General features: G+C 60.1%; 105 protein-coding genes, 1 tRNA gene and 6 pseudogenes (1 of these 112 cut by a window edge). 45 read left to right on the top strand and 67 right to left on the bottom strand.

Annotated elements, in window-relative coordinates; translation table 11 throughout:
* The 5 genes from FHT70_RS16390 to FHT70_RS16370 all read left to right on the top strand — a co-directional run.
* Positions 1 to 558, top strand: the 3' portion of a protein-coding gene (locus FHT70_RS16390; RefSeq protein WP_183702991.1) for an SDR family oxidoreductase. It extends 213 nt beyond the left edge of the window; the window shows 558 of its 771 coding nt (coding positions 214-771); the start codon falls outside the window, past its left edge; its stop codon occupies positions 556 to 558.
* Positions 558 to 1,475 (top strand): 2-dehydro-3-deoxygalactonokinase, encoded by a 918-nt coding sequence (locus FHT70_RS16385; protein ID WP_183702989.1) that lies wholly within the window; start codon positions 558 to 560, stop codon positions 1,473 to 1,475. Before FHT70_RS16390 ends, FHT70_RS16385 begins: the two co-directional genes overlap by 1 nt.
* A 13-nt stretch (positions 1,476 to 1,488) precedes the next feature.
* A complete protein-coding gene (locus FHT70_RS16380; RefSeq protein WP_183703082.1) occupies positions 1,489 to 2,121 on the top strand; it encodes a 2-dehydro-3-deoxy-6-phosphogalactonate aldolase in 633 nt (210 codons plus the stop codon).
* 4 nt (positions 2,122 to 2,125) lie between these two features.
* On the top strand, positions 2,126 to 3,013 hold the full coding sequence (locus FHT70_RS16375; protein ID WP_183702987.1) for an SMP-30/gluconolactonase/LRE family protein: 888 nt from the start codon (positions 2,126 to 2,128) through the stop codon (positions 3,011 to 3,013).
* A 213-nt stretch (positions 3,014 to 3,226) separates the two neighbouring features.
* The gene (locus FHT70_RS16370; RefSeq protein WP_183702985.1) at positions 3,227 to 3,832 is read left to right on the top strand and encodes a PRC-barrel domain-containing protein; all 606 of its coding nucleotides are present in this window, start codon (positions 3,227 to 3,229) and stop codon (positions 3,830 to 3,832) included.
* Between the two features lie 169 nt (positions 3,833 to 4,001).
* Here FHT70_RS16370 and FHT70_RS16365 read toward each other — a convergent pair whose 3' ends face one another.
* Together FHT70_RS16365 and FHT70_RS16360 are read right to left on the bottom strand one after the other, a co-directional pair.
* Complete coding sequence (locus FHT70_RS16365) at positions 4,002 to 5,366, bottom strand: EAL domain-containing protein (RefSeq protein WP_183702983.1); 1,365 nt, start codon at positions 5,364 to 5,366, stop codon at positions 4,002 to 4,004.
* 138 nt (positions 5,367 to 5,504) lie between these two features.
* Positions 5,505 to 7,235, bottom strand: coding sequence for a response regulator (locus FHT70_RS16360; protein ID WP_183702981.1), 1,731 nt, complete (start codon positions 7,233 to 7,235; stop codon positions 5,505 to 5,507).
* Between the two features lie 183 nt (positions 7,236 to 7,418).
* Here FHT70_RS16360 and mutL point away from each other — a divergent pair, with 183 nt between their 5' ends.
* Both mutL and FHT70_RS16350 read left to right on the top strand, forming a co-directional pair.
* Positions 7,419 to 9,221, top strand: coding sequence for a DNA mismatch repair endonuclease MutL (gene mutL / locus FHT70_RS16355; protein ID WP_183702979.1), 1,803 nt, complete (start codon positions 7,419 to 7,421; stop codon positions 9,219 to 9,221).
* 67 nt (positions 9,222 to 9,288) lie between these two features.
* Positions 9,289 to 9,519 (top strand): DUF2093 domain-containing protein, encoded by a 231-nt coding sequence (locus FHT70_RS16350; protein WP_011424196.1) that lies wholly within the window; start codon positions 9,289 to 9,291, stop codon positions 9,517 to 9,519.
* Here the strand turns inward: FHT70_RS16350 and lpxK are convergent.
* The 6 genes from lpxK to FHT70_RS16320 all read right to left on the bottom strand — a co-directional run bounded on the left by lpxK (position 9,516) and on the right by FHT70_RS16320 (position 15,352).
* Positions 9,516 to 10,559, bottom strand: coding sequence for a tetraacyldisaccharide 4'-kinase (lpxK, locus tag FHT70_RS16345; RefSeq protein ID WP_183702975.1), 1,044 nt, complete (start codon positions 10,557 to 10,559; stop codon positions 9,516 to 9,518). The genes FHT70_RS16350 and lpxK overlap by 4 nt on opposite strands.
* Before the next feature lie 89 nt (positions 10,560 to 10,648).
* Positions 10,649 to 11,371: an HAD family hydrolase gene (locus tag FHT70_RS16340; RefSeq protein WP_183702972.1), complete on the bottom strand. Its 723-nt coding sequence runs from the start codon at positions 11,369 to 11,371 to the stop codon at positions 10,649 to 10,651.
* 9 nt (positions 11,372 to 11,380) lie between these two features.
* Complete coding sequence (waaA, locus tag FHT70_RS16335; RefSeq protein ID WP_183702969.1) at positions 11,381 to 12,700, bottom strand: lipid IV(A) 3-deoxy-D-manno-octulosonic acid transferase; 1,320 nt, start codon at positions 12,698 to 12,700, stop codon at positions 11,381 to 11,383.
* 159 nt (positions 12,701 to 12,859) lie between these two features.
* The gene (locus FHT70_RS16330; protein WP_085777121.1) at positions 12,860 to 13,108 is read right to left on the bottom strand and encodes a DUF4170 domain-containing protein; all 249 of its coding nucleotides are present in this window, start codon (positions 13,106 to 13,108) and stop codon (positions 12,860 to 12,862) included.
* Positions 13,109 to 13,170: 62 nt separating this feature from the next.
* Positions 13,171 to 13,980, bottom strand: a complete 810-nt coding sequence (locus FHT70_RS16325) for a 3'(2'),5'-bisphosphate nucleotidase CysQ (RefSeq protein ID WP_183702966.1) — start codon at positions 13,978 to 13,980, stop codon at positions 13,171 to 13,173.
* Between the two features lie 25 nt (positions 13,981 to 14,005).
* Complete coding sequence (locus FHT70_RS16320) at positions 14,006 to 15,352, bottom strand: TldD/PmbA family protein (RefSeq protein ID WP_183702963.1); 1,347 nt, start codon at positions 15,350 to 15,352, stop codon at positions 14,006 to 14,008.
* 119 nt (positions 15,353 to 15,471) lie between these two features.
* Here FHT70_RS16320 and FHT70_RS16315 point away from each other — a divergent pair, with 119 nt between their 5' ends.
* The 3 genes from FHT70_RS16315 to FHT70_RS16305 all read left to right on the top strand — a co-directional run bounded on the left by FHT70_RS16315 (position 15,472) and on the right by FHT70_RS16305 (position 18,253).
* Positions 15,472 to 17,286, top strand: coding sequence for a monovalent cation:proton antiporter-2 (CPA2) family protein (locus FHT70_RS16315; RefSeq protein ID WP_183702960.1), 1,815 nt, complete (start codon positions 15,472 to 15,474; stop codon positions 17,284 to 17,286).
* Between the two features lie 112 nt (positions 17,287 to 17,398).
* Positions 17,399 to 17,770 carry a VOC family protein gene (locus tag FHT70_RS16310; RefSeq protein ID WP_085777117.1) on the top strand — a complete coding sequence of 124 codons (372 nt, stop codon included), beginning with the start codon at positions 17,399 to 17,401 and terminating at the stop codon, positions 17,768 to 17,770.
* Positions 17,771 to 17,773: 3 nt separating this feature from the next.
* Entirely contained in the window at positions 17,774 to 18,253 is a 480-nt protein-coding gene (locus tag FHT70_RS16305; protein ID WP_183702957.1) for an EVE domain-containing protein, read from the top strand.
* Here the strand turns inward: FHT70_RS16305 and FHT70_RS16300 are convergent.
* From FHT70_RS16300 to FHT70_RS16290, 3 genes are read right to left on the bottom strand one after another with little or no spacing between them, the layout of a single operon-like run.
* On the bottom strand, positions 18,242 to 19,123 hold the full coding sequence (locus FHT70_RS16300) for a patatin-like phospholipase family protein (protein ID WP_183702954.1): 882 nt from the start codon (positions 19,121 to 19,123) through the stop codon (positions 18,242 to 18,244). The two genes, FHT70_RS16305 and FHT70_RS16300, sit on opposite strands and share 12 nt — an antisense overlap.
* 15 nt (positions 19,124 to 19,138) lie before the next feature.
* Entirely contained in the window at positions 19,139 to 19,699 is a 561-nt protein-coding gene (gene rsmD, locus FHT70_RS16295) for a 16S rRNA (guanine(966)-N(2))-methyltransferase RsmD (RefSeq protein ID WP_183702951.1), read from the bottom strand.
* Positions 19,680 to 21,527 (bottom strand): pseudouridine synthase, encoded by a 1,848-nt coding sequence (locus FHT70_RS16290; protein ID WP_183702949.1) that lies wholly within the window; start codon positions 21,525 to 21,527, stop codon positions 19,680 to 19,682. Before FHT70_RS16290 ends, rsmD begins: the two co-directional genes overlap by 20 nt.
* A 90-nt stretch (positions 21,528 to 21,617) precedes the next feature.
* Here FHT70_RS16290 and FHT70_RS16285 point away from each other — a divergent pair, with 90 nt between their 5' ends.
* Entirely contained in the window at positions 21,618 to 22,055 is a 438-nt protein-coding gene (locus FHT70_RS16285) for a nucleoside deaminase (RefSeq protein ID WP_183703080.1), read from the top strand.
* 112 nt (positions 22,056 to 22,167) lie between these two features.
* On the opposite strand, the gene FHT70_RS16280 is transcribed toward FHT70_RS16285, so the two are convergent.
* From FHT70_RS16280 to FHT70_RS16265, 4 genes are all read right to left on the bottom strand, one after another.
* Positions 22,168 to 22,797, bottom strand: a complete 630-nt coding sequence (locus FHT70_RS16280; protein WP_085777111.1) for a hypothetical protein — start codon at positions 22,795 to 22,797, stop codon at positions 22,168 to 22,170.
* Positions 22,798 to 22,928: 131 nt separating this feature from the next.
* Entirely contained in the window at positions 22,929 to 25,835 is a 2,907-nt protein-coding gene (gene ileS, locus FHT70_RS16275; protein WP_183702947.1) for an isoleucine--tRNA ligase, read from the bottom strand.
* A gap of 285 nt (positions 25,836 to 26,120) precedes the next feature.
* Complete coding sequence (locus FHT70_RS16270) at positions 26,121 to 27,104, bottom strand: bifunctional riboflavin kinase/FAD synthetase (protein ID WP_183702945.1); 984 nt, start codon at positions 27,102 to 27,104, stop codon at positions 26,121 to 26,123.
* A gap of 14 nt (positions 27,105 to 27,118) precedes the next feature.
* On the bottom strand, positions 27,119 to 27,967 hold the full coding sequence (locus FHT70_RS16265; protein WP_183702943.1) for a TIGR01459 family HAD-type hydrolase: 849 nt from the start codon (positions 27,965 to 27,967) through the stop codon (positions 27,119 to 27,121).
* A 341-nt stretch (positions 27,968 to 28,308) separates the two neighbouring features.
* On the opposite strand from FHT70_RS16265, the gene groES reads away from it, so the two are divergent.
* From groES to FHT70_RS16250, 3 genes are all read left to right on the top strand, one after another.
* Complete coding sequence (gene groES / locus FHT70_RS16260; RefSeq protein ID WP_004675403.1) at positions 28,309 to 28,605, top strand: co-chaperone GroES; 297 nt, start codon at positions 28,309 to 28,311, stop codon at positions 28,603 to 28,605.
* 72 nt (positions 28,606 to 28,677) lie between these two features.
* Positions 28,678 to 30,315, top strand: coding sequence for a chaperonin GroEL (groL, locus tag FHT70_RS16255; RefSeq protein ID WP_088396568.1), 1,638 nt, complete (start codon positions 28,678 to 28,680; stop codon positions 30,313 to 30,315).
* A 589-nt stretch (positions 30,316 to 30,904) separates the two neighbouring features.
* The gene (locus FHT70_RS16250; protein ID WP_183702941.1) at positions 30,905 to 31,351 is read left to right on the top strand and encodes a hypothetical protein; all 447 of its coding nucleotides are present in this window, start codon (positions 30,905 to 30,907) and stop codon (positions 31,349 to 31,351) included.
* A gap of 324 nt (positions 31,352 to 31,675) precedes the next feature.
* Here FHT70_RS16250 and FHT70_RS16245 read toward each other — a convergent pair whose 3' ends face one another.
* The 3 genes from FHT70_RS16245 to FHT70_RS16235 all read right to left on the bottom strand — a co-directional run bounded on the left by FHT70_RS16245 (position 31,676) and on the right by FHT70_RS16235 (position 34,480).
* Positions 31,676 to 32,584: a sigma-70 family RNA polymerase sigma factor gene (locus FHT70_RS16245; protein WP_183702939.1), complete on the bottom strand. Its 909-nt coding sequence runs from the start codon at positions 32,582 to 32,584 to the stop codon at positions 31,676 to 31,678.
* Entirely contained in the window at positions 32,581 to 33,324 is a 744-nt protein-coding gene (locus FHT70_RS16240) for an SDR family NAD(P)-dependent oxidoreductase (RefSeq protein WP_183702936.1), read from the bottom strand. Before FHT70_RS16240 ends, FHT70_RS16245 begins: the two co-directional genes overlap by 4 nt.
* Before the next feature lie 445 nt (positions 33,325 to 33,769).
* Positions 33,770 to 34,480, bottom strand: coding sequence for a glutathione binding-like protein (locus FHT70_RS16235; protein WP_183702933.1), 711 nt, complete (start codon positions 34,478 to 34,480; stop codon positions 33,770 to 33,772).
* Positions 34,481 to 34,682: 202 nt separating this feature from the next.
* Here FHT70_RS16235 and FHT70_RS16230 point away from each other — a divergent pair, with 202 nt between their 5' ends.
* Positions 34,683 to 35,102, top strand: coding sequence for a DoxX family protein (locus FHT70_RS16230; RefSeq protein WP_085777104.1), 420 nt, complete (start codon positions 34,683 to 34,685; stop codon positions 35,100 to 35,102).
* Between the two features lie 77 nt (positions 35,103 to 35,179).
* Here FHT70_RS16230 and hisG read toward each other — a convergent pair whose 3' ends face one another.
* The 3 genes from hisG to hisS all read right to left on the bottom strand — a co-directional run bounded on the left by hisG (position 35,180) and on the right by hisS (position 38,745).
* Positions 35,180 to 35,875, bottom strand: a complete 696-nt coding sequence (gene hisG / locus FHT70_RS16225; RefSeq protein ID WP_183702930.1) for an ATP phosphoribosyltransferase — start codon at positions 35,873 to 35,875, stop codon at positions 35,180 to 35,182.
* Entirely contained in the window at positions 35,872 to 37,047 is a 1,176-nt protein-coding gene (locus FHT70_RS16220; protein WP_348649553.1) for an ATP phosphoribosyltransferase regulatory subunit, read from the bottom strand. Before FHT70_RS16220 ends, hisG begins: the two co-directional genes overlap by 4 nt.
* A 126-nt stretch (positions 37,048 to 37,173) precedes the next feature.
* Positions 37,174 to 38,745 (bottom strand): histidine--tRNA ligase, encoded by a 1,572-nt coding sequence (gene hisS / locus FHT70_RS16215; RefSeq protein ID WP_183702924.1) that lies wholly within the window; start codon positions 38,743 to 38,745, stop codon positions 37,174 to 37,176.
* 128 nt (positions 38,746 to 38,873) lie between these two features.
* Here hisS and FHT70_RS16210 point away from each other — a divergent pair, with 128 nt between their 5' ends.
* The 3 genes from FHT70_RS16210 to FHT70_RS16200 all read left to right on the top strand — a co-directional run bounded on the left by FHT70_RS16210 (position 38,874) and on the right by FHT70_RS16200 (position 40,520).
* Positions 38,874 to 39,638 (top strand): hypothetical protein, encoded by a 765-nt coding sequence (locus tag FHT70_RS16210; RefSeq protein WP_183702921.1) that lies wholly within the window; start codon positions 38,874 to 38,876, stop codon positions 39,636 to 39,638.
* Between the two features lie 78 nt (positions 39,639 to 39,716).
* Positions 39,717 to 40,085: a hypothetical protein gene (locus tag FHT70_RS16205; RefSeq protein ID WP_183703078.1), complete on the top strand. Its 369-nt coding sequence runs from the start codon at positions 39,717 to 39,719 to the stop codon at positions 40,083 to 40,085.
* Positions 40,086 to 40,160: 75 nt separating this feature from the next.
* Positions 40,161 to 40,520: a DUF305 domain-containing protein gene (locus FHT70_RS16200; protein ID WP_183702918.1), complete on the top strand. Its 360-nt coding sequence runs from the start codon at positions 40,161 to 40,163 to the stop codon at positions 40,518 to 40,520.
* A 71-nt stretch (positions 40,521 to 40,591) separates the two neighbouring features.
* Here the strand turns inward: FHT70_RS16200 and FHT70_RS16195 are convergent, their stop codons facing one another.
* Entirely contained in the window at positions 40,592 to 41,641 is a 1,050-nt protein-coding gene (locus FHT70_RS16195; protein WP_183702915.1) for an aldo/keto reductase, read from the bottom strand.
* A 255-nt stretch (positions 41,642 to 41,896) separates the two neighbouring features.
* On the opposite strand from FHT70_RS16195, the gene FHT70_RS16190 reads away from it, so the two are divergent.
* The gene (locus tag FHT70_RS16190; protein WP_183702912.1) at positions 41,897 to 42,601 is read left to right on the top strand and encodes an HAD family hydrolase; all 705 of its coding nucleotides are present in this window, start codon (positions 41,897 to 41,899) and stop codon (positions 42,599 to 42,601) included.
* 12 nt (positions 42,602 to 42,613) lie between these two features.
* Here FHT70_RS16190 and FHT70_RS16185 read toward each other — a convergent pair whose 3' ends face one another.
* Positions 42,614 to 43,108: a hypothetical protein gene (locus tag FHT70_RS16185; protein WP_183702909.1), complete on the bottom strand. Its 495-nt coding sequence runs from the start codon at positions 43,106 to 43,108 to the stop codon at positions 42,614 to 42,616.
* The gene (locus FHT70_RS16180) at positions 43,105 to 43,734 is read right to left on the bottom strand and encodes a DNA-3-methyladenine glycosylase I (protein ID WP_183702906.1); all 630 of its coding nucleotides are present in this window, start codon (positions 43,732 to 43,734) and stop codon (positions 43,105 to 43,107) included. The genes FHT70_RS16185 and FHT70_RS16180 overlap by 4 nt, the downstream gene beginning before the upstream one ends.
* 228 nt (positions 43,735 to 43,962) lie before the next feature.
* On the opposite strand from FHT70_RS16180, the gene FHT70_RS16175 reads away from it, so the two are divergent.
* The 3 genes from FHT70_RS16175 (at position 43,963) to FHT70_RS16165 (ending at position 46,431) form a co-directional block, all read left to right on the top strand.
* Positions 43,963 to 44,709: a L,D-transpeptidase gene (locus tag FHT70_RS16175; protein WP_183702903.1), complete on the top strand. Its 747-nt coding sequence runs from the start codon at positions 43,963 to 43,965 to the stop codon at positions 44,707 to 44,709.
* 234 nt (positions 44,710 to 44,943) lie between these two features.
* Positions 44,944 to 45,636: a L,D-transpeptidase gene (locus tag FHT70_RS16170; protein WP_085777092.1), complete on the top strand. Its 693-nt coding sequence runs from the start codon at positions 44,944 to 44,946 to the stop codon at positions 45,634 to 45,636.
* A gap of 120 nt (positions 45,637 to 45,756) precedes the next feature.
* Positions 45,757 to 46,431: an outer membrane beta-barrel protein gene (locus FHT70_RS16165; RefSeq protein WP_183702900.1), complete on the top strand. Its 675-nt coding sequence runs from the start codon at positions 45,757 to 45,759 to the stop codon at positions 46,429 to 46,431.
* A 23-nt stretch (positions 46,432 to 46,454) separates the two neighbouring features.
* On the opposite strand, the gene FHT70_RS16160 is transcribed toward FHT70_RS16165, so the two are convergent.
* The 4 genes from FHT70_RS16160 to FHT70_RS16145 form a co-directional block, all read right to left on the bottom strand.
* Complete coding sequence (locus tag FHT70_RS16160) at positions 46,455 to 46,892, bottom strand: hypothetical protein (protein ID WP_097597807.1); 438 nt, start codon at positions 46,890 to 46,892, stop codon at positions 46,455 to 46,457.
* A gap of 43 nt (positions 46,893 to 46,935) precedes the next feature.
* Entirely contained in the window at positions 46,936 to 48,246 is a 1,311-nt protein-coding gene (glcF, locus tag FHT70_RS16155; protein ID WP_183702898.1) for a glycolate oxidase subunit GlcF, read from the bottom strand.
* 238 nt (positions 48,247 to 48,484) lie between these two features.
* Entirely contained in the window at positions 48,485 to 49,684 is a 1,200-nt protein-coding gene (locus FHT70_RS16150) for an FAD-binding protein (protein WP_183702895.1), read from the bottom strand.
* On the bottom strand, positions 49,681 to 51,120 hold the full coding sequence (locus FHT70_RS16145; RefSeq protein WP_097597810.1) for an FAD-linked oxidase C-terminal domain-containing protein: 1,440 nt from the start codon (positions 51,118 to 51,120) through the stop codon (positions 49,681 to 49,683). The genes FHT70_RS16150 and FHT70_RS16145 overlap by 4 nt, the downstream gene beginning before the upstream one ends.
* A gap of 157 nt (positions 51,121 to 51,277) precedes the next feature.
* On the opposite strand from FHT70_RS16145, the gene FHT70_RS16140 reads away from it, so the two are divergent.
* Positions 51,278 to 52,174, top strand: coding sequence for a LysR family transcriptional regulator (locus FHT70_RS16140; protein WP_183702892.1), 897 nt, complete (start codon positions 51,278 to 51,280; stop codon positions 52,172 to 52,174).
* 88 nt (positions 52,175 to 52,262) lie between these two features.
* On the opposite strand, the gene FHT70_RS16135 is transcribed toward FHT70_RS16140, so the two are convergent.
* Positions 52,263 to 53,420, bottom strand: a complete 1,158-nt coding sequence (locus tag FHT70_RS16135) for an adenosylhomocysteinase (RefSeq protein ID WP_183702888.1) — start codon at positions 53,418 to 53,420, stop codon at positions 52,263 to 52,265.
* 97 nt (positions 53,421 to 53,517) lie between these two features.
* Positions 53,518 to 54,396 carry a LysR substrate-binding domain-containing protein gene (locus FHT70_RS16130; RefSeq protein ID WP_183702883.1) on the bottom strand — a complete coding sequence of 293 codons (879 nt, stop codon included), beginning with the start codon at positions 54,394 to 54,396 and terminating at the stop codon, positions 53,518 to 53,520.
* 261 nt (positions 54,397 to 54,657) lie between these two features.
* On the opposite strand from FHT70_RS16130, the gene FHT70_RS16125 reads away from it, so the two are divergent.
* From FHT70_RS16125 to FHT70_RS16105, 5 genes are all read left to right on the top strand, one after another.
* On the top strand, positions 54,658 to 55,170 hold the full coding sequence (locus FHT70_RS16125) for an NUDIX hydrolase (protein WP_183702880.1): 513 nt from the start codon (positions 54,658 to 54,660) through the stop codon (positions 55,168 to 55,170).
* 64 nt (positions 55,171 to 55,234) lie between these two features.
* A complete protein-coding gene (locus FHT70_RS16120; protein WP_183702877.1) occupies positions 55,235 to 56,731 on the top strand; it encodes an inorganic phosphate transporter in 1,497 nt (498 codons plus the stop codon).
* Between the two features lie 17 nt (positions 56,732 to 56,748).
* Complete coding sequence (locus FHT70_RS16115; RefSeq protein WP_097597816.1) at positions 56,749 to 57,486, top strand: 16S rRNA (uracil(1498)-N(3))-methyltransferase; 738 nt, start codon at positions 56,749 to 56,751, stop codon at positions 57,484 to 57,486.
* 144 nt (positions 57,487 to 57,630) lie between these two features.
* On the top strand, positions 57,631 to 59,004 hold the full coding sequence (locus FHT70_RS16110; protein ID WP_183702875.1) for a glutamate--cysteine ligase: 1,374 nt from the start codon (positions 57,631 to 57,633) through the stop codon (positions 59,002 to 59,004).
* A gap of 151 nt (positions 59,005 to 59,155) precedes the next feature.
* Complete coding sequence (locus tag FHT70_RS16105; protein WP_183702873.1) at positions 59,156 to 60,019, top strand: DUF937 domain-containing protein; 864 nt, start codon at positions 59,156 to 59,158, stop codon at positions 60,017 to 60,019.
* A 121-nt stretch (positions 60,020 to 60,140) separates the two neighbouring features.
* On the opposite strand, the gene FHT70_RS16100 is transcribed toward FHT70_RS16105, so the two are convergent.
* Complete coding sequence (locus FHT70_RS16100; RefSeq protein WP_183702870.1) at positions 60,141 to 60,440, bottom strand: DUF1127 domain-containing protein; 300 nt, start codon at positions 60,438 to 60,440, stop codon at positions 60,141 to 60,143.
* A gap of 204 nt (positions 60,441 to 60,644) precedes the next feature.
* On the opposite strand from FHT70_RS16100, the gene FHT70_RS16095 reads away from it, so the two are divergent.
* The gene (locus tag FHT70_RS16095) at positions 60,645 to 61,601 is read left to right on the top strand and encodes a LysR substrate-binding domain-containing protein (RefSeq protein WP_097597820.1); all 957 of its coding nucleotides are present in this window, start codon (positions 60,645 to 60,647) and stop codon (positions 61,599 to 61,601) included.
* A gap of 6 nt (positions 61,602 to 61,607) precedes the next feature.
* On the opposite strand, the gene FHT70_RS16090 is transcribed toward FHT70_RS16095, so the two are convergent.
* The 3 genes from FHT70_RS16090 to FHT70_RS16080 all read right to left on the bottom strand — a co-directional run bounded on the left by FHT70_RS16090 (position 61,608) and on the right by FHT70_RS16080 (position 63,790).
* On the bottom strand, positions 61,608 to 62,249 hold the full coding sequence (locus FHT70_RS16090; RefSeq protein WP_183702867.1) for a TetR family transcriptional regulator: 642 nt from the start codon (positions 62,247 to 62,249) through the stop codon (positions 61,608 to 61,610).
* 263 nt (positions 62,250 to 62,512) lie between these two features.
* Positions 62,513 to 62,929, bottom strand: a complete 417-nt coding sequence (locus FHT70_RS16085; RefSeq protein WP_183702864.1) for an MAPEG family protein — start codon at positions 62,927 to 62,929, stop codon at positions 62,513 to 62,515.
* 105 nt (positions 62,930 to 63,034) lie between these two features.
* Positions 63,035 to 63,790: an SDR family oxidoreductase gene (locus FHT70_RS16080; protein WP_183702860.1), complete on the bottom strand. Its 756-nt coding sequence runs from the start codon at positions 63,788 to 63,790 to the stop codon at positions 63,035 to 63,037.
* A gap of 93 nt (positions 63,791 to 63,883) precedes the next feature.
* Here FHT70_RS16080 and FHT70_RS16075 point away from each other — a divergent pair, with 93 nt between their 5' ends.
* Positions 63,884 to 64,801 carry a LysR family transcriptional regulator gene (locus FHT70_RS16075; protein WP_183702857.1) on the top strand — a complete coding sequence of 306 codons (918 nt, stop codon included), beginning with the start codon at positions 63,884 to 63,886 and terminating at the stop codon, positions 64,799 to 64,801.
* A gap of 7 nt (positions 64,802 to 64,808) precedes the next feature.
* On the opposite strand, the gene FHT70_RS16070 is transcribed toward FHT70_RS16075, so the two are convergent.
* From FHT70_RS16070 to FHT70_RS16060, 3 genes are all read right to left on the bottom strand, one after another.
* Positions 64,809 to 65,363, bottom strand: a complete 555-nt coding sequence (locus tag FHT70_RS16070) for a hypothetical protein (protein WP_183702854.1) — start codon at positions 65,361 to 65,363, stop codon at positions 64,809 to 64,811.
* 2 nt (positions 65,364 to 65,365) lie between these two features.
* On the bottom strand, positions 65,366 to 66,850 hold the full coding sequence (gene guaB, locus FHT70_RS16065) for an IMP dehydrogenase (RefSeq protein ID WP_085777072.1): 1,485 nt from the start codon (positions 66,848 to 66,850) through the stop codon (positions 65,366 to 65,368).
* A 275-nt stretch (positions 66,851 to 67,125) separates the two neighbouring features.
* A complete protein-coding gene (locus FHT70_RS16060) occupies positions 67,126 to 68,118 on the bottom strand; it encodes an MBL fold metallo-hydrolase (RefSeq protein ID WP_183702851.1) in 993 nt (330 codons plus the stop codon).
* Between the two features lie 239 nt (positions 68,119 to 68,357).
* Here FHT70_RS16060 and FHT70_RS16055 point away from each other — a divergent pair, with 239 nt between their 5' ends.
* A complete protein-coding gene (locus tag FHT70_RS16055) occupies positions 68,358 to 69,782 on the top strand; it encodes an MFS transporter (protein ID WP_183702848.1) in 1,425 nt (474 codons plus the stop codon).
* A gap of 5 nt (positions 69,783 to 69,787) precedes the next feature.
* Here the strand turns inward: FHT70_RS16055 and FHT70_RS16050 are convergent, their stop codons facing one another.
* The 4 genes from FHT70_RS16050 to FHT70_RS16035 form a co-directional block, all read right to left on the bottom strand.
* Positions 69,788 to 70,171, bottom strand: coding sequence for a VOC family protein (locus FHT70_RS16050; protein ID WP_183702845.1), 384 nt, complete (start codon positions 70,169 to 70,171; stop codon positions 69,788 to 69,790).
* 107 nt (positions 70,172 to 70,278) lie between these two features.
* Complete coding sequence (locus FHT70_RS16045) at positions 70,279 to 71,553, bottom strand: O-antigen ligase family protein (protein ID WP_183702842.1); 1,275 nt, start codon at positions 71,551 to 71,553, stop codon at positions 70,279 to 70,281.
* Between the two features lie 297 nt (positions 71,554 to 71,850).
* Entirely contained in the window at positions 71,851 to 72,558 is a 708-nt protein-coding gene (locus tag FHT70_RS16040; RefSeq protein ID WP_085777067.1) for an RlmE family RNA methyltransferase, read from the bottom strand.
* A gap of 10 nt (positions 72,559 to 72,568) precedes the next feature.
* Positions 72,569 to 74,125 carry a Ppx/GppA phosphatase family protein gene (locus FHT70_RS16035; protein ID WP_183702838.1) on the bottom strand — a complete coding sequence of 519 codons (1,557 nt, stop codon included), beginning with the start codon at positions 74,123 to 74,125 and terminating at the stop codon, positions 72,569 to 72,571.
* 244 nt (positions 74,126 to 74,369) lie between these two features.
* On the opposite strand from FHT70_RS16035, the gene FHT70_RS16030 reads away from it, so the two are divergent.
* Both FHT70_RS16030 and FHT70_RS16025 read left to right on the top strand, forming a co-directional pair.
* Positions 74,370 to 74,443 (top strand) — tRNA-Gln (locus FHT70_RS16030).
* 369 nt (positions 74,444 to 74,812) lie between these two features.
* The gene (locus FHT70_RS16025) at positions 74,813 to 75,094 is read left to right on the top strand and encodes a hypothetical protein (protein ID WP_183702835.1); all 282 of its coding nucleotides are present in this window, start codon (positions 74,813 to 74,815) and stop codon (positions 75,092 to 75,094) included.
* Between the two features lie 175 nt (positions 75,095 to 75,269).
* On the opposite strand, the gene FHT70_RS16020 is transcribed toward FHT70_RS16025, so the two are convergent.
* From FHT70_RS16020 to FHT70_RS16010, 3 genes are all read right to left on the bottom strand, one after another.
* On the bottom strand, positions 75,270 to 75,587 hold the full coding sequence (locus tag FHT70_RS16020) for a succinoglycan biosynthesis protein exoi (RefSeq protein WP_085777065.1): 318 nt from the start codon (positions 75,585 to 75,587) through the stop codon (positions 75,270 to 75,272).
* 187 nt (positions 75,588 to 75,774) lie between these two features.
* Positions 75,775 to 77,268, bottom strand: a complete 1,494-nt coding sequence (locus tag FHT70_RS16015; RefSeq protein WP_183702833.1) for a glycosyltransferase family 39 protein — start codon at positions 77,266 to 77,268, stop codon at positions 75,775 to 75,777.
* Positions 77,269 to 77,464: 196 nt separating this feature from the next.
* A complete protein-coding gene (locus tag FHT70_RS16010) occupies positions 77,465 to 78,619 on the bottom strand; it encodes a 2OG-Fe(II) oxygenase (protein ID WP_183703076.1) in 1,155 nt (384 codons plus the stop codon).
* A gap of 499 nt (positions 78,620 to 79,118) precedes the next feature.
* Here FHT70_RS16010 and FHT70_RS16005 point away from each other — a divergent pair, with 499 nt between their 5' ends.
* Positions 79,119 to 79,859, top strand: coding sequence for a membrane-anchored protein (locus tag FHT70_RS16005; protein ID WP_176536230.1), 741 nt, complete (start codon positions 79,119 to 79,121; stop codon positions 79,857 to 79,859).
* An 89-nt stretch (positions 79,860 to 79,948) separates the two neighbouring features.
* On the opposite strand, the gene FHT70_RS16000 is transcribed toward FHT70_RS16005, so the two are convergent.
* On the bottom strand, positions 79,949 to 80,638 hold the full coding sequence (locus FHT70_RS16000; protein WP_097597838.1) for a glycosyltransferase: 690 nt from the start codon (positions 80,636 to 80,638) through the stop codon (positions 79,949 to 79,951).
* An 85-nt stretch (positions 80,639 to 80,723) separates the two neighbouring features.
* Positions 80,724 to 81,551, bottom strand: a complete 828-nt coding sequence (locus FHT70_RS15995) for a 3-deoxy-manno-octulosonate cytidylyltransferase (RefSeq protein WP_183702831.1) — start codon at positions 81,549 to 81,551, stop codon at positions 80,724 to 80,726.
* Positions 81,552 to 82,109: 558 nt separating this feature from the next.
* On the opposite strand from FHT70_RS15995, the pseudogene FHT70_RS15990 reads away from it, so the two are divergent.
* Both FHT70_RS15990 and FHT70_RS30350 read left to right on the top strand, forming a co-directional pair.
* A pseudogene (locus FHT70_RS15990) lies at positions 82,110 to 82,877 on the top strand (ATP-dependent DNA ligase); the annotation flags it as partial.
* A 15-nt stretch (positions 82,878 to 82,892) separates the two neighbouring features.
* Positions 82,893 to 82,997 (top strand): annotated as a pseudogene (locus FHT70_RS30350) (IS110 family transposase); the annotation flags it as partial.
* 604 nt (positions 82,998 to 83,601) lie between these two features.
* Here the strand turns inward: FHT70_RS30350 and FHT70_RS15985 are convergent.
* Complete coding sequence (locus FHT70_RS15985; protein WP_183702829.1) at positions 83,602 to 84,411, bottom strand: membrane-anchored protein; 810 nt, start codon at positions 84,409 to 84,411, stop codon at positions 83,602 to 83,604.
* A gap of 120 nt (positions 84,412 to 84,531) precedes the next feature.
* On the opposite strand from FHT70_RS15985, the pseudogene FHT70_RS30345 reads away from it, so the two are divergent.
* Positions 84,532 to 84,777: pseudogene (locus FHT70_RS30345) on the top strand (IS1380 family transposase); the annotation flags it as partial.
* A gap of 424 nt (positions 84,778 to 85,201) precedes the next feature.
* Positions 85,202 to 86,161 carry a glycosyltransferase family 92 protein gene (locus FHT70_RS15980; protein WP_183702826.1) on the top strand — a complete coding sequence of 320 codons (960 nt, stop codon included), beginning with the start codon at positions 85,202 to 85,204 and terminating at the stop codon, positions 86,159 to 86,161.
* Between the two features lie 356 nt (positions 86,162 to 86,517).
* Here the strand turns inward: FHT70_RS15980 and FHT70_RS15975 are convergent, their stop codons facing one another.
* The 5 genes from FHT70_RS15975 to FHT70_RS15955 all read right to left on the bottom strand — a co-directional run bounded on the left by FHT70_RS15975 (position 86,518) and on the right by FHT70_RS15955 (position 91,353).
* Positions 86,518 to 87,540, bottom strand: coding sequence for a class I SAM-dependent methyltransferase (locus FHT70_RS15975; RefSeq protein WP_097601807.1), 1,023 nt, complete (start codon positions 87,538 to 87,540; stop codon positions 86,518 to 86,520).
* 391 nt (positions 87,541 to 87,931) lie between these two features.
* Entirely contained in the window at positions 87,932 to 88,882 is a 951-nt protein-coding gene (locus FHT70_RS15970) for a GDP-L-fucose synthase (protein WP_183702824.1), read from the bottom strand.
* Positions 88,883 to 89,944 (bottom strand): GDP-mannose 4,6-dehydratase, encoded by a 1,062-nt coding sequence (gene gmd, locus FHT70_RS15965; RefSeq protein WP_097601804.1) that lies wholly within the window; start codon positions 89,942 to 89,944, stop codon positions 88,883 to 88,885.
* Positions 89,945 to 90,068: 124 nt separating this feature from the next.
* Complete coding sequence (locus tag FHT70_RS15960; protein ID WP_097601802.1) at positions 90,069 to 90,311, bottom strand: hypothetical protein; 243 nt, start codon at positions 90,309 to 90,311, stop codon at positions 90,069 to 90,071.
* Positions 90,312 to 90,444: 133 nt separating this feature from the next.
* Positions 90,445 to 91,353 carry a glycosyltransferase family 2 protein gene (locus tag FHT70_RS15955; RefSeq protein ID WP_097601800.1) on the bottom strand — a complete coding sequence of 303 codons (909 nt, stop codon included), beginning with the start codon at positions 91,351 to 91,353 and terminating at the stop codon, positions 90,445 to 90,447.
* Between the two features lie 98 nt (positions 91,354 to 91,451).
* Between FHT70_RS15955 and FHT70_RS15950 the strand changes: the two genes are divergently transcribed.
* From FHT70_RS15950 to FHT70_RS15935, 4 genes are all read left to right on the top strand, one after another.
* The gene (locus tag FHT70_RS15950; protein WP_097601798.1) at positions 91,452 to 91,913 is read left to right on the top strand and encodes a GtrA family protein; all 462 of its coding nucleotides are present in this window, start codon (positions 91,452 to 91,454) and stop codon (positions 91,911 to 91,913) included.
* 6 nt (positions 91,914 to 91,919) lie between these two features.
* Positions 91,920 to 92,645 carry a class I SAM-dependent methyltransferase gene (locus tag FHT70_RS15945; RefSeq protein WP_183702821.1) on the top strand — a complete coding sequence of 242 codons (726 nt, stop codon included), beginning with the start codon at positions 91,920 to 91,922 and terminating at the stop codon, positions 92,643 to 92,645.
* A gap of 4 nt (positions 92,646 to 92,649) precedes the next feature.
* The gene (locus FHT70_RS15940) at positions 92,650 to 94,131 is read left to right on the top strand and encodes a hypothetical protein (RefSeq protein ID WP_183702818.1); all 1,482 of its coding nucleotides are present in this window, start codon (positions 92,650 to 92,652) and stop codon (positions 94,129 to 94,131) included.
* Positions 94,132 to 94,291: 160 nt separating this feature from the next.
* Positions 94,292 to 95,481, top strand: a protein-coding gene (locus FHT70_RS15935; protein WP_183702815.1) for an IS3 family transposase whose coding sequence is annotated in 2 segments (ribosomal slippage) — positions 94,292 to 94,544 and positions 94,544 to 95,481 — 1,191 coding nt in all. Because the reading frame shifts where the segments join, the coding sequence is not laid out codon by codon here.
* Between the two features lie 263 nt (positions 95,482 to 95,744).
* Here FHT70_RS15935 and FHT70_RS15930 read toward each other — a convergent pair.
* Positions 95,745 to 96,761: an IS110 family transposase gene (locus tag FHT70_RS15930; RefSeq protein WP_183703073.1), complete on the bottom strand. Its 1,017-nt coding sequence runs from the start codon at positions 96,759 to 96,761 to the stop codon at positions 95,745 to 95,747.
* A 975-nt stretch (positions 96,762 to 97,736) separates the two neighbouring features.
* Here FHT70_RS15930 and FHT70_RS15925 point away from each other — a divergent pair.
* Positions 97,737 to 98,170: pseudogene (locus tag FHT70_RS15925) on the top strand (leucine zipper domain-containing protein); the annotation flags it as partial.
* Here the strand turns inward: FHT70_RS15925 and FHT70_RS30595 are convergent.
* The 4 genes and pseudogenes from FHT70_RS30595 to FHT70_RS30700 form a co-directional block, all read right to left on the bottom strand.
* Positions 98,154 to 98,255 carry a transposase domain-containing protein gene (locus FHT70_RS30595; protein WP_311043968.1) on the bottom strand — a complete coding sequence of 34 codons (102 nt, stop codon included), beginning with the start codon at positions 98,253 to 98,255 and terminating at the stop codon, positions 98,154 to 98,156. The pseudogene FHT70_RS15925 and the gene FHT70_RS30595 overlap by 17 nt on opposite strands.
* Positions 98,250 to 98,663: pseudogene (locus FHT70_RS15920) on the bottom strand (transposase); the annotation flags it as partial. The gene FHT70_RS30595 and the pseudogene FHT70_RS15920, both read right to left, overlap by 6 nt.
* Before the next feature lie 12 nt (positions 98,664 to 98,675).
* Positions 98,676 to 98,903: a hypothetical protein gene (locus FHT70_RS30705; RefSeq protein ID WP_210282867.1), complete on the bottom strand. Its 228-nt coding sequence runs from the start codon at positions 98,901 to 98,903 to the stop codon at positions 98,676 to 98,678.
* Positions 98,800 to 99,027, bottom strand: coding sequence for a transposase (locus tag FHT70_RS30700; RefSeq protein WP_311043967.1), 228 nt, complete (start codon positions 99,025 to 99,027; stop codon positions 98,800 to 98,802). Before FHT70_RS30700 ends, FHT70_RS30705 begins: the two co-directional genes overlap by 104 nt.
* A 120-nt stretch (positions 99,028 to 99,147) precedes the next feature.
* Here FHT70_RS30700 and FHT70_RS15910 point away from each other — a divergent pair.
* Together FHT70_RS15910 and FHT70_RS15905 are read left to right on the top strand one after the other, a co-directional pair.
* Positions 99,148 to 99,670 (top strand): annotated as a pseudogene (locus tag FHT70_RS15910) (integrase core domain-containing protein); the annotation flags it as partial.
* 231 nt (positions 99,671 to 99,901) lie between these two features.
* On the top strand, positions 99,902 to 101,902 hold the full coding sequence (locus tag FHT70_RS15905) for an acyltransferase family protein (RefSeq protein ID WP_183702812.1): 2,001 nt from the start codon (positions 99,902 to 99,904) through the stop codon (positions 101,900 to 101,902).
* Between the two features lie 494 nt (positions 101,903 to 102,396).
* Here the strand turns inward: FHT70_RS15905 and FHT70_RS15900 are convergent, their stop codons facing one another.
* From FHT70_RS15900 to FHT70_RS15855, 10 genes are all read right to left on the bottom strand, one after another.
* Complete coding sequence (locus FHT70_RS15900) at positions 102,397 to 103,416, bottom strand: NAD-dependent epimerase/dehydratase family protein (RefSeq protein ID WP_183702808.1); 1,020 nt, start codon at positions 103,414 to 103,416, stop codon at positions 102,397 to 102,399.
* A gap of 126 nt (positions 103,417 to 103,542) precedes the next feature.
* Positions 103,543 to 104,658: a glycosyltransferase family 4 protein gene (locus FHT70_RS15895; RefSeq protein WP_097601827.1), complete on the bottom strand. Its 1,116-nt coding sequence runs from the start codon at positions 104,656 to 104,658 to the stop codon at positions 103,543 to 103,545.
* Between the two features lie 52 nt (positions 104,659 to 104,710).
* Entirely contained in the window at positions 104,711 to 105,826 is a 1,116-nt protein-coding gene (locus tag FHT70_RS15890; RefSeq protein WP_183702805.1) for a glycosyltransferase family 4 protein, read from the bottom strand.
* Positions 105,826 to 106,938, bottom strand: coding sequence for a glycosyltransferase (locus FHT70_RS15885; protein ID WP_097601823.1), 1,113 nt, complete (start codon positions 106,936 to 106,938; stop codon positions 105,826 to 105,828). Before FHT70_RS15885 ends, FHT70_RS15890 begins: the two co-directional genes overlap by 1 nt.
* Complete coding sequence (locus FHT70_RS15880) at positions 106,935 to 107,894, bottom strand: glycosyltransferase family A protein (RefSeq protein WP_183702802.1); 960 nt, start codon at positions 107,892 to 107,894, stop codon at positions 106,935 to 106,937. The genes FHT70_RS15885 and FHT70_RS15880 overlap by 4 nt, the downstream gene beginning before the upstream one ends.
* A gap of 5 nt (positions 107,895 to 107,899) precedes the next feature.
* Entirely contained in the window at positions 107,900 to 108,853 is a 954-nt protein-coding gene (locus tag FHT70_RS15875) for a glycosyltransferase family 2 protein (protein WP_183702800.1), read from the bottom strand.
* 60 nt (positions 108,854 to 108,913) lie between these two features.
* Positions 108,914 to 109,987, bottom strand: coding sequence for a hypothetical protein (locus tag FHT70_RS15870; RefSeq protein WP_183702798.1), 1,074 nt, complete (start codon positions 109,985 to 109,987; stop codon positions 108,914 to 108,916).
* 76 nt (positions 109,988 to 110,063) lie between these two features.
* The gene (locus FHT70_RS15865; RefSeq protein ID WP_183702795.1) at positions 110,064 to 110,804 is read right to left on the bottom strand and encodes a methyltransferase domain-containing protein; all 741 of its coding nucleotides are present in this window, start codon (positions 110,802 to 110,804) and stop codon (positions 110,064 to 110,066) included.
* Positions 110,805 to 110,819: 15 nt separating this feature from the next.
* Entirely contained in the window at positions 110,820 to 111,605 is a 786-nt protein-coding gene (locus FHT70_RS15860) for an FkbM family methyltransferase (protein ID WP_097601815.1), read from the bottom strand.
* Positions 111,602 to 113,413: an ABC transporter ATP-binding protein gene (locus FHT70_RS15855; RefSeq protein ID WP_097601814.1), complete on the bottom strand. Its 1,812-nt coding sequence runs from the start codon at positions 113,411 to 113,413 to the stop codon at positions 111,602 to 111,604. The genes FHT70_RS15860 and FHT70_RS15855 overlap by 4 nt, the downstream gene beginning before the upstream one ends.
* Between the last annotated feature and the right edge of the window lie 360 nt (positions 113,414 to 113,773).

The following is a 113,773-nucleotide window of genomic DNA, read 5'->3' as shown; positions in this document are numbered from 1 at the left end:
CTGCGCGACATCGAGGCGATCCGGCGCACGGTCGATGTCGTCGTTCAGACATCCGGGCCGATCCGCGTGCTTGTCAACAATGCAGCGTGGGATGACCGCCACGAATTCGACGCGGTGACCGAGGCCTATTGGGACAACAATCAGGCGGTCAATCTGCGGCATGTGTTCTTCACCTCGCAGGCGGTGGCGCCGTCGATGCGGGCAGCCGGCGGCGGCGCGATCGTGAATATGTCATCGATCGCCTTCAAGCTGAACATGGGCGGCTTTCCTTCCTATGCGGCGGCGAAGGCGGCGGTCGTCGGACTGACGAAGAGCATGGCCGGCCGGCTCGGGCCGGAAAATATCCGGGTGAACTGCATTTTGCCCGGCATGGTCGTCACCGAACGGCAGATGCAGCTGTGGCTCACCGAGGAAAGCATCGCCCGCTCGGTCGAGCAGCAATGCCTGAAATTCCCGCTCAAGGCGGATGCCATCGTCGGTCCCTGCCTGTTTCTTGCATCCGACTGCGCGGCTGCGATGACCGCTCAGTCCCTGATCGTCGATGGAGGCGTTTTGTAATGGCTAATCCCGCTTACGTCGCGGTGGACTGGGGCACCAGCAGTTTCCGGCTCTGGCTGATCGACAGGGACGGCGGCATCCTTGCCGAACGCCGCAGCGGCGAAGGCATGACGAGCGCGGCCAAGATCGGCTTTTCCCAGGTGCTGTCGGGCCATCTCACCGCTGTCGAAGCGCCGCAAGGTCTGCCTGTCATCGTTTGCGGCATGGCCGGCGCAAGGCAGGGCTGGGTCGAAGCCGGCTATATCGACGTGCCCGCGCCGCTCGCCTCGATCCTCACCGCGGCGGTCCGCGTGCCGGGTGAAAGCCGTGACATCCGCATCCTGCCGGGCCTTGCCCAGCGGGATGTGGCGAGGCCCGATGTCATGCGCGGCGAGGAGACCCAGCTTCTCGGCGCGCTCGGCCGCGCGAACTCCGCGGCGCAGGCAGTCTGCATGCCCGGCACGCATTCGAAATGGGTGCATGTCGCGGACGGCAAGGTCGCCGGCTTTTCGACTTTCATGACCGGCGAACTTTTCGACGTGATCAGCAAAAACACGATCCTGTCGCATGCCGTGGCAGGTGCCGAACAACAGCCGGCGGATGCGGCTGCCTTCGAAGCGGCCGTATCGGCGGCCTTTGCGCATCCCGCACTTGCCTCCAATCTGCTGTTTGCCGCCCGTTCGGGCCAGCTGCTGCACGGGATCTCCGCCGCGGCCGCGCAGGCCCAGCTCTCCGGCACGCTGATCGGCCTCGAAATTGCCGGCGCGCTGCAGGATGCCGCCAACGGCACTGGCATCACCCTCGTCGCCTCCAGACGCCTGCAGGCGCTCTATGAGCAGGCCTTCAACACCCTCTCCCTTGCCTTCACCGCCATCGACGCCGACGCGGCCGTGCGCCGCGGCCTATCGGCAGCCGCCGAAGCCATCTGGCCGAATTGAGAAAGCTGACATGATGAACCGTATCCCCTTCCCCGACATGAAGCGCCCGCTGATCGCCATCCTGCGCGGCATCCGGCCCGACGAGACCGAGAGCATCGTCGGCGCCCTGATCGAAAACGGCCTGACGGCCATCGAGATTCCGCTCAATTCGCCGGAGCCGTTCAAATCCATCGAGATCGCCGCGAAGATGGCGCCGGCCGAGGTGCTGATCGGCGCCGGTACGGTGCTGACGGTCGAGGCTGTCGACAACCTGAATGCGGCCGGCGGCAAGCTGCTGGTGACTCCGAATGTCGAACCGGACGTGATCATCCGGGCGCGCGAATATCGTATGGTGACGATGCCGGGCGTCTTTACGCCGACGGAGGCCTTAGCGGCCGCACGCGCCGGCGCCACCGGTCTCAAATTCTTCCCGGCGAGCGTGCTTGGCCCTTCCGGCATCACGGCGATCCGCGCGATCCTGCCGCCGGAACTGACGATTGCCGCCGTCGGCGGCGTGTCGGACAAGAATTTCGCCGATTACACCAGGGCCGGCATCTCAGCCTTCGGCCTCGGCACCAGCCTCTACAAGCCCGGAATGACTGCGGCAGAGGTTGCCGAGCGCGCCAAGGCGACCATTTACGCCTATGATGCAGCCATGGGAGCGTGAACGTATGACCGACATTTACGAGTTCGAAGGCAAGACCCTTTGCAACACCAATTCCGTTCTCGGCGAAGGTCCGACCTATGATCCGGACAGCGATATCGTCTGGTGGTTCAACATCCTCGGCAAAGAGCTGCACGAGCTCAGACTCGCAACAGGGGAGAAAAAGGTCCATCCGCTGCCCGTGATGGCAAGCGTGCTGGCCCGCATCGACGCCGGACGCCAGCTGATCGCGACGGAGGAAGGGCTTTTCGTGCGTGATGTGGCGAGCGGCAACCTCACCTTCTATGCGGCGCTCGAGAACGACAGGCCGGAAAACCGCTCGAATGATGGCCGCACCCATCCGTCGGGGGCGCTCTGGATTGGCACCATGAGCAAGCGAGCGGAAAACCAGGCCGGCGCCATCTACCATGTCGCCGGCGGCAAGGTGACAAAGATCTTCAACGGCATCAGCATTCCGAATTCGATCTGCTTTTCCCCGGATGGCACCATCGGCTACTACACGGATTCCCGCATCAACCGGCTGATGCGCGTCATGGTCGATCCGCAGACCGGCCTGCCCTCGGGCGAGCCGATCGTGCTCGTCGACAGCATGAACGAGCCCGGCGACATTGACGGTTCGGTGGTGGATGCCGATGGCTATATCTGGAATGCTCGCTGGGGCGCCGGCGTCGTCGATCGCTACAATCCCGATGGCTTGCGTATCTCGCGCTACAAGGTTCCCGCCGTCCAGCCCTCCTGCCCGGCCTTCATCGGCGCCAATGCCGACCGACTGGCGGTGACGACGGCCTGGGAAGGTCTTGACGAGGACGCCCGTTCGGCCCAGCCGAGCGCCGGCGCGCTTCTGGAACTCGGCATCGAGGTCAAGGGCGTGTTCGATCCCGTCTATGTGCTCTGACAGCAGTTCGGCCAATGCAAGGCGCTCCCGAGTGGGCGTCTTTTTCGTTTCCGGGGCCGTTCGCTAATAAAAGTTCCGTGATAATTGAGAAATTTTCCGTGTTTTCAACCGGAACCAATCGGCGCACCACTCATTTTCCCTTCGAACCGGCGCGGCAAGGATGATGCATTGCCGGGTCAGCGATCACTCTAGGGAAATGAAAGTAGGTTCGAAATGACACGCAAACTTTTGACGACCGTTGCCGCTGGCGCGCTGTTTGCCACGGCTTTCGCACCAGCGGCATTTTCGCAGACGGCGCCGCAGCCTGCCGATCCCGCCGCGACCAATCAGGCAGCGCCGGCCGATCCGGCTGCCCCCAAGCCCGTCACCCCTGATGTCACTAAGCCCGCGGGCGACGCTGCACAGGCTCCGGCTGCAAAACCGAGCACGGATGTAGCTCAGGGTACCTATCTGACGGAGCAGGCTCCCGACCAGATCAGCGCCAACACTTATATCGGTCAGTCGGTCTACAACGCCAACAATGAAAGCATCGGTAGCATCAACGACCTGATCATGAAGAAAGATGGCGGCATCGTTGCTGCGATCGTCGGCGTGGGCGGCTTCCTCGGCATCGGCGAAAAGGACGTCGCCGTTCCGATCGAAAAAATCACCATCGCCCAGAACACTCAGGACGGCAGTCTCAAGCTGACAACAACCGAAACCGCTGAATCGCTGAAGGCTGCGCCCGAGTTCAAGACATTGGCAATGCAGTCTGCAGAGAAGGCCCCGGCCGCAACCGGTACCGACACGACGGCAACCGGCTCGACCACGCCGAAGTAAACCGCGCGCGGTAGTACAGCGTAGGCGATGGCGCTCCTAGGGGCGCCATTGCTTTTTGCATGTTTCACGCAGTTCACCACGCAAAACCGCTGCGCACGTGCGCTGGTATTGGCTTTTTGCTTTGCGCAATCCCGGACGCAAAACCGCTGCGCACTTTTGCTGGTATTGCTTATGCGCTGACGCGCTCGGCGGGCACCATATCGTAATAGTTCTCGTGCAGGAAGCGCAGCGTGGCGATGCCATCGGCCGGGCGGCCGAAATGGTAGCCCTGGCCCATGCCGCAGCCGAGCGTGCGCAGCTTCACGGCTTCGGCATAATCCTCGATGCCTTCGGCCACGACTTCCAGTTCCAGGCCTTCGCACATGGAAAGGATCGCCTTGATGATGTGTTCGGAGGCGCGGTCGGAATTGATGCGCGAGACGAAGGCGCGGTCGATCTTGATCTTGTCGAAGATGAAGTCGCGCAGACGACCGAGGCTCGACTGGCCCGTGCCGAAGTCGTCGAGCGAGATGCGAACGCCGGCTGCACGCAGATCGGCGATGATGCGGTGGGCGGTGTCGGCCGAACCCATCACCGCCGTCTCGGTGATTTCCAGTTCCAGGCGGTGCGGATCGAAGCCGACCCGGCCGAGGATCGACAGGATGCTGCCGCTAGTGCCGGGATCCATCAGCTGCGCCGAAGAGAGATTGAACGACAGAAAGAGTTCACGCGGCCAGGACAAGGCTGCTTCAGCAGCCTTGCGAAGCAGGGCCTCCGACAGCGCGTCAATGAAACCACGCTCTTCGGCGAGCGGCACGAAGACGCCGGGCGCCACGAAACCGAGATCGGGATCGTTCCAGCGGGCGAGCGCCTCGAAGCCGACGACCTGATTGTTGGCGAGCGAGACGATCGGCTGGAAGTGAACGTCGATGGCGTCCGTGATGATGGCGTTTCTGAGCGCCTGCTCCAGCTGTGTTGCGCGCTTCATCTCCTGCGCGATTTCCCGCGAATAGACGGTGATCTGGCCGCGACCGCGGCGCTTGGAGCGATAGAGGGCGGTGTCGGCGCTCTTTAGCAGTTCTTCGCAGTCCTCGCCGGCGAAGGGGTAGATGGCAAAGCCGAAGGAGGCGGAGAGGCGGACGTTGCGGTCGCCGAGATCATAGGGCGCCGACAACACCTCGCGGATCATCTGGCCGAACTTCTCGGCGCTCGCCCGTTCGAAAATCAACGGCAGCACGAAGGCGAATTCGTCGCCGTCGTGGCGGGTGACCAGCGCCCCATCCGGAATGCAGGCCCTCAGCCGATGGGCGACCTGGCAGAGGATCTCATCGCCGGCCGAGGAGCCGAAGAGATCGTTGATCGGCTTGAAGCTGTCGAGATTGGCGATGCCGATGGTGAAAGGGGCCGGATCGCTGGCACGTTCGGCGGAGATCTGCAGGACCTTTTCGCGCATGCGATTGCGGTTTCCCAATCCGGTCAGCGGATCGGTATAGGCCATCGCTTGAAGCTCATTGTGACTCACGGCCAAGGAAGCCGTTTCCGCCGATCTCATCATCCAAGTCCGAGCTTTCCTCCGCAGCCGGGCAAAGAATGACCGGGATTTCTTAACAATTCGCTAGTAAATCAGCGGCGTCGGCAGCCTGATTCGCCCCAAAATTGGGAAATTGACGACACGCGCCGCCGGATACCGGTATCATCCGCTCGCTCGGACCCGTGCAGCGTCTTCCATCAGGTATTTCTGGAATATCGCCTCGAGCATGTCGGGGCTGACGGGTTTCATGATGACGTCGTCCATGCCTGATTTGGCGCATTCGGCGCGATCGCGCTCGAAGGCCTGCGTGAGCACGCCGATGATCGGGGTGCGGGCTGCGCCGCCGGCTTCCTCCATCTGGCGGATCAGGCGCGCGGCCTCGAAGCCGTTGAAACCCGGCAGCGAAATGTCCATCAGCACCACCTGCGGCCTGTGCTCGGCCCAAAGGCGCACGACCTCGTCGCCGGTCGCGGCGATCATATGGCGATAGCCAAGGCCCTCGAGTATCTGTGAAAACACGATCTGGTTGATATCGTTGTCCTCGGCGACGAGAACCTGCAGGCCGATCATCTCATCGGACGTGCTGATTTCCCAATCCGCATCGGCGCCGGCGCCGTTGTTGCGGCTGTTGCGATTGAAGTGGCGGGCGATCTGGAAGGTGAGCTCGTTGGCGATCTGGAAGCCGTCCATGACGAGCGCCGGGATGCCGTATTGCTCGGAAAGCTCGAGGCAGCGCATGCCCATCTGGTTGTCGATGATCAAGAGATCGAGCGAAATGCCGGAGGAGGTGGCGATTTCCAGGAATCGTTCCTCTTCATCCTCACCACGCACCGAGCAGGATTCGAAACCATATTTCGACAGCGTCCGCAGAGCGGCGGCCTCGGCGGCAAGGTCGGCGGTGACGACGAGGATCTTGCGGCCGGAGAAATTCTCCGGAACGATCGCCTCCATCGCCGCCGGCTCGCGGCGCTCCACAGCGCTCGGCACCGGCACATAGGCGCGGCGATAACTCTGATTGGCGGAGGCGGTGATCGCCGAGGCACGATCGAACTCCTCAAGATCGGCGCCGTCGCGCGGCAGGTCCTGCATGGTCGACACCAGGAAATAGCGGCCGGGCTTGCCGATGCGATGCTTGCGGCTGACGATGTCGCGCTCGATGCCCTCGCGGGAGATCTGCCGCTGGCGGGAGATCGACATCTCGCCGGTTTCCAGCACGTGACGATCGCTTTCTTCGAAGCGCTTGGCGATCTCAGGTGAGAAGAGATCGCCGCTCTTGCGCCCGAGCACCTCGTCGGCGCTCCTCTGATATTTCTCACAAAAGGCGAGGTTCACCGCAACATAGGTGAGGTTGCGATCCTTGACGAAAAGCGGGAACGGCAGATTATCGAGAATGTCTTCGGTGAGCTGCACCCGCTCCAGGTCCGAGCGCCACTGCGCCTCGCGCTTCTTGTCCTCGGAGATATCGGAAACGACGGTGACGCCGTAACCGCTCGGCAGCCTGCGCTTGACGAAGCGGACCCAGCTGTCGGCGCCATGTCGCTCGACGGATTCGAAGCGCTCGCGCCAATGCGAGGCGATTTTCTGCGACAGCCAGTCCTCGCGGGTCAGCGAGCCGCTCTGCCTGATATCATATTGCTGGCGAACGCCGGTATCGTAGATCGCGCCCAGGAAATCGCGCAGCCGGATGCCCGGCTTCAGCATCTCGGGCGGCAAGGGGAAGAATTCGAGAATCTGGCGGCTTGCGAAGATCAGATGATCGTTCTTGTCGTAGATGATGAACGCTGCCGAAAGGCTGTCGCACACCGCATCGAAGAGCGCCGTCTGCAGATCTGCCCCGGCGAGCGTCCCGTCGGTCTCTGATGATGTGTCCGCCTTTTCGAAGCCGGCACTCATTCCATTTCGTCCCACATCTGTTTGATTTCGCGGCTTCTGGAGGTGTGTGATTAAAAATGCCATTTTTCTGTTAAAACCGGCTTAACACTACCGATCCCCGAATGCGGGGGAGCCGCGGATCACAGTTCCACCAAGCGATCGGAAACCCCTTCCCTCCCGCCCGCGAATCCTCGAAAATAGCTCATGGCCATCAGACAGCTTTCCGAAACGCTCATCAACCAGATCGCCGCCGGCGAAGTCATCGAACGGCCGGCGAGCGCTGCCAAGGAATTGATCGAGAACGCGCTGGATGCCGGAGCGACGCGCATCGAGATCGCCACGGCAGGCGGCGGCAAGGCGCTGCTGCGGGTCAGCGATAACGGCTGCGGCATGGACGCGGCCGATCTGGAACTGGCGATCAGGCGCCACTGCACCTCGAAGATCGCCGAAACGCTCGAGGATATTAGAACGCTCGGCTTCCGCGGCGAGGCACTGCCTTCGATCGGGTCCGTGGCGAGGCTCAGCATCGCAAGCCGCAAGCGCGACAGCGCCGGCGGCCACGAGATCGCCATTGCAGGCGGCAAGGTCTTGCATCTGAGGCCGGCCGCCGCCAATCCCGGCACGATCGTCGAAGTCCGCGACCTGTTCTTCGCCACGCCGGCGCGGCTCAAATTCCTGAAGACGGAAAAGGCCGAGGCGGGTGCGATTACCGAGATCGTCAAACGCATGGCGATCGCTTTTCCCGCCGTGCGCTTCGTGCTGTCCGGCTCCGACCGTGCGACGCTCGAATTTCCGGCAACGGGCGACGATCATCTGGCGCGCATGGCGCAGGTGCTCGGCAAAGACTTCAGCGACAACGCCATTGCGCTCGACGCCGTACGCGAGGAAATCACGCTCACCGGCTTTGCCGGCGTGCCGACCTTCAATCGCGGCAACTCCGCCCATCAATATGCCTTCGTCAACGGCCGCCCGGTGCAGGACAAGCTGATCCTCTCGGCGATCCGCGGCGCCTATGCCGAGACGATCCCGTCCGGGCGCTATCCGGTGGCGGTGCTGTCGATCGCTCTCGATCCGGCCCTCGTCGACGTCAACGTGCATCCGGCCAAATCCGACGTGCGGTTCCGCGATCCAGGCCTGGTGCGCGGCCTGATCGTCGGCGCCATTCGCGAGGCGCTCGCGCGCGACGGCAGCCGGGCGGCAACGACCAGCGCGAGCGATATGCTGCGCGCCTTCCGCCCCGGTTTCCAGCCCTTTGCCCAACGCTCGCAGGCGCCATGGTCGGCGGAGACCTCGCCCTCCCGCCCCTATCAGCCAGCAACGGGTTTCAGCGAACGATCCCAAGCCGCTTTCGACGGACTTTCGATGCCGACAGCGCGGGCCGAGACGCAGTCTTCGCCACAGCCTACTGCGCCTGAACCGGCCGGGCGTTATCCGCTCGGCGCGGCACGGGCGCAGATCCACGCCAATTATATCGTCGCCCAGACCGAGGACGGGCTCGTCATCGTTGACCAGCATGCGGCGCATGAGCGGCTGGTGTTCGAGGCGATGCGCAAGGCGCTGCATTCGAAGCGGTTGGCCTCGCAGGTGCTGCTGATCCCCGAGATCGTCGACATTCCGGAAGAGGATTGCGACCGGCTGATGCAACATGCGGCAGAGTTTGCCGAGCTCGGTCTGGCGATCGAGCGCTTCGGTCCCGGGGCGATCGCGGTGCGCGAAACGCCGGCCATGCTCGGCGAGGTCGACGTCCATGGCCTGATCCGCCAGCTCGCCGACGAGATTGCCGAATGGGATACGGCGTCGGGCCTGTCGGCCAAGCTCGAATATGTGGCGGCGACCATGGCCTGCCATGGATCGGTTCGCTCCGGCCGGCGGCTGCGGCCGGAGGAAATGAACGCGCTGCTGAGGGAAATGGAAGTGACGCCCGGCTCCGGCCAGTGCAATCACGGCCGGCCGACCTATATCGAATTGAAGCTCAGCGACATTGAGCGGCTTTTCGGCAGAAGCTGAAAAAGCTGGCAAAGCCGCCTTTGCGGGAGTATGGCAGACGGATGACAAGTTGCAGGGAACGGAGCGCATGAATTTGTTCGAAGGGCACGGAAACCGCGAGGCGAAGATCCGTTATCTCGACGGCGATTTCCAGATTCTCTCGCCCGGCTCCTATGTCGTCTGTGCGATGACCGGAAAAAACATCCCGCTCGACGAACTGCGCTACTGGAGCGTCGCCCGCCAGGAGCCCTATGCCGACGTTATTTCTGCAATCGAAGCCGACAAACGTGCCGGCATGCTGCCGAACCAGCGGCGTTAGCTCTTAACTTTCATTTCCCTTAAACGCCGCTCGCGACAGGCGACGATCGCCCGGTCGATTATCAGGCTCGCGGCGAGATGATCCTCGAAGACCATGTCGACTTCGATCACCCGGCATTTTTTCGCCAGTTGCTCCGCCTTGCCGTGATGGCCGGAGAGACGAACGAAATCCTTTGACGTGGTGACAATCAGGAGATCCTGGCGTTCGGCGGTCGTCAGGATGTCGGCGATCTCCTCCTCGGTCAGATGCTCGTGGTCGCCGAAGCTCTTGGCGAGGGCTATTTCGGCGCCGCGCGATTCGACGGTGCGGAAGAATTTGGCGGGATCGGCGATGCCAGCGAAGGCGAGCACCTTGATGCCGGCAAGCCGGTCGTCGCCGCGCACCTTCAGCGATGCGGTGAAATAGGGCTTTGCCGCGCGTGCCGCCATGCGAACGATCGCGTCGGCAGCATTGCCGCCGCCGACCTTCAGCAGCGCCGTCGCCGAACGCAGCTGCTGGCGGATCGGCGCACGGACCGGGCCGGCCGGCACGATATGGCCATTACCAAGGCCGCGCGTCGCGTCGATGACGAGCAGCGCATAGTCGATCGCCAGCCGGGCGCTCTGAAAACCATCATCCATGATGATGAGATCGGCGCCTTCCGCCACCAGACGCCGAGCACCGTCGACGCGCCGGCGGGAAATCACCGTCAGCGCCTCCTGGGCGAGCAACAGCGGTTCATCGCCGACGGCGACCGCCCGGTGATGATGGGGATCGACCACGGTCGTCACATCGAGCGAGCCGCCGTAACCTCTGCTGAGAAAGCCGGGTTTCAGGCCTTTCGCCTTGGCGGCGCGGGCGAGCGTCAACGCCGTCGGCGTCTTGCCGGCGCCGCCGACTGTGAAATTGCCGACGCAGATAACGGGAACGGAAACCGAGGCGCGGCGCGCATGGGCCATGCGATGGCCGGCGACACGGCCGTAGACAAAGGAAAGCGGCGCCAGCAGCCAGGCCCGCCAATCGGCTTTCCTCCACCAGAACGGCGGCGCTTCTGAAATCATTTTGCCGTCCGCTCCCCGCCGGCTAGAGAATTTCGTCTTCCCGGCCGGATTGAGAGATTAAAATCGATGAAAATGCAAGCCTTTACCGATCAGGCCGGCTGCAGATCAGGCAGCAGCGTCTCAAGGGCGGTGATATTGTCGAGCACATGATCGGCAGCCGCAGCAAGTGAATCGCGCGAGCCGGTTCCCGTCAACACGGCGATCCTCAGACCCGCGCCGGCATTTATGCCCATGTGCAGATCGTGATTGTTGTCGCCGACCATGGCGACCTCTTCAGGCAGAAGACCGGTCGCAGCGCAGAAGCCGAGCACCATGCCCGGCTCCGGCTTGACGCCGAAGCCGCTGTCGTAGCCGGCGATATAATCCACATAGTGGGCGAAACCGAAGCGCTCCGCCGTCTGGCGGATGGAGCGCTCATTGTCGCTGGAGGCGACACCGAGCTTGAAACCGCGCCGATGCAGCCTTGCGAAGAAGCCTGCAAGGTCGGTCACCGGCACGGAAAATTCAGCGGCGCCGGAAAAGAGGTCGTCGAGACGGATCGTCAATTCGTCGATGTCGACCATCGACCCGGCGGCGACGAGTCCCTCGGCGATCTGCCTTGTATTGCCGGCGGCGAGCAGGCTGTCGGGGACGATATGGCCGCTCACCGGATCCATGCCGCAGGCGGTCAGCAGCCGGTCGGCCAAAAGCGGGTCGCCCTCAGCGGCGATGCGGGCAAGCTCGCGATTGACCGGCAGCCAGCTCTCATCATAGTCGAGCAGCGTGCCGTCCTTGTCGAAGAGGATGCCTTTGATATGCGCCGGGCCGGACATCGCGTCTCCTCAAACCTGGGCTGCGGTCCTGGGCAGCAAACGCGCCTTGACCGTCAGCGGATTGATATAGGGTTCGAGCCCCTTCACCGTCGCCGACAGTGCGCCGCGCATCTCGTGCACGGTGGCGACGCCGGCCTCGATCATGTTACGGCGGGCTTCATCGTTGGTCAGCAGGTAATGCACGCCCTTGGCCAGCATTTCGGTATCGCGCACCATTCGGGCGCTGCCGCTGCGGGCGAGCTTCTGATAGGCCTGGCGGAAATTCTGCACATTGCCGCCGGAGAGGATGGCGCAGCCGAGCATGGCAGGCTCCAGCGGGTTCTGACCACCCTCGGCAAAGAGCGAGCGGCCGACGAAGGCGATTTCGGTCAGACGGAGATAAAGCCCCATTTCCCCGATCGTATCGCCGAGAAAGATATCGACATCGGCTGAGAGGACATCGTCGCGGGTCCGGCGGGCGACTTTCAGCCCCTGCTTGACGAGCGCCGCCTCGATCTCGTCGCTGCGCTCGGGATGGCGGGGCACGATGATCGTCAATTGACGATCGCGCTCCTTCAGGGCGCGATGGACGATGCCGGCGGCATTTTCCTCGCCGTCAAAGGTGGAGATCGCCGCCCAGGTCTTGCGATCGCCGATCTGCTTCTTGTAGCGGGCGAAGACAGCGCTGTCATAAGGCGGCGCATCGGTATCGACCTTCAGATTGCCCGAGGTTATGACGGGAACGGCACCGAGATCGCGAAACCGCTCGGCATCGACATCGGATTGGGCGATGACGAGAGCGAGGTTCTCGAACAAGGCCTCAGCAATCGACGGGCGGCCGCGCCAACGGGCAAAGGAGCGGTCCGACATGCGGGCATTGACCAGGATTTGCGGAATGCGGCGACGGCCGAGTTCCAGCACCGTCGCCGGCCAGATTTCGGATTCGGCGATGATCGCGCAATCGGGCTGCCAATAATCGAGGAAGCGGCTGACGGATGGCTTCAAATCCAGCGGCACATATTGATGGATCGCCTCCTGGCCGAGGCGCTCGGCGGCGAGCCTGGCGGAGGTGATGGTGCCGGTGGTCAGGATGACATGAATGTCGCGGCGGCGAATTTCGCGGATCAGCGGTATGACCGCATTGGTTTCGCCGACACTTGCGGCGTGGAACCAGACGAGCGGGCCCTGGGGCCGATTGGCGCTCGGATAGCCGAAGCGTTCCAGGCGGCGCGCACGGTCTTCCTTGCCCTTGGCCGTGCGGTAGGTCAGATAGAGGCCGACGACCGGGGAAGCCACGGTCCCCGCCAGACGGTATGTGCTCAGACCGAGCCGCGCCATCCGGGAGCTCATCGCGCCAGCCTCCGACCCAAGACGATCGACATCAAACCCATTCCCTTATTATCGTTGCGGCCGGAATGGCCGATCAATTTGTTCAGAATGCGTCAAACGATCCGGATCGACGGGCGCCCGATGCACGAAGGCCCGTTCGGCTGGCTGCGGCTGCCGAGGTCAGTTGCCCCCAGCCTTTTGCTGCGGATCGAGCAGACGGTGCATGTGGACGATGAAATAGCGCATATGTGCGTTGTCGACCGTCTGCTGCGCTTTCGCCTTCCAGGCCGTCAGCGCCGAGGCATAGTCGGGAAAAATGCCGACGATATCGAGGCCGTCCAGGTCACGGAACTGGACATCTTCGAGGCTTTCGAGTTCGCCGCCGAAAACGAGGTGCAAAAGCTGTTTCTTGTCACCGGAGTCAGTCATTTTCTTGTTCTCTTTCTGCCTAGTTCCTCCGCCACCTCATCTGCGGGATTTTGACGGAAACGTCAACTGTCTCGTCGCCCGGCGAATGCCGCGAGGAACTCATCGATACGGGGCGCTGGCGCCGCACAGAGGACCTTATGGGTGACGTCGGCCCTGTTATAGACGATGGACTTGCCGTCGAGGTCTACAAGCCCGCCGCCGGCGCAGGCCAGAACGAGATCGGCGGCGGCAAGGTCCCAGTCATGCGAATTGCCCTTGACGAAGGTGGCTTCCAGACGGCCGTCTGCCACCATGGCGATGCGATAGGCCAGCGAGGGGACATATTTTTCGCGTCTCACCCGGTCACGGAACGCCGGCGGAAAGGTCTTCAACAGGTCTTCGCCGATCGCAAGCCGGCTCAACTCGTCCGGCCCGGCGGCGGAAACGGTGAAGGGCGTGCCGTTCTTCAGCGCCACGCCGCCTTCGACGGCCTCGTAGAGCTCTTCGAGCGCCGGTGCATAGAGCACGCCGGCAACCGGGCGGCCGCGATGCACGACCGCGACGCTGACACACCAGACTTGCTGCCCGCCGAGGAAGGCGCGCGTGCCGTCGATCGGATCGACGATGAAAAGCGTCTCGCGCGACAGGCGGTCTTCATCGTCCTCGGTTTCCTCAGACAGCCAGCCATAATCCGGCCGCGCCTTGCGCAGGATCGTTTCAAGCGTCTTATTGGCGGCGAAATCGGCGGCGCTGACTGGAGAGCGGTCGCCGTTCTTCCACCAGACCTCGGGAGACTGGTTGAAGAAGCCGTAGGCGACCGCGCCGGCCTCCTTCGCAGCATCGGCGATCAAGGCGAGATCGCTCTGCCAGCGGAGCTTTTCCCTATCGCTCATCCCGTCATTCCATTCCTGCCCGTTTTTACTGCCCGGCGAGCGTCATGCCTTCGATCGCGAGGGTCGGAGCCGCGACGCCGAACTTGCGGTCGACGTCGTTTGCCGGCGTCAGGCGCATGAACATCTCCTTGAGGTTCGAGGCGATCGTCACCTCGGATACCGGGAAAGTGAGTTCGCCGTTCTCGATCCAGAAGCCGGTGGCGCCGCGGCTGTATTCGCCGGTGATCATGTTGACGCCGTGGCCGATTAGTTCGGTGACGTAAAAACCGTTGCCGATGCTGCGGATCAGTTCCTCCGGCGAGATCTCGCCCGGCTCCAAGGCGAGGTTGGTGGAAGACGGCGTGACGGCGGTGCCGCCGCGCACGCCGCGGCCATTGGTCTGCAGGCCGAGCTCGCGGGCCGTCGAGGTCGAGAGGAACCAGTGCTTCAGGACACCGTCTTCGATCATGACAAGCCGCTCGCCGGACACGCCCTCACCGTCGAAGGGACGCGAGGAAGGCCCGCGCACGATCAGAGGATCGTCGGTGATCGAAAGGCCCGACTTCAGCACCTGCTGACCCATCCTGTCGCGCAGGAAGCTGGTCTTTCGGGCGACGGCGGCACCGTTGATCGCACCGGCGATATGGCCGACAAAACCGCGGGCGACGCGCGGATCGAAGACGACGGTGACGTTCTTGCCGGTCGGCACCTGGCGCGGATTGACGCGCTTGACCACCCGTTCGCCGGCGCGGCGGCCGATTTTGGCGGGATCGTCGAGTTCGGCGTAATAAAGCCGGCTGTCGAAATCATAGTCGCGCTCCATGCCCGTGCCTTCGCCTGCGATGACGCTGACGGAATTGCCGAAACGGGAGGCCATGTAGCTGCCTTGGAAACCGTGCGACGTGGCGAGAACAAGACCGCCCATGCCGGCCGACGCGCCGGCGCCGGAGGAATTGGTGACGCCCTTGATCGCAAGTGCGGCCGTCTCGGCGGCAAGAGCCGCCTCGCGCAGCATCTCGGAGGACACGTCGGTGGCATCGAGCAATTGCAGGTCGGGATAGGACCTGGCGAGGTTCGCCTCGTCCGCCAGGCACGCGAAGGGGTCTTCCGGGGAAACCTTGGCCATGGCGACGGCACGTTCGGCCAGCGCCTGGAGATCGAAGCCCGGATTGGCCGAAACGCTAGCGACACGCTTGCCGATGAAGACGCGGAGCGAAAAATCGTCGCTTTCCGACGATTCCGTCCCCTCGACCTTGCCAAGCCGGACGCTGACGGATTGCGAGCGAGAGCGAACGACCACGGCGTCGGCAGCGTCGGCCCCCGCCTTCCTTGCCAGATCGATCAATTGAGTTGCGCGGGAAAGAAGTGTCGAAGAATCGATTTCAGAGGACATGATTTGGCCTTTCCTTCGGCTTCCATTTATTGTGCACTCTCCCTGGCATCAAGGCCGCCGCCGCCGATTCTTTGCCGGGGCTGCCAGGATGTTTCCCGCCGTCGAAAGAAATTGCCAGCATGTCAGCGCCCAACGACCTTTTCTCCGAAACGATCCTGCTGCTCGGCGGCGCGGTGGTCGCCGCTCCGATCTTCAAGAAGCTGGGGCTTGGCACGGTGCTCGGTTATCTCGCCGCCGGCATCGTCATCGGCCCGGTCTTCCACGGCATCACCGACGGCGAACAGATCCTTGCCGTCGCCGAGCTCGGCGTCGTCTTCCTGCTCTTCATCATCGGCCTGGAGCTGAAGCCAAGCCGCCTCTGGCAGATGCGGCGCGACATCTTCGGCCTCGGCACGGCGCAGGTGCTGGTAACAGGGCTGGCGCTGACAGCGCTCTCCTGGTTTTCCGAAGTTCTCGATTGGCGCGGCAGCATCGTCGCCGGCTTCGGCCTTGCGCTGTCCTCGACGGCATTCGCCATGCAGATCCTCGAAGGCGACGGCGACGTCAACACGAGATACGGGCAGCGTTCCTTCTCGATGCTGCTGTTCCAGGACCTGGCGATCGTGCCGCTCCTGGCGCTGATCACCGTTCTCGACGGCAGCGGCAAGGGCAGCAATACGCCGCTCACCGATATGGCCGTGGCCGTCGGCGCCGTGGCGGCGATGATCGTCGCCGGGCGTTATCTGTTGACGCCGCTCTTCCAGATCATCGCCCGCACCGGCGCACGCGAAGCGATGATCGCGGCCGCCCTTTTTGTCGTCATGGGATCGGCAAGCCTGATGCAGCTTGCCGGACTGTCGATGGCGATGGGCGCCTTCCTGTCGGGGGTGATGCTCGCCGAATCCTCCTACCGGCACGAGCTGGAGGCCGACATCGAGCCTTTCCGCGGCGTGCTGCTCGCCATCTTCTTCATCGCCGTCGGCCTATCGCTGGAGCTCGGCGTGCTCGTCGACAACGCACTCTTCGTCATCGTCACGGTGCCGATCGTCATGGCCGTCAAGGCGATCATCATCTATGGTCTCTGCCGGATATCGGGATCTCCGCACAATGACGCGATCCGCATCGCCTTCCTCTTGCCGCAAGGCGGCGAATTCGGCTTCGTGCTGTTCACCACGGCGGGCGTCGTCGGCTTGATGTCGACGAGCACGGCGTCGCTGCTGGTGGCGATCGTCACGCTGTCCATGGCGCTGACGCCGATCGGCGCGGCGCTGTCGAAGCGGCTGCTCAACGGCGATGAACAGGAAGAGCTCGACGAGGATTTCGAAGGTGCGGGCGCCGACGTGCTGATGGTCGGTTTCTCACGTTTCGGCCAGATCGCCGCCCAGATCCTGCTTGCCGGCGGGCGCAGCGTCACCGTCATCGACTTTTCCGCCGACCGCATCCGCCAGGCCTCCTCCTTCGGCTTCCGCATCTATTTCGGCGACGGCACCCGCAAGGACGTGCTGCGCTCGGCCGGCATCGACCGGGCGAAGATCGTCCTCGTCTGCACACAGAAGAAGGAGATCACTGACAAGGTGGTCGAACTGGTGCAAGCGGACTATCCGCAGACGCGCCTTTACGTACGCTCCTATGACCGAATCCATTCGATCGAACTGCGCAATAAGGGGATTGATTACGAGCTGCGCGAAACGCTGGAGTCGGGCCTGCTGTTTGGACGGCGGACGCTGGAGGCGCTCGGCGTCTCGGAGGTCGATGCCTATGAAATCGGCGAGGATATCCGCAAGCGCGACGAGGCGCGGCTGGTGCTGCAGGTCTCCGAAGGGCTGCAGGCGGGGCGCGACATGCTGTTTTCCCATCCGGTGCGTCCCGAACCGCTGGTTAAGCCGAAGCGCACCGCCGATCCTTTCGAGGACGATCCGCTGGCGGGAGTCGCGAATGCGGTGGCGGACGCATAAACCTGTTGCCGGAGCTGCGACGGTCGAGCAGTTCGAAAACAGTGGGCTACTGCCAGAATCTGTCAGCATGTCTCTCTAAATATTCTCCTGCCCAACATACAGGAGGTTTATCGTGTTCGACAGCAACAGCATTCTACTTTTCGTAACCGACGCGCCGAAGAGCGCCAGCTTTTATGCGCGGCTGCTCGGGCAAGATCCTGTGGAGGCCAGCCCGACCTTCGCAATGTTCATTCTTCCTTCGGGCCTGGCGCTCGGACTGTGGGGCCGGACGGGCGTCCAGCCGGCGCCGGCTGCTGCGGGCGGCGGCTGCGAGGTCGGTTTCAAAGTCGCGACAGCGGACATGGTCGATAGGCTCCATATCGAATGGCAGGGCAAGAGCGCGGCGATCCTTCTGCCGCCGACCGACCTCGATTTCGGCCGTAGCTTCGTTGCTGCCGATCCCGACGGGCATCGCTTGCGCGTCTACAACGTCGCGGAGGACTGAAGCATGTCCCGCAGCTGGATTGCCGTCGCATCAGCAAACCACGTCCGCATCGGGCGCGCAGCCGGGTTCATGCAAGTCTGTCACGGCAAGGCCGCTCCGCTCAAGCGGAGCGCGCCAGGGGACCGCGTGATTTACTATTCGCCGACTGAAACGTTTGGCGGCAAGGATCGCCTGCAGGCGTTCACGGCCATCGGCGTGGTCGAGGAAACGGCGGCATATCAAGTGGAGGCTCACCCCGGCTTCCGCCCTTGGAGGCGGGATGTCGTCTGGTGGCGGGCCATTGAAACGCCCATCCGGCCGCTGCTCGATCGGCTGTCTTTCACGAGCGATCGGACAGGCTGGGGCTATCGACTGCGCTTTGGTCTCATCCAAATCGACAATGACGATGCCGAGCTCATAGCCGAAGCGATGCTCGCTGAACCGCTGGCGCATGTCTCGCGGACGCCGGCAACGGTGCCCGTGCAAGGTTCCTTAGCGTTTTAGCCGCGCTTCGATCTCGCGGTCGAGGGCGAATTTCAGATCGTCCTTGACGCCGACGGACATGGCCAGCACTTCGCGAGCCTTGAGGAAATCCATCACGCCGGTGCGGCCGACCGTCGGGCGCAGGAAGATGTGCGGCTGGCAAAGCTTCAGCTTTAGCGAAATCGCCGTCTGCATCATCAGCTGTCCGGAACCGAAGATGCTTTCCATGCGGTTGGGAATATGAGTGCCGTCGCCCTCGGGAGCGCCGACGACATCGACGCCGACGACGATGTCGGCAAGATCCATCAGGCACTCATAAGGAACAGGATTGCTGATGCCGCCATCGATCATCACACGGCCGCGCAGGCGCACCGGCATGAAAACGGCGGGGATGGAGGACGAGGCGGCAAGTGCGGGAAACAGCTCGCCCTCTTCGATGATCACCTCGTTCTGCCCGTAATAATCTGTGGTGATCACCTTTGTCGGCACCAGCAGATCCGCAAAGCGGGCCGGCAGCTCCGACGGCAGGAAAGCTTTGAGGATCCGCTCCAGGTTGAACTGGCCGATGCGGATGCCCTTGGCCACGGCATCGCGCACTGTCGTCGGTCGCATGCCCCAGATGCGGGCAACGACGGCGGTCTTGTTGCCGACGGTTGCCAGCGCATGTTCACGGATTTCGGCGCCGGACATGCCGGCGGCCATGCCCGCCCCCATGATCGCGCCGATCGACGAACCCGCAATCGCCACCGGGCGGATGCCGAGTTCGTCGAGGGTTTCGATGATGTGGATATGGGACAGGCCGCGTGCGCCGCCGCCGCCGAAGGCGACAGCGACCGTCGGCAAATCGCTGATCGCAGGCAGTTTCGGACTGATGATCTCTGCCTGCTGCACGCCCCGCCCCTGCGCCTATTGCGGCTGATATCGGAAGAAATGCACCCTGGTGTCGCCAAAGATGCGGCTTTCGAGAAAAACATAGGAAGGGTGGACCGAAACGACAATGTCGGCGCGTTCTTCGAGCACCGCGATCGCCCCCGGCCGCAGCCAGCCGCCAACGGCTGCGGCCGCCATCGCCTTCTCGCCAAGGCCTTTGCCATAGGGCGGGTCGGCAAAGAGCACGTCGAAAGGCTCGAGATTGCCGGCGCTGCCGAGATCGGTCGCATCGCGGCGCAGGATGCGGGTGCGGCCATGCAGGCCGAGCGCATCGATGTTTTCCCAGAGCAGCGCCCTGCCCTCGACGCTGTTTTCGACGAAGAGCGCATGACGACAGCCGCGCGAGACGGCTTCGAGGCCGACGGCGCCGGTTCCGGCAAAAAGATCGAGGATCCGGGTGCCGTCGACGCATTCCGGATAGGCATGGCTCAGGATGTTGAACAGGCTCTCGCGCGTCCGGTCGGCAGTCGGCCGGATGTCGTTGGATTTTGGCACGGCGAGAGGCCGTCCGCGAAACTCACCGCCGACGATCCGCACCGCGCGTCATTCCCTTTCCTCGAGCACCACCTCTGGACGGACCGCCCGCCGGCCTGTCCCCGGCCGGCCTTTCACCGCCTGGCTTGGCGCCCTTAGGTTTGCCGGAAAAATTCTTGGGTCCACCAGGCTTGCCAGCAAAGCCCTTGCCGCGCGGCTTATCGCCCGAAGGCTTGCCGCTCACAGCCTTGTCGCCGAACGACCTTTCGCCGCGCGGACGCTCGGAGCGCCCCTCGCCGGCAAAGCTTCTGGCTGTCCGCGGGCGCTCGTCACCCTCCTCGCGCGGCTTACGTTCGCCACGCGACGGACGGTCGCCGAAGGGGCGGTCGCTGCGGGGACGCTCAGAACGGCCCTCGCCGGTGGAGGCTCTGGCGGCACGAGGACGCTCGTCACGATCAGCACGCGGCTTGCGATCGCCGAAGCTGGGGCCTTCGCGAGCGGGGCGATCCCCGAAGGACCGCTTGCGGCCAAAGCCCTCGGCCTCATCCTTGCGGCGGGGCTGCTCGCTCGAACGAATCCATTCGCCGTCCTCTTCGCGCACACGGTTGATCGGCGTGCGCGGACGATCCTCGATGCGATCGAAAGCATTGGTCTTTGCCGCCGGCTGTTCGCCGCGCCGGCGCGCGGTCTGCGCATTCTTGGCGGCCTTGGCTGCCGCCTTCTCGCCGAGGGGCCGGGCGCCGGGCGCCATCCAGACATTGGCGCTGCGGCGCTGGCCGAGCGACTGGGCGCGCTTGGGCTTGTCTTCATCCCTGCGGCCGCCGCGGCGATCGTCGTCTCTGCGCCCGCCGGGGCGATCGTCGCGCTTGGTGTCGAGGCGGCTGAGCGCCCGTTCGCGCTTATCCTCCTCGCGTCGCGGCCGCTCGCGCTTTGCTGGTGCGGCCGGTGCCGAAGCCTCTTCCTCTTCTTCGGCAGCGACGGCGGGCGCATTGTAGATCGGCGCGTCGAAATTCGCCTTGGCTTCCTCGATGAGGCGCGGGCCGAGTTGGTCACGCAATGTGCGGCCGCGCACCTCGACGACATGGCCTTCCCGCAAGTCACCGAGCTGGAACGGCCCATAGGAAATGCGGATCAGACGGTTGACATCGAGACCGAGCGCGCCGAGCACATTTTTGATTTCGCGGTTCTTGCCTTCGCGAAGGCCCATGGTAATCCAGACATTCGAGCCCTGGGTGCGGTCGAGGGTCGCCTCGATCGATCCATAGAGCACGCCATCGACGGCGATGCCGTCCTTCAATTTGTCGAGCGCTTCCTGATCGATCTCCCCATGGGCGCGAACGCGGTAGCGCCTCAGCCAACCGGTCGCCGGCAGTTCGAGGGCCCGGGCGAGGCCGCCGTCATTGGTGAGCAGCAGCAGCCCTTCGGTGTTGATGTCGAGCCGGCCGATCGACATGACGCGCGGCAGTTCTTCCGGCAGGTTGTCGAAGACGGTCGGTCGGCCTTCCGGATCGGCATTGGTGGTCACCAGGCCCGCAGGCTTGTGATAGAGCCAGAGCCTGGTGCGCTCGATGCCGCGGATCGGTACACCGTCGACCTCGATGCGGTCGGCAAGGGTGACGTTGACGACGGGGGTTTCGAGAACCGTGCCGTTCAGCGTCACACGGCCTTCCATGATCATGCGCTCGATGTCGCGGCGGGAGGCGACGCCTGCACGCGCCATCACCTTGGAAATGCGTTCGGCCTTGGTGTCGCTGTCGGCTTCCGCCGCCGCCGAGCGCGCGGTTGCGGCCTTCGCCGGCTTCGCACCGCCCGCCTTCGGACCGGCCTTCGGCCTGTTATCCCGTGAAAGGGGCTTTGCGCCCGGGCGTTTTGGCTTGTCTTTGGGTGTCATTTGCTGTTTGCCTGCCTTTTGGGCCTGTCTATCAGGTCACGCATCTGCGGTTAAGTGGAAATTCTTGCGATCGTGAAGACAAATCGTTTCATGGAGATGGCGCTTGAAGAAGCGCGCGCCGCCGGAGAACGCGGCGAGGTGCCGATCGGCGCGGTCGTCGTTGTCGACGATATTGCTGTTTCACGCTCGGGAAACCGCACGCGCGAGCTCAACGACGTTACCGCGCACGCCGAAATCGCTGCAATCCGGCGCGCCTGCGAGGCACTTGGGCAGGAGCGCCTTACCGGCGCCGATCTCTATGTGACGCTGGAGCCTTGCACCATGTGCGCGGCAGCCATCTCGTTTGCGCGCATCCGCAGGCTCTATTACGGCGCCGAGGATCCGAAGGGCGGCGCCGTCGACAATGGCGTGCGATTCTATGCGCAACCGACCTGCCATCACGCGCCGGAAGTCTATTCGGGAATCAATGAGGTGCAGTCGGCCGAGATTTTGCGGCGATTCTTTGCGGAACGAAGAGAGGCGCCGTAATCTCAGGGCCTGCACAATACCGTCATCCCGGCAGGCGGATGAGGGGCCGGTCCGGTGATATCGATGAACTCGAACCAACCAAAAAGCATGGGCTACAGGTCGGTCAAAGCTGCTACTGCAGGAAGTTCCACCACTGCTTGCCGGAATTGGCGATTGCCGCGTCCTTCTTGCGCTTCTTCTGCTTCTTGAGCTCCGGCTCGCCGACGTCATCGAGCTTGGCCGGGTCGTCGACGGTGCGGTAACCGGGCGGCGGATCGGAAATATAGCGACGCTGATCGACGTAGGAGCCCTTCTGCAGGGCGCGGGCCTCGCGATAGGCCTGGGTCTGGGCTTCGGTCGTGCGCCGGCCGCCTTCGATGGCGGAGCTTGCCAGCGGCGAGCGGTAATTCGGATTGTCCGAATTGGCGTCAGCCTCGGAAACGAGGCGGGCGCGGGTCTCCTCCGGCGATTCAAGCCATTGCGGATTGTCCTTGTTGGCCACCGTCGGCTGCGGCGCGACGAGGGTCTCTCGCTGGCCCTCAGCCGGCAGCACCAGCGTCGGGCGCGGCGTATATTTGACGCCCTTGTTCTTCGGTTCCGGTCCGGTCAGAGACACGGACTGGCCAAGATCGTCGGTCAGCTGCTCCATGGCGGTCTTGTCGGTGCCGTAGGTCGGGCTGCTGGCGCAGCCGGACACAAGGGAGCATCCCGCCATGACAACAGACAGGCAGGCGCCAATACGGAACCAATGCGTTGCGAACATGAAAACCCTTCCAGCCACCGGTGCAATCGTCGCCCTACCGGACAACCGTCCCCCTGACGCAAAAATCCGGCCATTTTCAGGCAGCTTTTACCGGATGAACGCCGCAATGGCAATTCACCCGGCAAATATCTTCAGGCGCGGATGCCGAGTTCGCGCAAGGCGGCGGCGTCGCGCGCCGAGACGTCGGGATAGTCCGGATCAGAACCGACATCGGTGGTGATGCGCCAGGAACGGGCGCATTTGACGCCTTCGGCAGGCTTCGGCACGACGGCGACGTCAGGCACCTCGGCCAAGCGGAAAGCGTCGGCCGGGCCGGCATCTGACTTGATCGTGATGCCAGAGGTGATGCAGACTTCGCTGAAATCCTGGCCCTCGAGCGCCTTGCGAAGCGCGGCATCGGCGACATAGACAACGGGCGCCGCCTCGAGCGAGGAACCGATGCGCTTATCCTTGCGCTCGATTTCGAGCGCGCCGGTCACGACGCTGCGGATCGCGCGGATCTTCCTCCACTTTTCGGCCAGCGCATCGTTGCGCCATTCCTTGGCGACCGGAGCGAACTGCTCCAGATGGACCGAGATAGCCGAGGGATTGCGTGAGAGCCATGCCTCTTCCGTCGTAAACGGCAGCATCGGCGCAAGCCAGGTCACCACGCAGTCGAAGATCATGCGGATGACATAGAGCGCCGAGCGACGGCGGAGGCTGGATGGCGCATCGCAATAGAGCGCATCCTTGCGGACGTCGAAGTAGAAGGCCGAGAGCTCGACATTGGCAAAGTCGATCAATGCGCGGGCGATCTTCTTGAAGTCGAAGGCATCATAATTCTCGCGCACGAGCTGATCGAGCTCGGAGAGACGGTGCAGCATCAGCTGCTCCAGCTCCGGCAGATCGGCAAGCGCGATGACCTCCCCCTTGTCGTGGGCAAGCGTGCCGAGCATCCAGCGGATGGTATTGCGCAGCTTGCGATAGGCATCGACATTGGTCTGGATGATCGTCTTGCCGACGCGGAGATCATCGGCATAATCGGAGGTCATGACCCAGAGGCGCAGGATGTCGGCGCCGGCATCCTTCATCACCTCCTGCGGCGAGGTGACGTTGCCCTTCGACTTCGACATCTTCTCGCCCTTCTCGTCCATGGTGAAACCATGGGTGAGGACAGCGTTATAAGGGGCGCGGCCGCGGGTGGCAGCCGATTCCAAGAGCGACGAATGGAACCAGCCGCGATGCTGGTCGGACCCTTCGAGATAGAGATCGGCCGGCCATTTCAGGTCCGGGCGGTCTTCCAGCGTGAAGGTGTGCGTGGAGCCCGAGTCGAACCAGACGTCGAGGATATCCATGACCTGGGTCCACTTGGCCGGGTCATGCTCGTTGCCGAGGAAGCGCTCCTTGGCGCCTTCCGCAAACCAGGCGTCTGCGCCCTCGACATCGAAAGCGTTCAGGATGCGCTGGTTGACGGCCTCGTCCTTCAGGACCTCGCCCTGCTCATCGACGAAGACGCAGATCGGCACGCCCCAGGCTCTTTGACGGGAAAGGACCCAGTCCGGGCGCTGCTCGATCATCGCACGCAGACGGTTCTGGCCGGCGGCCGGCACGAAACGGGTGTCGTCGATCGCGTTCAGCGCCCGATTGCGCAGCGTCGTCCCGTCCGGCAGCGTCTTGTCCATATAGACGAACCACTGCGGCGTATTGCGGAAGATCACCGGCTTCTTCGAACGCCAGGAATGCGGATACTGGTGCTTCAAGCGGCCGCGGGCAAAGAGCGCATTGCGCTCGATCAGCGCCTTGATGACACGATCATTGGCATCGCCCTTCTTGCCGTTGTCGTCGATGACGCGTGCGCCTTCCAGACCGGGAGCGTCGGCGGTGTAGAAGCCGCCGTCGTCGACCGGGAACGGGATCTTGGTCTCGATGCCGCGCGCCTCGATCTCACGGGCATGCGCCATCCAGACGTCGAAGTCTTCGCGGCCGTGGCTCGGCGCCGTGTGGACGAAACCGGTACCGGCATCGTCGGTGACATGATCGCCCTCGAGCAGCGGCACGACAAATTCGTAACCGCCTTCCAGGCCTCGGAGGGGATGTGCGCAGGCCATGCCGGCGAGGTGGGCAGCCGTGACATCGGCTAGACGCCGGTACTGCAGCTTCGCTTTGGCAAAGGATTCCTCAGCCAACTTGTCGGCGAAAACAAGCTTCTCGCCAGGACGCGGGCCGAAATCATTCTCGGCAGCCGTGACCTCATACAGGCCGTAGGCGACACGTGAGGAATAGGCGACCGCGCGGTTGCCGGGGATCGTCCATGGCGTGGTCGTCCAGATGACGACGAAGGCATCCTTGACGCTGTCGGGGCCTTTCGCGATGGGAAATTTCACCCAGATCGTGTCGCTTTCATAGTCGTGGTACTCGACCTCGGCTTCCGCCAGCGCGGTGCGCTCGACCACCGACCACATGATCGGCTTGGAGCCGCGGTAGAGCTGGCCGCTAGCGGCGATCTTCAAGAGCTCACCAGCGATGCGGCTTTCCGCATGGAAGTTCATCGTCAGATACGGGTTTTCGAAGTCGCCCACGATGCCGAGGCGCTGGAACTCGTCACCCTGGACCTTGATCCACTTCTCGGCATAGGCGCGGCACTCGCGGCGGAAGCCGATCATCGCCGCCGGCTCGCTCAGGTCGGGCTTAGCCTTGCCCTTGGCGCGATAGTTCTCTTCCTCGATCTTCCATTCGATCGGCAGGCCGTGGCAATCCCAGCCGGGCACGTAGTTGGCGTCATAGCCGCGCATCTGGAACGAACGGTTGATGACGTCCTTGAGGATCTTGTTCAGCGCATGGCCGATATGGATGTTGCCATTGGCATAGGGCGGGCCGTCGTGCAGGACGAATTTCTCGCGGCCGGCGGCGGAGGCGCGCAGTTTCTTATAGAGATCCATCTGCTGCCAGCGGGCAACAAGCTCCGGTTCCTTCTGCGGCAGACCGGCGCGCATCGGGAAATCGGTTTCAGGCAGATAGAGGGTCTTCGAGTAATCGATCTTTTCGGCTGTTTCGGTCATGTGTGACAATCGTTTCTGGCAGCCCCGTGAGGGCGCGACGGACGTGAAAATAGGTGGCGGCGGAAGCGCCTGCTCGCAAGCGCCGAAAACCCGGACCTCCCGGCCGCTTAGCGCGCGCGGAAGGCCGGGCCGATAATTCGTATCGTCATTGCCAGCCGAAGTTTCGTCATAGCGCCGGTTCATAGGCGTTTTTGCCGGGAAAAGGAAGAGAGGAAATTGCCTGCTTACGATCGCGAGGCACTGCCGAATCCGGCATGCACCCGGAACATTCCGACCAGTGCACTCTCAGGAGAAGCAAAGCTTGCGATCGAGTTCGCCCAATGGCGCCACGCCCGCCAGCAGCGCCCTCGCCTCTTCCTCGTCGCGTTTGATCTGGACGACAAGCGCATCGAGGCCATCGAATTTCAGTTCGGGTCTAAGATAGCCGAAGAAGGAGACGGCGCAGAGCTGGCCGTAGAGATCGCCGTGAAAATCGAACAGATAGGTTTCGAGCAGCGGCGCGCCGTTTTCCGTCACCGTCGGGCGGCGGCCGTAGCTCGCGACGGCATCGTGGAGCGTTCCGTCCTGGCGGCGGAAGCGGACGGCGTAGATGCCGGCGGCGAGTTCGGCCTCGGGCGGCAGGCGCATATTGGCGGTGGGAAAACCGAGCTGCCGGCCGAGCTTTTCGCCGTCGATCACCTCGGCTTCGACCGTATAGCGGTAGCCGAGCATGCCGGCGGCTTCGCTGACATTGCCGTCCTTCAGCAGCGCCCGGATATGGCTCGACGAGACGACATCGGCGTTCTCGTCGCGGAAGGCGTCGATCAGGGTGACGCCGAAACCATAGGTCTGGCCGGCATTCATCAGGAAGGCAGGCCCGCCTTCGCGGCCGCGGCCGAAATGGAAATCGAAGCCGGTGACGACTTCGGTGGCGCCTAGCCAATCCTTGAGGATCGAATGGATGAAATCGTCGGCCGAGCGCTGCGAAAATTCGTAGTCGAAAGGATATTCGATGACTGCGTTGAAACCGAGCGTTTCCAGAATCCGGGCCTTGAGCGGCGCGGGTGTCAGCCGGAAGACCGGTGTCTGCGGCCGGAACACCGTGCGCGGATGCGGCTCGAAGGTCAGCACCAGGGCAGGAATGCCGCGCGTCTTCGCTATTTCGAGCGCGCGGTTCAGCACCGATTGATGGCCGCGATGCACGCCGTCGAAATTGCCGATGGCAATGACCCCGCCCTTCAGATGGGCAGGCAAGGCTTCGCGGGTTTCATTGCGGTGAAAGACGGTCATCGGCTGGCTTCTCTTCATGCAAGGCGCGGCATCCACCACTTCGGCGCGGCCTTCTCCCGCTCGAGATAGGCGTTGAGGATCGCCTCGTCGGTCTCGCCGTTCAAGGTGTATTCCTTGGCATGGATCCCGCCGCTGATGTAGAGAAGATCCAGGCCGAAATTCAAGGCGCCGCGCACATCCGTCGGCATACCGTCGCCGATCGCCAGCACACGGTCGGTGGAAAAATCGCCGCGAAGCTCGCGGGCGGCCGAAAGTGTCGCCTCGTAAATCGGCCGGTGCGGCTTGCCGGCAATGCGGGTTTTACCGCCGAGCTGCTCGTAATAGGCAGCCATGGCGCCGGCACAGGGGATGATGCGATGGCCGCGTTCGACGACGAGGTCGGGATTGGCGCAGATCATCGGCACGTCGCGCGCCTGGAAATCGAGGAGCATGTCGGTGTAGTCCTCGGGCTTTTCGGTCTCGTCGTCGAAAAAGCCAGTGCAGACGAGCGATTGCGCTTCACCGGCCGGCCGGCGCTCGACGCCGATGCCTTCGAGAAGCGCCTTGTCGCGCTCGGGGCCGAGCAGAAAGACCGTCTTCGGCCCCTCGGAAATCAGCCCGCGGGTGACGTCCCCCGAAGTGACGATCCGGTCATAGGCGCCGTCGGGAACGCCGATGTGGCGCAGCTGCTCGACCACTTGCCAGGAAAGGCGCGGCGAATTGGTGATGAGGACGACGGCAAGGCCGCTCTCACGCGCGGATTGAAGGGCGGCGGCGGCCTTCGGAAACGGATCGACGCCGTTATGAACGACGCCCCAGACGTCGCAGAGCACCACGTCATAGCGATCTGTGATCTCCGAGAAGTTTCCTATCCGCCTGGCCATTCCAATTTCCCGATTTGCTTCAGTCACCGGTGACATTGCAAAGGCGCAAGGCGATGGCAAGGCATTTTCTTCACCTTGGCAGACAAGATCCTCGGCAATCCCGGCGGGAGGGGACGGCAAGGTCTGGCAACGTTGCCATGCCAGACAAGATTTCGGCGGGAACCTCCGATAATTCGCCGCTCTTCACAATTCCGGCACAAAAATTCGTGATTGCTCTCATTGACTCCTCTCGGAGCCATCCCTAAATGCTCGAGCGCTAGCACTCACCAGAGAGGAGTGCTAACACTTATCCATGCGGACCGCTCCGGCCCGCGAATGTCATTCGATCGAGGGATTAGACAATGGCAAGCACCAATTTCCGTCCGCTTCACGACCGCGTCGTCGTTCGTCGCGTCGAGTCCGAAGAAAAGACCAAGGGCGGCATCATCATTCCCGACACCGCCAAGGAGAAGCCGCAGGAAGGCGAAATCGTCGCCGTCGGCTCCGGCGCTCGTGACGAGTCCGGCAAGGTCGTCGCTCTCGACGTCAAGGCTGGCGACCGCGTTCTGTTCGGCAAGTGGTCCGGCACTGAAGTCAAGATCAACGGCGAAGACCTTCTGATCATGAAGGAAGCCGACATCATGGGCATCATCGGCTGATCGGCCGATCCGCTTTCCCGAAATGGCTGACGGGCCTTTTGCCCGAACAAATCGAATTCAGGAGACACAAACATGGCAGCTAAAGAAATCAAGTTTGGCCGCACCGCGCGCGAAAAGATGCTGCGCGGCGTCGACATTCTCGCCGATGCAGTGAAGGTCACGCTCGGCCCGAAGGGCCGTAACGTCATCATCGACAAGTCCTTCGGCGCTCCGCGCATCACCAAGGACGGCGTTTCCGTCGCCAAGGAAATCGAACTTGAAGACAAGTTCGAAAACATGGGCGCCCAGATGGTCCGCGAAGTCGCTTCGAAGACCAACGACATCGCCGGTGACGGCACCACGACTGCAACCGTTCTTGCCCAGGCGATCGTTCGCGAAGGCGCCAAGGCCGTTGCCGCCGGCATGAACCCGATGGACCTGAAGCGCGGCATCGATCTCGCCGTCGCCGAAGTCGTCAAGGATCTCCAGGCCAAGGCCAAGAAGATCAACACTTCGGAAGAAGTCGCCCAGGTCGGCACGATCTCCGCTAACGGCGAACGCCAGGTCGGTCTCGACATTGCCGAAGCCATGCAGAAGGTCGGCAACGAAGGCGTCATCACGGTTGAAGAAGCCAAGACCGCCGAAACCGAACTCGAAGTCGTCGAAGGCATGCAGTTCGACCGCGGCTACCTCAGCCCCTACTTCGTCACCAATCCGGAAAAGATGGTCGCCGACCTCGAAGACGTCTTCATTCTCCTCCACGAGAAGAAGCTCTCGAACCTGCAGTCGATGCTCCCGGTTCTCGAAGCCGTCGTCCAGACTGGCAAGCCGCTCCTCATCATCGCTGAAGACGTCGAAGGCGAAGCCCTTGCTACGCTCGTCGTCAACAAGCTGCGTGGCGGCCTGAAGATCGCTGCCGTCAAGGCGCCCGGCTTCGGCGACCGCCGCAAGGCCATGCTCGAAGACATCGCTATCCTGACCGGCGGCACCGTCATCTCCGAAGACCTCGGCATCAAGCTCGAGAGCGTCACGCTCGACATGCTCGGCCGCGCCAAGAAGGTTTCGATCTCCAAGGAAAACACCACGATCGTCGACGGTTCGGGCGCCAAGTCCGACATCGAAGGCCGTGTTGCCCAGATCAAGGCCCAGATCGAAGAAACCACCTCCGACTACGACCGCGAGAAGCTGCAGGAACGTCTTGCCAAGCTCGCCGGCGGCGTTGCCGTCATCCGCGTCGGCGGCTCGACGGAAGTCGAAGTGAAGGAAAAGAAGGACCGCATCGACGACGCCCTCAACGCGACGCGCGCTGCCGTTCAGGAAGGTATCGTACCGGGCGGCGGCGTTGCCCTGCTGCGTTCTTCCGTCAAGATCTCTGCCAAGGGCGTCAACGACGACCAGGAAGCCGGCATCAACATCGTTCGCCGCGCTCTGCAGGCTCCGGCCCGCCAGATCGCCGAGAACGCTGGTGACGAAGCTTCGATCGTTGTCGGCAAGATCCTCGACAAGGATCAGGACAACTACGGCTACAACGCCCAGACCGGCGAATATGGCGACATGATCGGCATGGGCATCATCGACCCTGTCAAGGTCGTTCGCACCGCCCTGCAGGATGCCGCTTCCGTCGCATCGCTGCTGATCACCACCGAAGCCATGATCGCCGAGCTGCCGAAGAAGGACGCTCCGGCTATGCCGGGCGGCATGGGCGGCATGGGTGGAATGGACATGATGTGATAGGCGAAAGCCGTCACTGACATCCATTCCGGCACATCCGGAACAGGAAGGGCGGCCCCCGGGTCGCCCTTTTCTTTTGTCCGCTGCGATTCGTTCCGTTGCGCACTATTTTATCCCGTGCAGCGCGTCAGCCGACCTCGAAGCTTTCGTCAGGCTTGCGTCGCCGCTCTTTTTCCAATGCCGGAAAGTGCGCGGGAGATTGCTTCCGGGGGAAGGTTTCTCACGCAATAGATGCCAAACCGCTCGAAAAATGCCGAAACTGGTCACTTCTGGCTGAAGAGCGTGATGATGCCGACATCTCTCACAAATAATGCCGATCCGAACAGGCTCAAAAAGCCGTTGCCGATTGTGCAAAAGCTCCTATAAATCCGCGGCTGCAATTGATGCGCGCCCGGCGATCATTCGCTGTCAGACGAGCGCGGGAAGGCGATGCCATAAATGCGTGTTCGAAGGGCTCAGGTCCGGAGACTCGAATGGCTGCAACGATCGCCGAAGTAGGCGCGGGCATCATGCCCGCCGTCCCATGATCCTGTTTCTTTGTGTTTGCCGAGCATGCGGCGGAGGAGCCGCATCCGAACTGGGGAACGCCTTGTTTAAGATCGCCAAAGCCAATGGAGCCGTGCCCTTGATGACCGGCTCGCTGAACGACAACCATCAAAATCACCAGATGCTGGCGCAGTTGTCGGTTTCCGAAAGCTGGACCGGAGATTTTTCGAGCGGCCTGATCCGTCTCGGCAAATGGAGCGCGATGCTGCACGGCCTCTCCGCCGAGGAATGCGGGCTGCTTAACCTGATCCGCTGCTACGATAGCAAGGATCGAGCCCGCGTGCTGGAACTGTTCGAGCAGGTGGCGACGCATTGCTCCTCCTTCTGCTTTTCAACGACAATCATCATGCCGAACGGCTTGCGCCAGCCACTGTTCTGCATGGGCGAGTCTAACGGGCTCGAGGAGAAATACAGCGGCAGCATAACCGGCGTCTTCATCTTCCCTCGCTTCAAGCTCGAAGGCACAAGGCAGATCACCAGCCGGCAATAAGACCGGCGACGCTAGATAAAGGCCGCTCATGGCCCAGCCACTAACGTAAATGTGGAATCGCTAAACTTTGCGGTTCCACATTTTCAGCCCACGACCGACGGGCCCATTGCAGCCATCCGTACTATTTCTACTCGCATCAAGCGGTCCGACGGCCAATTTGGATTGGGTAGCTTCATCACCCGCCCGCAAGCGGCCGCCGGCCGCAAAATCAAAGAGGAATCGCAGCGTACCCTTTGTCATAGCGGGAATAGTCATGTTTTACGAAACGTCCGCAAGTGGCGGCGCATAGCGGGCCGCGAGGAAGCACGTCTCGACCAGTATCGGTCACCGCAATGCGGCCGGCATGACATCAGCACCATCCATGACATAGGTCGCATAGCGATGGTCGCGGATAAGGCTTATCTTTTGCCCCCGCCATTCGAGCAGCATAAAATAGTAAGGCCCGCTCGCCGGTTCGGCCGAAACCAGGAATATTTCCCTGCCTTCCAGCCAGGCCGGTTCGACCCTGACTCGCGGATATTCGGCATAATAGGTGAAAAATCGACCGACATCGGCGGCACCCGAGATTTCAGGCCGTCGCGCCTGGCGAAGCCGAACGTCATCGGCCAGCAAGCGACGCAGCGCGTCCCAATCTTGGGCGTTGAAGAGCGCTGCAAAGTTCAGGGCCTCGGGACTTGGCAACGGCGCAACGTCAGACCGCACGTCGGAGATCGCACGCAATCTCGCCCTACCGCGCGACAGATGGGCCTTGACGGCGTCGACGCTCAGTTCGAGCAGCGCTGCGATATCCGCAAGCGACTCTCCCAACACATCCTTGAGGATTACCGCGCTGCGTTGCGGCACCGGCAATTCTGCAAAATGACCCAGGGCGACCCGCACCGTGTCCCGCCGGATCAGCGCGTCCTCCGCGCCGACTGCGCTGATATCGGGCAGATCAAAGGCCATCTCAAGCGGCTCCGACCGGCGCGTACTGCGCTGGCGCAGGGAATCTATGGCTCGATTGTGGACGATGCGAAACAGCCACGGTCGCAGCGGCGTGCCAGGTGGGATCGAGCCAGCCGTCGAAAATACCCTGGCAAACGCGTCCTGAATCACGTCCTCGCCGTCGATCACCGAACCCACCAGACGAGCAGCATAACGATGCAGTTGGGGGCGAAGCGCGTCCGCTTCCCTGGCCAGATCTGCGAGCAGAGTTTTCCTCTCTTCCGCCCCGAGAGCTGGGTCTTTCGTCATTCGATGACCGTCACACCCGTATCCCCACGCACGGCATAGACCATGGCCTCAGCGAGGCCGGAATCGCCGATCAGTTCGGCGACCGTATCACCGAAAGCCCGCGGCGTCATGTCCGGCCAGGTGGCGGCCTGTTCGGCAAATGTCCGACTCGCCTTCGCAGCATAGGCCCCGATTCCGGTATCGCCCACACCAGTTCCAACGAACATCTGCCGGGGAACGATGACCCGGAACCGCAAGCCCAGGCCGAGTTCCGCCGACAAGTCGTCGGCATATTTTGCAATGAACCACTGCGCGCGCTTGGCGCCGGCATAACCTCCCGATAGTGGCGACCCCTGCACGGCGGCTCCGCTGGAGACCAGCACGACGAGCCCGCCCGGCGCCATTGGCAAGGTCAGAGCAGCCTGTACCCAATGCAGCGCGGCCTTGACGTCTACGTTCCAGTTGGTCGTGAATGCCTCCCAGCCAATCCGGTCGATCCGCTCCATGGGCGGTTTCGCACCGGCATTCATGATGACGACATCAGGTCGCGTCTGCTCCATGATCCGCCACGCCGCGTCGGCATCAGTTGCATCGGCCGATATGGCGGTGACGGCCAGTTGCTCAGCCGGCCCCTGCACAGCCGTCGCGTTTCGGGCGACCACGGTGACTTCGGCCGCGCGAGCAACGAATGCCTCGGCAAGCCCACTCCCCAAGCCGCGGCTCCCGCCGACGACCACAATTCGCTTTCCTTCCAGATCCATTTCTCAGTCCTCGTTCATTCGACCGCTCGACGACGGTCGCAACAACGACGGTTCAAGGAGGTGAAAAGAGTCATCGCTATCTGCGATTTGTGGAACCCAGCGTCAAAAAAGTCTGGCTCGACCGAATGCCGCCGTGATTGCGGTCGCCAGCCGAAGCGGATCGCGCCCTTGTTACGGGGTTGCTTGTTCCGGTTGACCTATCGCGCCGATCCTCCACATCTGCGGCGATCCGGAATTTCGGCCGATGCGGGTTCTTGCAAAGGTTGACGTTCACTCCCCGGAAGGGACTGGCACCGAAGCCGCCTTGAATGTCCGAGGAAATCTCCGGCATGAGCAATGCCCCGACCACCAGCGTTATTGGGGGTTTGCTTAAGATGGTCCTCACGATTCCACGTTAGTGGCCGGGCGGCAGGGCGGCCTTTTGCATTTGCCGGCGGATCGTCCGTTACTCCGGTTTGACAGGAATGTTGAGGCCTCTGGCGCTTGCCGGGCGCGCGATGCAGCGTTCCAGCCAATCGGAAACGGCGGGGAATTTCGCATATTCGAGAATCTCACGGCCGCCATAGAAGATATCGGCGCCGCGAATCCAGGTAAAAGTGGTGATGTCGGCAATCGTATATTGTTCACCCATGATCCATTGGCGGCCTTTCAGCCGGCCTTCGAGCACGCCGAGCAGCCGCTTGGATTCATCGCGGTAGCGCTCCACCGGATAGGAATTATTGGCGACCTTGTCGGCGGCGAATTTGTAGAAATGCCCGAACTGACCGAGCATTGGGCCGATCCCGGCCATCTGGAAAAACACCCACTGGATGCATTCATAGCGGCCGGCGGCATCGGCGGGGATGAGCTTTCCGGTCTTTTCGGCGAGGTAGAGCAGGATGGCGCCGGATTCGAACAGCCCGATCGGCTTTCCCCCAGGCCCGTTCGGATCGATGATCGCCGGAATGCGGCCGTTCGGATTGAGCGATTCGAATTCCGGCGAGTTCTGCTCGTTGGCGGCAAAGGAAATATAGTGCGGCTCGTAGGGGAGCCCGAGCTCTTCGAGGGCGACCGATACCTTCACCCCGTTCGGCGTCTGCAGTGAATAGAGCTGGATGATATCGGGATTTTTCGCCGGCCAGCGCGTGGTGATCGGAAATGCGGAAAGATCTGCCATAAGAGACTCCATATTATCGGCCGACCATAGAAGACGATGCTCCGGAAAGGCAAGCGAGGGTATTGTTCCATATTGTTGAACGAAGCGTCCCCTTCTGTTTATCTTTCCATGACGGAAGAAATCGGCGACATAGGGGTATCAGAGATCCACAGCGTGCCGGGGGCACCAAGATCTCCCGAGCCTTCAAACGGAGACAATATCCATGTCGAACGCCATCATCCTGATTGCCCGCATTCTTCTGTCATTCATGTTCATCCTTTCCGGCTTCATGAAGCTGACCGATCCCGCCGGTACTGCGGGCATGATCGCCGGTGCCGGCCTGCCGGCGGCAACCCTGTTGGCCTATGTCGCAGGCCTTTTCGAACTGCTGGCCGGCCTTGCGGTTCTCGCAGGCTTCCAGGTCCGTATTGCCGGCTGGCTGCTCGCTGGCTTCTGTGTCTTTACGGGCGTTGCCTTCCATCTGCCCTACGCTAGCGGCACGGAACTCGTGAACATTCTCAACCAGATCATGGTTATGAAGAACATCACGCTGGCCGGCGCGTACATCCTGCTCGCCACCGTCGGTGCCGGTGCCTATTCGATCGACGCACGCCGTGGTCTGCAGGCCGTCGCTGCCCGCTAATTCCATCTCCTCCCAAGCATGCAAAACCCGCCGTCATTGAACTGACGGCGGGTTTTCTTACGCGTTGATAGTAGAGATTAGAGGGCGGCGCGCACCGCGTCGACGATCGCCTGCACGACCGGCGAGTCCACGTGGCTCTCCTTGCGGGCACGCACGAGGCAGGCCTGCGAGTGCAGGATGACACCGTCTTGGAGCACCTTCAGATGATTGGCCCGCAGCGTCGAGCCGGTGGAGGTGATATCGACGATGATATCGGCCGAACCGGAGGCGGGAGCGCCTTCGGTCGCACCCAGGCTTTCGACGATGCGATAAAGCTGGATGCCATGCTGGCTCGAAAAGAACTGTTGGGTCAGGCGCCAGTATTTGGTGGCGATGGCAAGGCGTCGGCCGTGGCGGGCGCGGAAATCGGCGGCGACATCGCCGAGATCGGCCATGGTGTCGACATCGAGCCAGATCTCGGGCACCGCGACGACGACATCGGCGTGGCCGAAGCCGAGCCGGGCGCAGAATTCGACACGCTTGTCGACCTCGGAAAAGCCCTCGCGCATGAGGTCCTCGCCGGTGACGCCGAAGTCGACGGTGCCGTTGCCGAGTTCACGGGAGATTTCGGAGGCCGAGAGGAAGGCGATTTCCACATCGTCCCAGCCTTCGACGCGGCCGCGATAGGAGCGGTCGTTGCCAACCGCCGAGATCGGCATGCCGGCCCGCTCGAATATCGCCGAAGCGTCGTCCTTCATCCGGCCCTTCGAGGGAAGCGCGATCATGATGGTCATGCGGCTGCCCTTTCGGTTTCGATGCGGTCGAGCCAGAAGGAGAAGCCGACGGCCGGAATGCGGTCCGTCGCGCCGAGGAAGGTTAAGAGCCGGTCGAAGCGGCCGCCGCCGGCTAGAACCGCGCTCGAACCTTCCACCGTCACCTCGAAGACGAGGCCGGTGTAATAATCGAGCGGACGCCCGAAAGCGGCGCGATAGTCCAGGCAGGACAGATCGACGCCGGCATCGGCAAGGGCGGCAACGCGGCCGTTAAAGCGCGACAGCGCATTGCCGAGCTTCAAGCCGGCAGCGTCGGCAAAGCCGGCAAGTGCTGCGGACGCATTGACGAGCGGCACGTGCAGCGACAGGAACTCTTCCAGCACATGGAAGGCGGCATCGTCGAGACGCGTCTCGGACAGGATGAGCTTTTCCTTGAGGCGGCGGGCGATCTCCAGCGGCGAGCGGCTGGCATTCGTCGAGTAACCCGTCGCCTGCATCTCGTGCTCGATATGGGCGACCAGCGCCTGATCGTCGCCTGAGGCAACAATCCTGGCGATATCATCGTCGAGGCCGGTGACGAATTGCGGGCTGACGAGGCCGGCCAGCAGCGCCTCCAGCTGCCTCATGTTGCCGAAAGCGTGGATCAGTCGTTTCTGCCAGCCGAGCGGCAGGCCGAGCGCCTGGACGACCGCCTCGAACACCGCTTGATCGCCCAACGTCACGGCTAAGCGCCGGCCCGGCAGCAGGCGGGCGAGAATGCCGGTGGCGTCGCCGATGGCGCGCGCATCGGCGCCCGGTATGTCGATGTCGCCGAGATCCTCGATGCCGGCCTGATAGAATTCATTGGCGCCGTCGCGGCGCTGGCGGAAGACCTCGCCGAGATAGGCGTAACGCTTGGGCGTGCCGGTCGCCGTCTCGATGTGGCGCAGACAGACGGGGATGGTGAATTCGGGCCGCAGGCAGAGGCTGGCGCCGGTTTCGCTCTCGGTCATGAAGATGCGCCGGCGCAGATCCTCGCCGGCAATATCGAGGAACGGCTCGGCCGGCTGAATGACCGGCGTATCGATGCGCTCGGCGCTCCGGGCGGCAAATTCGGCAAGCAGCTCGCTGGAGAATTCGGGGAGGTTGATCAGGGGCATTGGGTTGACTTCCCTCTTCTCCCCAACGGGGAGAAGATGCCCGACAGGGCAGATGAGGGGGATGAGAAGTGCAAACGACGAATGTCCCGAGCGGCGAGCGAAGGACAGCTTCTGCCGTGGCGCCCCCTCATCCGACCCTTCGGGCCACCTTCTCCCCGAGGGGAGAAGGGGAGTTCTCTCTCAAATGTCGTCATCTGTGTCACCGGCTTGAGCGGGATCATCTGCAGTTTCGAAGCGGGAGCCTGCCCTCTTCCAATCCTCAGCCTGCGCCGCAAGGATTTCCTTCACCTTGGCGACGAGATCGGCTTCCGCAACCGTCTCCTGCGCCACGCGGGCCTCGCGCCAGCTGGCATTGTCCTCGATTTCGCCGGAGAGCCGCTTGCCCTCGATCAGATCCTTGATCTGCACTACGCCTTGGGCGCGCTCGTCGCCGCCCTGGATGATGGCAATGGGGCAGCCGCGGCGGTCGGCATATTTCAGCTGGTTGCCGAATTTCTTCCAGTTGCCCTGGAACATCTCGGCGCGGATGCCGGCGGCGCGCAGCTGCTGGGTCATCTTCTGATAGCGGCCCATCGCCTCGACGTCGCCGTCCATCACCGTCACCAGCACCGGCTCGATCACCGCGCTCGCTCCGAGCTTGCCGAGGTTCTTCAGCGCCGTCATCAGGCGCGAGACGCCGATCGAAAAGCCGGTCGCCGGCACCGGCTGGCCCATGAAGCGTGAGACCAGGCCGTCATAACGGCCGCCGCCACCGACCGAGCCGAAGACGACCTTCTCGCCCTTTTCATTGGTGACGTCGAAGAGAAGCTCGGCCTCATAGACCGGGCCGGTATAATATTCGAGGCCGCGCACGACCGAGGGGTCGATCTTGATGCGGTCGGCGCCATAGCCGGCGCTCGTGACGAGTGCACCGATGAAATTCAACTCCTCGACGCCTTCGGCGCCCTTCGACGTCCCCGCAACGAGTTCGGCCAGACGTCCGGCGCTTTCGGCATAATCCTTGATGCCGACGAAGAACAGCACCTTGTCGATCTGCGCCTGATTGAGGCCGGCGCCCTTGGTGAAGTCGCCGGATTCATCCTTGCGGCCGGGGCCGAGCAGCAGCGAGACACCTTCCGGGCCGAACTTGTCGAGCTTATCGATGGCGCGCAGAACGTTGAGCCGCTGGCCGGCCTTGTCGTCGCCGCCGAGGCCGATCGCCTCCAAGACGCCGTCCAGAACCTTGCGGTTGTTGACTCGGATGACGTAGTCGCCGCGCTTGATGCCGAGGGCCTCGAGCGTATCGGCCATCATCATGCACATTTCGGCATCGGCCTGAACACCAGGCGCGCCCACGGTATCGGCATCGAACTGCATGAACTGGCGGAAGCGGCCGGGGCCGGGCTTCTCGTTACGGAATACGTAGCCGGCGCGATAGGTGCGGTAGGGAAGCTGGATCTCGTTGAAATTTTCCGCGACGTGGCGGGCAAGCGGCGCCGTCAGGTCGTAACGCAGCGACATCCACTGCTCGTCATCATCCTGCAGCGAGAAGACGCCCTCGTTCGGCCGGTCGCTGTCGGGCAGAAACTTGCCGAGCGCATCGGTATATTCGAACAGCGGCGTTTCCACAGGATCGAAACCATAATGCTCGTAGACTTCCCGGATCTTTGCCGTCATCTCGTTGACGGCGCGGATATCGTCGGCCGAGCGGTCGACGAAGCCGCGCGGCAGGCGGGCCTTGAGCTTTTGCGGTTTCTTCTGCTTGTCGTTCATTTCCGGGAATTCCGCTGACTGTGACAGTGGCGGTGTCCTAGCGGATTGGGCGGGGAGCGGCAAGGGCGAAGGGCCTTGGTGGCACTGCCGGAATCGATTGAACGAGAGGCATTGTTCAGAATGCGGATATGCTCATGATCACCGAGGCGCTCCTCTATGCCGCGACGTTGCCGCTGACCGGCAAGCGCCATCGAAAGTTCATCCGCTATTCCATCAATCTCTGGTCGCGGGCTGGACGCTGCGCCCGTAATTGGGCCGACCACGAAGAGAAGAGCCGCAATGCGATCCGTGCGGCGGCGGCCGGGCTCCGTCAGAAACGGACCGCCGTCGTGCTCGGCTCCGGCCTGTTGCGGGACGTGCCGATCGACGAGCTGGTACGCAATTTCGACACGGTCGTGCTCATCGATCTCGTTCATCTCGCCTCAGTACGGCTGTGGCTTGCGGCCAAGGGCTATCGCAACGTCCGGCTGATCGAGCGCGATCTCTCCGGCTATGACGAACTCGCGGCCGGGCAAGAAGCCGAACCGCTCGGGTTCCTGCGTAGCGTGCCCTATCTCGATTTCGTGGTTTCCGCCAATCTCTTGTCGCAGATCGGCCGCGGCGTGAAACGGCGCCATGAGGCAGAGGCAGCCGGTCGAATGCCTGAAGACACTGTGGAGAGGCTGGTCGCTGCGCATCTCAGCGGCCTTTCGGGACTTTCCTGCCGGCATTGCCTCGTGACCGACATCGCCTATGCCGTCATCGACCGCAACGGCAAAACACATGAGGAGGCCGACCTGCTGCACGGCGTGACCCCGCCGCCGGCGAAAGCGGTCTGGACATGGCCGGTCGCTCCGCTCGGCGAAGAGAGCAGGAATTACCGGATCGAACACAAGGTGATTGCCGCCTGGTGAAAGGCCTGTCGCGCCGTCGACGATTGAGATTTGCGTTACTGACTTGGCTTCCGCCGGGATTTGCCTACATTGAAACTCATGCGCACGCTCGCTCTCATGACGATGGTACTCGGCTGGCTGGTCTACAGCGCGATGTCCGCATGGGCAGGCTGTCCGACATGCGCATCGATGAACGGGCCGGCGGCCCCCAGGTCCGCCACCATGGATCACGCGATGGCCGGGATGGACATGTCCGGAGCGACGGGCAAGGCGCAGGCGCTGAAAGATCCCTGCGCTGCCGGCAGGGCGGCGCAAATGCCACTTTGTGCGGCCTGTCTGTTGCTGCCGCCGGCGGCCATGACGGCCGCTGGTGTAAAGCCGGTTTTCGCCTATCCCGCGCCGGCGCTTGCCCGCGTCCTGGATGACGATCGCCCTGCTCCGCTGGCGCCCCCTCCCCGAATGTTCTGATCTCGGATTCTTTCATGCCGAACGGGCGGCAGGCGCCGCCCAAAAACCTATTGTCAGACAGAGGAAGGAACTCTCATGTCTCTGAAAATCATCGCCATCACCACAGTGCTCGCTGCCCTTGCTTCGCCCGCTCTTGCCGAAGACAAACCCATGGACATGAACAAGCCGATGACCGGCCACGACGCCTCCAGCCAGGCGTTCAAGAAGGCGAACGACAAGATGCACGAGGATATGATGATCAAGTACAGTGGCGACGCCGATACGGATTTCGTCCGCAGCATGATCCCCCACCATCAGGGAGCGATCGACATGGCCAAGATCGAGCTCCAGTACGGAAAGGACCCCGATCTGCGCAAACTCGCCGAAGCCGTCATCAAGGCACAGGAAGCCGAGATTACGGAGATGAATGCCTGGCTCAAAGCTCACGGCAAATAGCCGATCGTCTGAAAACGGGAACGCCGGATCTTTCCGGCGTCCCTGCGAAGTGCTGGACCGGATTTCGGCGATCAGTCCTTCGGCTCGAAATCGGCCGGGCGTCGGCCGGCTCCCTGCCTTGCCAGCATCCAGCCCGGATATTCAGGCGCCAGCGCGCTTACCTCGTCGAGCCTCTGCATATCGCCTTCCTCGAGCTTCAGCCTGACGGCGGCGAGGTTCTGGTCGAGCTGATCGACACGCTTGGCGCCGATGATGACAGAGGTGACGAAAGGCTTTGCGAGGATGTAGGCGAGTGCAACGGTCGCGACGCTGACGCCATGCTTTTCGGCAATCTCGCGCATGACGGCGACGCAGGCCCAGGCCCTGTCCTTGTCGACCGGCGGGAAGTCGAAATTGGCGCGGCGGCCCTCGCCGTTGCCGGGGGCGCCCGGACCATACTTGCCGGAGAGCAGGCCGCCGGCGAGCGGCGACCAGACCATCAGGCCGAGCTTTTCCTCCTGCATCATCGGCACGATATCCCGTTCGAGATCACGGCCGGCGATGGAATAATAGGCCTGCACCGTTTCGAACCGGGCAAAGCCGCGGCGTTCGGAGAGACCGAGCGCCTTGGAAATGCGCCAGGCCTGCCAGTTGGAGACGCCGATATAGCGCACAAGACCACGCGAAACGAGATCGTCGAAAGCGCGCAACGTCTCCTCGATCGGCGTCACCGTATCTGTCGCGTGGATCTGATAGAGGTCGATATGATCGGTCTGCAACCGCTTGAGGCTCGCCTCGACCGAATCCATGATATGGCCGCGCGAGGCGCCGCGGTCGTTCGGCTTGTCGCCCATGACGCCATAGACCTTGGTGGCGATGACGACGTCCTTGCGGGGGATGTCGAGGTTCTTCAGCGCTTGGCCGAGCAGCCTTTCGGACTCGCCTGATGAATAGACATCGGCCGTGTCGATGAAATTGACGCCTGCTACAAGCGAGCGCTCGACGATCCGGTCGGCGGCATTCTGGTCGACATCGGCGATAGCGCCCCACATGCTGCCTTCTTTGGCTTCGCCGAAGGTCATCGTGCCCAGGCAGATTTCCGAGACGAAAAGTCCCGTATTTCCGAGTTGATTGTAACGCATGGTCGAAAAAATCCTTTGTGTCTGCCGCAAGAGGGACTTGCGAACGGAAGAACTTCATCTTTTGATTATTGGCCTGCGCGCGACAGGCACAGCCGTGGCTGGCTGCTGGGTGAGGCCCATTCGATGTAGTGCGACGGCGGCGCTTTTCAACGCCAGGCCTTGTCGCATCGAAGGCTGACGCCCTTGTCTCGACTTAGCCCTTGTCTCGACACAGGCGGCCGATAGATTGCCGGCCATAGTTCAAGAGGTGCACATGTGACGACGCGAGCACTGACGACGATCGGCTTCGACGCCGACGACACGCTTTGGCAGAACGAACAATATTACCGACTGACGGAAGCTCATTTTACCGAGCTTCTTGCCGATTTCGCCGAAGGCCCGAAGATCTCCGAGCGGCTGCTGGAAGCCGAGAAACGCAATCTTCGCCACTACGGCTTCGGCATCAAGGGCTTCACGCTATCGATGATCGAGACGGCGATCGAGATCACCGAGGGCAAGGTGCCGGCGAGCGTCATCGCCAAGATCCTCGATACTGGCCGCGACCTGCTCAGCCATCCGGTCGAGACGATGCCGCATGCGCGCGACACGCTGGAGGCGCTCGCCGGCAAGTATCTGCTTGTCATGATCACCAAGGGCGATCTCTTCGACCAGGAGCGTAAGCTCGCCCAATCCGGGCTCGGCGACTTCTTCGATGCCGTCGAGATCGTGTCCGACAAGACTGCCGTCACCTATCGCCGCATCTTCTCCAAGGTTGGCGACGGGCCGGAGCGAGCGATGATGGTTGGCAATTCGCTGAAATCGGATATCGTGCCGGCGATCGCCGCCGGCAGCTACGGCGTCTTCGTGCCGCACGAACTCACCTGGGTGCTGGAACATGTGGACGAACCGACGGAAGCGCCGCGCTTCCGCAAGATCGGCCATCTCGGCGAATTGCGCGAACTGATTGACGGGCTCGCATAGCGCGGCCGCGCCTCACTTCGCCTTGGGAGGCGCCTTCGGAAACAGTGAGGGCGATTCCGGCTGAGCCGGCGGCTGCTGCGGGGCTGTGGTCAAGGGCTCGATCAGGATGCTGAAGGGGGCGCCGAGGCCGCGGCGCGGCGAGACCTTGGAGTAATAGGGCCGCAGCAGCCAGGTGGTATTTTCCTTCACCGTCGTCTGGTAGCTCATGCCGTCCTCATCGGTGCCGAAGAAAGCTTCGTCATCGGGTTTCGACAGGTCGAAGATCGCCAGGAAGGCGAACTTGCTCTTGGTGGAAAAATCGATCTTCACGTGCTGACCGGCGCGCACCGGCAGCGTGTAAACATGGCTATTGCCGAATTTCGTCCATCCCTTGAGTTGCATCGTGACGGCCGGAAACTGCAGCTTCTCCAGCTTCTCGCCGGGATCGAGCTGCGGCGTCTGCGCCGCGGCAAATGCCGGCAAGAAGAACAGGGCAAGGGTCAATATTTTCACGGACAGATCTTTCATGGTCGAACCAATACGGCGCGCATCGCCTCCACCTCGGGCCGGCAGAAACAACCCTCCAGATGATCGTTGACGAGGCCCATCGCCTGCATGAAGGCATAAATTGTGGTCGGGCCGACAAAGGTCCAGCCGCGTTTCTTCAGATCCTTCGAAATGACGACCGATGTCGGCGTCGTCGGATTGGCGACTATGTGGTCGCGATCGACCACAGCCGGCCTCTCGTTGTGGCCGGGTTCGTAGCGCCAGAAATAACCGGCGAGCGAGCCGAATTCGTCCCGAAGTTCGATGGCGCGCCTGGCATTGTTGATCGTGGAGACGATCTTGCCGCGATGACGGATAATGCCGGCATCGGCCAGGCAGCGGGCCACATCCTGCTCACCGAAGAGGGCAACCTTCTCGAAATCGAAACCGGCGAAGGCGGCGCGGAAATTCTCCCGCTTGCGCAGGATGGTCAGCCAGGAAAGGCCGGACTGGAATCCTTCGAGGCAAATCTTCTCGAACAGGCGGATATCGTCGGTGACCGGCCGGCCCCATTCCTCGTCGTGGTACTTGAGATAGTCCGGCAGGTTGGCGTGCCAGTGGCAGCGGCTCCTGCCGTCCTCGCCGATGATGATGCCATTCGTGCTCATGTCCGCTTCATTTTCGGGGATCCGCTTCGCTGTCCAGTCATGATTCCGGCTTTACCATTTGCAAACCGTCTTTCCAAACCGATCGGTAACCCTGACGAAAAGTTTATTCGGCCCGTCGGTTTTTCACGGATCGATATTTACCATTCGCTGGCGGATGGGGTGGCAGCGTCTGTGCGAGCGGATCCGTCCCGCCAGTCCATTTTCGGTCATTTGTAGAGAGTTCGTCCGATGATGAAACACCTTTTTCTAGCCGCAGCCTTCTGCGGCATCTTCTCCACGGCCGCCGTTGCGGACGACCGCTACGCCACCCGTCCGCCAGTCATCCTCAGCCCCGATCTGACCGCACCGTGGATCAATCAGCTCGGCGGCAAGGTCCGGCCTGTCGTCTATCAGCGCCCGGTGGTGCAGCCGCAGCAGCGTGGTCTTTTCCAGCGCCGCATCATGCGTCAGGCGCCGCAGCCGGCCCCTCAGACCGTTTCGGCGATCAATCCCGGCATACCGGCGATCCGCCATCCGATCGAGCCGCAATATCTGCCGCAGATGGTCGATTACGACACCACGGAAAAGCCCGGGACCATCGTCATCGACACCAACAACCGCTTTCTCTATCTGGTCATGGACGGCGGCAGGGCGCGGCGCTACGGTGTCGGCGTCGGCAAGCCGGGCTTCGAATGGGCGGGCGTCCATAAGATCACCCGCAAGACGGAATGGCCGGACTGGACGCCGCCTTCCGAGATGATCAGCCGCGAGGCCGCCAAGGGTCATTATCTGCCGGCGCGCATGGACGGCGGCCCGGAAAACCCGCTCGGCGCGCGCGCCATGTATCTCGGCTCGACGCTTTACCGCATCCATGGCACCAACGCGCCCTGGTCGATCGGCAGCGCCGTTTCTTCCGGCTGCATCCGCCTGCGCAACGAGGACGTCGTCGATCTCTACGACCGCGTCAACGTCGGAACCCGCGTTATCGTCATGTAACGGCACACGCAAAAGCTGGAGCACCAGCAAGAGTGTTCAGCAGTTTTGCGTTGGGAATCGAGTAAAAACAATGAGATGGAGCATATTCGTGTTTCGGAGAAATACGGAAATGCTCTATGACGCCCCTAAGACAGGCGGCTTCACTCGTCAAAATTGCTTTATCCGGCCATGTCGATCTTGAATCGGGCAGAAGATCATGTAGCTTCGGGCGGACTTGCTTGAGGGGAATCGACTATGATCAAAGTGATGCCGGGACTGGCCGCGGCCGGACTTGTCCTGTCCTTGATTTCTACATCAGCCTTCGCCGCGCCAGTCGGCTCGGCTTCCGACAATGCACGGCAGCCGGCGCAGATCGTGCGCGTGGCGCAGATGCCGAAGTACGTAAAGCCGCAGTTCAAGCGCAAGAAAGTGCGCCTGGTGACCACGGAAGCGGCTGGCACCGTCATCATCGATACCAACAACAAATATCTCTACCTGGTCGAAGGCAACAACCGCGCCACCCGCTACGGCATCGGCGTCGGCCGCGACGGCTTCGGCTGGTCGGGTATCGTTAAGATCGGCCGCAAGGCCGAATGGCCGGCCTGGACGCCGCCGGCCGAAATGCGCCGCCGCGAAGCCGCCAAGGGCCACATCATCCCCGCCTACCAGGAAGGCGGCGAGGACAATCCGCTCGGCGCCCGCGCCATGTATCTCTATCAGGGCGGCCGCGACACCATCTTCCGCATCCACGGCACCAACCAGCCCTGGACGATCGGCCTCAACATGTCTTCCGGCTGCATCCGCATGATGAACGAGGACGTGATGCATCTTTATGATCGCGCCCCGGTCGGCACCAAGGTGATCGTCATCGGTCCCGGCAACAAGCAGGGCAACGTGGCGTTCGAAGACAGAGGCATCGACGTGTTGCGCACGATGTTCGGCGGCTGAGCAACACTTTAGAAAAAAACGAAGGCGCCATTGGAGGCGCCCTTTGTTTTGCTTAGACATTGCGGCGGAAAACTGCCAAAGCTGCCTCAGAGTCGACATATTGCAATTTGGGGTTATTCAATGACGTCTGCGCTGCGCTCCTCCGCCTCCCTGTTTGCGGGCATCGCGCTTTTCACCATCTGTTCAGCAGCCTCGGCTTCAGCGGAAGATCTGGAATTCTCCATCTATGGCGGCTACCAGACCGCGCCGCACAGTGGTGTCGACGTCTCCGACGGCACGCATTTCACGGCCGGCTGGGAAGGCAAATCCTTCGGCAGCCCGCCCTATTACGGCGGCCGCGTCACCTGGTGGCTCGAGAATTTCAACAAGCCGAACTGGGGTATCTCGCTCGATTATACCCATGACAAGGTCTATGCCGATGACGACACGCTCGCCAAGGCCGGCTGGTCGCATTTCGAATTCACCGACGGCCTGAACCTGCTCACCGTGAACGGTCTCTATCGCTTCCAGGATCCGACTCGCCGCTGGACGCCCTATCTCGGCGCCGGCATCGGCGTCAACATTCCGCATGTCGAAGTGATTCGCCCCGAGGGCAAGACCTGGGCTTATGAATTCGGCGGCGTGACGCTGCAGGCTCAGGCCGGCGTCGACTTCAAGGTGACCGACCGCTGGTCGACCTTCGTCGAATACAAGGGCACCTATTCGCGCGTCGACGTTCCGATCGACAGCGGCGACCGGCTGAAGACCAACATCTTCACCAACGCCGTCAATGTCGGCGTATCGTTCCACTGGTAATGAATTGAAATTCAGCTGCGGCGCTATTTCGTGCCGCAGCTGACCTTGCCCTCGGCGGCGTAAGGTTTGCCGCCGCCCTCGATCGTCAGGGAATAGGTGCCGCTGAAATTCGCCGCCGGCTTGCCACGCGCGCCGGCGACCACCACCAGATCCAGCGTTGCGCCGCCGGTATCGTCACCGCCGCCGTCGAAGACTTCCAGGAGCAGTTCGCCATCGCGCGACCAGTGATTGCTTAGATGCTGTGATTCGAACACACGTTTTGCAAAGGCCGCTTGTGCGGGATCCTTGACAATAAGCGCGCCGCGGAAATGGTTGAGCCTGTGGCCGGCATCGCTTGCGAAACCGCTTTCGAGGGTGAACCGCGCCTGCGCGTCATCGGCGGAACAAAATAGGCGGCTGTCGGCACGGGCCGCGCCTGCCGCACCGAGCAGTCCCGCAAGTACAATCATTCCCCGCCACATCGCCCAACCTCCCGGGAGCGGCCCGAATGGGCCCGCATTCCCTTCAGCCTAACGACAAACCGGTTAATTTTTCCGGCATAGCGCCGCCATAGGCCCAATCGAGAAGTTCGACCGTATGCAGGATCGGGATCTCGGTTCCGGTGGCGATCTGGGTGATGCAGCCGATATTGCCGGTGGCGATGATATCGGCCTTGGTGGCTTCGATGTTTTTGACCTTACGGGCCTTCAGCGCCGCCGAAATCTCCGGCTGCAGGATGTTGTAGGTGCCGGCCGAGCCGCAGCAGAGATGGCCTTCGGCCGGATCGCGCACGGTGAAGCCCGCCGCCTTCAGCAGTTGCTTCGGCTGAAGGGTGATGCGCTGGCCGTGCTGCATCGAACAGGCGGAATGATAGGCGACCGTGATGCCCCTCGGCATATGGGCCGGCAGGTCGAGGGTCGCCAGATATTCGCTAATGTCCTTTGCCAGCGCCGAAATCCTGGCCGCCTTTGCTGCATAGGCGGGGTCGAGGCGCAGCATGTGACCGTAGTCCTTGATCGTCGTGCCGCAGCCCGAAGCGGTGATGATGATCGCATCGAGGCCATGACTCTCGATCTCGCGCGTCCAGATATCGACGTTGGTGCGGGCGCTTGCGAGCGCCTGCTCGGCCCGGCCCATATGGTGGACCAGCGAACCGCAGCAAACCTCGCCTTCCGGCGCCACGACCTCGACGCCGAACCGCGTCAGCAGCCCGATCGCCGCCGCGTTGATGCCGGGATCGAGCACCGGCTGGGCGCAGCCGGACAGGATCGCCACCCGGCCGCGCCGCTCCGCCCCGGGCCGATATGTGCCGGGTTTTGAAAAGTCTGAAGGCGCGCGAACGCGGTGCGGTGCAAGCGCCAGCATGGCGGCAAAGGGTTTCAGCGCTGCCCCCCGCATCAGTGCGGCAAAGGGGCGGCCGAGACGGGCGAGATGGAGCGCCAGCCGGAACCGGCCGGGAAAGGGCAGCACGGCCGCGAGAATGGCGCGCGTCAGCCGGTTCATGAACGGCCGTCTGTAAGTCTTTTCGATATGGGCGCGGGCATGATCGACCAGATGCATATAGTCGACGCCCGAGGGACAGGTGGTGACGCAGGCAAGGCAGGAGAGACAGCGGTCGATATGGGTGACGACCTCGGCATCGGCGGGCCGGCCGTGTTCCAGCATGTCCTTGATGAGATAGATGCGGCCGCGCGGGCTATCGAGCTCGTTGCCGAGCGTCACATAGGTGGGACAGGTGGCGGTGCAGAAACCGCAATGAACGCATTTGCGCAGGATCTGCTCCGATTCGGCGACATGGGGATCGGCGAGCTGGGCCGGGGTGAAATTGGTTTGCATCTAGCGGGTCCTCCGCTTAGGGGGCGCTGTGCCTGGGGCGGCCCCCTCTGTCCTGCCGGACATCTCCCCTACAAGGGGGGAGATCGGCAAGACGATCGGCCATCGGTCCCTCTCTGCCGTGTTCGACCGGCAGTGCCCCCGTTGTTTGGGGAAGCCGTCGCCCCGATCCGATCTCGCCCCTTGTGGGGGAGATGTCCGGCAGGACAGAGGGGGGTGACCCGCGCACAGACTCATCTTCTCACCCCATCTTCCCCGGATTAAAAATCCCAGCCGGATCGAACTTTTCCCTCACCCGCCGCGACAGCATCGCCACCGCCTCCGGCTCCGGATGAAACGCCGCCGTTGCCGCCCTCGCTGCCTCCGATGCACGGATCAGTGTCGCATGGCCGCCGCCGAGCGCCTTGATGAAGCGGCGGACCAGATCTGCTTCAGGATCCGCCTCCATCCTCATCCAGACGAGACCGCCCTGCCAGTCGTAGAAGGCGTCGACGCCGGCTTCGAGGCGGAGTGCCGAGACCAGTTGATGGCCGGTTCCCGGCGCAACCGAAACGCGCCAGACCGGCCGCGTCGTGCCGTCGGCATAGGGTAATACATCACGGATTTCTCGCCAGAGTCTGCGGCTTTCCGGCTCATTCAGCCGCGTCACCGTGGCAAAGGCCGACATCGCGGCCGCAAGCTTCTCGATGCGCACGTCGACCGAACCGGGCAAGCCTTCGACGCGCAGAACCGTCGCCTCGCCCTCGGGCAATTTGCCGGCAAGGAATTTCCAGGTCACCGTCAGCGGCAGATGGGCAGCACCGGAGATCTCGACCGGCAGCGCCATCGCCGCCGCCATGCCATTGGCCGCTTCGGCATCGTTGAGGCCGGAGAGCACCAGCGTCTGTTCCGTCTTCGGGCGCGGCGGCACGCGGAAGGTCAGTTCGGTGATGAAACCCAGCGTGCCGTGCGAGCCGGCGATCAGCTTGACGAGATCGAGGCCGGTCACATTCTTCATCACCCGGCCGCCGGCCTTGATGATCTCGCCCCTGCCGTTGACGAAGCGCACGCCGAGCAGGCTGTCGCGGGCAGCCCCCGCAATGAGGCGGCGCGGGCCGGAGACATTGGCGGCAAAGACGCCGCCGATCGTCGGCTCGCCCGATCTGCGCATGATTGGCCGATGATCCATTGGCTCGAAGGCAAGCATCTGGCCGCCTTCGGACAGTGCCGCCTCGACCTCGGCAAGCGGCGTACCCGAGCGGACCGTCATGACCATCTCGCCGGGATTGTAGGCGATGATGCCGGAAAGCCTGGTCGATCGCAGGCGGTCTTCCGATGCAACGGCGTTGCCGAAACCCGAGCGCGTATCACCGCCACAGATAGCGAGCGGCCGGTTCGTCTCCGCATGTGTGAGGACGATCGCCGCCGCCTGTTCCTCGCTTGTGGGCATCAGATCGATCATTGGGCCGGGCGCCCTTCGAGCGGGAAGACCTTCGATGGGTTGAGGAGCCAGCCCGGATCGAAGGCGGCGCGCACCGCCATCTGCTGGGCGAGATCGGCCTCCGAATACTGATGGCGCATAAGGTCGCGCTTTTCGATGCCGACGCCATGCTCGCCGGTGAGGCAGCCGCCGGCGTCGACGCAGAGCTTGAGGATATCGTTGCCGGCGGCTTCGGCGCGGGCGGCATCCTCGGGGTCGTTGGCATTGAAGAGGATCAGCGGATGCATGTTGCCGTCGCCGGCATGAAAGACGTTGGCAACCCGCAGGCCGTAATGATCGACGATCTCCGTGGTCTTCTTCAGCACATGGGAAAGCTGGCTGAGCGGCACGGTGCCGTCCATGCAGATATAGTCGGCGATGCGGCCGGTGGCGCCGAAGGCGGATTTGCGCCCTTTCCAGATCAGCGCGGCCTCGGTGGCCGACTGACATTCGCGTACGGTCTTCACAGCATGGCGGCGGGCGATCTCGACGATATCCTTCAGGGTGGCGTCCATTTCGGCTTCCGAACCCTCGACCTCGACGATCAGCAGCGCCCCGACATCGAGGGGATAGCCGGCATGGGCGAAGGCCTCGCAGATCTCGATTGCCGGCTTGTCCATGAATTCGATGGCAACCGGGATTATGCCGGCGGCGATGATATCGGCAACGCAGGCGCCGGCCTCTTCCGAGCTTTCGAAGCCGAAGAGCACGGGACGGGCACCTTCCGGCTTGGCGATCAGCCGCACCGTTGCCTCGGTGACTATGCCGAGCTGGCCTTCGTGGCCGCAGACGAGGCCGAGCAGGTCGTAACCGGCCGCGTCCAGCGCCTTGCCGCCGAGCTCGATCACCGTGCCGTCGACCAGCACCATTCTGACGCCGAGCAGATTGTTGGTGGTAACGCCATATTTCAGGCAATGGGCGCCGCCGGAATTCATGCCGATATTGCCGCCGATCGTGCAGGCGAGCTGCGAACTCGGATCAGGCGCGTAGAAGAAGCCGTCGGCTGAGACGGATTCGGAAATGTTGAGATTGGTGACACCCGCCTGAACGACGGCGACACGGTTCGGCAGATCGATTTCGAGAATGCTGTTCATCTTCGACAGGCCGAGCACGACGGCATCCTCCTGCGGAATGGCGCCGCCGGAAAGCGAAGTGCCGGCGCCGCGCGGCACGACGGGAATGCCGTAGCGGTGGCAATAGCGCATGACGGCCGCGACCTCGGCCGTGGTGCGCGGCAGGGCGACGGCGAGCGGCAGTCGGCGATAGGACACGAAGGCGTCGGTTTCGAACGGCACCAGCTCGCGCGCCTCATGAACCAGGCATTCCGGCGGCAGAAGATCGGCGAGATCGGCAACGATCCGGGCGCGGCGCGCCAGCACATCGGCGCGCGGGGCGAGAAACGGAATGGCGTCGGACATGGTGTCCTCCCTGATCCTGACGACCGGAAATCACAGCTGAAAGATGACAGCGGGACGGGCCGCCAGCCTCTGCCTCCGGTGAACCGGCTTAGCACTTTCCCGAAAGTGGCGCAAATGCTAAGCACTTATGTCAAAAGGGAAAAAGTCTGAAAACCTTATGACCAATCTGGGTGATCTCGAAATCTTCGCCAAGGTCGTTTCGACTGGCAGCATGTCGCTCGCCGGGCGGGCCCTCGGCTTTTCGCCCGCGGTCGTCTCCAAGCGGATCAAACGGCTGGAGGACCGGCTCGGCACCCGGCTTCTGCAGCGCACGACGCGGCAGATCTCGCTGACGGAAGCCGGACAGGGTTTTTACGACCGTGTCCTCGGTATTCTCGCCGGGTTGGAGGAGGCTGAATTTTACATTTCCGGCCGCTCGGCGCAGATGCACGGCACGCTGAAGATCTCGGCGCCGACCTCCTTCGGCCGCATGCATATCGCGCCGCATTTGAAGGCGTTCATGCAGGCGCACCCGGAGCTTGCCATTAACCTGGTGCTGACCGACGAATTCAGCGACATCATCGGCGGCGGCTTCGATCTGGCGATCCGCATCGCCGAGTTGACGGATTCGAGCCTCGTTGCCCGGCGGCTGGCGCCGGTGCGACGGGTGCTCTGTGCCTCGTCGGACTATCTCGCTGCGCATGGCAAACCGGGGGACATCGAGGATCTGAAACACCACCGATGCCTTCCGGCGCACAACAACGACACGTGGCGGCTGATCGGGCCGGAGGGTGCGCTCAGCCTGCGGCCGGAGGGCATGCTGATCACCAATTCCAGCGAAGTGATCCGCGAAGCGGTGATCGCAGGCCTTGGAATTGCCCTGCGCTCGACCTGGGATATCGGCAAGGAACTTAAGTCCGGCCGACTGGTGCAGGTGCTGCCGGCCTATGAGGGCTCACAGAATGTTGGCCTGTCGGCCGTCTATCCCAGCCGCCAGTTCCTGCCGGCCAAGGTGCGGCTGTTCATCGACTATCTGGCCGAGCTTTATGGTCCCGTCCCTTATTGGGAGCTCTGACGCAGATCCGCTGCCTCGGCTTAAAAGCGCGCCGCGATCTTCTAGATCCGCTCGGCCCACGCTTTCAGTCTTGATTTCCCGACATGCTCTAACGCCAGAGATCGAGATAGGCGCTCGCCACCATCGCATCGATATCGGAGGGCACCGGCACCACGCAGGCTTCGGCACCGGCCTCGCCTTTCGCGATGCGCTCCAGGCAGCGGGCCTGAAGCGTGAAGCCGAGGTCCATCGACTCGGCGGAATTGCCGAGCGGCCGGGGACCGGCCAGGTTGGCCATATGGCCACGGCCAAGCACGTGGAACGAACGGCCATCCTTCAGATGGAAGGTCTCGATATGCTCGGCCTCATATCGGTCGATACCGGCGACATCGGGATGGCGCCGAAAGGCTTCGACATCGATCTCCAGCGGAAAATGGCCGCCATTCATCAGGATCGCGCCATCCTTGAGAAGCGGCAGATCGGCCGCCGTCACAATAGCGGGAAAACCGGTGACGGTGATGAGGATATCGGCCGAGCGGATCGCGGCGTCGCGCAAGGGCGTCACGAAACCGTCGAGATGGGCTTCGAGCGTCGTCACCGGATCGATGTCGACAACGCTGACGGTGGAAAAAGCATTGCGAAAACAGGCGGCCGTGCCCTTGCCACAGGCGCCATAGCCGAAAACCGTCACCCGTTTGCCATTGGTGGAGCGATTGGTGAAGCGAAGATAGCTCTCGAACAGGCTCTGACCGACCGCATGCCGGTTCTCGGCAAACTGCTTGATCGGGCTGTCGTTGATGACGAGGATCGGCATGTTCAGGCGTGCGCGCATCGGCAACAGCCGCGTGCGGCCGGACGTCGTCTCCTCGGTGCCGCCGAGAAGATTGGCGAAAGGCTTTTCCACGGCGATGGCGAAAAGATCGCCGCCATTATCGAGCAGCAGATCCGGCCTTTCGGCGATCACAGCTTCCAGGCTCTGGTGATGGGCCGCGGCATCGGTCGTCAGGGTCGCAAAGACGGTGATGCCCTGTGCGCGCAGGAACTCGACCGTCGAGGGCTGGGTGCTGTTGAGATTGCCGGTGCAAACGAGGCGCGCTCCGCCGGCACGAAGGGTCATGAGAAGCGCCACCGTCTTCGGCTCCAGATGGATGCCGGTGCCGATCGACAGGCCATCGAAAGGGCGCGTGCGCTCGAATTCCGCCGCTGTTGCCTTGAGCAGCCGACAGCCGCTGCCGATCCAGTCGATGCGGGTTGCGGTGCTTTCCATCTTCTCTTCCTTTTTCCGTTTCCGCTCCTGTATTAGCGCAGCGGCAGTAAGGCGGACATGGACGTAATTCTGGCGCTGGAGCAGAAAAACTGCCCTTTCAGGCCGGTGTTCCGCAGCGAAGCAGCCAGGCGGACAAGGCCGCTAAGGCCGGCCGCCTGGCATCCGGCGTGCGGCAGCAGAGACTGTAACCCGACGGCCGGGAAATGAAGCCGAAGGGCGCGGCCAGTTGCCCACGTGCGAGGTCGTCCTCTATCGAGGCGCGCGGCGCAAGCGCGATGCCGAGCCCGGAGCGGGCAGCGGCGAGCGCCAGCAGCAGATCCTCGAATTCCTGCCGGCGGGAAAAGCTGACCGGCGGCGTGCCGCTTTCGGCGAACCAGTCGTCCCATAACCGCGGAACGCTGCGGCTGATGAGTTGCGTCAGAGCGCCCATCGCGCCGAGTCCTGCGGACAATGTCGCGGCAAGCGCCGGGATGGCGACGGGACCGAATTCGTCCTCCATGAAGCGCAGCGCGACAATTCCTGCAGCCGGCCGGTATTCGCCGCCCATGATCACCGCATCCAGTTCCGGGTGCATCTGCAGCGGCTCGGCCACGGCCATCGGCACGATGTCAATCAGAGTATCGCCGAGGCTTGCCTGCATATCCGCAACGCGCGGCATCAGCCACCAGACCGCGAAGGCGGAAGGCACGCCGAGGCGAATACGGCCAGGTGCGGCACCCTCGAAATCCAAAGCGGCCCGCTGCAGAATATCGAAAGCCGCGCTCGCAGCCTCGGCGAACGCGCTCGCCTCTGGTGTCGGGACCAGCCTGCGGCCGTCGCGCGTGAAAAGCTTCCGGCCGAAGTGATTCTCCAGCGTGGCAATCTGCTGGCGCACGGCGCCGCGCACCACGTTCAGCTCCTCGGAAGCCTTCAGAATGCTGCCATGGCGGCAGACGGACACGAAGGCGCGGACGGCATTGAGAGGCGGGAGACGCATAATTACCACACTGGCAAAATGATAGGGGAACAATTCGTCCCGGCATTGATTAGGGGTCCGGACCGACTCATACTGTACACCTGTGCAATATGACGCATTCGAGACAGGTCGCGACGGATTTCTGAGCCTGCCCCAGCTCGATTTCCCCTACAAACGGCGGCTAATCATGTTTTGGATCGCCCGCGGCTTTGGATTGCGTCAGGGTTCCGTGATACACGTATATGAGTGATTCCTAACAACCATGCAAAGGTGACCCGACAATTGACTCTTCTCGCCCGATTGGCATCCGATGTGCAACTGATGTTCCGGCGCCCGCCGCGACAGCAATATGGTGCCATCTGTTACCGGATGAAGAAGAAAAGCGCTGAGGTCGAAGTTCTGCTGATGACGAGCCGCGACACCGGCCGCTGGGTCATTCCCAAGGGCTGGCCGATGAACGGAAAGTGCGCCCATGAGGTCGCGGCGCAGGAAGCCCTGGAAGAAGCTGGCGTACGCGGCGCGGCCGAGGCGGAAACGCTCGGTTCCTACACCTATCAGAAGGTGCTGCGTGACGGGGTGCAGGTCGTCTGCAAGGTGCAGGTCTATCCGCTTGAGGTTACCGACTTGGCGAAGAACTTCAAGGAAAAGGGCGAGCGCACCATCGAATGGGTCTCATGCGACGAGGCGGCCAGCCGCGTCCGCGAACCAGAACTTCGCAATCTCTTCCTCGCCTTCAAGCGAAAGATGACCGACAGACTCTCGGCCAAGGCGACGAAACAAATTCCGGCGGAATGAATCCTGCCATCTTGCACTGCTAGGAAAGCAGCGTAGAAGCAGATTTCATCCTTCAGGAAAAAGAATGCCGCCCCGTCCCGCAGTTCTGACGAAACGCACGCTCGACAAGGACCTCGATAAGATTACCTATGTCGAGGACGCGGCGAAGCATGTTGCGCGGCGGCTGGTGGCGCCTGGGCTCGGGCTGATTTTCGTCGGCATCGTCATGCTCTTTGCAGGCGTCTACGTCTTCGACCGCCCGGGCGCCGTGCTCGTCGTGGCGGCAGCGGCCCTTGCCGGCTACATGGCGATGAATATCGGCGCCAATGACGTGACCAACAATGTCGGTGCGGCCGTAGGCGCACGCGCCATGACGATGGGCCAGGCCCTTGTCATCGCTGCGATCTTCGAGGTCTTGGGCGCTACGATCGCGGGCGGCGAAGTGGTCAAGACGATTTCCTCCGACATCGTCGATGCCGGCCAGGTGTCGCCGGCGGTGCTCGGCTGGATCATGATGGCGGCGCTGACCGCAGCAGCCCTTTGGATCAACCTTGCAACCTGGATGAATGCGCCGGTTTCCACCACGCATGCGATCGTCGGCGCAGTGATCGGCGCCGGCATCTCAGCTGTGGGGCCGGAGCCGGTGAATTGGCGGGTGATGTTTGAGATCACCTCAAGCTGGATCACCTCGCCGCTGCTCAGCGGACTGATCGCGGCCGGTCTGCTCTATCTCGTCAAGACCCTCATCATCTATCGCGACGACAAAATCGCAGCGGCGCGGCGCTGGGTGCCGGTGTTGGTCGCGACGATGGCCGGCGGCTTCATGGCCTATATGCTGCTGCAGCTGTCGCCAATCGGCAGATTTCCGCCCTTCACCGTCATTCTGATCGGAATCGGCATCGGGTTGGTGAGCTGGCTTGCCGTTCGGCCGCTCGTCCTCGCCCAGGCGCGGGATCTCGAAAACCGCAACAGCTCACTGCGGGTGCTGTTCCGGCTGCCGCTGATCGGCTCGGCGGCGCTGCTGTCCTTCGCGCATGGCGCAAACGACGTTTCGAACGCAGTCGGGCCGCTTTCGGCGATCGTCCATTCGGTGGGTATCGGCGGCGACGGCGTCGGCCATCCGCCCCTCTGGGTAATGCTGATCGGCGCCTTCGGCATCTCCGTCGGCCTGCTGCTCTTCGGGCCGCGCCTCATCCGCCTCGTCGGCGAAGAGATCACCAAGCTCAACCCGATGCGCGCCTATTGCGTCGCGCTGTCGACCGCTTTCACCGTCATAGTCGCCTCCTGGCTCGGCCTGCCGGTCAGCACCACGCATATTGCCGTCGGCGCCGTCTTCGGCGTCGGCTTCTTCCGCGAATGGTACACCCGCCGTTCCAAGCGCCGCATCGCCTATATCAGGCGCAAGGCCGAGAGCTGGGAACTGGATGAACCGGAGGAGCCGAACATTCATGAAAGGCGGCGGCGCTACCTCGTGCGCCGCTCACATTTCATGACGATCATCGCGGCCTGGATCATCACCGTCCCGGTTTCGGCGACGCTTGCAGCGATGATTTATTGGGTTATGTTCGCGCTCTTCATCTGAGGCTCCAGGTTTTTCGAATGCGCGCCAATTTCCGCATGCAACGGCTTTTCGTCGACGCGCCCCTTTCCAGCGGCGCCGTCGTGGAGGCGAATGCCGATCAGTTCAACTATCTCGCCAATGTGCTGAGAATGGAGAACGCTGCGGAGATCCTGCTCTTCAACGGCCGGGACGGCGAGTGGAAGGCCTCCCTCTCCTTCCCCACGCGCAAACGCATCCAGCTGACGGCGATCGAGCAGACGCGGCCACAGCCGGCGCCTTGCGACCTGCATTATCTCTTCGCGCCGCTCAAAGTCGGCCGCATGGATTATCTCGTGCAGAAGGCTGTCGAAATGGGCGCCGGCTTACTGCAGCCCGTCATGACCCAGCACGTGCAGGGCAAAATCACCAATCTCGACAAACTGCGTGCCAATGTTGTCGAGGCAGCCGAGCAATGCGGCATTCTCGGCATTCCCGATGTGGCCGAGCCGGCGAAGCTTTCCGACCTGCTCGACCGCTGGCCGAAAGAACGGCGCATCATCTATTGCGACGAGGGCGATGCCGGGCAAAACCCGCTGCCGGTGCTGGCAGCCATCCAGGAAAGGCATCTCGCTCTGCTCGTCGGGCCGGAAGGCGGCTTTTCGGAAGAAGAGCGGGCGCGGCTTCGAAGCCTCGATTTCGTCACCGCCATTCCGCTCGGGCCGCGCATCCTCAGGGCAGATACGGCGGCCGTTGCGGCGCTGGCGGTGGTCCAGGCGGCGATCGGCGACTGGACGTGACCGGGAAAACGGTTGACGCGGAAATCACTGCTGTTTTTTTGATGCGTCGTTGAAAGAATTTCACTTGCAACAAACGTGGCTTGGGTCCTAATCACCTTCCAACTGCCCGCCCCCTGGGCGCCTTCTTGAATACAGGTACCCCGCATGGCCCGCGACACTACCGACCAGACGCCGCTCTCTTCGGTTCAGGATCTGACCGACTACATCGCCGCGGGCAACAAGCCGCGGGAGCGCTTCCGGATCGGCACCGAACATGAGAAGTTCGCCTTCTTCCGCGCCGACAACAGCCCGGTTCCCTATTTTGGCGATGCGAGCATTTCTGCCCTGCTCACCGGCCTGCAGAAAAAGAGCGGCTGGGAGCCGATCGTGGACGGCGGCAACATCATCGGCCTTGCCGAACAGAACGGCATGGGCGCGATCTCGATCGAACCCGGCGGCCAGTTCGAACTCTCCGGCGCGCCGCTGGAAACGATCCACCAGACCTGCAAGGAATCGAACCAGCACCTGGCGACGCTGCGCGAGATCGCCGAGCCGATGGGCATACGCTTCCTCGGCATCGGCGGCAGTCCGAAATGGACCTATGCCGAGACTCCGCAGATGCCGAAATCGCGCTACGAGATCATGACCCGCTATATGCCGAAGGTCGGCACCAAGGGTCTCGACATGATGTATCGCACCTGCACGATCCAGGTGAATCTCGATTTCTCCTCGGAAGACGACATGCGCAAGAAGATGCGTGTCTCGATGAAGCTGCAATCGCTGGCGACTGCGCTGTTTGCCTCCTCGCCCTTCACCGAAGGCAAGCCGAACGGTTTGCTTTCCTGGCGTGGCGATATCTGGCGCGATGTCGACAACCGACGCGCCGGCCTGCTCGACTTCACCTTCCGCGACGACTTCGGTTTCCGCGACTACGCCGAATGGGCGCTCGACGTACCGATGTATTTCATCGTCCGCAACGGGCGCTATCACGACTGCACGCACGTCACCTTCCGCCAGTTCATGAACGGCGCCTTGAAGGGCGAGGTCGCCGATCCGGAGCCGACGATGGGCGACTGGACGAACCATCTTTCGACGCTCTTCCCCGACGTGCGGCTGAAGCGTTTTCTCGAAATGCGCGGTGCGGACGGCGGCCCGTGGCGGCGCATCTGTGCACTGCCGGCCTTCTGGGTCGGCCTGCTCTATGAAGATGCAGCCCTCGAGGCAGCCGACCAGCTGACCAAGGATTGGAGCTTTGCCGAGGTCAGCGCCCTGCGCAACGCCGTTCCGGCCGAAGGGCTGCAGGCTGAATTTCGCGGGCACTCGCTTCTCGAGACGGCACGCGAGGTGTTGGGCATATCGAGGGCCGGCCTCAAAGCCCGCGGCAAGCTCAACGGCGAAGGGCAGGACGAGAGCATCTTCCTGGCGCCGCTCGACGAAGTGCTCGCCAAGAAGGCGACGCTCGCCGAGGATCTGCTGTCGCTCTATCACGGCCGCTGGCAGCTTTCCGTCGAGCCGGTCTTCGAGGACTACCAGTATTAGGTTTGCCGCACCGGCACTCTCCAGCTTGGATACCTCGCTCCGCGCCTTTGCCGGAACGGCTTTAAGTTCTTATGGCAAAAAGCCGTTTGCACATTACCTTTTCCGGATATAGTGGCGTTACACGCGTCACGACTCGGGGAAAGGGACCTCCATGCTGCCACTCTTCGACATGATGATGCAGGCGCAGAACGGCGCAGCGATGGAAGCGGTCGCCCGTCAATTCAACTTGGCTCAGGAGCAGGCAACGAAGGCCATGGCCGCGCTGATGCCGGCCTTTTCCGCCGGCCTGAAGCGCAGCACCAGCAATCCTTACGATTTCGTCGGATTGATGCAGGCCGTCGCCTCCGGCAATTACGCACGTTATTTCGAAGATATGAGCCGGGCTTTCACGCCTGAGGGCATTTCCGACGGCAACAATATCCTCGCCCAGCTCTTCGGCTCCAAAGAGGTTTCGCGGGCGATCGCAGCCCAGGCCGCCCAGATGACCGGGATCGGGCAGGAAATCTACAAACAGATGCTGCCGGTGCTGGCAGATACGCTGATGGGCGGGCTCTTCAAGCAAACGACCGGTCAGATGGCCGTGCCCGTCAATCCCTTCGTCAACACGGCGATGGGCGAGACCATCCAGAAATGGCTGGAAAGCACGGGCTTCGCACCGAAGCCAAAGACTGCTCCTGAAGCCAGCATCTTCGACAACCCGTTCACGCAAGCGATGCAGACGATGTTTTCGGCACCGAAGCCCGAACCGGCGCCTCAACCCAACCCCTTCCTCGACAATCCCTTCGCCAAGGCTTTCCAGGAGATGATGGCCGGCCTCAGCCAGCAGCCGGCGGCCCAAAAGCCGGCAGCGAAGACGCAGGCAGCGCCGAAGGAAGAGCAAAAACTCAATGCCGAGAGCTATGCCGAAATGCTGAACGCCATGTTCGACAGCGGGCTGGAGGTGCAGAAGAGCTATCAGAGGAATCTGGAGGCGATCTTCGAAACCTACCGGCCGAAGCCTTCGTCAGAGACCTAACGCGCGTCGCGTCCAGGCGACATCCGGCACGCATAAAAAGACCCGGCGATGGCTGGGAAAGCCGATCACCGGGTCAAGCGGCAGGGCTATTGGCTATCACCCTGCGGGGAAACTCGCGCTCCTACTCGTCGGAGGAGCGGAAGAACTGCAGGCGCCAACGATTACGCGCCGAGCGCGTCAGATGTTCCGACGGGTCCTCAAAAAAAGTCGAGGCCAGGAACGCCGAGGTCAGGTCGGCCCGGGTGAGGCCGATGTCCCTCAGCTGCGCGTCGTTCAGATCGTGCAGCGCGTTGATCTCCATGCGATTGCGGAACACGCGAAAGAGGAAGGTCAACGGCGCAAGGCTTGCCGCCAGACGCTGGTAAAACGTCGGGGTAAGCTTACCGCAGTCGAGTTCTAGTGTCCGGTCTGTCGTGTGCATCGAACTCTCCTTTCTTTCGGGGCACGCAACAACCCACCCCTGCCGCGAGGTCGTGCGGAAGGGAGCAGGCTGGATTCGGCTCGGACAGGCAGGGTGTCTGTCCTTCACTTTGCTTGATTTGCATCTCGAAGATGCCAAAGACCTATTGATCAGTCCAACGAATGTTTCTAATGATTATCATCAGCTATCTTTATAGGTGAACCCATGTCCGCGCCCCTTGATCTCGACCAGTTGCAGACTTTCATCGCCATCGTCGATTCCGGCAGCTTCACCAAGGCCGCCGACAGGGTCTACAAGACCCAATCCGCCGTCTCCATGCAGATGCGCCGTCTCGAAGAGCGCATCGGCAAGCAGCTGTTCATCAAGGACGGCCGCGGTAACCGGCTGACGGTCGAGGGGGAAAAACTGCTCAATTACGCCCGCCGCATCATCCGCCTCAACAATGAGGCGATCGCCGCCTTCGACGACAACAGGCTGGAGGGGACGCTGCGCATCGGTACGCCGGACGATTATGCCGATCGGTATATGCCTGAAATCATCGGCCGTTTTGCCAAAACCCATCCGAACGTCGAGCTCTACATCGTCTGCGAGCCCTCGGTGGATCTCGCCGAGCGCATGCACAAGGGTGAGCTCGACATCGCGCTCGTCACCCACAATCCGCGCGAGCGCATGTCGGATGTGGTGAGAACCGAGCCGCTCTGCTGGGTCGGTTCGGCCAACCATCCGATCCGCGACGACGCACCGGTGCCGCTTGCCGTCGGCCGCCGCGACTGCCAGTGGCGCCAGCTCGCCTGCTCGGCTCTCGATGCCGTCGGCCGCGAGCACCAGATCCTGTTCACCAGCTGGTCCTGCACCGTCGTCGCCGCGGCGGTGCTGGCCGGCATGGCGGTCTCGGTCATGCCGGAATCGGCGCTGCGGACGGGCATGAAGGTGCTAAGCCAGGCCGACGGTTTCCCGGCGCTGCCGCCGGTGCAGATCGGCATCATGAAGCGGCCAGGCGTCTCGCTGTCGCTGATGAACGCGATTACTGCGCATATCACTGCCTGCCTCGACAACATCACGCCGGCTGTCGTCGACGACGGTCTGGACGCGGATGTCAAATCGGCTCAGGCGCGCCTTTACCCGCGGCCGAAGGCCGCCAACATGATGCCGAGCTGGTAGAAAGCCTCAGGCGGCGCTCGACGCGCTCGCGGCGAAAAGGGAAGCGCGGATGACGCGCTTCCACTCGCCGAGCATGCGCCGCGCTATGGTCTCTTCACTGACAGCGGCAAGCCGGACGACGGCGCCGATCAGGTGGCTGAAAAGGTAAGTGCGCGCGAACATTTCCTCGTCGCAAAGGTCGGGAGCCAACCTGCTTACGGCGTCATGAAAGATACCGGCGACGCGACCGCTATGCTCGATGTTCAGCCGAAGCAGATCCTGATCGGTTTCGGTTCCCATCCAGACGCCGCGATAGACGGGATCGTCGCGATAGGATTCGTAATACCAGTCGATGGTGGCGCAGACGCGATCGAGGGCCTGGTCGAGTGACTGCACATCGCTGAACATCGCCGCCGTCTTCGCCTGGATCGCCGAAGCGTGCTGGTCGAACAGGGCTTTTACGATCGCCGCCTTCTCGGGAAAATACTGGTAAACCGAGCCGATCGGTACCTTGGCGGCGATCGCGAGTTCCGTCATCCGCATGGCGCTGACGCCCTTTTTGGCGATGATCTTGGCGGCGGCGGCGAGGATAAGATCCAGCCTCTGGATGCTGCGCTCCTGCTTCGGCTGCCTGCGCAAGCCGATGCGATCCATGCTTTCCGCGCCCATGTCGTTCCCATTCTTATTGTTTCGCGGAGGAGCTATCTGCCATCACCGCATCGAGCGGATATGACATTGCAGGCCTTCATCAGCGGTAAATGGAAAAGTTCACATTTTAGCGACCGGCAAAAGCCTGTGAAATCAAGCCCTCGCAGCATATCGCGCTAATTGACGGGGATTGAAAAGACTTCGAAAGGTTGTGTGAGAACAGAGATATGCGGCGCACCTACCTTGGTACAGGCGCGCGTTCGGTCAGGTGCGATCGACGCAAGTCAGTCCATCGCCATCCACACAGCGAGCCAGACCCACAGGACAGCGAGCACAAGGTAGCCTGCCGCAAAAAGAGGACTGCGATAGCGCATTTCATTGCTGGTGACGTGAACGGCGGCGTGAGCATAACGCAGCGCGACGAAGATCCACGCAAGACTGACGGTGAAGATGTTGTCGGCCTGCGTGATATAAAGGAGAATGCTGCAGGCATAGAAGAGCACCGGCAGTTCGAACTGGTTGGCGAGAGCGTTCTTCACAACGAGGCTTTCGACCGGCTCGCCGCGATTTTCTCGGTAATCCGACCGAGCGACTTTTCCGGCTCGGACCATTTTCTTTCGCCTCAAGCCAAGAAGCGCGTAGAGACCATAGACCAGGGCCACATGGGCAAGGAGTGGCCAGAAGATTTCATAGCCGGTCATGATCGCCACTTCCTTTCCGCTTTCGTATGTCATTGGCAGCATTAGCGGAAAGGATAAGCGGGTGCCAGCGGCTCGCCGCCGGCATCCGCAAACCCGATATCGTCTTCACACCTGGGCGCTGCCGCCATCGACGAAGAGTTCGGCACCGGTGACGAAGCTGGAATCCTCCGAAGCGAGGAAGAGTGCGGCAGCGGCAACTTCCTCGGCACGGCCGACCCTGCCCATTGGCACCTGGGCCGCCAGGACGTCAAGCAGGCCCTGCTGTTGCACTGGGTCCTTACCCGCCAATTCGACCAGTCCGGTCGTTTCCGTCGGACCAGGGCTAAGCGTGTTGACCCGAATCCCGCGATCCTTCAAGTCGAGGATCCAGTTGCGCGCAAAACTGCGCAGAGCGGCTTTCGATGCAGCGTAAACGCTGAAGGCAGGTGTCCCGGTCGAGCCTGCAGTCGATCCCGTCAGGATGATCGATGATCCTGCCGAAAGCAGTGGCAAGGCCTTCTGCACCGTAAAGAGAACTCCCTTCACGTTCCGATCGAACGTGTCGTCATACTGCTCTTCGGTAATTTCGCCGAGGGGCAACATGGAGCCGCCACCCGCGTTGACGAAGAGCACGTCGACTTTCCCAGCTTCTGCCTTCACCCGTTCATAGAGGCGATCGAGGTCGGCTGGATTGGCTGAGTCAGCCTGAATTCCCACAACCCCGCCGCCGATCTCAGCGATTGCCGCATCGAGAACGTCCTTGCGACGGCCCGTGATGAAAACCCGTGCGCCCTCAGCGACGAAGCGCTTGGCCGTTGCAAGGCCAATGCCAGACGTGGCGCCGGTGATAACCGCAATCTTCGCATTCAGTCGTTGTGTCATTTGTCGTCTCCTTTGGTTCGACTGAAGCTGAGATATGGACGGGGGCATTCTTTCGGAATAGAAAGAATTGAAAGCTATTGTTTCAGGAATGAAATGAACAAGTTTCCCGATTTCGAGGGTCTGGCGATGTTTGCGAAGGTCGCCGAAGAGCGTTCTTTCCTTCGGGCTGCGCAGACGCTCGGCGTGTCGGTGCCGACCGTTTCGCGCGCCGTCAGCCGTCTTGAGCACAGGCTGGGCGCCAGGCTCTTCAACCGGACCTCCCGGCAGCTCGCGTTGACCGAATTCGGCCTGCGACTGGTCGACAGCGCCGCACGAATCTATGCGGAAGCCGAGATGGCAGAGGACACTGCCAGGGAGATTGCCACCCGGCCGAAGGGGCTCATCAGGCTTGCCGCACCGATGGCCTTCGGGACACGCTGGCTGGCGCCGGTCCTGCCTGACTTTTTCGACCTCTTTCCGGAGATTTCGATCGACCTGCACATGAGCGATGCCGTCGTCGATATCGTGGGAGACGGCTTTGATGCGGCGCTCAGAATCGCGGTGCTGCCGGATTCGTCATTGGTCGCGCGCAGGCTGACGCCGGTGGATCGCTTCATTCTCGCCGCGCCCGCATATCTCAATCGGTACGGCGTGCCGGAACATCCGAGCGAACTGGCGGCTCATCATTGCCTCGGATACTTCTACAGGGCGCGGCAGGATGTCTGGCGCCTGCGCAACAGTGAAGGTAAGGAGGAGGTCATCGTACCAAGTGGCTCTCTCAAGGCCACCAATTCGCAGGCTTTGGTGCCAATGGCGCTACGCGGCCTCGGGATCATCGAGCTACCCGAGTTTCTCGCGCATGACTATCTCATAGACGGCCGGCTGAAGCCGATCCTTCCCGGCTGGACGCTGCCAACAGGCGCACTGTATTTCGTCACACCTTCTGCTCGCAATCGGCCAGCGAAGGTCGAGGTCCTTTCCGATTTCATGATGGCGAGACTGTCAAATCCGGTCTGGCGGCGAAGGAGCTGATGCCGCTTCAGTCCTGGCCTGTCGACAGCCAACGGGCGACGGCAAGCCGGGCGGCGACGATGAAGCAGATCGCGAGGCTTGCGAATTTCAACCGCGTCATCCACGGCAGCACGTGCATTGCAGGACCTGCAGACGCGCCGTTGCCGAAAGCAATCAGGCTGGAAATGTTCTCGCCGTAGTCTGAGATGCCGTAGATGAAAGGCAGCAGATAGATCGCCTTGGCTATAAGCGGATGAAGTGACCGGCCGAACCACGAGCCGACGGGGCCGAGCCTCACGAAGACAAGGAACAGCAGCGCCGTGAGCAATGCCGGAAACATCAGCTCCGGCCCGAAATACATGGCGCTGAGCAATTTGGCCGCCGTCTCGTTTTCATCGAGCAGCTTCTGCATGTGGAAGACGGCCGATTCGTCGTAACCGGCGAAATAGGTGTCGAGTACCGCCTGCCCCGTTTCGTGCTTGAAAGGCACGACGAAGCCGAAGGTCGTCCAGGCGAGCACGGCAAGGCAAAGGGCGGCGAGCAGCGCGACGATCCAGAGCGGAATTGCGCTGCCCGCCTTCATGATCAGAGGCCGGCGCCCGGATAGTTCGGGCTCTCGCGGGTGATCGTCACGTCATGGGCGTGGCTTTCGCGAAGGCCGGCGCCGGAGATGCGCACGAAGGTGGCGCGCTCCTGGAAATCCTTCAGGTCCTTGCCGCCGACATAACCCATGGCGGCCTTGAGACCGCCGGCGAGCTGGTGGACGACGGCCGAGACCGGTCCCTTGTAGGGCACCTGACCCTCGATGCCCTCCGGCACGAGCTTCAGCGTGTCGCGCACCTCAGCCTGGAAATAGCGGTCGGCCGAGCCACGGGCCATGGCGCCGACGGAGCCCATGCCGCGATAGGCCTTGAAGGAACGGCCCTGGTAAAGATAGACCTCGCCCGGGCTCTCATCGGTGCCGGCGAGCAGCGAGCCGATCATGACGGCGGAGGCGCCGGCGGCGATTGCCTTGGCAAGATCGCCGGAGAATTTGATGCCGCCGTCGGCGATGACGGGCACATCCTGATCCTGGGCGGCCTGGACGGCCGACATGATGGCGGCGAGCTGGGGAACGCCAACGCCGGCGACGATTCGCGTCGTGCAGATCGAACCCGGGCCGATGCCAACCTTGACGGCGTCCGCACCGGCATCGATCAGCGCCCTGGTGCCATCATAGGTTGCGACGTTGCCGGCCATGATCCTGACCGAGTTGGAAAGCTTCTTGACGCGGGTCACGGCATCGAGGACGCGCTGCGAATGGCCATGGGCGGTATCGACGACCAGGAGGTCGACGCCGGCCTCGATCAGCCGTTCGGCGCGCTCGAAGCCGTCGTCTCCGACGCTGATGGCGGCGGCGGCGCGAAGCCGGCCCTGCGCATCCTTGGAGGCGTTCGGGTTCAGCTGCGACTTCTCGATATCCTTGACGGTGATGAGGCCGACGCAGCGGCCTTCGGCGTCGACGACCAGCAGCTTCTCGATGCGATGCGAATGCAGCAGGCGCTTGGCCTCCTGCTGATCGACGCTCTCCTTGACGGTGACCAGATTGTCCTTGGTCATCAGCTCATGGATCTTCTGCTCCGGATCGGAGGCGAAGCGGACGTCGCGGTTGGTGAGGATGCCGACGAGGCGGCCGGACTTCTCGACGACCGGGATGCCGGAGATGCCATGCGATTTCATCAGGGAGAGCGCTTCGGCAAGCTTCGCTTCCGGGCCGATGGTGACGGGGTTGACCACCATGCCGCTTTCGAACTTCTTCACCTGGCGGACCTCTTCGGCCTGCTCGATCGGAGTCAGGTTGCGGTGGATGACGCCGAGGCCGCCGGCCTGGGCCATGGCAATCGCCAGCCGGCTTTCGGTGACGGTATCCATGGCTGAAGAGAGGATCGGGATGTTGAGATCGAAGTCGCGGGCGATGCGGGTGGCGATGTTCGTCTGGCCGGGCATGACCTCGGAGTGCCCCGGCTGCAGCAGCACGTCGTCGAAGGTAAGCGCGTCCGCGCCGGTTGCCGTTTCAATGATGCGTGCCATGGCCAAATTCCTTCGTTTAAGAAAATGCAACCGGCCCCGGAAACGAATCGTCCGCCCCGGCGGTGTGCATGAGTTGCTTGGAAGTTGGCGAGGGCTGGTAACACGTCTATGACAGGAAGGAAATAGCAAAAAGCCCGGTACATCGGCCGGGCTCGTCATGGGTGCCATGCACGGAGAGCAATTCCCAGCTAAATCGCGAAGCAGGTTTGCCGGAAATCGCGCCAAACAAAGGGATCGAGCGGTTCCTCCTTCGGTGAAAGCTGAACCGCCCTGGATCAAATGTCGAACTGATAGGTCTTCGGCACGAAACGATAGCCGCCATCCTGCTTCTCGGCGAAACCGACCGCCGGGAAAGGCATGTGGTAACCGAGGAAGGCGATCTTGTCGGTGGCGATCATGTCGAAAACCTTGCGGCGGCTGGCTGCCGCCTGTGCCTTGTCCATATCGAAGCGCACCTCCCAATCCGGGCGCAGCAGCGACAGAATATAATGGTTGGCCGTATCGCCGGTCAGCACCAGGCGTTTACCCTCGGATTCAACATGGAACACCATGTGGCCCGGGCTGTGACCGGCTGCCAGCATCGCTGTCATGCCGGGCGCAACGCTGTCACCGTCTTTGATGAAGGTGGCTTTTTCGACGAGCGGCGTCACGTTGGCGAGCACGGCTTTGTGGCCGCCTTCGGCGGGCGTACCTTCGCGTGATTTGTTCGACCAAAAGTCATATTCCGCCTGGCCGATGACATAGCGGGCATTCTTGAAGGCAGCTGCGGCATTTTCCGTCAGGCCGCCGATATGATCGCCGTGCAGATGGGTGAGCGCCACGACGGTGACGTCGTCGGCTGAATATCCTGCGGCTTTCAAGCCTTCGGCAAGGCGGCCGGCGCCGCGCACCCGCCCGGCTGCACCGAAGCCGGTATCGACAAGAATGACATCCGAGCCGGTATCGATGAGGGCAGGCGAATATCCGTTGAGAAATTTATCTGCCGGCAGGAAGTTTGCGGTCAGCAATGCCTTGACCGTTTCGGGGTCCTGATTGGTGCCGAAGGTTTCATGGGACTTTTCGGAGATGTTGATGCCGTCGCGCACGACGGTAACCTTGTAGGAACCAAGCTTGAATTGATCGATTTCGGGCAAAGGCGCTGCATCCATAGTGCTGCTTTCTCCAGTCACGGCCGCTTCGGCCTTCTCTCTTAAAATCATCGGCGCCGCCAACAGTCCGAGGCTGGCGACAAAAAACGTGCGCCGCTTTATATGCGTTGAGATTGCCATATCCACTCCCCTTTGATGCGCAGTGTGCCGCCGCGCCGCCCCGACGATGTGTCTGCCCGGATTTTCTGTCCGGAACATCTGCCAATCTTGATAGGGAAGGTTTTCGTGCAAGCCATCTCACGCAGACGTGAACCAAACGTGCGATCGAAGTGGATTGAAGGATTGGCAGGCCCTGGAACTGGGTCTACACAGCAAGTGCCTTTCCTGCTCCGATCCGCAGCCTATCAAGGCTCCCGCCTATGAACCGCATCGTCCCGCTGATCCTTGCCGTCGCTCTCTTCATGGAGCAGATGGACTCAACCGTGATTTCGACCGCGCTCCCGGCAATCGCCAGGGATCTCAATGTCGGGCCGATCACGCTGAAGCTGGCGCTGACCTCCTACATGGTGGCGCTGGCGGTGTTCATCCCGGTCAGCGGCTGGATGGCCGACAGGTTCGGCGCCAAGAAGATCTTTCGCCTTGCCATCTCGGTCTTCGTCATTGGCTCGATCTTCTGCGCCGTCTCCTCCAATCTCGTCGAATTCGTTTTCGCCCGGTTCCTGCAGGGCATGGGCGGCGCGATGATGACGCCGGTCGGCCGTCTCGTCCTGGTGCGCACCACGCAGCGCAGCCACCTTGTCTCCGCCATGGCGCTGCTCACCATTCCCGCCCTTGTCGGCCCGCTCACCGGCCCGCCGCTCGGCGGCTTCATCACCACCTATTTCAGCTGGCACTGGATCTTCCTGATCAACGTGCCGGTCGGCATCGCCGGTATATGGCTTGCGACGATCTTCCTGCCGGAGGTGGAAGCAATGGCGCCGCCGAAGCTCGATTTCACGGGCTTCGTGCTGACCTCGCTTTCAGCCGCCGGCGTCGTCTTCGGCCTGTCGGTGGTCAGCCTGCCGGCCCTGCCGCCGATCATCGGCATCACCGCGACCTTAGTCGGCCTTGGCTGCGGCGTCCTCTACATCAGCCATGCGAAGCGCCACCCGGCGCCGATCCTCAACCTCAATCTGTTCAAAAATCCGACGTTCCGGGCTTCGACCATGGGCGGCAATCTCTTTCGAATCTGCGTCGGCGCCATGCCGTTCCTGACACCGCTGATGCTGCAGCTCGGCTTCGGGCTGACGCCGTTCCAATCCGGTCTCATCACCTTTGCCGGAGCGATCGGGGCGATCACCACAAAGTTCATGGCCAAGCGCGTTTTCGCCGCCACCGGCTTTCGCACGACGCTGATCGGCGCTGCCACGGTGACGACGCTCGTGACCATCGTCACCGGCCTCGTCACGCCGGCGACGCCGCACCTCGTCATCATCGGCGTGCTGCTTCTCGGCGGCTTCTCCCGCTCCTTCATGTTCACCGGCGTCAATGCGCTTGCCTTCGCCGATATCGATGATGCTCAAGCCAGCCAGGCGACATCGATGAGCTCCGTCATGCAGCAGGTCAGCTTGGCGCTCGGCGTCGCGGTGGCGGCCGCAATATTGGAGACCTCGATCTATGTCAGGGGCGAGGCGCTTGATGTGGCCGATTTCCACCTGGCTTTCTATATCATTGCCGGACTGACGGTGATTGCGACCATTCCCTTCATCCGCATGGATCGCAATGCAGGCGCGCTCGTTTCCGGCCACCGCTCGAGACGCGTGGCGGCATCTGCGATCGAGGCCGAGCAGCAAGCAGTGAAATGAGCTTCCTATTCAGGGCTCTCGCAGACGGCAGAGAGTTTGTTGCCGTCGAGATCGCGGACATAGGCGGCGTAGAAATGGGCATGGTAGGAGCGCAGACCCGGCCCGCCTTCATCAGCGGCGCCTGCCGCAATAGCCGCCGCATGGAAGGCATCGACGGCTGCCCGCGTTTCGGCTGTGAATGCGACCATGGCGCCATTGCCTGATGTGGCCCGCCGGCGATTGAAGGGCGTCACCACCCAGAAGCGGCTGCGCGTATCGCCCGCGGCGGAATAGCCGATTTCCTCCTGCGAAAAATGCTGGCGACGATAGCCGAGCACCGGCAGAACGGCATCGTAAAAATGCCCTGCGCGGTCGAGGTCGTTGGTTCCGAGGGTGACGTAAAGAAGCATGGGATCATCATCGGCTGGGATCGCCCCGAGATCAAGCTTGCTCTGCGTCAGCTTCCGCCTTGCGGCCTTTGAAGGCCTTGGCCAGCCGCCTTCCAATATGCAAGACGTCAGCTCGAAACAACGGGCGCAAAGCGTATGCTGCCTCGATCCGTGCAGATAAGTGCGACCATATAGGCGAAGATAGGGTCCAGAGCCTTCTGGTTGAACATGATGCCAAAGCTGCCGGTTATGACGTAGCTGCTGAAGAGCAGAAGAGCGAGCGCAATCGCCAGATCGCGGCCCGGCCCGGCTTCTTTTCTCCACGCGCCGATCACCGGTGTGAGCAGCATCAGCGAAAGCGCCGCGATGCCGAAAATGCCGGCGTCGATTCCCGCGGTCAGAAAACCGTTGTGGACATGTGTGAAAGACAGTTGTGGCCTTATGTTGTCAGGCAACTCCGCCAGAACCGAAGCCATCCGGTTTTGCGGGCCGTAACCAGTCAACGGGTCCTTGCTGATTGCCGATAGTGCACCTTTGTACAAAGCGAACCGCGCACTGAGCGAGGTGATCTCACCGTCGGTGCGTTCCAGCGATGGCAGATCCCCTCGTAGCGCTTCGATGCGATGAAAGACCGGGCCGCTGCCTAAGGCAATAAGGCCCACCAATAGTAGGGAGCCTATGATGCCGAGGCTGCGCAGGCTCAGATGGAAGCTATTTTTGCGAAAATACCAGACAAAGATGATGAGATGGACGGGAATGACCAGCCAGGCCGAGCGCGTTCCCGACAGCAGAACGCAGCCGAGACCCGCGGCATATCCCAAAATCGCAATCCTTTGCTCCATGCTTTTGGGTGATTGAAGGTTGAGGAGCGCAATGCCGCCGAAGAGAATGCCTATGATCCCGAGCAGTGCAGCGTTCGTAGTCCCGCCCTCCGCCCGGTCCATAAGAAACGCGATCTGCAGGAGACTGAGCAGAAAAGTAACGATCATGCCGATCCCAGCGCCGAGGATGAAGAGCGGCACGAGACGGCCATCGGGAGATTGGCGCATCCGCGGCAATACCAGCCAGATCGAAAAGAAGGGCAGCAGCCGGAGTATCCAGTGCAATTCTTCGGAGTAAGGCGGATTGATGAATATGCTCGCGATCATCACCAACGGGTATATCGACATCCCAACGGCAACCAGCCAGTCGGATCTCGACAGGTTCAAGGCAAGGCGGCCTGTCGCCAGCGAGTAGGCGCCCCACAGCATCGACGCGAGAAGGATGAAGGAGTTAAAGTTCGGCGAAAGTCCTGGAACGATTGCAAAGAGAAAAACCGCAATGCCGTTGTTTCGGTCGTGTGCACTTGCAGCTCCATTTCCGGGATAAAGCAGTTCTATCATGAGTTGTTTGAAATATTTCATTTTACCGGCCTGATCGTATCGGTGCTGCCTCGCTACGGATCGTGATGCCGGCTGTCAAGCCGGGGCGCAATCCATAACCTTATTCAATGCGGTATTCAGACAACAGAATTCCGAATCGCCTTAACCCAATTTCCACAATGATCAACGATGCGACGCACGGATCAAGCTGATCGGCAGAAAGACACGGCTGAGGTGCTGCTAGGGCAGTCCCGTGTCCCACAAGACTTGGCCGGCTGGGACCATCCGGATCCAATTAGGACCACCATCATCTGATAAGAGTGGCCCGAATCAAGCTTGCTATTCAGCTTCCGCCTTGCGGCCTTTGAATCCCTTGGCCAGCAGGAACATCTCGACCGATTCGGCGCGTGACGAGTTCGGCTTGACATGGACGACCTGGCGGAAGTTCTGCTTCAGCATGGCAAGCAGGTCACGCTCGGTACCGCCCTGGAAGGTCTTGGTGAGGAAATGCCCGCCCTCCCCCAGCACCTCGATGGCGAAATGGGCCGCGACTTCGCACAAATGCATGGTGCGCAGGTGATCGGTGCGATGGTGGCCCGTGGTCGGCGCGGCCATATCGGAAATGACGAGATCGGGCGTGCCGCCGACAGCCTCCATCAGCTTTTCCGGCGCACTGGGATCGAGGAAATCGAGCTGCAGGATCTTGACGCCAGGAAGCTGGGCCATTTCGAGGAAATCGATCGCGGCCACACGCACGTCCTCATCCGTCGAACCGGTGACCTTGGCGGCGATCTGCGACCAGCTGCCGGGAGCCGCCCCCAGGTCGATGATGCGCCTGGCGCCGCGCAGGATGTGGTATTTCTCGTCGATCTCGAGGAGCTTGAAGGCGGCGCGGGCGCGATAGCCTTCGAGCTGGGCGCGCTGCACATAGGGATCGTTGATGTGGCGCTGCAGCCATTGGCGGGAGGATGCCTTCATCTTCTTGTTCTTGACGCGCTGACCGAGCTTGCGGCCGGTGCGGTTTCCCGCGATCGGTGCCTTTGTCATGCCCTTCCCCTTATTTCGCCCGCTGGCCGCGGCGGTTGCGGTTTCGCCGCCACACGCCGTCGTCGGCCATCATGTCGGTGAGCAGGCCTTCCCTCAAGCCGCGATCGGCAACGCGCATGCGCGGGCTCGGCCAGCGGCGGCGGATAGCCTCGAGGATGGCGCAGCCAGCCAGCACCAGATCGGCCCGGTCCGGCCCGATGCAGGGATTGGCGGCGCGGCTTTCGAAATCCCAGGAGAGGAGCTTTGCCTGCATGGCGGAAACCTCATCATCCGAGAGCCAGATGCCATCGACCTTGCGCCGGTCATAACGCGGCAGGTCGAGATGGACGCCGGCAAGCGTCGTCACCGTGCCCGACGTGCCGATGAGGTGAAAATCGCCGGTCTCAGCGATCTCGATCTCCGGGCAATCGAAGCATCCGAGCATGGCTTCGACCTCGCGCACCATGCCTTCGAATAGTTCCGGCGTGACGTCGCGCCCGCCGTGACGTTCCGACAGCGTCACAACGCCGACCGGCAGCGAGGTCCAGTGGGTGATGTGATTGGCGAGCCGGCTGAAGCGACTATCGCCGATACGGATGACGGCGATCTCCGATGAGCCGCCGCCAATATCGAAGAGGACGACAGAACGGGTCTCGCGGCCGACAAGCGAGGAGCAGCCGGAGACCGCAAGCCGCGCCTCGGTTTCCCGGTCGATGATCTCAAGCTGGAGGCCGGTTTCGGCAACGACGCGTCCGAGGAATTCCGCACCATTGACCGCCTGACGGCAGGCTTCGGTGGCGATCAACCGCATGCGGCGGATCTCCCGGTTCCTGAGCTTGCCGGCGCAGATCCTCAGCGCCTCGATCGCCCTTTCCATCGCCTCGTCAGAGAGACGGCCGCTGGCGGCAAGACCCTCGCCGAGGCGTACGATGCGGGAAAAGGCATCGACGACGCGGAACTGACCCGGCCGTGTCGGCTGGGCAATGAGCAGGCGGCAATTATTGGTGCCGAGATCGAGCGCGGCATAGAGTTCTTCCGGCCATGCGTGCTCGCCAGCCTGGCGATCCCCCTGGTGACCGTTGCTCTCCTGGCGACCTTTGCGGCCGGCGGCCGCGCCGTTCTGCATCTCGCGCAGGACGGCACTGCGCGCCGTCTCTTCGACGCGGATTTCCTGCAGCGGGACATGGGAAGGCTTTGCCGACGACAGCGGCCGGCCCTGCAGCCCGCGCTTGCCGCGATGCTTGCGGCGGTTGCGCCGGCCCGATGCCTGTTCGCCATCGGACCGGGCGGCACTGGCTGCCGCGCCTGTCTGTTCGATCGCCTGGGCTTGAAGCGAACCGTCCTGCGAAACACCTTGACCGCCGCGACGGCGGCGCTTTCGCTTGCGAGCCGGATGTCCGGCCGCATCGTCCATGGGGCGCGCCGGCTGCCCGGCACCGCCGGAGAGCTCATGCGGAGCGGCTTGAGCTGTGCTGCGGGTTTGCCCGCCGCGCTTGCCCTTGCGACGCCTGGACTTCTTGCCGTCCCTGCGCCCTGCCGCCATCGCCCCGTCAAATTGCGGCTTCGCGCCGCCTTCGGGGTCTTCCACGTTGTTTTCCACCGCGCCGCGCAAGTCCCTAGGATATGCAGCAGGCGCTCATTCGATTTTGCGTTGCCGCAAGAATATCAGCGCCCGCCAAAATCACCAAATTCTTTTTTGACAGAGGGCTTTGCGGAAGATTTTCGCCCCTGGCCTGAGAAGGCCGATTTTTTTCAAAACAGGTATTTGCAATCGCCGGGCTTTTGTTTATAAGCGCCGCACACCAGCCGAACCGCCCCGCCGGTTCGCTTGCTGGGGAATAGTTCAATGGTAGAACAGCGGACTCTGACTCCGTCGATCTTGGTTCGAATCCAGGTTCCCCAGCCAAAATTTTTCCCGGCAGAACAAAGACTTACGGCCTTCCCCGCTGCTTCTTGCTGCCGTTTTCATGTTGCATCGGCTGCGACAGATTTCTCAATGTTTACAACGGTTGTCATTTGCTGACGGTAGCTCCATGCGACATGTATGCGACATGCCGGCTCGCCCCAACCCCCGCCGTACCTCCCTTTTTAACCTTCGGAGTTGTGCGATCCTTCCCCCATGCCCGTGTCATCGAAAAGAACTCCGTCCTCCGATCCGCATCGCTCCTTGCGGCTTCAGCTTGCTTATCCATTCCCAAATTAAGTCTGTGCTATAGGGAGCTGACCTGCTCTCTGTCTGCTAGCTTTCAAGGAAGTTTTAGGTGAAATAATTTCAATGAAGATCCCCGAAAAACAGCTGACGATATACCGGGCGATCTTGGTCGCATTTATCGCTGTAGGCTCTTGTATCTCAGGGAGTGTGCTGATTTTGTTTATCGGCTGGGGCATCCTTTGCGTCCTCGGCTTGTCCGTCAGGTACGGCTTATTTCGCAGCAAAGAGACTGAGAGCGAGAAGTATGCGTTCTACAGGTTTTTATTTTTTCTGCTGATGGCAGAATATACATGGAACGGATTTAGGTGGGATCCGGCCAAAAGCGATCGTGAAAGCCGCCCGTGACCTCCCCGAATGCCTCGATCTGCTCTGTGAACTGTCCACCAGGCGCTGATGCTCCGCCTTGCCTCCCACGGGGCCGCCAGCGCGCTTCATAGCTATCGGCCGGCGGGACATGGTACACACCAATGATCGCGCGCGCGGAGCCTTCTCTTTGCTGCCGTCGCCCTAAGCCGAAACATCACGATTTCGATTTCCGCCAGCCGGCCGCCCAAGCTTGGAATTCTGAGCAGAACCACCGTTCGCCATACTGGGGGCTGATTTTCGTCTGTGCGTAGTATTTCTGCCCCGGCACGTGGAAGATGCGCTCGCCCGTCTCGATGGAGACGTTGCCCTTGATCCTGCATGATAGACCGGAGCCGCCAGAAGCGTTCCATGAGGCCAGCATGTCGCTAGCGGTCCAGCCTCCGGCCGCACCAAACGCAACCGCGCCGATGACCAAACCCGGCGCCGTGAGCAGCACCGATTTCTTCTGCGAAACGCGATAACCCTGACGCAATGCCCCATCTCCGCCATGCGCGAAGATCGTACCCGCGTTGGCGCCGGCGGAACATCTCTACAAAAGGGGTATCAAGGACCGCAGGATCGCGGCTCCAAAGGTTAAAGACATTAGATATTCTTACGCGGGGTGAATGCAGACGTTGTCTCCGTAGGCTTTCCCCTCAATCGGCTGACCTGCCGTAACGCTATTTCGCGCCGCCTTCGACCCAGGAGTAACCAATGGAGAACGTATGTTTGCCGTCACCGAAAAGATAGGGAAGAGTCAGCGTCTTCACCTCCTGCAGATGAATACCCGACTTCACGAGATCATCGGCAAAGTCGGGAGAAATGGTTGGGTCATCGGCGGTCTCGCCGCGCCAGACGACGAGCACCGGCCCCTTCGCAGTCACATATTCGGGAACCCCGGAACCTGGAAAGAAGGGGATCACGACGGGAACGTCAGGGAATTCCAGCTTCATGTTGCCGGCCACGAACTTGGTTTCCGCTACGATGAGAACCGGCTTGCGGGTCGCGGTCAGTTCGTCAACGAAGCCGGCGAAGGGCACGTTCGTTCTCGTATAGGTGCCGATATATTGAATGGCGACGATCCTGAGCAGAAGGATCGCCAAGATGACGGTCATGAAGACCGGTATCACGAGCCGGAAGCGCGCAAGGCCGGCGGAAAGATCGAAACCTGCGGTCTCCAGCTTCAGAAACAGATAGATCAGCAGCACGAGCAGGCATGGATCGAGCCAGCGCTCGTGGATATCGCTGGCGCCGGCGACGATGACGACACCGACGAAGGCGAGCAGGCTCACGATCATCATTCGCTCGATGACCCGGATCATCGGACTGGACGCGGGAAGCGCACGGAAGAAATCCCGTCGGAAGGCTGCTGCGAAGAGAACGATCGGCAGTGCGACGAAGCCGAGGACGGCGATGACGAGGGACAACAGACCCTGTCCGATGCGGGGAAGGCCGGCGGCTGCCTCATGCTCGGCGGTCATCCGCTTCAGGGTCGGCAGCGAAGCGCGGGCGAGGTTATCGGGCAGCCATAGCGCATGCGGCAGAATGATCAGAATGGCGATTGCGATCGCCGGCAGCAGACGCCAGTCGAAAAGGCGGCTGCGCCACTTCCTGTCCGGCAACACGGCGATGAAGGCGGCAAACGGCAGGATCGCGAAGTTATATTTGGAAATGAGGCCGATGCCGGTGGCGATGCCAATGATGAGATAGCTTGCGATCGTCGGCTGGCGCAGCGTGCGGAAAAAACCGAAGAGAAAGAGCGAGGTCGCAAACAGCAGCGCGACAGTATGGGTCAGTTCGCGCTGCGCCATTAGACCAACCTGTGGCAGGGTAATCAGGCTTAGCATGGCGATCGTTGCAAGCGAGCGGCTCTTCAGCGCTTCCCGGGCGGCAAGTCCGTAGAACAGGTAGCAGCCGAAGAGAATGATGTTCTTCGGTACCGAAAGCGCCCACATCGATATGCCGGTCACCGAAACGATGGCATATTGCAGCCAGTTGTAGAAGGGCGGCTGCGGGCCGTAGCCGGCAAGCAGATATTGTGAATAGAAGGATTGCTCCGCCTCGTCGAGATCGAGCGTATGGGGCAGGGCGATGCGAAGCACGATATTCAGCAGGAAATGTCCCGCCAGAAAAATGCTTGCGCTCGTAAGACTTTTGGTAATCCGCTCCAACATCGATCTCCAAGTCAGGCCAGCAAGGTGCCGTCATCTACCGGTCGCCGCCCGGGTGCCGGGGTGGAAGAGTTCGCTGCCATCGCCATCAACTAAGAATTTTCGCACCGGTGCTTCGCCGTTCAGCTGCCCCGACGCTGCCCGCATGAACTGCGCCGCGTCGATCGCTACGACACCGACGTGAAGTCTCGGGCGAGCATCACTTCGATCTGGGAGGCGCAGGTGCCTGATTATCCGCCGTATAGCTACCAACGCCTTCAGCAAGGAAGGCGTTGTTGGCCTCACGTATCTTTGCGGCCGCATCATCGTACAGAAACGGTAGGAACGCATAGCGGCGTCCTCGCGTGACCGTTGAAACGGCATGAAGCAAAGAGCACGAGAAGATCACTGCCCCTCCGGACGGGGCCTTGAAGCTCCTACTGCCGTACTCGGGAAAACTTACTTCTCCGCCATCGAAATCATCGTTCAGGTTCACTGAGACGGCAAACCGGCGGTGTGCAGTCCCTTTAGTCGTGTTATCCCGATGGGGGCGGAAATGCGCTTTGTCCTCGGCCGCATAGCAGGCGACAATATATCGCTCCATCCGGGTGACCGTGAACTGATGGACCTTCTGGATTTCCGGCACGATTCTGCGGGTGAACCTGCCCTGCGTTTCGGCGATGATGTCCTTTTCCTGGATGTCGTAGTCCTTGCGGCGCTTGTAGCCGTGATCTTTGACCTCGACGGTTTTGCCGTCCACCTCGCGCATGAAACCTGATTCCTCACCGCCGTTCCGCTCGTAGAGACCTATCAGTCTCGTGCAAAGTTCGGGTTCAAATACGTTTGGAAGCATGATGATGGGGGCGTGGAGTTCGATACCGGAAATCCGGTTGATCGGAGGCAAAGCAGACACAAGCGACAATACTGCCTCGATATCGCTTCCGTCCTCAGCAAAAGGAAGCACCTTCAGGACACGCATGGTCGGGTCGATCACTATCCAGATCTGGCGTACCGGCACCCCGCGGTCTCCGGGCTTGGCATCGATCGGAATCGCGCCATAGAGGCGACTGATTGTGCCGTCGAAGTCCAGGAAGAATCGGTAGCCCGGATACCGGTCGTCAACGCGTTGCTCAGTTTCATCGGTCGAATCGATCGTGACACCGAAGAACGATGCCTTTACATCATCAAACACGTCCGATCTTCGAAATGCTGCCGCTATTGCGGCTTTGCTCCCTGCATGCGAGGCCGATCCGAAGAGGCAAAGGACTAGGTATCGTCCCGCAGCGGTGTCGAACGCACAACGGGGCGTGGCCATTGATCGCTGGTGAAACCAGGGGGCCGGATCGCCAGGCAGGATGTTCGCGTAAGCGTCCATGAACTCATCACCCTCCATGAAATATTCTGACGTGCAACGCCAATGACAGCAAATCCCGTTTTGATAGTGCTGCCTGCGGATAGGCCAATTTTGCGAACTAAACAAGATTCGCGGGAAGCGATGCCAACATTCTGACCGACCTGCATTAGGACGCCACAGCAGCGCGGACGTGGATTACCCTGTCGTGCTCTTCGCCCCGATCGTGGGCGGGAACCATTGAATAACCACTCCTTCCGCCGTGGAAAGCAGGCCGTGACCACGGCCGACGGGGGCGTGTCTACGCCTTCCACGCCGCCGCGTGAATGCCGGAAGCCGGGCGCTATGAAAGACTCTGGGCAGCGCACCTTGCAGAGCGTTGCCTGTAATATGCGCCTTTCGCCTGTAAGGGCCGGTCACGGACCGGCCCCCTTCTGTGTCCGATCTTGTTCGCAGGCGATCGCCTTGCGTCCCTACATGGCGTTATGTTACATCGCCCTTATCTCTAAAGTGGTATTGCCCGATGTTGATGACATTTGCGGCGGCGAAAAAATTCATCTCCCGCCGGATCAAATATCTGTTGCGGAACCCCACGCCGCCGACCACCACAGTGCCTTTTGCTGGACCGGTCGTGGTTCTGGGGTCGGCGCCGACATCTCACAAACCGCTAGGTCTCGACTCAACTTATCGCATCATCTCGGTCAACGCCTCACAACTCGCGCTTCAATTCTGGGGCATCGATGCGCCGGACATCACGTTGATGGGGTATAACGAAATCGAAGGCACCAATAAAAGTGCCGTAGAAACAAGACGCGTTCTCGGCGGGAAGCGCACCGGCTCCCTTTATGTGTTGGCCTGGCGGCATGGCCGCGAGCGATTGCAAGCAGGTCTCGAAGAATTCGGCTACCGCTGCACAGAGGCCCACATCATCGATCGTTATCAGCGGATCGCTCTATTGCACCAGGTCAGCGGGCAACTAAATCTTGAGCTCGACGCCGATACCAAGTGTTCAAACGGCGTCATCGCAGTGCTTTTTGCGCTCTACAACGGCGCGACGGCGGTGATACTTTCAGGGATAAATCCGAACTCCACCGGACATGTCTACAATAGCGCCAACCTAGAGCGTAAACATGTCCGAATGGACAGCGAAATGTTGGCGAGGCTTGTCCGGCTCGGTTACCCCATCTACACCGCCGATCCTCAGGTCGCCGAGAATGTCAGCCTGCCGCTCTGGCAGGGCAATGGGCAAGTAAAGCTCGGTTGATGGAAGGATATCCGACCGCCGCTAGCGGTATTACCCGGAGAATTCTCTCCGGGTAGTGTAACAGCGGTTTGGCGGCCTTTCAGACGTCCCTACGAGCGCTGCTGTACAAATAGCATGCGTTCCCGAGCGGCGAACCACTCTTCAGCGTAATCGTCGTTCTTGTATTCCTCGAAATACGGCCCGCCATCGGTGAAATGGACGTTCTTGGCGTCTTCGCGGTAGTCGTATTCATTGACGAGGTAATTCCACGTCACCGGTAATTCGCCGATGAGGTCTTCATTCTCCAGCCATTTGAACTGATGCAATTGCAGCCCGGTCGCGGTATTGACGTATTCGGGCGTCAGCGCGCGGCATTTGTCGTTGTTGAAGAGGATGAAGCTCGACCAGTTCTTCTTTTCGTACTTGGTCTGCGTCTGGCCGAGGAACTTGGTGTCGATCTTCGGCTGGTAGTCGTGCTTGACGCACATGACGGCGTAACGCTCGTCGCGCAATGCCCAAAGCTCGGCGATATCGGCACGCATCAGCATGTCGCAATCCATGAAAATGCTCCAGCCCTCGTAACCACTGAGATATGGCGTCAGGAAGCGCGAGAAAGAGAATTCAGTCGATTGCAGCGCATTGCGCTCACGAGTGAAAATCCCGCCAAGATTGGAAAGCGCAATGGGCGAGAACTCGACCGGGATCGACGACTTCTCGATGATGCTCTGCACGAGAACGTGGTAGGCGACCACTTCTTTGGAGTCGAAGCCCACGAAGATCCGGACCGTCTGTTGTTTCATTTTCCACCTCGAGCATTGTAAACAGTGAATTGAACTTAGAAGCGGCTTTCTCGGCAGCCCACGCCGTCAGCGAGGCTTGCGACAGTCATCCCTTCGACTTCTCGAGAAAACGCTGCTTGCGGGTTTTCGGTTTGAACCGCCGAAAGAAATTATCGACAGCGCGGATGAATTTAGTGAGGGACATCAGCCTGTCGATCTGGCTGTTGGTATTGTCGAGCCGCTCCGACAAGACTTCAGCCGCGGTCATCGTGATCTCGATCGGCGGCACCTCGGGAAACCGTTTGGCAAGCGCGGAATAGGGGCTGGCATCGACGCCGCCCATCATCGAGATCGAACCCATTCGCGCAAAGAGACGCAGGAAAATCTGCTCGAATGTCCAATCATGAACGTCGAACACCTTCCACTTCTCGCTCCGCTTCGCCGAAAAGCCGGCAAGCAGGATCTTGCCCGGCAACTGCAGATCGGCGAGCCACAACGCGACCGCAAAGCCGCTCGTCGCGATCTTGCCGATCGGATAGAGATCGGCGAGCATTTGCGTCAGATCGAGGTGACGGGCTTTAGCGCCTTCGAAGCGGCTCTCCTCGCTGAAATTTTCCTCGACGGAGACCCGGATATTGACGACGCCGAGGAAATCGTCGCCGCCAAAGAAGCGCAAGACATCCCCTGTTTCGCGCCGGTGAACGATATTGGCACCCATCACGCCGCTGCGGGCCACCAACACCGAATGGCCGGAGAAGGGCTCGTCGAGCACCTTATAGACCTTGTTGAAGAAGACGTAGAGGGCCGTGTGCGGCAATTCGCTCCGCAGCCGCTGGAAATCGACAGCTTCGCTGTTTGCCACCAGCACAATATGGGAATAGTGCGACATCAACGTCTTCCAGGCGTCCGGAGGCAAGACATTGAAAACCTTCATTCGCCTTCACCGCAGCTCTAGATACACTTTTCAAGTATGCGCTCTGCGCAATCGGCCGCTGCCCAATCCAGTATTCCCGAGGTCGTCCAACCTTCTTCTTCGAAAGCGGGGAACCTGCCACTCACTTCGCACTTCGAACCTTGACGAGGACGTGGAAGGCAGTCAGCCGCCGGCATGTCCGCACGCAATCCACGTTGGCATTCGCTGTCATCGGAAATTCGCAGGTCAATGTTGAGCCGAGTTGGTTTGCGGCAATTTCCCAGGAGCAGCAAGCCCTGCGGCGGGACCAGAGGTTCGCGCATCGTATTGACATCAGAACAGAATATCACGGCCCTCTGCTTCAAAAACTTCCCCTGCGAATCAACACTATACTTCGTCAACTTTCTAGTTGGTTTGAGAATGCGCTGCAATTGCAAATTACAAGGCAACTCAATCGCCCCGCTCGGATGGACTGGCTGGCGATGCGCTAGCCGCCGGTCTTATAATATTTGCGTAGGACGTAGATAATAATCACTCTAGGAAAATTGCTTTTTAAGGTGTTGCTGCTGAACTGCCGGCATGACAAAGCCGCCTCGCAAGCCTTCTAAGCCGCTGCTCGGTGCTGCCGAAGCACCTCTCCGCAGCCGGCCCCGCAGGCGGCGCGACCCAGCCGAGCCGCAACTGCTTCTCGATCCGATGCCGGCTCGCATCGATCCGTGCCTGGCGCTGCTGAAGCCACGGCCGCCGAAAGGACGGCAGTGGGCGTTTGAGGTGAAATGGGACGGCTATCGCCTGGCCGTTCATATCGAGCCGAAGGGCATCAGGATACTGTCCAGCGGCGGTCATGACTGGACCGATCGTTTTCCTGCCATTGCCGCCGCGGCGCGGCGCCTTCCGCTTTCAACGAGACATTGGATGGCGAGGGCGTCGTGTTCAATGAGCTGGGCCGGTCGATTTCGGCAAGCCTCAGCAGTCACTCGGCGGCCGCGGCGGAAAGCGGACATGAAAGCATCATCGCTAAAGACCGGAACAGCACGTATCGCGGCGGGCGCGGCGGCGAATGGCAGAAGATCGAATGCATCCAGAGCGACGACTTCGCCATTGTTGGCCATCACAGGTCCAGCTCGGCGTCCGGGAATATCGGCGCTGCTGGTGGCTGTGCAGAGGGAGGGCCAGCTGGTCTATGTCGGATCGGTCGGAACTGGCTTCAAAGCAAGTTAGGCATTGGATCTTCGCGCTGCGATGGACACGATTAAGGTGTCGGCGCGTCCGGTGAGATATTCCGGCCAGCGCAAGAACCTGATCTGGACCAAACTGAAACTCGTCGCCATCGTCATACGTCAAGCCATACGTGAGCGGCAGAAGAATGACGCGACGGATGATGAGACGATTTGCGAGGCGTTGACGCGACCGACGATTCGCATTGTTCCGGCAAAGAGCGAGGAGCAACAGAGTGTACTGATGCTGCAGGGGTTTGCGTGCTTTTGATCCGGCAGGGGAGGATGCTGGCGAACGCCGTGCGCGGCCACTTAGTTGAGTGCCGCGACAGGGCATTGCCGGCGTCGGAATGCTGATCGCGTTGATCGAAGACGATGATCGCGATCTCAGCTCACCGCTTGCGCGGTCCGCGCTTCTTCACTGATCGGGCAGTTGCGGGCGGTGCACGAGAAGGTCAGCGAGATGAATCGTCCAAATTCACGTGTAGCATTCCTCGAACGAACTGAGCCGTCGCCTCGGGACCGTCACTGGAATTGGCTTCCAGCGCAAATGGTCGCGACAGTGACACACCCGCTCTTAAAATCCGGCCCGACAATTTGGCGTGGATAAGACTGATACCCGCGGCAGAACTCATCTGGTGGCAAAGACCGGATCGGAGAGATCAGCAAACGAGGGCCCCTTAACTCCGGCGACTTCTCGGCGCTTCGCTTCAGCCGCAAGGCTAAGGTTGCACCGACGCGCGGGCCGCCGAGCTTCTGGCGACGAAGCCGTACAACGTCGCTGTTGCTTTGGCGAACAAGATGGCGCGGATGGTCTTGGCGGTGTGTTCTTTGGCAGCCTGAGCTGAACTGGATCATCTCGATTGACAAGCCCGGGAAGATCGCTGTTGTAAATTGCCGGTTGCTTGTTGTGCCGCCTTGGATCTTGGTTCTTTGTCGCCCTGCCAAAGCGGCAGGCCGACTTCATCCGAGACCTGCCGATCGGCTGTGTAGATGGGATAGCCTTGCCTGAGCAGCCTTATTAGGATGTCCCGGTCGAAACGGGTATGTTTGCGGGTCAGATTGGCGCTGTTGTATATGTGGCCATTCGAATGGGGATTTATGCCGGTTATGATGACCGCGCTGGCGCCGTTGTATAATGCAAACAGCACTGCGATCATTCCGTTCGAGCACTTGGTTTCAGCGTCGAGTTCAAGGTTCACCAGTCCGCTGGTTTTGTGCATCAACGCGATGCGCTGATAGCGGCCCACGAGGTGAAGATCCCGGTAGGAATAGTTGAACGAGTTTAGGTTGTTTTCTACGCGGCCCTGGCGCTTCTGCCCCCGCCGCCAGGTGAGAACATAGAGAGCGCCGGTGCGGTGCCCGGTGAGGACGCGCCTTGTCTCCACGGCTGCCGTATTGCCGCCCTGGAGCTCGTTGAAGCCAACCAGTGTGATGTCGGGCGCATCGATGCCCCAAGCATGGACGGCGATTTGCGAGGCGTTCACCGAAATGATGCGATATGTCTCATCGAAGCCGACGGGCTTGTGGGAAACGGGTGCAGATCCGACGACCACGACAGGGCCCGTAAATGGCACAGTGGTTTCCGGAGGCTTGGGCCTAGTCAGGGTATATCTGATGCGGCGGTAGATGATTTTATGCATCTGCGCGAGCAAATTTGCCATTCGAAGTATCACTCCAGCTCATGCTTAGCCTGAATATCTCAAAGTAAGGGGTGAACCGACCCCAAGAGTCTAAAAATTACCTTTGCAGCAAATAGTTATCAGATTGCAAGATGGGATCCGATGCAAACACACTTTATCTCTACGCAGCACGGATCTGAAGGCTTCGACGGTCACAAACTCGTGGCTGGCTTGGAACGCGTCGCGATTACCTCGGATGCCAGCGCGCGCTCTGCTTCGCCACGTCGACAAAGCCATTAACCTTTTCGAGCGTATTGCGGCGTGCTCTATTGACGGCCGCGCTCCGGCTTGCGCGGTCCGCAGTGTGCTCATGGTCGGGCAGCGGATCGCGGCGATCGCCTTGGTCACTAGGGCGTCGACGGCTATGACAGGCTGCGCCATGGCTTGGTTCTTGGGCTTCCTACGACGGGCCAGCGATGGATGCTTTATTTGTCGAGCTGTTTCTGGAGGCCCAAGCCGAGCAATCGACCTAATGTGAAGGATCCGAACCGTCAGTACTTCCTTAGATTTAATAAGACTCTGGTTATTAGTGTGCGGCGTGAGCCGCCCCTATTATGGGACTTCCACGTAGCTCACCTGCGCGGATGAAGCCTCAGCCTGGCGGGTTTCAGATGTCTCGGGACTCGCCATGACGAGCCTTAGCACCGCGGCGGTTGCTGGATAAATTGCATCAGCAAGGCAAGCCCCCTCCCTGACTTCGCCGCCTCTTGCGTTTCGACGATGTCGAGCTTAGCTGTCTGATGCAGGCTTACAAGGATGACTGGAGAGAATAATGCATATGTGGCACGGGCTTAAGGCCACGCTCAGAAAACGCCGCCAGGCCCGCAACGGAAAAATTCTCGTAAGGGAACCTATTGTTGTTCCGCAGTCCGTCGTGACGACACACCCTGATCATTATTTGTCTTGCGTCACAGTCGCAAAGAATGAGGGTGAGTATCTCGATGAGTGGATTCAATTTCATCTGCTGGTTGGCATTTCTCACTTTTATATTTATGACAACGGATCGACGGATCAGTCCTTGTCGATACTGAGAGGCTATGAGAATGCCGGCATTGTTACTGTCGTTCCGTGGCGTCCCTTCAGCGTTTGGGCAAACACCCAGATTTTAGCCTATGCTCATGCCGTCAGCAATTTCGGATCACGCAGCCGCTGGATGGCTTTCTTCGACCTGGATGAATTCATGTTTCCGACGCATGCGCCTTCCTTGATGGAGTTTTTGCAGGCGCGGGAGCAGGAGCAGGCGATTTGTGTCGCCGGTGTCAATTTTGGAACGAGCGGCCACGCGGTTCGGCCCACGGGTCTGGTCACGGAAAACTTCCGACAGGCAGTTCCCATGGATGCCCAGCGCGAATATCCAAAGCTTCTAAACGTCAAGTCGATCGTTCAGCCAGCTCAGATCAGATCGATCGAGAGCGCCCATTGGTTCAACCTGAAAGGCACGAACAAGATCGGCGTGAACGAGGACGGCGAACCGCTACCACGTTATCCAAGGGAGGACCCCTTAAAATTCAAGGTCAATACTGTACGCTTCAATCACTATTATACGCGCTCGCATGAGGAATTCTCGGCGAAGGTCAATGGATTCAATGTGCGTGGACCTCAACTCCCGGCCGATGCCGAACAACGCTGGACATTGTTCCGACACATTGAAGAGTTCAGCCAACCGGACGATACCATACAAGGATTCATTCCCAATCTGAGGGAGAGACTCTCTACCTGCAGGAGGGCTTAATCGCAGCGCCGATCTTTCGTCATGACGAGAGAACGGCTGCGGGAGGGTTGTCGCCGATCCGGTCGCCGGCTAATTTCTGCAAAATCCGTGATCGTCGCCGGCTGTGAATGGCCACCCGTCATTTTTTCTAGCCCCATTTGGTCGAAACGCCGGGTTGGAAGCTTGATCTCTGCGCCGCTATCCGAGCCCAGGGCGAACAGTTCTCGCTTTTGTATCAGTTCGGCATTTTGGCGCGCTGGCGAGATTCCTCTCAGTAGGCGTTTAGGCTCCCTTGGATGCGACATAGAGTTGGTTCCCAGGTTCCCCAGCCAATTCTTCTTGAATTTGCACGACGAGCTAAGATTGCAGCGAAATGGCTATTCAAAGAGAATGAGGCTTGCCGGGGTTGGCGGCATCGATTTGACCGTGACGCGGGCGAGGCCGGCCAGTTTTGCCATCTCAGTCAGCTCGCTTTGCCTATAAGCCTGGCCCGCCGGTGTGCTGGCGAGCATCTCCCAGGAGAAAGCCGCGGGGAAAGGTGGTGAGACGCCGTCTTCATTCGGCACGAAATCGACCGCGACGATCCGACCATCTTCTGCAAGGCTCGCGGTGATCTTTCGCAACAGCTCAGCACATGTCGGCAAATCGAAATGGTGCAGGAAATTCGGAAGCAGGACGAGATCATAACCGGAGCCCCAGTCGACGTCGAAGGCGCTACCGGCGATCGCCCGATAGCGGTCCGCCACGCCTGATTTTTCCGCATTCTGCCTCGACAGCACCAGGACGGCGCCCCAGTCGACGGCGACGATCTCCGCCGCTGGAACGGTCTTGGCAATTTCGATTCCGAAGAGTCCCGGACCTGCCGCGATGTCCAACACCTTTTTTGGAGGCCTTGGCCAACTGGATATTTCGCCGGCCAGTATTTTGGCGCTGAGCCCGGTGAAGGAGCCCATGCCGCGCGCAAACTTCAACCAGACGGGGTTGTCGGGCGACATGTTCGCAAGGCCCGCCGAACCGCCGTTTCGCACGACCGCAGCCGGGTCGCGAAGAAAATTATCCAATACTTCGGGTGCGGCGGTGAACTCGACGGCAGAGCCCATATAGGCCGGCGAATTGCGGTCGAGGAACATTCTGGTCGAGGGCGTCATTCGGTACTGTCCGCCCTCCTTGATCAAGAAGCCATGCACCACGAGGTAATCGCAGAGGATGCGCACCCCGCGCTCCGAGGCGCTTGTTGCCGACGCCAGCACTGCTGCCGTTTTTCCCTCACCGATATGAGTAAAGAGATCAAGCTCGATGGCCGCCCTGATAGCTGCCGTCTTTCGGCATGCAAACAGTGCATCGACCACGAGTTCGGGCGACACGGCGCCAGCATGGGCGTCCTCGATGATCGTTTCCATTGAATCCCCCAAGACTATCGACTGATCTTTCCTAGCAGTGCCAGCCGCGGAAATTATGCGTATATTCGTCCTCCCTACAATACCCACCGCGCTAACCCTATCGGGTTCCCCCGCCGCAATGGCAGAGCTGTCCCGCGGCCGCCGGCAGCCCGGCGATGATGTTTGAACTCACAGGGACAGGAGCGAATGTTAAGCGGACTGGAGCAGTTGCGCGCATCGCCGCCTGCTACGACAAAGCGGACAGGTCATTGGCCACATTCTTCGCCCTGCTGCCGCGTTGTGTTAGATTCACAGGATAGCCTGGACGCAATGATGCAATGAAGGCTGGCGAGCCTCCATGCCGCTAACTACGATGAGGAACAGCAAAATGCCGGTCCTCGCCGGCCCAGTATCAGGCCGCGGGATCGGCTCCATTTTCGAACTGCAGAAACCAAGCGTAAGTGGCTCTAATGCCGTCCTCAAGCGAAATGCGCGGTTTCCAGCCCATGTCCTGCAGCTTCTTGTTGCTCATCAGCTTTCGCGGCGTGCCGTCGGGCTTCGAAAGATCATGAATGATCTCCCCCTCGTAGCCGACAACGCGGCAGACCAGACGCGTCAACTCGATAATTTCGAGATCGGTGCCCGAGCCGACATTGACGTGCTGCGCGCCCGAATATGTTTTGAGCAGAAACACCAGGGCGTCGGCGCAGTCGTCGACGTGAAGAAACTCGCGGCGGGGAGTTCCCGTGCCCCAGACGACAATTTGCGGGTCTTTGCGCAGTTTCGCCACATGCGCCTTGCGGAGGAGCGCAGGCAGCACATGACTGGAGTTCAGGTCGAAATTATCGCCGGGGCCATACAGATTGGTCGGCATGGCCGAAATGTAGTCCCGGCCATATTGCTTGCGATAGGCTTCCGCGAGCTTAATACCGGCGATCTTGGCGATCGCGTACCATTCGTTGGTCGGCTCGAGCGGACCGGTCAACAGAGCCTCTTCGGGAATCGGCTGCGGAGCGAGCTTCGGATAAATGCAGCTTGAGCCCAGAAAGAGAAGCCGGTCCACGCCACCGCGGTGGGCGGCTTCGAAGATGTTGGCTTCAATGATCAGATTGTCGGAGATGAATTCTGCGGGATAACTGTCATTCGCGAGGATGCCGCCAACCTTAGCAGCGGCGAGAATAATCGCGTCAGGGCGGCTTGCGTCAACAAATTTCTCAACCTCGCCCTGGCGCTGCAAGTCGACCTCGGCGCGCGTGGCCGTGACGACGCTGCAATCTTCGGATTGGAGCCTTCGCACGAGAGCACTGCCGACCATTCCCCGATGACCGGCAACCCAGATCTTCTTGTTGGATAGATCGTACACTCAGACCTCTTTCCGGCTGCCTTGAGCCTTCCAGTGCTTGATATCCTCCCGCACCATCTCAGCGGCGAGCTCACGAACGGGCGTCTTGTGGTGCCAGCCAAGATTCTGACGTGCCTTGGTCGGGTCGCCAAGCAAAAGGTCTACTTCCGTCGGGCGGAAATACCGCGGATCGATTTCCACAAGGCACCTACCGGAGGCGGAGTCATAACCCTTTTCGTCGACGCCGGACCCCTTCCATTCCAAAGCGATGCCGACGTCGGCGAAGGCCCACTCGACGAACTGGCGGACACGCGTCGTCTCACCCGTCGCCAAGACATAGTCTTCCGGCTTGTCCTGCTGCAGCATGAGCCACATGCCCTCGACATATTCGCGCGCATGACCCCAGTCACGCTGGGCTTCAAGGTTTCCAAGGAACAGCTTGTCTTGAAGGCCGAGGCTGATGGCAGCCACGGCCATGGTGATCTTGCGCGTGACGAAGGTCTCGCCGCGAAGCGGGCTTTCATGGTTGAACAGAATGCCGTTGGACGCGTGCATGCCGTAGGCCTCGCGATAATTCACGACGATCCAGTAGGCATAGAGCTTAGCTGCGGCATAGGGAGAACGCGGATAAAACGGCGTCTTCTCGTTCTGTGGCACTTGCTGCACGAGACCATAGAGTTCCGATGTCGATGCCTGGTAGAACCGGCTTTTTTTCTCAAGACCCAGGATGCGGATAGCCTCGAGCAACCTCAACGTCCCGATACCATCGGCATCGGCTGTATATTCCGGTGTTTCGAAACTGACGCCAACATGGCTTTGTGCGGCAAGGTTGTAGATTTCATCGGGCTGTGTCTGCTGCACGATCCGCAGGAGGTTGGTCGAGTCGATCATATCGCCGTAGTGGAGGATGAAGCGCGGATGAGTTTCGTGCGGATCCTGATAGATGTGCTCGATGCGGCCGGTGTTGAAAGACGATGATCTCCGCTTGATGCCGTGCACTATATAGCCTTTGTCCAGAAGCAATTCGGCCAGATAGGCACCGTCCTGACCAGTCACCCCAGTAATAAGCGCGGTCTTTGCCATTTGTCACGTCATCTTTCTATGCACGGAAATCAATTCCCGAAAGCGATCTAGTGGGATAGGCTCAACGGCTGCACCAGTCGGAAGCTCCATGTCGCTCATGATCCAATCACACAACGTGTCGATGTCAACAAAATCGTTTCAGACCTAAAGTCGCCGCGTGTGCCTCAACTGGCTCGGGCCTCAATGACGGCATCATGTCAACGCGCTCGTCGAGCGGTTGTCCGATGGCCGCGAGCTCTGCGTAGATCACCGGATTGAGAGAAGCAGCCGACGCGTCTGGCCGACGGCTTTTGTCGCTTGCCACTTCAGTCAGCCATGCGAGCGCTTCTTCTGCCGCTTTCGACAGGCCTGGATTGGCAATTGCCATGCGCTCTTCCGCAACGACCTGGCGTTCGCGTCGAGAACACTGTTTGTGCTGCACGGCCGAGCGCGGGCGCGCTACAGCGCAACAACGCAACGAGAACCTCTACGGTATTACTCCTCGCAAACGGTGACCGTCATTAGCCGTTTCTCTCATTGATAAGCGCAGCCAAGAGTCCAAAGAACAAAGACTGCAGACCAAAAAACAGCAACCCCAGAACCAGATTCACATTTTCAATCGGCTTCGAAGCCGCGGAAAGGAGGTAATCAGTGAATTGCGACACCGAAACCACGCCAGCAATCAAGAGAAAGAACAATCCGATTGTGCCGAAGATTTTAAGTGGAGCAACCCCGATAAGGACCATGACCAACTGCGGCAGAACCTTGACCGGATATCGGAGCGAAACGAACGACTTCCCTGTTTTCCTCACTTTGAATTGAACGGGGACTTGAGCGAACCGCATCCCCTTGTGATAGGCGTCGAGCAAGATCTGTTGGGTGTAGTTGTAGTCTCCCGGCAAACGGAAGACACCGAGATATTCGCTGTTGACGGCAAATATCCCTGGTTGGCTGTCTGTTACGTCCCAGCGAGTCAAAGTCCTCATAAGCCACGTGAACACCTTGTTGCCGATGCGCCTCACGATAGGCATGCGGTAAGAAATTTGTTCAAATCGATCGCCGTAAACGACGTCCACCTCGTCACGTAATATCGGCTGAATCAATGCAACAATATCCAGCGGGTCGTGTTGCAGGTCGGCGTCGAACTTAACAGCGATATCGCTGTCGGCTGCCTTGGCGGCTCGAAGGCCGGTGCGGACTGCGGCGCCCAATCCGCGATTTTTTGCGTGGCGGATTACTCTGTCTGCCCCAGCGCCCGTCGCAATCGCTCCAGTCGAATCCCCCGAACCGTCATCGATGACGAATATGGCAAGGGCGATTCCAAGATCTCGCAATGCGGGGGCACATGTCTGAAGCCCTCGCACCGTAGAATCGATGGATGCCGCTTCATTATAAGCGGGGACTATCACGACGAGCTTCTTCTGTTCCAAAGTCTTCTCTCTCGCTCAAACTGTGGGCGCCATCCTATAGCGATTGATGATAATAGGCTCAACTGCTAACGGTGACTTCGTTAGCGATTGGAGACGCGATGGTGTCGAGCAGATCAAGCAGGAGAAAGGCGGGTGCACTGCACCAATGGCGCCGGCTCGAAGAATTGATTCGCTATGGACTCGCCACCATGGCCAGCGCCGCGATATCCTTCGGGTTGCCGGTCGCCCTTCACGAGATAGTTGGGCTAGCGGATACGTCATCGGTTGGCATCGGTCTCATCTGCGCCTTCGCACTCAACTTTGTCTCAATCCGCCTGTTCGTGTTCAGGAGCGACGGGGTAATCAAGCGACAGCTTATTGGCTTTCTTATATCTACTGGCCTTTTTCGTCTTGCGGAGTTCTGGGGGTTTTTGCTCCTGACAAAACTGGGCACCAACTACGCGGTCGCTTTAATCATCACGCTAGTATGCTCGTTCGCTGCGAAATTCGCGGTGCAGAAGTATCTCATATTTACACGTCCGAATCGCGGCGATAATCATCCGCTGCTCGAGAGAAGGTAGACAGACGTGACGCCCACAAACCAGACCGATTTCACCGCGAGCAATGCATCATATGTTTCTGCACAGAGCAAAATGGCCCTGCTACCGAATTATTACAAATGGACCTACTCTGCGCTGAAACCATATTTGCGAGGCAAGGTTGTGGAGCTTGCCGCTGGCGCCGGGTACGGGATTGGAACATATATCGATCAAACCTCGAAAGTCATTGCCGTAGATCACGATCCCGATCTGCTGCGTGTATTGAAATCTCAATATACCGATGTAGAAACTTTAGATGTCGACCTGCTGGGCGACTGGGAAGAACTGGATGGTGGCGCGGACGCGATCGTAATGATGGACGTAGTAGAGCACTTTGAAGATGACCTGGCATTTCTCAGAAAGGTCCACTCGAAACTCAAACCCGGCGGCCATGCGTTGATAAAAGTACCCGCGCAGGAAGCCCTCTACAGTCAGATCGATGTCGCCTCAGGCCATTACCGCAGATATGAAGAAAAGATGCTGAGAGCGCTTGCGGCTTCCTCAGGTTTCGAGGTGTGCCTCCTGCGACACATCAACGTAATTGGGTCCATGGTATACAAGCGCAAGAAAAACAACAAAAGTAATTTCTCAAAGACATTCAAAAGCAGTCAGCTTAAGTTGATTAATCTGCTCATACCCTTGATAGCCGCAGTCGACAGCATACTGCCGGGACCAGGCCTCAGTCTCGTAGCTGTTTTGCAGCGGCCGGAATAGTCCGTTGAACCACGCACAAGATCAGGTGGACCGCCCCACCCACGCCGCCTGCGAAAATAAGTTCGTCCGAGTTGCATTAACGCTCGGCCTCTTAACTTTCGCGGCGTATTTTGCGACTCTCAATTTTCTGACCACCTTTCGGCTGGACGACGACAATTTATACTACGTGATCTCAGGTTTGACTGCAGCGGCGCCTGATACGTTCAAATCCACATATAACACCCTCCTCTCCTGCGTTTCGATCAACGACGCCGGGGATACTGAAGCGAGCTTCGCTTCCCGGATGATCTTACGATATAACTACATCAGCAACTACACACTTATTTCTGCTATCTGGGGCGGGTTGTTCCGGCTCAAACTCCTGCCAAATTCCGAACTGGCCTTCGGTGCTGACGCTTTCATTTCAGCTTTTCGGTGGACACAGGTATTCATCGTGAACTTGGCTATCCTTGTGGTTGCTGCAGGTAGAGGCGGCGGAAGGAGAACGATTGCCGTTGCAGCGTCTCTGGTAGCATGTGCGGCCCTTGCTGCGTTCTACCAAAAGGCCGACCGACTGACAGTCGGCGACCCGCTCCTTTCCCTAAAGTTTGTTCTTTCTGCGCCTAGCTATTTCAATATATTCCACTTCGCTCCTCGCGGCGTATCTGCCTTCTTGCTTTTGGTCGCTTGTGTGTGGAGATGGCAGGGAAGCTTTCGCATTTTCTACGGCGCCATTTTCCTGCTGTGCTTTATCCACCAGAGCAATGCAACACTGATTATCCTAACGTTTCTCGGCATCGATGCACTCGTCAGACCGGCAATTTTCAGCGACCGCATCACATTGGTGTTCGTTGGCGCCAATATCCTCTGCATTTTCGCCAGGGAGGAGCTTACCAGCATCGTGGGCGTCACCAATCTCGCGGCGCTTATCGTCATTCTTGTCGCCGTTGCCTTTACCTCAAGCAGAATCCGCCTATACGAACGGATGTCCTACCGCGTGAGTCGGGTAACTGGCATTGCGCTCACAACCGAAGTATTGGACATATTCACCATAATTGCGGTGTGGCTGGCGTCGATGCCAGTTTTGCACGCGGCGGTCGGTCACGGGCTCGTCGATCAGTTCTCTGGAAGATACATATTCTGGCAACTCCACACTCGTTATGGCTCATTGTTCTTGGCTGTGATCTTTGCGGGGTTGGCCTATAAAGCTTGCGACTTCTTTGGCCAGCGAAGGCAAACCGTTTTTTTGCTACCGCTCCTAATTATCGCCGGGGCAATCTTCGATATCTTTGTTCAGCCTGACGCCGTACGTAATGCGAACTATGAAAATCTTTCGACTGCTATCCAACTAGGTTTGGCCGATGTTGATGCTGCTACGCGTCAGTATTGGACGCAGTCAAAACCTGACCTCACCCGCAATCAAGAGCAGATATTCTACTACACACTGATCTCAACCATTCTCAACAAGCCGGTCGGCTCTGCTCCAGTTATTGCCTGCCGAAAATAAGAACCAAGGCCTGCGGGCGTTGCGCCGCGAGGCGTTTGCTGATTGAGCGTTTCAGGCCAGCGGCTCAACGGTCTTTCGCCATCTGATACGGACTGTTTGACCTGCCACGGGTAATTTCCTCCAGATTGGATTAGAGTCCGGCCTATTGAAGGACGGACGCATGAAGAAGCAGAGATATACGGAAGAGCAGATTATTGCGGTGCTGAAGGAGCAGGAGGCGGGCGCGAAGGTGGCCGAGCTCTGCCGCAAGCACGGAATTTCGGACGCGACATTTTACAACTGGAAAGCCAAATACGGCGGCATGGAGGTTTCCGAGGCGAAGCGTCTGAAGGCTCTCGAAGAAGAGAACGCCAAGCTGAAGAAGCTGCTCGCCGAGCAGATGCTGGATGCCGCCGCACTCCGCGAGCTTCTTGCAAAAAAATGGTAGGGCCTGCCGCCAAGCGTGACGCCGTCGCGCATCTGAAGACCGTCATGGGTCTCTCGGAGCGACGGGCCTGCCAGATCATATCCGCTGATCGGAAGATGGTGCGCTATCGGCCGAGCCGACCGCCGGAGGTCGAACTGCGGGCAAGACTGCGCGACCTCGCCAACGAGCGACGGCGTTTCGGCTACCGGCGGCTGTTCGTCCTGCTCAAGCGGGATGGAGAGCCGTCCGGCGTCAACCGCATCTATCGGCTGTATCGCGAGGAAGGGCTTTCGGTTCGCAAGCGGAAAGCCAGACGGCGTGCCGTCGGCACGCGTGCGCCGATACTGGTCGAAGCGAAGGCGAATGCCCGCTGGTCGCCTGATTTCGTCCATGATCAGTTCGCCTGCGGAAGAAGATTTCGCGTGCTCAACATCGTCGATGACGTGACGCGCGAATGCCTGGCAGCGATCCCCGACACCTCGATCTCCGGCCGTCGTGTTGCTCGCGAATTGACGGCGCTCCTCGAGCGGCGCGGCAAGCCCGGCATGATTGTCTCCGACCATGGCACGGAGTTCACGTCGAACGCGATCCTCGCCTGGTCAAAGGAGCACAAGGTCGAGTGGCACTACATCGCACCGGGAAAGCCCATGCAGAACGGTTATATCGAGTCCTTCAACGGACGGATGCGCGACGAGCTGCTGAACGAAAGCCTGTTCTTCGGTCTCGATCATGCCCGCAGCGCCCTCGCCGAATGGGCAGACGATTATAACCATTCCCGGCCGCACTCATCGCTCGGATATCAGACCCCGGCACGCTATGCCGGAGCCATCGCCGCAACCGGCTCCAACGCTGCGCAAGATGAAAGCTACGCGTTTCCGCCGGTTGCTCCCACCGCGCCAAGTGGCGTAATGAAAACCGCCGAGGCTCTAATCGCCGCTGGATGAAAGTTCAGTGGCATGTATGGACGGCCTCCGCGTGGCAAGGGGCAGTTTGGTGTTTCCGGCAGATTGGTCGGGTGCAGGCATGTATACGGCCTTTGATTGCGGCGCGTTCATGCCGCTGGCCCTGATGTAGTCCGCTGATCGGATCCCAGACAGGTCAACGCGCTTTCAAGCGGCACCCACTGATCGGGTTTGTCCGATCCCGGCTCGACCGTTCGCCATCACGCCATCAGCACCTCACCAATTTCTGCATTCTCTGTGAGCATTCAAAGGGCGGCGGTCGCCTCAAAGCGCCTGCCCGTCGTCATCAACGCCCAGACGATCCGCGCCATCTTGTTGGCCAAAGCAACAGCGACGACGTTGCACGGCTTCTTCACCAGAAGTTCGGCGGCCCAACGCGTCGGTGCAACTTTAGCCTTGCCGCTGAAACGAAGCACCGCGTGCGCGCCCACAACGAGAAGCCGGCGGAGATAGGGATCGCCTTGTTTGCTGATCCTTCCGAGGCGGTCCTTGCCACCCGATGAGTTCTGCCGCGGCACCAGGCCTATCCATGCCGCCAATTGTCGGCCGGATTTGAAGAGCGACGCGTCGGTCACCGTCGCGGCAATTGCGCTGGCAGTGATCGGGCCAATTCCAGGGATCGTCTCAAGGCGGCGGCTCAGTTCGTTCGAGCGATGCCAAGCATGAATTTGGCGATCCAGCTCGCTGATCTTCTCGTGCAGCTCCCGCAACTGCCCGATCAGCGGAAGAAGCGCGGACCGCGCAAGCGGCGGGATGAGATCGTGATCATCGTCGTCGACCAACGCGATCAGCATTCCGACGCCGGCGATGCCCTGTCGCGTTACGATGCCGAACTCCGCCAAGTGGCCACGCAAGGCGTTCACCAGCATTGTCCGCTGCCGGATCAAAAGCTCGCGGACCCGATGCAGCATCAGCACACCCTGTTGCTCCTCGCTCTTCACTGGAACGAAGCGCATCGTCGGCCGCGTCACCGCCTCGCAAATCGCCTCGGCATCTGTCGCGTCGTTCTTCTGCCGCTTCACGTATGGCTTGACGTAAGACGCCGGCATCAGCCGAACCTCGTGACCCAGCGCCATAAGAACCCGAGCCCAGTGGTGTCCAGTCGCGCATGCGTCGATTCCGATCAGGCATGGCGGCAATGCCTTGAAGAACCCAACGACATCGTCGCGGCGCAGCCGGCGGCGGCTCACCGTCGCGCCGGCACCATTGATCCCGTGAACCTGAAATACATGCTTGGCGATATCCAAACCAATTGTGGTAATCTTCTCCGTGGACGGCTCTCCCTTATGTGACTTCGACAGCCACACTTTGGCACATTGCGATGCCGGGAGCGGAGGCCGTCCACCACATCAGGTCATGTTGAAAAAAGAGAAGACGGAGCATTTAGGCGACCGCCGGGATACTCTCCTGTGTGGGTCGGGTACCGCATTTACGCTTGTTCGTCTGGGGCTGCCTTGGTCTAAAATCGAGCATGATTTTTTAAGTTGGCGCCATATGAGCGAAACTAACCATCTGACATCATAAGTAATAATGTCATTTGACCCAGCGCAAGGTGATCTTCGACCGATGCGACACCAGACCCGCGTTGCGAAAAGCTTTACACAGGCCGTTCAGATTCTATTCAAGGACCTAAAGGCAAGATTGGGGATGAAAGACAAACTGGAGGCTACGCAAGGCCATGTTCGCAAAGAAAGCACTTCTCACAGTTTCCGTGTGCCTCACGGTTTTCGGAGCTGTTGCCCAGGCTCAGGATTTCGAGATCTATGTGGGACCGCGTGGATATCGCGAATACGACGGGGATCGGTATCGCGACAGCGATTGGGATCGCGGCCGCAATTGGGACGGGGGTCGCGAGGGGCGGCGAGGCCGGCAGCGCGTTGATCGCCGCAACCCAAGACTGGGACCTTGTGACCCAGAAGTTGCATTGGATCATGCCAGAGAGTATGGGATGCGAAGAGCTAGAATCGCCTCTATCACTCGCGACCGTATCGTGGTCACCGGCATTGGGTTCGAGGGCGAGCGCACACACATGGTGATCCTGAACGACGCTCGCTGTAACCGGATTAGATAGTCGATTCCAGGTGCTTAGCGGCCTCTTCTGCGCCGCCTCCCGGATTAGCTGCATCGTCAGCTCCATCTCGGGAAAAGCCGTCTTGAGCGGGCAGCTAGGTGTGAGCTTTCGGGGGGCGTCCATTCGGAGCGGGCTACCACACCTCTCGTCGGAAGAATCGCGGCGAATGAACATTCATAAGAATGCCCGACTGACGCCGTTGCGCCGGGAGGAAATGGCCCTTGCTGTTATCGAGGGGCATCTGACCCAGGCTCACGCAGCACAGACCTATGGCGTGGCGGCCAAGATCGTCGCCCGCTGGGTCGAGCGTTTCAAGGCCGGTGGTCGAGAGGCGATGCTCGATCGTTCCTCCTGACCTCATGCATGCCCCGGAAGACCAGTCAGGCGCTGGCGGAGCGCATCATTACGCTTCGCCGCCAGCGCCTGACCGGCAAGCACATCGCGATCGAAACCGGTGTATCTGCAGCGACGGTGAGCCGGGTACTCAAGCGCGCAGGCCTCTCCCGCCTCGAGGATATCGAGCCGGGCGAGCCTGTGCGTCGTTATGAACGCCAGGCTCCCGGCGAGATGATTCATATTGACATCAAGAAGCTCGGTAAGCGACAAGCCGATGGTCGGCGATGCGCGTGAGGATATCGCGAAGATAGGCCTTGGGATCGAGACCGTTGAGCTTCGCGGATTCGATCAGCGACAGAATGGCGGCGGCGCGATCGCCGCCCTTGTCCGATCCAGCGAACAACCAGTTCTTGAGGCCGAGCGCGATCGGCCGGATCGCCCGCTCGGCGGCGTTGTTGTCGATCTCGATGGTGCCGTCGTCGAGGAAGCAGCAAAACGACGCCCAGCGGGTAATCGCATAGCGGATCGCCTCCGCCGTGCTGCTCGAGCGCGGCAGTTCCGTAAGCATCTTGTCCCACCATCGCCGGAGCGCCTCGATCTTCGGTTTGGCCTGGCGCTGGCGGATGGTCTTGCGCCTGTCCGGCGGCGCTCCGCGGATGGCATTCTCGATGTCGTAGAGTTCGCCGATACGGACAAGCGTTTCCTCGGCGATCGGGTGCGTTCCGGGGCTGGTGGTCAGATCGAAGAACTTGCGGCGGACATGCGCCCATCAGGCCGCCTCCTGGATGGCGGCAGGTTTGTCTGGTTTGGTTGGCTCGTAGAGCTCGCGGAACCCCGCATAGCCATCGGCATGCAAGATGCCCGAGAAGTCTGCGCGGTGGGCTTTCGGATGCTCACCCTTGACCAGCCCGATCTGGCGAGGAGGATCGTTGTCCGTCACGAGCATCACGACGCCAGCCAAATAGCTGCAAGGGATGTATGCCGATGCGATGCGCAATGGCCGAGACGCTTGCGCCGGGCTCCATTGCCTCAGCCACAGCCCGCGCTTTAAAATCATCTGACCAGCGGCGCCGAAATTGCCGGGGGGCGCCCTCAAGTCGTTCCGGAACAGCCTCGATCATATGGAAGTTTCTAGTTCCAGAGCTAGGCGCAGACATAGAAGCTCACAGTTTGTGAATCGTCTGTCCGAAATACAGCGACCAACGCTACCGACGCCAGATGGGGTCAGCTTGTCGCTTACGAAGCTCGGCCGGTTTCATGAGGTCGGCCACCGCATCACCGGCGATCGCACTCGGCAGAGTTCGCGCAGAGGCAAGAGTTGGGGCGCCGGTTGGGAATGCGTTCATGTGGCTATCGACGATGCCTCTCGCATCGCTTTCTCACAGATATTGCCGGACGAGACGAAGAAAGCGCCGTGGCCCTTATTGAAGGTGGCATTGGCCTATTATGCCAGCCTCGGGATCGCGGTCGAGCGCGTCATGACCGACAATGGTCCCTGCTACACATCAAAGCCATTCGTCGAAGCTTGTGGCGACAATGGCCTCAAGCACGTCCGCACCAGACCAAAAACGCCTAACCAACGGAAAGGCCGAACGCTTCATCCAGACCGCCCTCAGAGAGTGGGCCTACGCCGGCACTGCGCGCCGGCGAACTGCCAGGATGGCTTCATCGCTATAATCAGTACAGGCCTCACGGAAGTCTAAACTCAAATCCACCAATCCCTAGGTTCTTACCCAGGACAACCTGTTGAGGCTCCACAGCTAGCCAACACGAATCGATGAACGTCTCACCTGCTTCGTTTATGGTGGCTTCCATGCCGTCCACCTGGGCAAATGCGCCTGCGTACAACGACGAGCGCCCGCATAAGTGCACTCGATTCATAAGTGGCCTCCAGATTGCTTGAGAGTTTGCGCTGAAGACGCGGTCTGGCGTCAAAAAAGACGATTGATCTTGTGCGGGTTTTGTACGATCAGCTTCTAGCCGAAGGGACTGCGCATGGATGATCTTTCGACTGCTCATTATACAAAGACAAAGACGTTGTCAGTGGGCGAACCAGGTTATCGTCCGGACATTGACGGCCTTAGAGCAGTCGCGATCACTTCTGTGGTCGTTTTCCACGCCTTCCCCAATGTTGCGCCCGGCGGCTTTGTCGGCGTGGACATCTTTTTCGTGATTTCAGGATATTTGATCTCGAAAATCATACTGAAGCAGACGGCGAATGGCTCTTTCAGCTTTCTCGAATTTTACGGAAGGCGGATCCGTCGCATTTTTCCAGCACTGATTGTCGTTCTACTTGCCACGCTGGCAGCAGGGAATACCCTCCTGCTGAAGCCCGAGATCGATCAGCTGACCAAGCATATTGTCGCGTCGACTTTTTTCGCGCAAAACTTTCTATTGCTTACGGAGACGGGATATTTCGATCGAGCATCCGACATGAAGCCGCTGCTTCACTTATGGTCTCTTTCGGTAGAGGAACAGTTTTACATTTTTCTCCCAATTCTGATCGTGTCCGTCAACGCAGTGCGGCTCCGGGTAGGTATCCCTGTATTCATGTTGGCGTTCGCCATTGCATCATACCGTTGGGGTCATCAGATATTGAAGTCGAGCCCTGAAGAGGCATTTTATCTGCCATATCTCCGCGCCTGGGAGTTGCTCGCGGGCGCCGTCTTAACGGCGACCGAAGGCAGGATAACGCGGATGCTTTCTCTTCACCGCGGGCTGCCGCACATCCTCGCACTGATCGGGTTCGGCATGATTTCGTACGTCATCTACGCGCTGAACAGCACAAGTCAATTTCCCGGCCGGGCTGCATTCTGGCCTGTTTTTGGGACCGTCTGTGTTATCGCGGCCGGAGCAGAGAACATCGTCAATAAACAGCTTTTGTCGAGCCGACCGTTCGTGTGGGTCGGCTTGATTAGCTATCCCTTGTATCTGTGGCACTGGCCGATCCTCTCGTATCTTAGGATAGTTGTCGGCAACACTCCGCCCTCTACCAGCAGACTCGTGGCAGTTGCTATCAGCATCGGCCTTGCTTACGCGACGTATCAAGCCGTCGAACGACCACTGCAGAAGGTGGTTTTCAAGCGCTACCCTTCGGCCAGTTCATGCACGCTGGCAATCAGCCTCTGCTGCCTTGCTGCCGCAGCGGCTATTGTGAATGCTGGATTGCTAGACCGCTATCGACCTCCATCGCTCATCAACAATACAGGGAATTTCACTTTCGATGGTCGATTTGAAACCGCTATCTGCCGGAAGACGTACCCCGACATCAAATCTCGTTTTTGCAACCTTGCCGAAGAGCGCCCCCCGACTGTGGCTTTGATCGGTGACTCCCATGCCATGTCGTTCTACGATGGGTTGGCACCTCTCGTGTCGGCCCACAATGGCAACCTTCTGAACATCGGCGGCTTCTCCTGCATGCCAGTGTTTGATGCACCGATGCATAGCCACGGCTATCCATTTCGCACGACCGAATGCATCGGCGCAATCAATGCTGCTTTGGCCGAAGTCGTGGGGAACCCACACATCTCGACGGTCGTGCTGGCGGGCAGGCGCTTCGTTAACACCCTTTCAGATGACGAGCGTGCTGCCGTCGAGAAAGCATTCCGCGTGACATTCGATCGCCTGAGGTTGGCCAACAAAAGGATCATTTACATTCTTGATTTTCCGGAACTGCCACTCGATCCGCACGCGTGCGTAAGGTCATTGCCCTGGGTCACCCCCGACTGCCTAGTAGATGCCTCACAACCGCTCGCTCTGCGCAAGGCACAGGTGGATTTCATCGCCAAGCTCGCCAGAAACTACCCCGATGTTAAAGTATTGGATCCTTTTGAGGTGCTCTGCCGCAATGGCACTTGTCCCGTGATAGTTGCCGATAAAAGCCTTTACATCGATGACAGTCATCTATCGCGCGATGGTTCGGCCTTTGTGGCGCCCTTTCTGGCTGATAGCATTTTTCATTCTGGTCAGAATGCTGCGACCTTCCCAGCACAATAACTTCCCGTAGCTCCGCCAGAAAAGATGCGGTCGTAGGCTGCTCGCGTTCGCCCACCTTGCACCGCTAGTTTCAATACCTGTACTGCCGGGTACTGTGCTGCCACGCGACGAACCGTTGCGCAGGCCGCACGAGCGTCTTGCCGAGAACACTATGCTTTTGAGCCAACATTATTCACGAGGAGGATTACCTTGCATCGGCGGAAAACGGCCGGTTTTCGGTCGCTTATCTCCGGCCAGACTGACGACGTATGTCGCCCATGGTGCTGGCGATTACAATTGCCAAGACAAATGACGCCAGAATGAACGCGGCGATAATCTTGCAGGCCACCTAGATTAGATGTCTCGCTTATAAGTCATTTTCTTAGATACAGGTTGGTATTGGAATTGCCAGTTATGAAATGCAGTCATTGGGTTCCAGTTATCACGCAAGAATGCCAAGCTTTTAGACGCAGCGATGCACCGAAGCTGTATACGGATGATTTTTCGGATGCTACTTAAATTCTGTTAAGTTCTTGATGAACCTCCAAGAACCATTCGACGAAGGCTTTGACGCCGACATCTAGCGTTGTGCCCGGCTTGTAGCCCGTCAGCGCGACGAGCAGATCAGGGGCGGCGAAGGTGCGCGGCACGTCGCCCTTCTGCATGGCCAGCATCTTGCGGATGGCAGGACGGCCGAGCGCCTTTTCCACCGTTTCGACAAAATCCATCAGACTGACCGGCTGGCCGCCGCCGATATTTACGACGCGGAAAGGCGCCTGTCGCGAGAGCGTTTCGATGCTCGCGTCGGCCAAACGATTCTCTTCGCGCGGAGCAATGGCCGAGAGCCGGACGATCGCTTCGATGAGATCGTCTATATAAGTGAAGTCACGGCTCATATTGCCTTCGCCGTAGATCTCGATCGGCTGGCCTTCGAGCATGTTCTTGGCGAATTTGAACAGCGCCATATCGGGCCGGCCCCATGGGCCATAGACGGTGAAGAAACGGAAGGCCGTCGTCGGAATCTTGTGGAGATGGGCATAGCTGTGTGCCATCAGCTCCATCGATTTCTTCGTCGCGGCATAGATGGTCAGCGGTTCGTCGGCACGGTCGGTTTCGCGGAAGGGGACAGTCGCGTTGGCGCCATAGATCGATGATGTCGAGGCCAGCATCAGATGGCGGACTTCAACCCGCCGGGCGATTTCCATGATGTTCCAGGAGCCTTCGACATTCGAATGTATATAGGCTTCGGGATTTTCCAGGCTGTAGCGAACTCCGGCTTGCGCGGCGAGATGGATCAGGATGTCAGGCGCGGCCGCGGAGACTGCCGCTTCCAGCGCCGGCCGGTCCTCAAGCATTGATATGACAGGCCGGAAGGCAGGAAACTGAGAGAGTGCAGCGTGGCGCATCTCTTTGAGCTTGACGTTGTAATAAGGAGTGAGGCCGTCGAAGCCTGTCACCTCATGCCCTTCCTGCAACAGGCGCCTAGCCAGATGAAAACCGATAAAGCCGGCAGTACCTGTAATGAAGTAGCGCATTCCCACCTTTCTCGGCTCCCTGCCGACCGTTTCTTCTCGACATAGATACGGGTTTCACCCTTCGAACGAGGTGAGCGGCCCGCTTCTTTGATCGTTTGCTTGCTTTTGACCGCCCTCTGACAGGCGTCAAGGGGCTAAGCCGTAAAGATCCAGCACCCCCTCGACGACTATAGGTAGGGAATACTTTGTCGACGCAAGCTTACGTCCTTCTTCTCCAAGCGCTTCGCACTTTCCATGGTCGAGTAAGAGCGCTCTCAGCGCAGCGGTCAAGCTCTCGATATCACGAGGTTTGACCAGCAGCCCAGCTTTGCTATCGACGACCAATTCGCGGCATCCGGGCATATCAGTGGTGACGATCGGGCGGCCGCAAGCCATGGCCTCGATGAGAACCTTAGGCACGCCTTCCCCATAATAGCTCGGCAAACAAACGATCGAAGCTTGCGCAAGCGTCTGGGGCATATCCTCACGGTGACCCCACCACTCAACAACACCTTCGGAAACCCAACGCGCCAATTCGCTTTCAGGTACCGATGCGGGATTTTCGCTATCCGGTTTCCCTACCAGCACAAAGCGTGCATTCACGCCCTCGGCCCGCAACAACTTCGCCGCTTCGACGAACTCGCCTATCCCCTTGTCCCGGATCATCCGGGATGCAAGCATCACTATAGGGTCAATCGTGACTAACGGCGTGGGCACATAAACGTCCAAATCGACGCCGGCGCCGTGGATAAGATGGACTCTAGCCTCATCGACGGCACATGCACGGGTCACGACGTCGAAGTCTTCCCTGTTCTGGACAATGACAGCCGTACCCTTCCTGTTGAGCAGGTAGCGAAAGACCGAAACTATAAATTTCCTTAGAATTCTCGCCTTTAGGTTTTGGGATGAAAATACAAACCCCAGGCCACCCAACGCATTTATTCGTCTGGAGACGCCTGTCCACATGGCGACGATGCTGCCATACATGACCGGCTTCATTGCAACGTTGTGAATTACATCAGGCTTTTCGCGCGCTACAACCGAATAGAGCTCCGCGATCGCACCAAGTTCCCGAAACGGGTTCAGGCTTGACCGGACAAGCTGCCTCAGAGGCACAACGCGAATCCCCTGTTTTTCAATTTCATCCCGATGATCCGTCACTCTCGTTGCTACAACCACCTCGCAACCTTTTGCTTTCGCGGCGACGGCCAGCGGCAGGCGATGAGAATGGAAGTACCAATCCTCGGTTACAAAGAAGAGCACCTTCAAGCTTATTCACTCCGAGGGGCTGAAACGATTGCCAGTTTACACATGGTCACCATCTGCGGCTGCCCGGCAATTTTCCAGATGAGGCCGTGAACGATTGGAAACTGATGGCCTCCCATTTGTCGAGCACCTCTTCCAGAGCCGCGCCGGCATGGGCGACTTTGGCGGGCTTCGACAGGCGAAGGCGAAGCTCGCCGTCCTGCATGAGCTGTCGCAAGCCGGCGGCTAGGGCGATCGCTTTTGTAGGCAGAGAATCCACGAGGAGACCGTTTTCTCCGCTTCTGATGAGCTCGTTCGTACCAGCGCAGTCACTGAAACCAATCGCTGGCAGTCCGTGAGCCAGCGCTTCCACAGTCGCCAGGCCAAGGCTTTCATAGGCAGATGAGATCACATAGAGCTGCGCTGTGCTATATTCGGAGGAGATATCCGGCGTGCTGCCAGGGATGAGCACGCGATCCGATAATCTTAGGCGCTTTACCTCTGCCTCTATCGCCGCTCTCTCGTCGCCATCTCCGACGATTTTCAATGTCCACTCTGGAAAATCGCTGGCGATCAAGGCGAAGGCTTGTACCAGTGTCATATGATCCTTCTGCGGATGAAGTCGCCCGACTGCGAGGAGGGTACGCGCCGACTCCATGCCAACAACGTCAGCCTGCCGATCAGCAGACCACCCGGTCGGATTGGGTAGCACGTCCATCTTGGCGCGGATCGCGGGCGGATACAGCTGTTTCATCTGGCTTGAAACAGCTGTAAACCGCTTAACAAATGGAGCGGACAATTTGAGCAGCATCCACTTGAGGGGCGTCCCGTTGTAGCGAGCAGGCACATTATGCTCGCTGGCTATAATGGGCAGGCCAGATCCCATTAACGCGAAAGCGATTGGTGTGTAACTCGATGGCATGAATGCCAGAACAACATCGGGAGCCAATTCGCGGATACGTCGCCGCAGCCTGATAAGCGGGAGCGGCATCAAGCCGCGGATCTTTAGCGCATGTCGTTTTATCTCCAAGTTTAGGGGATAAAAGGAAGATGCCGATATACCATCCAACGTCAGAATCGAGACGTCGTGACCGCGATGGTGAAGACCGTTCACCACTTCCGCAAAAACACGCTCGGCGCCGCCACCAAGCGTGGTCACTGATTTGATGCAAAACAAAAATTTCATCAACTGGCCGCTTGCTTCAGGACATTCTCCCAGCGATCAAAGCAGGCTGAGGGCAGGTATCGACGCATTGAAAGGCGTGCATTGCCGCCCATTTCGGCCCGCCGGACATGATCAGCCATCAAGTCGCCCAATGCTTTCGCAAGGCTGTCAGGCGAACCGTTCCCCTCAGCCAGCAAACCTGTTCCGCCGTGCTGTATCAAATCGCAGACTCCTGCGCAATCGCCATAGCCTACGGAAGGCAGGCCGTGCGCAAGAGCCTCGGCCAGAGCATTTGGAAAACCTTCCCACCTGGACGGCAGGCAGAACAGATTGGATGAGATATAAACTGACGCCACGTCCGAGGTCGTGCCTGTCAGAAATACGCGTCCCCGCAGGTTGGGGCTGCTATCGATCATCTCTTGGAGGGACATCCGGTTCTCGCCCTCACCGACGATTTTCAGATCCCAGTCTACAAACCGATCTGCGACGATTGAGAAGGCCTGCAGCAGAGCGTGATAATTCTTTTGATAGCTCAGTCGGCCGACCGAGAGCAGCGTGAAGCGGCCCTGTCGGTTTGCGGCCCCAGCGACGGCAAATTCATGAGCCTCGGAGACCGGATTGGGCGTCTCGACGATTAGTTCATGAAGAGCCTTCGGGTAGTAATCCCGATATCGGTCGAATTGCACTGTGATGCGTTTTGCGAAATGAAAGCTGAAATGTTCTTTTCGTTTGCTCCACGCGCTGTTGGCATATTCATAAAGCGTGGGCGCTGTACGTTCGGCCGCGATCAGAGGGATTCCCATTCCGGCTGTATAGGACAGCATAGCCCGAAACGGGCCGCCTTGAAAACAAATGATGACGTCCGGAGAGAACTGGGAAACGGATCTGCGAATCTTCGGCACGCGCTGCAAGCGCGTCAAAACATTCGCCTTCCGAGCGGCATCGCCCGTGTGTAGCTTGTACCAGCCTATTTCCGAGGCCATCGGATAAAAAGCTTCCGCATCGTCTCGGTCCCAGCTCAGAAGGGCCACTTGGTGTCCGCGACGGACCATCTCGTTCATGATGGTCACGATCATCCTCTCAAGACCACCAGCCATCTTATGCATCGCGCGGGCGACAAATAACAACCTCATTGTATATTCCTTTTATTCATGCGCCTCTCATGACGAAGGCGTTTCGGCCCTGTTGCCAAAAGGTGTGAGGTGGCGAGAATAGGATTTCTTGTGGAGATAAGGAGGAACTGGACAACGAACCGAAAGTACTGCCGCTTGAAATGGTGATATCTCAGATTCGGCCAATGGCTGGCATAATGATATTTGCCGATAGACCGCAAATATCCCTGATGTTTTTTTGCGACTGCGATCTCGGCAGTGCGATTTGCGTCTGGCGACTTGTCGGATCCCTGGGTTGAGTGCTGCAGGAACAGCTTTTCGGCCGTCCCGATAAAACAGCCGCCCGCGAGCGCGAGACGAATGGCGAAATCGATATCCTCAACGCGCTTTAACGACGCGTCAAAGCCGCCGAGCTTCAGGAACAGCTCTCGCCTAGCCATCAGCGCACATGTGGGGGTGCCCGAACCATAAAAGTAATCCGGCCTCCGCCTATAAAAGAGGAGATAATCCGCGACGTCCTTTCCGCATGGTGTGGTCCCCGTGGACCCGATAGCGGGAAGGGGTTTGAGATGGCCGTTGGGATAAATCCGCTCCCCTGCGGCATAGCACGCAACCGCCCGAGATCCGTTCGAAGCCTCGAACGACTTTATCGCGGCAACCTGCAGCATTACCCGCTTGGCGGCGCTCTCGTCATCATCATCGAAGAAAACGATGAAGTCTCCGGTCGCTGCTTCAATGATGGTGTTTCTTGCCTTGGCAGCGCCCCCATTTTCGCGGTGACTAATGAGGCGGATCCTGGGATCATCAGCAGTCAAAGATGCGACATACTCGGCCGATCCGTCTGTTGACGCATCATCGACGATGAGGATTTCGAGATCGGGCCAATCCTGCGACTGGGCGCTCCTGATAGCTTTGCCGATGGTGTCGCGTGCATTGTAACAGGTAATGCCAACGGTGACGCGCTCGCTCTGGTGCATGGATGTCACTTGCGATGGAACAGGGAAAAACTACGGTTGCTATCAAGCTGCGGCAGTGCATACCACAGGCGGGACCACGTCAAAAATGGATGGGTTATGGCGCTGATCATCAGTTTGCGGATAAAGGCAGGCTGGTCGCCTCGTAACCACAGATACTTTGTTTTCATCCATTCCCTCGAAAAGCGATAGTGTTCCTTGTTTTTGAATGCAGTCTCGTGCTTGTCGATGACCTGGAGCTTGTAATGGAGCTCCTTATCGAGCGACTTATCGAAGCTGTATGTCAGCTTCTGGGTCACGAGCGGTTCAGCGATCCCAATAAAGTGACCGCCCGCTCTTGCCACGCGCACGCAGAATTCCATGTCTTCGGACCTACGGAAGGCAGGATCAAATCCGCCAAGCTCTATGTAAGTCGAAGTCCTTGCCATCTGAGAGCACGTAGCGACCGCGCCGTAGCCATCCTCGACCGGCTCGCCCCACAAGAGCCGCCCCGCAACGGCCAGACCATGAGGCGCCTCCCTTTCCTGGGAGCATCCCATCGTTCGCTCTACGCGTTCAGTGCCATCGCGGGCTATCTGCCTCCTGGCTGTGTGACAGACTAACGGTACCCTTTCAGGAATTCTGGCTTCATACTCGACAATCCGCCGGTATTGCTTGGCGACTCTTTCTGGATCGCTCATATCATCGTCATCAAAGAACGCAAGAAAATCGCCTCTGGCTTCTGCTATTATTCGATTACGAGCCGCAGCTACTCCTGAATTATGAGACTGACGGAACAGCCGAAGCTGTGGATGTTTCTTGGCGATCTGCTCTACCAACTCGAACGTCTGGTCGCTCGATCTATCATCAACGACAACGATCTCCAGTGGCTCCCAACTCTGAGCAACGGCCGAAGATATGGCACCGGCAATATGCCTCTCGGCATTGAAGGACGTGATGCCAATGGTGATCAGCGGAGCCATTCGGTTACTCTTTCGGAATCCGAGCATACGAGGTAGGGTACCCGGTGGCCGTCGATAGGCCTAACCGTTTGCCACGGCGACGGGCTGGGCCTGATTGCCAGACCGCCTGCTGGTCAAAAAAGGTTGCACAATCATGTTAGTTCCGCACAACGCCATGACGAAGAGGATTGGACCGGGCAATAGCCAGGCCTGGGTCTGGTTGAATATGGCGTTCACTATGAAGAATATCGCGAACGCGGAACCTGATTCTCCGGGCTGCGCGAGCAGGTTTCGGAAGCCGACAACACAAATTAGGCCAATTATGCTCATGGCTGCGATCAGAAAGAAGGGACCATACCCGGCGCCAAACTGAAGATACGGAGACTGGATAGTGCCGACCATAAGCCAATCTTCCCGTGTTATGTTGAGCCTGTCGTTTAGCCCCCAAGGATTCGCTTCCGTCATGAGGTTAGCTAGCTTCTCTGGCGTGTTGGGGAATCTCGATCCCGGATAGCCGCCGTCGAGCGTCATCCACAGCCCCGCGACGGCACCATAGATTCGGATGCGCAAGGGCCTTTTGATTTTGTATTCAAAGCAATTGTCACCGATGCAATCAGCTCCGTTCGTTGTCTTTTGAAACCAAGTCTTATTGCTGCCAAGTTGATACGCAACCTCATTTCCAACCGAAATCATAGTCGGCGAAACGAGGACGGAAGAATAATACACGGGTATAGCCGTCGCTATTGTGAGAGCTACCGTCGTGAAGAGACCGCGATAATGCAAATTCGGCCCGAAATACAATAAACCAATCTGTATGATCACCAATACTATGCCAATTCTCCCCCCCGAGAGGAGGATTGCAGTCGCCAAGACACATCCCAACTTGGGGCGACGAGAAAGGAGCGACCATATGTAAACCGCTGCCAGACAAGTAGTTACGTCATCGCCAAAATACCAAAAAGCTCTCTTATAGAAGTCGGAATAACTATAAACTTCGCCGACATCAAACAGAAAGCTGAAGTGGATCAGGAGCGCCACGACCACGCCGGCGAGAGCAAGAAGCCATGGACGAAAATTGTAAATTCCGTATGCGATGACCCCGCCAAACGAAACAAGCAGCATCTGCACAGCGTTGGATTCGATTATTTGCGGCATCCGTTCGTCTCCGCTCCACCAAAGATTGTCTCGTTTCCAATCTGCATGGAGATAGCCTCCATCCTAATCAGAATGTTCACTCCCTTCTCGCACTGATGAGGTAGCCTAGGGCACATCTAACAGCGGGATGGTCTTGGTTGAACTTAGCTTCTCCATCCTTCCGGAACTTCCAACGTGCAAGGAGGTAGTCGATTGTTAAGGCAATACGAGTGCGCGTGCGCTTGAAGGGGCCAGGCAGCCCGGTAACGCTGCATGCCGTCGAGTACGGCCCCCAAAGCAGGGCAGTTGTGGATATAAGCGTGAAGCCGCACTCGTCGAGCAACGTTTGCCAATAAGCTGGCGTTCCCCTGATGTAGTCGCTGGGATGACCATGAACTCGAAAGATAAACGGTACGATAAAATGTAGACGTCCGCTCTTCTTTAATACCCTCTGGAGTTTGATCAGCGTTTCTTTTCCCTGATAGACATGTTCGAAAGTATTGAACGACACGACGGCATCATAGCGGTGATCGGCGCAAGGCAAGGGACCATCAGGCTCAACGAGATACGTTGGTTCGGTGCTAGGGTCGATATTTGCGGACTCGTACTCGAAGGGAGCGCCGGGCTTAATCCATTCTTTGACGTGCTGGCTATAGTTGGTTCGGCTACCACCACCAAAATCCAACACCAATCCCTCAAGGCCCAGGAACTTCAAGCGTTCATATTCAAGGCATCTCAACGTGCTGATGGTTCCGGCACGCTTGAGCATATGCAACAGGCGCCGAAAGGTAGGGATATCAAACCCAACGAGGCCACTTCCGTCTTGAAATTCGCGCATGTTTCCCCGCAACTCTTACTTCCGGCACAACAGAAGCGGCTTGTCCGATCGACGGCCCAGCACCTCGGTCACCATTTTGAAATGACTGGAAATCGCCTTTCGAACGCGTTCAGTATCGCAGATAGCCGGATGGAGTTCGATAACCAGGCACTTTACCGACGCGAGCAATTCCGGCTTTGCACACAGGAAATCTTCTTCGGAACCCTCAATGTCGATCTTTAGGATATCTACCTCCGTTCGGTTGCCGATACTGTCCATCAGAGTTTGAAGCGTTATCGTTTGGACTTCCAAATCACCTTCAGAGGAAACCCGGTGGCTCATCGAAGGTCCTGCGGTCGAAAAGCGTAACCGCTTTCCGTCAGAACCAGAGGCTGCGAAGTTGACTACGCGCCAATTCGCATAACGAGAACTGGCGTTTTTTGTCGCCACGGCGAAGGTATGGATATCGGCCTCAACACTTAGAATGTTAGCTTGAGGATTGACCTTGAGAGCCCAAGCAGCAAAGGTGCCGATATGAGCGCCTACGTCCAGCACGCATGGCGCCTCGGCAGACAGCAGATCAGCGTCCAGAAATGCATATTCGCGCTCGTGGAGTACCTCCACAATGGCATTGCTGTCTATGCCCCTGAAAAACAGCGGCTTCCCGTCATACTTCACCTCGAGCAGGCCGAGGGGATTTCTTTTTCGCCGAATAATCGTGCGCGCCGCAGCGACAGGACCTCCGGCCATCGGTGTGAGCCAACGAAGCGTCTGAAGGAGTTTTTTAAATCGTGTTATCATGCGATATTCGGCTGATTTCATTGCAGCGGCATTCCTTGCGGTGACGCTTGTACGAGGTCTCGAAAGAGTTCCTCATTCTCTAGCAAAGTTTCGTATGAACCTCGCGCGACAAGCCGGCCACGATCCAGAAGGACGATCTGGTCACAGTTGCGTACCGTCATCAAGCGATGGGCTATTATGACAATCGTTTTGTGCTTCCCGAGTTCAGATATCGCTTTCATTACCGCCGCCTCTGTCTGGGTATCCAACGCACTAGTCGCTTCATCAAAGACAACCACTTGAGGGTCTCTATACAAGGCACGCGCGATGCCCAAGCGCTGCCGCTGTCCTCCGGAAAGACGGGTTCCCCGCTCGCCAATGATCGTGTCGTAGCCATTAGGAAGTTCGTTCACGATGAAGTCATGGATGTGCGCCTGCGTAGCCGCCCGCTTCGCCGCTTCATTATCAATTTCCGAACGAGGAACACCGAATGCGATATTGGCCAAGACCGTGCTGTCTGCGAGAAAGATCTGTTGAGGCACATATCCCAAATTCAACTGCCATGCGCGGATATTGCGCATGTCCAGAGGCACGCCGTCTACAGTTATGCGTCCGGACGTCGCCGTCGTAAGACCGAGAAAAAGATCAACAATCGTGCTTTTGCCCGCGCCTGTTTGTCCAACAAATGCGACGGTACTATTAACAGGAATGTTCAGACTAATATTGCTTACGGTCTTCGATTTTGCAGACTGATATTGAAAATCGACATTCTCGAAGCGAACTACATTTCGGAATGGCAATGGCTGGTCCGGCCGAGCGCCTATTGGAAGACTATTCTGCTTTAGAGACAGATCGCGCAGCAACTCATCAAGTGCAGGGAGAGCGAATCGCACCTGTCCAACACTGCGAAACACATCCTGGAACGCCGGAAGCAGCCGATAGCCGGCAAAAGCGAAGAAGCTCATCAGAGGGAGTATTTCGTCAACCCTGTCCCCACGCGCTATCCAATAAAGCAGTACGCCAAGCATGGATCCGAACGCAACAGCTTGAATAAAGTAGAACGGAAGTTCGCGAGTAATCATCGTCATTGATTGATGGTGGGCATAGGCTTTGGATGGCACTCCGAATCGAGACAAATACTCCTCTTCCCGCCCGAGCAACCGCAGTTCCTTGATGCCTTGCAACGCCTCTGCGGCAACAACGAACCGGGCATCATTGGCTTTAAGGCGTCGTTCGCCAGAATACTTAACGCGTTGCCGTGTGAACGCGTCGATTGCAATGTAGCTCAGTCCAAAAGAGCCGGCCAAGACGCCAGATGTCGCTGGCTCGACAACAATCAGCAGAACCACGATTGCAGTGGAAACGACTATCCCCGCAAGAGCGCGCATACCAGGCAGCATAACGTTGCCGGCAACCTCCTGGACTTCAGACAGCAGCGATTTCGACAAACTCGATGTGTTTTTCTCCAGGAAGAATTCATAGGGCTGGGCCATATAGGTCTTAAGGAGACGCATCGATATTGCGTGAATTCGCATCACTGAAAAACGTTGTATGGCGACAACCGTCAATGCACGTAGACTGAGGCTGAACAGCAAGAAAACGAGCATCACCACGCCCAATGCGATCAGGAAGGTGCGCGTGTCCTTAAAAGCAAATGTTTGATAAGCGAGTGAGATAAAATGATTGGTTTGAATTATATCAGGGTTTGCTAACACGCCGATAAATGGCAATATGCTAGCCACACCCGCAACTTCAAGAAAAGCAGACATTACCATCAACGAAAATATCATCGCGGCCCGCAGGCGCTCGCGAGCATCTAATACCGAATAGAGCTTTCTCAGTACTGCCAAGAATTTGCCTCGCAGGTTGTCAGGGAAGGCTAACTAGCAATCACGGTGCCATGTAGCAACCAAATAAGTCGTCGCTACAGGACGAAGGCTCCATATCCATACGAGCGATGTCGCTCCGGCCTCTCGTCCATTTCGTGATAGTGATATAATTATCGAACGCTGTTAAGCGCCCACCGGCGCGCCATTTGCTGTGGTTTTTATTGCTGAAAAGGGCCGGCAATAAATGTCTATCCTGGTGCACCCGACCTGAGATTACAGGGCAGCAACTTCTGATAGATAAGCGGTGCGGAAGGCTTTGATTTCCGATTATTTCAGTTGCGCTCGTTGCAGAAAATGACAAGAAGGTGGTTGTCTGATTGA

Origin of the sequence: Rhizobium sp. BK049, assembly GCF_014193135.1 — a bacterium.
Taxonomy (GTDB): domain Bacteria; phylum Pseudomonadota; class Alphaproteobacteria; order Rhizobiales; family Rhizobiaceae; genus Rhizobium.
This window is presented reverse-complemented; position numbering and strand designations above follow the sequence as displayed.

Bases quoted from the DNA above. Each gene is read 5' to 3' on its own strand.
- FHT70_RS16385 (WP_183702989.1), top strand. From the start codon at position 558: ATGGCTAATCCCGCTTACGTCGCGGTGGACTGGGGCACCAGCAGTTTC.
- FHT70_RS16380 (WP_183703082.1), top strand. From the start codon at position 1,489: ATGAACCGTATCCCCTTCCCCGACATGAAGCGCCCGCTGATCGCCATC.
- FHT70_RS16375 (WP_183702987.1), top strand. From the start codon at position 2,126: ATGACCGACATTTACGAGTTCGAAGGCAAGACCCTTTGCAACACCAAT.
- FHT70_RS16370 (WP_183702985.1), top strand. From the start codon at position 3,227: ATGACACGCAAACTTTTGACGACCGTTGCCGCTGGCGCGCTGTTTGCC.
- FHT70_RS16365 (WP_183702983.1), bottom strand. From the start codon at position 5,366: ATGATGAGATCGGCGGAAACGGCTTCCTTGGCCGTGAGTCACAATGAG.
- FHT70_RS16360 (WP_183702981.1), bottom strand. From the start codon at position 7,235: ATGAGTGCCGGCTTCGAAAAGGCGGACACATCATCAGAGACCGACGGG.
- mutL (WP_183702979.1), top strand. From the start codon at position 7,419: ATGGCCATCAGACAGCTTTCCGAAACGCTCATCAACCAGATCGCCGCC.
- FHT70_RS16350 (WP_011424196.1), top strand. From the start codon at position 9,289: ATGAATTTGTTCGAAGGGCACGGAAACCGCGAGGCGAAGATCCGTTAT.
- lpxK (WP_183702975.1), bottom strand. From the start codon at position 10,559: ATGATTTCAGAAGCGCCGCCGTTCTGGTGGAGGAAAGCCGATTGGCGG.
- FHT70_RS16340 (WP_183702972.1), bottom strand. From the start codon at position 11,371: ATGTCCGGCCCGGCGCATATCAAAGGCATCCTCTTCGACAAGGACGGC.
- waaA (WP_183702969.1), bottom strand. From the start codon at position 12,700: ATGAGCTCCCGGATGGCGCGGCTCGGTCTGAGCACATACCGTCTGGCG.
- FHT70_RS16330 (WP_085777121.1), bottom strand. From the start codon at position 13,108: ATGACTGACTCCGGTGACAAGAAACAGCTTTTGCACCTCGTTTTCGGC.
- FHT70_RS16325 (WP_183702966.1), bottom strand. From the start codon at position 13,980: ATGAGCGATAGGGAAAAGCTCCGCTGGCAGAGCGATCTCGCCTTGATC.
- FHT70_RS16320 (WP_183702963.1), bottom strand. From the start codon at position 15,352: ATGTCCTCTGAAATCGATTCTTCGACACTTCTTTCCCGCGCAACTCAA.
- FHT70_RS16315 (WP_183702960.1), top strand. From the start codon at position 15,472: ATGTCAGCGCCCAACGACCTTTTCTCCGAAACGATCCTGCTGCTCGGC.
- FHT70_RS16305 (WP_183702957.1), top strand. From the start codon at position 17,774: ATGTCCCGCAGCTGGATTGCCGTCGCATCAGCAAACCACGTCCGCATC.
- FHT70_RS16290 (WP_183702949.1), bottom strand. From the start codon at position 21,527: ATGACACCCAAAGACAAGCCAAAACGCCCGGGCGCAAAGCCCCTTTCA.
- FHT70_RS16285 (WP_183703080.1), top strand. From the start codon at position 21,618: ATGGAGATGGCGCTTGAAGAAGCGCGCGCCGCCGGAGAACGCGGCGAG.
- FHT70_RS16280 (WP_085777111.1), bottom strand. From the start codon at position 22,797: ATGTTCGCAACGCATTGGTTCCGTATTGGCGCCTGCCTGTCTGTTGTC.
- ileS (WP_183702947.1), bottom strand. From the start codon at position 25,835: ATGACCGAAACAGCCGAAAAGATCGATTACTCGAAGACCCTCTATCTG.
- FHT70_RS16270 (WP_183702945.1), bottom strand. From the start codon at position 27,104: ATGACCGTCTTTCACCGCAATGAAACCCGCGAAGCCTTGCCTGCCCAT.
- FHT70_RS16265 (WP_183702943.1), bottom strand. From the start codon at position 27,967: ATGGCCAGGCGGATAGGAAACTTCTCGGAGATCACAGATCGCTATGAC.
- groES (WP_004675403.1), top strand. From the start codon at position 28,309: ATGGCAAGCACCAATTTCCGTCCGCTTCACGACCGCGTCGTCGTTCGT.
- groL (WP_088396568.1), top strand. From the start codon at position 28,678: ATGGCAGCTAAAGAAATCAAGTTTGGCCGCACCGCGCGCGAAAAGATG.
- FHT70_RS16245 (WP_183702939.1), bottom strand. From the start codon at position 32,584: ATGACGAAAGACCCAGCTCTCGGGGCGGAAGAGAGGAAAACTCTGCTC.
- FHT70_RS16240 (WP_183702936.1), bottom strand. From the start codon at position 33,324: ATGGATCTGGAAGGAAAGCGAATTGTGGTCGTCGGCGGGAGCCGCGGC.
- FHT70_RS16235 (WP_183702933.1), bottom strand. From the start codon at position 34,480: ATGGCAGATCTTTCCGCATTTCCGATCACCACGCGCTGGCCGGCGAAA.
- FHT70_RS16230 (WP_085777104.1), top strand. From the start codon at position 34,683: ATGTCGAACGCCATCATCCTGATTGCCCGCATTCTTCTGTCATTCATG.
- hisG (WP_183702930.1), bottom strand. From the start codon at position 35,875: ATGACCATCATGATCGCGCTTCCCTCGAAGGGCCGGATGAAGGACGAC.
- hisS (WP_183702924.1), bottom strand. From the start codon at position 38,745: ATGAACGACAAGCAGAAGAAACCGCAAAAGCTCAAGGCCCGCCTGCCG.
- FHT70_RS16210 (WP_183702921.1), top strand. From the start codon at position 38,874: ATGCTCATGATCACCGAGGCGCTCCTCTATGCCGCGACGTTGCCGCTG.
- FHT70_RS16205 (WP_183703078.1), top strand. From the start codon at position 39,717: ATGCGCACGCTCGCTCTCATGACGATGGTACTCGGCTGGCTGGTCTAC.
- FHT70_RS16200 (WP_183702918.1), top strand. From the start codon at position 40,161: ATGTCTCTGAAAATCATCGCCATCACCACAGTGCTCGCTGCCCTTGCT.
- FHT70_RS16195 (WP_183702915.1), bottom strand. From the start codon at position 41,641: ATGCGTTACAATCAACTCGGAAATACGGGACTTTTCGTCTCGGAAATC.
- FHT70_RS16185 (WP_183702909.1), bottom strand. From the start codon at position 43,108: ATGAAAGATCTGTCCGTGAAAATATTGACCCTTGCCCTGTTCTTCTTG.
- FHT70_RS16180 (WP_183702906.1), bottom strand. From the start codon at position 43,734: ATGAGCACGAATGGCATCATCATCGGCGAGGACGGCAGGAGCCGCTGC.
- FHT70_RS16175 (WP_183702903.1), top strand. From the start codon at position 43,963: ATGATGAAACACCTTTTTCTAGCCGCAGCCTTCTGCGGCATCTTCTCC.
- FHT70_RS16170 (WP_085777092.1), top strand. From the start codon at position 44,944: ATGATCAAAGTGATGCCGGGACTGGCCGCGGCCGGACTTGTCCTGTCC.
- FHT70_RS16165 (WP_183702900.1), top strand. From the start codon at position 45,757: ATGACGTCTGCGCTGCGCTCCTCCGCCTCCCTGTTTGCGGGCATCGCG.
- FHT70_RS16160 (WP_097597807.1), bottom strand. From the start codon at position 46,892: ATGTGGCGGGGAATGATTGTACTTGCGGGACTGCTCGGTGCGGCAGGC.
- glcF (WP_183702898.1), bottom strand. From the start codon at position 48,246: ATGCAAACCAATTTCACCCCGGCCCAGCTCGCCGATCCCCATGTCGCC.
- FHT70_RS16150 (WP_183702895.1), bottom strand. From the start codon at position 49,684: ATGATCGATCTGATGCCCACAAGCGAGGAACAGGCGGCGGCGATCGTC.
- FHT70_RS16145 (WP_097597810.1), bottom strand. From the start codon at position 51,120: ATGTCCGACGCCATTCCGTTTCTCGCCCCGCGCGCCGATGTGCTGGCG.
- FHT70_RS16140 (WP_183702892.1), top strand. From the start codon at position 51,278: ATGACCAATCTGGGTGATCTCGAAATCTTCGCCAAGGTCGTTTCGACT.
- FHT70_RS16135 (WP_183702888.1), bottom strand. From the start codon at position 53,420: ATGGAAAGCACCGCAACCCGCATCGACTGGATCGGCAGCGGCTGTCGG.
- FHT70_RS16130 (WP_183702883.1), bottom strand. From the start codon at position 54,396: ATGCGTCTCCCGCCTCTCAATGCCGTCCGCGCCTTCGTGTCCGTCTGC.
- FHT70_RS16120 (WP_183702877.1), top strand. From the start codon at position 55,235: ATGCCGCCCCGTCCCGCAGTTCTGACGAAACGCACGCTCGACAAGGAC.
- FHT70_RS16115 (WP_097597816.1), top strand. From the start codon at position 56,749: ATGCGCGCCAATTTCCGCATGCAACGGCTTTTCGTCGACGCGCCCCTT.
- FHT70_RS16110 (WP_183702875.1), top strand. From the start codon at position 57,631: ATGGCCCGCGACACTACCGACCAGACGCCGCTCTCTTCGGTTCAGGAT.
- FHT70_RS16105 (WP_183702873.1), top strand. From the start codon at position 59,156: ATGCTGCCACTCTTCGACATGATGATGCAGGCGCAGAACGGCGCAGCG.
- FHT70_RS16100 (WP_183702870.1), bottom strand. From the start codon at position 60,440: ATGCACACGACAGACCGGACACTAGAACTCGACTGCGGTAAGCTTACC.
- FHT70_RS16095 (WP_097597820.1), top strand. From the start codon at position 60,645: ATGTCCGCGCCCCTTGATCTCGACCAGTTGCAGACTTTCATCGCCATC.
- FHT70_RS16090 (WP_183702867.1), bottom strand. From the start codon at position 62,249: ATGGGCGCGGAAAGCATGGATCGCATCGGCTTGCGCAGGCAGCCGAAG.
- FHT70_RS16085 (WP_183702864.1), bottom strand. From the start codon at position 62,929: ATGACCGGCTATGAAATCTTCTGGCCACTCCTTGCCCATGTGGCCCTG.
- FHT70_RS16080 (WP_183702860.1), bottom strand. From the start codon at position 63,790: ATGACACAACGACTGAATGCGAAGATTGCGGTTATCACCGGCGCCACG.
- FHT70_RS16075 (WP_183702857.1), top strand. From the start codon at position 63,884: ATGAACAAGTTTCCCGATTTCGAGGGTCTGGCGATGTTTGCGAAGGTC.
- FHT70_RS16070 (WP_183702854.1), bottom strand. From the start codon at position 65,363: ATGAAGGCGGGCAGCGCAATTCCGCTCTGGATCGTCGCGCTGCTCGCC.
- guaB (WP_085777072.1), bottom strand. From the start codon at position 66,850: ATGGCACGCATCATTGAAACGGCAACCGGCGCGGACGCGCTTACCTTC.
- FHT70_RS16060 (WP_183702851.1), bottom strand. From the start codon at position 68,118: ATGGCAATCTCAACGCATATAAAGCGGCGCACGTTTTTTGTCGCCAGC.
- FHT70_RS16055 (WP_183702848.1), top strand. From the start codon at position 68,358: ATGAACCGCATCGTCCCGCTGATCCTTGCCGTCGCTCTCTTCATGGAG.
- FHT70_RS16050 (WP_183702845.1), bottom strand. From the start codon at position 70,171: ATGCTTCTTTACGTCACCCTCGGAACCAACGACCTCGACCGCGCAGGG.
- FHT70_RS16045 (WP_183702842.1), bottom strand. From the start codon at position 71,553: ATGAAATATTTCAAACAACTCATGATAGAACTGCTTTATCCCGGAAAT.
- FHT70_RS16040 (WP_085777067.1), bottom strand. From the start codon at position 72,558: ATGACAAAGGCACCGATCGCGGGAAACCGCACCGGCCGCAAGCTCGGT.
- FHT70_RS16025 (WP_183702835.1), top strand. From the start codon at position 74,813: ATGAAGATCCCCGAAAAACAGCTGACGATATACCGGGCGATCTTGGTC.
- FHT70_RS16015 (WP_183702833.1), bottom strand. From the start codon at position 77,268: ATGTTGGAGCGGATTACCAAAAGTCTTACGAGCGCAAGCATTTTTCTG.
- FHT70_RS16010 (WP_183703076.1), bottom strand. From the start codon at position 78,619: ATGGACGCTTACGCGAACATCCTGCCTGGCGATCCGGCCCCCTGGTTT.
- FHT70_RS16005 (WP_176536230.1), top strand. From the start codon at position 79,119: ATGTTGATGACATTTGCGGCGGCGAAAAAATTCATCTCCCGCCGGATC.
- FHT70_RS16000 (WP_097597838.1), bottom strand. From the start codon at position 80,638: ATGAAACAACAGACGGTCCGGATCTTCGTGGGCTTCGACTCCAAAGAA.
- FHT70_RS15995 (WP_183702831.1), bottom strand. From the start codon at position 81,551: ATGAAGGTTTTCAATGTCTTGCCTCCGGACGCCTGGAAGACGTTGATG.
- FHT70_RS15985 (WP_183702829.1), bottom strand. From the start codon at position 84,411: ATGGCAAATTTGCTCGCGCAGATGCATAAAATCATCTACCGCCGCATC.
- FHT70_RS15980 (WP_183702826.1), top strand. From the start codon at position 85,202: ATGCATATGTGGCACGGGCTTAAGGCCACGCTCAGAAAACGCCGCCAG.
- FHT70_RS15975 (WP_097601807.1), bottom strand. From the start codon at position 87,540: ATGGAAACGATCATCGAGGACGCCCATGCTGGCGCCGTGTCGCCCGAA.
- gmd (WP_097601804.1), bottom strand. From the start codon at position 89,944: ATGGCAAAGACCGCGCTTATTACTGGGGTGACTGGTCAGGACGGTGCC.
- FHT70_RS15960 (WP_097601802.1), bottom strand. From the start codon at position 90,311: ATGGCAATTGCCAATCCAGGCCTGTCGAAAGCGGCAGAAGAAGCGCTC.
- FHT70_RS15950 (WP_097601798.1), top strand. From the start codon at position 91,452: ATGGTGTCGAGCAGATCAAGCAGGAGAAAGGCGGGTGCACTGCACCAA.
- FHT70_RS30700 (WP_311043967.1), bottom strand. From the start codon at position 99,027: ATGATCGAGGCTGTTCCGGAACGACTTGAGGGCGCCCCCCGGCAATTT.
- FHT70_RS15905 (WP_183702812.1), top strand. From the start codon at position 99,902: ATGGATGATCTTTCGACTGCTCATTATACAAAGACAAAGACGTTGTCA.
- FHT70_RS15900 (WP_183702808.1), bottom strand. From the start codon at position 103,416: ATGCGCTACTTCATTACAGGTACTGCCGGCTTTATCGGTTTTCATCTG.
- FHT70_RS15890 (WP_183702805.1), bottom strand. From the start codon at position 105,826: ATGAAATTTTTGTTTTGCATCAAATCAGTGACCACGCTTGGTGGCGGC.
- FHT70_RS15885 (WP_097601823.1), bottom strand. From the start codon at position 106,938: ATGAGGTTGTTATTTGTCGCCCGCGCGATGCATAAGATGGCTGGTGGT.
- FHT70_RS15880 (WP_183702802.1), bottom strand. From the start codon at position 107,894: ATGCACCAGAGCGAGCGCGTCACCGTTGGCATTACCTGTTACAATGCA.
- FHT70_RS15875 (WP_183702800.1), bottom strand. From the start codon at position 108,853: ATGGCTCCGCTGATCACCATTGGCATCACGTCCTTCAATGCCGAGAGG.
- FHT70_RS15870 (WP_183702798.1), bottom strand. From the start codon at position 109,987: ATGCCGCAAATAATCGAATCCAACGCTGTGCAGATGCTGCTTGTTTCG.
- FHT70_RS15865 (WP_183702795.1), bottom strand. From the start codon at position 110,804: ATGCGCGAATTTCAAGACGGAAGTGGCCTCGTTGGGTTTGATATCCCT.
- FHT70_RS15860 (WP_097601815.1), bottom strand. From the start codon at position 111,605: ATGAAATCAGCCGAATATCGCATGATAACACGATTTAAAAAACTCCTT.